This is a genomic window from Pedobacter sp. Bi27 (assembly GCF_918698255.1).
Classification (GTDB): domain Bacteria; phylum Bacteroidota; class Bacteroidia; order Sphingobacteriales; family Sphingobacteriaceae; genus Pedobacter.
The window spans coordinates 230686-346028 of sequence record NZ_CAKKMW010000003.1; the positions used below are offsets into that span (position 1 = coordinate 230686).

89 protein-coding genes (2 of these 89 only partly in view) are annotated in these 115343 nt (G+C 38.1%); 63 read left to right on the forward strand and 26 right to left on the reverse strand.

The genetic code is table 11. The features are described 5' to 3' along the window. The 3 genes from atpA to LQ227_RS11135 form a co-directional block, all read left to right on the forward strand. Window positions 1–390: the final stretch of a F0F1 ATP synthase subunit alpha gene (gene atpA / locus LQ227_RS11125; RefSeq protein WP_029279568.1), read on the forward strand. It extends 1185 nt beyond the left edge of the window; 390 of the gene's 1575 nt are visible here — the last part of the coding sequence; its start codon lies beyond the left edge, outside the window; its stop codon occupies window positions 388–390. 87 nt (window positions 391–477) lie between these two features. Further along, window positions 478–1362: an ATP synthase F1 subunit gamma gene (gene atpG / locus LQ227_RS11130; RefSeq protein ID WP_230149385.1), complete on the forward strand. Its 885-nt coding sequence runs from the start codon at window positions 478–480 to the stop codon at window positions 1360–1362. A gap of 202 nt (window positions 1363–1564) precedes the next feature. After that, the gene (locus LQ227_RS11135; protein ID WP_230144431.1) at window positions 1565–2692 is read left to right on the forward strand and encodes an ATP-binding protein; all 1128 of its coding nucleotides are present in this window, start codon (window positions 1565–1567) and stop codon (window positions 2690–2692) included. 58 nt (window positions 2693–2750) lie between these two features. Here the strand turns inward: LQ227_RS11135 and LQ227_RS11140 are convergent, their stop codons facing one another. Continuing rightward, window positions 2751–3458, reverse strand: coding sequence for a hypothetical protein (locus LQ227_RS11140; protein ID WP_230144432.1), 708 nt, complete (start codon window positions 3456–3458; stop codon window positions 2751–2753). 223 nt (window positions 3459–3681) lie between these two features. On the opposite strand from LQ227_RS11140, the gene LQ227_RS11145 reads away from it, so the two are divergent. From LQ227_RS11145 to LQ227_RS11155, 3 genes are all read left to right on the forward strand, one after another. Further along, window positions 3682–4446: a 5'-nucleotidase, lipoprotein e(P4) family gene (locus LQ227_RS11145; protein ID WP_230144433.1), complete on the forward strand. Its 765-nt coding sequence runs from the start codon at window positions 3682–3684 to the stop codon at window positions 4444–4446. Window positions 4447–4503: 57 nt separating this feature from the next. Then, the gene (locus tag LQ227_RS11150; RefSeq protein ID WP_029278686.1) at window positions 4504–4722 is read left to right on the forward strand and encodes a hypothetical protein; all 219 of its coding nucleotides are present in this window, start codon (window positions 4504–4506) and stop codon (window positions 4720–4722) included. A gap of 519 nt (window positions 4723–5241) precedes the next feature. After that, window positions 5242–6129: a DUF4349 domain-containing protein gene (locus tag LQ227_RS11155; protein ID WP_230144434.1), complete on the forward strand. Its 888-nt coding sequence runs from the start codon at window positions 5242–5244 to the stop codon at window positions 6127–6129. Window positions 6130–6357: 228 nt separating this feature from the next. On the opposite strand, the gene ruvC is transcribed toward LQ227_RS11155, so the two are convergent. Continuing rightward, window positions 6358–6945 carry a crossover junction endodeoxyribonuclease RuvC gene (gene ruvC / locus LQ227_RS11160; protein ID WP_230144435.1) on the reverse strand — a complete coding sequence of 196 codons (588 nt, stop codon included), beginning with the start codon at window positions 6943–6945 and terminating at the stop codon, window positions 6358–6360. 41 nt (window positions 6946–6986) lie between these two features. On the opposite strand from ruvC, the gene LQ227_RS11165 reads away from it, so the two are divergent. Genes LQ227_RS11165 through LQ227_RS11175 form a run of 3 tightly spaced genes read left to right on the forward strand, consistent with a single transcriptional unit; the run spans window position 6987 to window position 10220 of the window. Next, window positions 6987–7964 (forward strand): lysylphosphatidylglycerol synthase domain-containing protein, encoded by a 978-nt coding sequence (locus LQ227_RS11165; protein ID WP_230144436.1) that lies wholly within the window; start codon window positions 6987–6989, stop codon window positions 7962–7964. Continuing rightward, window positions 7942–9078, forward strand: coding sequence for a glycosyltransferase (locus LQ227_RS11170; RefSeq protein ID WP_230144437.1), 1137 nt, complete (start codon window positions 7942–7944; stop codon window positions 9076–9078). The genes LQ227_RS11165 and LQ227_RS11170 overlap by 23 nt, the downstream gene beginning before the upstream one ends. After that, window positions 9078–10220, forward strand: coding sequence for an ABC transporter permease (locus LQ227_RS11175; RefSeq protein ID WP_230144438.1), 1143 nt, complete (start codon window positions 9078–9080; stop codon window positions 10218–10220). The genes LQ227_RS11170 and LQ227_RS11175 overlap by 1 nt, the downstream gene beginning before the upstream one ends. 60 nt (window positions 10221–10280) lie before the next feature. Here the strand turns inward: LQ227_RS11175 and LQ227_RS11180 are convergent, their stop codons facing one another. From LQ227_RS11180 to pgi, 7 genes are all read right to left on the reverse strand, one after another. Next, complete coding sequence (locus LQ227_RS11180) at window positions 10281–10733, reverse strand: ubiquinol-cytochrome c reductase iron-sulfur subunit (protein ID WP_230144439.1); 453 nt, start codon at window positions 10731–10733, stop codon at window positions 10281–10283. 33 nt (window positions 10734–10766) lie between these two features. Then, window positions 10767–11714: a DUF5777 family beta-barrel protein gene (locus LQ227_RS11185; RefSeq protein ID WP_230144440.1), complete on the reverse strand. Its 948-nt coding sequence runs from the start codon at window positions 11712–11714 to the stop codon at window positions 10767–10769. 6 nt (window positions 11715–11720) lie between these two features. Next, on the reverse strand, window positions 11721–12263 hold the full coding sequence (locus tag LQ227_RS11190) for a YceI family protein (RefSeq protein ID WP_230149386.1): 543 nt from the start codon (window positions 12261–12263) through the stop codon (window positions 11721–11723). Window positions 12264–12321: 58 nt separating this feature from the next. Beyond that, window positions 12322–12690, reverse strand: a complete 369-nt coding sequence (locus tag LQ227_RS11195; protein ID WP_230144442.1) for a cytochrome c — start codon at window positions 12688–12690, stop codon at window positions 12322–12324. 389 nt (window positions 12691–13079) lie between these two features. Next, entirely contained in the window at window positions 13080–15158 is a 2079-nt protein-coding gene (locus tag LQ227_RS11200; RefSeq protein WP_230149388.1) for a pitrilysin family protein, read from the reverse strand. Window positions 15159–15191: 33 nt separating this feature from the next. Next, window positions 15192–16505 carry a pitrilysin family protein gene (locus LQ227_RS11205; protein ID WP_230149390.1) on the reverse strand — a complete coding sequence of 438 codons (1314 nt, stop codon included), beginning with the start codon at window positions 16503–16505 and terminating at the stop codon, window positions 15192–15194. A gap of 167 nt (window positions 16506–16672) precedes the next feature. Further along, window positions 16673–18319, reverse strand: a complete 1647-nt coding sequence (gene pgi, locus LQ227_RS11210) for a glucose-6-phosphate isomerase (RefSeq protein ID WP_230144445.1) — start codon at window positions 18317–18319, stop codon at window positions 16673–16675. 157 nt (window positions 18320–18476) lie between these two features. Here pgi and LQ227_RS11215 point away from each other — a divergent pair, with 157 nt between their 5' ends. After that, entirely contained in the window at window positions 18477–18986 is a 510-nt protein-coding gene (locus LQ227_RS11215; protein ID WP_230144446.1) for a hypothetical protein, read from the forward strand. Between the two features lie 13 nt (window positions 18987–18999). Here the strand turns inward: LQ227_RS11215 and LQ227_RS11220 are convergent, their stop codons facing one another. After that, window positions 19000–19173 (reverse strand): hypothetical protein, encoded by a 174-nt coding sequence (locus LQ227_RS11220; protein WP_230144447.1) that lies wholly within the window; start codon window positions 19171–19173, stop codon window positions 19000–19002. A gap of 50 nt (window positions 19174–19223) precedes the next feature. Between LQ227_RS11220 and LQ227_RS11225 the strand changes: the two genes are divergently transcribed. The 6 genes from LQ227_RS11225 to LQ227_RS11250 all read left to right on the forward strand — a co-directional run bounded on the left by LQ227_RS11225 (window position 19224) and on the right by LQ227_RS11250 (window position 25347). Further along, window positions 19224–20528 carry an amidohydrolase gene (locus tag LQ227_RS11225; protein ID WP_230144448.1) on the forward strand — a complete coding sequence of 435 codons (1305 nt, stop codon included), beginning with the start codon at window positions 19224–19226 and terminating at the stop codon, window positions 20526–20528. Window positions 20529–20687: 159 nt separating this feature from the next. Continuing rightward, window positions 20688–21762, forward strand: a protein-coding gene (gene prfB / locus LQ227_RS11230; protein WP_131030342.1) for a peptide chain release factor 2 whose coding sequence is annotated in 2 segments (ribosomal slippage) — window positions 20688–20747 and window positions 20749–21762 — 1074 coding nt in all. Because the reading frame shifts where the segments join, the coding sequence is not laid out codon by codon here. A 10-nt stretch (window positions 21763–21772) separates the two neighbouring features. After that, window positions 21773–22687 (forward strand): alpha/beta hydrolase, encoded by a 915-nt coding sequence (locus tag LQ227_RS11235; protein WP_230149392.1) that lies wholly within the window; start codon window positions 21773–21775, stop codon window positions 22685–22687. A 40-nt stretch (window positions 22688–22727) separates the two neighbouring features. Beyond that, window positions 22728–23567: a DUF4595 domain-containing protein gene (locus tag LQ227_RS11240; protein WP_230144450.1), complete on the forward strand. Its 840-nt coding sequence runs from the start codon at window positions 22728–22730 to the stop codon at window positions 23565–23567. A gap of 400 nt (window positions 23568–23967) precedes the next feature. Further along, window positions 23968–24795 carry a glycoside hydrolase gene (locus LQ227_RS11245; protein ID WP_230144451.1) on the forward strand — a complete coding sequence of 276 codons (828 nt, stop codon included), beginning with the start codon at window positions 23968–23970 and terminating at the stop codon, window positions 24793–24795. 69 nt (window positions 24796–24864) lie between these two features. Further along, window positions 24865–25347, forward strand: coding sequence for a CAP domain-containing protein (locus tag LQ227_RS11250; protein ID WP_230144452.1), 483 nt, complete (start codon window positions 24865–24867; stop codon window positions 25345–25347). Here the strand turns inward: LQ227_RS11250 and LQ227_RS11255 are convergent. Continuing rightward, a complete protein-coding gene (locus LQ227_RS11255) occupies window positions 25342–26463 on the reverse strand; it encodes a glycoside hydrolase family 18 protein (protein ID WP_230149394.1) in 1122 nt (373 codons plus the stop codon). The genes LQ227_RS11250 and LQ227_RS11255 overlap by 6 nt on opposite strands. Before the next feature lie 15 nt (window positions 26464–26478). Further along, complete coding sequence (locus LQ227_RS11260; protein ID WP_230144454.1) at window positions 26479–27342, reverse strand: transglutaminase-like domain-containing protein; 864 nt, start codon at window positions 27340–27342, stop codon at window positions 26479–26481. Window positions 27343–27386: 44 nt separating this feature from the next. Here LQ227_RS11260 and LQ227_RS11265 point away from each other — a divergent pair, with 44 nt between their 5' ends. The 8 genes from LQ227_RS11265 (at window position 27387) to LQ227_RS11300 (ending at window position 35515) form a co-directional block, all read left to right on the forward strand. Then, complete coding sequence (locus LQ227_RS11265) at window positions 27387–28169, forward strand: O-methyltransferase (protein ID WP_230144455.1); 783 nt, start codon at window positions 27387–27389, stop codon at window positions 28167–28169. 4 nt (window positions 28170–28173) lie between these two features. Further along, window positions 28174–28845: a DUF1345 domain-containing protein gene (locus LQ227_RS11270; RefSeq protein ID WP_230144456.1), complete on the forward strand. Its 672-nt coding sequence runs from the start codon at window positions 28174–28176 to the stop codon at window positions 28843–28845. A 775-nt stretch (window positions 28846–29620) separates the two neighbouring features. Continuing rightward, a complete protein-coding gene (locus LQ227_RS11275; RefSeq protein WP_108197999.1) occupies window positions 29621–29989 on the forward strand; it encodes a BlaI/MecI/CopY family transcriptional regulator in 369 nt (122 codons plus the stop codon). Next, on the forward strand, window positions 29986–31539 hold the full coding sequence (locus LQ227_RS11280; protein WP_230149396.1) for an N-acetylmuramoyl-L-alanine amidase: 1554 nt from the start codon (window positions 29986–29988) through the stop codon (window positions 31537–31539). Before LQ227_RS11275 ends, LQ227_RS11280 begins: the two co-directional genes overlap by 4 nt. A gap of 37 nt (window positions 31540–31576) precedes the next feature. Next, window positions 31577–33952 carry an outer membrane beta-barrel family protein gene (locus LQ227_RS11285; protein ID WP_230149397.1) on the forward strand — a complete coding sequence of 792 codons (2376 nt, stop codon included), beginning with the start codon at window positions 31577–31579 and terminating at the stop codon, window positions 33950–33952. 144 nt (window positions 33953–34096) lie between these two features. Next, entirely contained in the window at window positions 34097–34549 is a 453-nt protein-coding gene (locus tag LQ227_RS11290) for a hypothetical protein (RefSeq protein ID WP_230144459.1), read from the forward strand. Window positions 34550–34609: 60 nt separating this feature from the next. After that, on the forward strand, window positions 34610–34933 hold the full coding sequence (locus LQ227_RS11295; protein WP_230144460.1) for a YbbC/YhhH family protein: 324 nt from the start codon (window positions 34610–34612) through the stop codon (window positions 34931–34933). A 105-nt stretch (window positions 34934–35038) separates the two neighbouring features. Continuing rightward, window positions 35039–35515: a hypothetical protein gene (locus LQ227_RS11300; RefSeq protein WP_230149399.1), complete on the forward strand. Its 477-nt coding sequence runs from the start codon at window positions 35039–35041 to the stop codon at window positions 35513–35515. 343 nt (window positions 35516–35858) lie between these two features. On the opposite strand, the gene LQ227_RS11305 is transcribed toward LQ227_RS11300, so the two are convergent. Beyond that, window positions 35859–36989, reverse strand: a complete 1131-nt coding sequence (locus LQ227_RS11305; protein WP_230149401.1) for a BamA/TamA family outer membrane protein — start codon at window positions 36987–36989, stop codon at window positions 35859–35861. 552 nt (window positions 36990–37541) lie between these two features. Here LQ227_RS11305 and LQ227_RS11310 point away from each other — a divergent pair. The 26 genes from LQ227_RS11310 (at window position 37542) to LQ227_RS11435 (ending at window position 67863) form a co-directional block, all read left to right on the forward strand. Further along, window positions 37542–38522, forward strand: a complete 981-nt coding sequence (locus LQ227_RS11310) for a deoxyhypusine synthase family protein (RefSeq protein ID WP_055903284.1) — start codon at window positions 37542–37544, stop codon at window positions 38520–38522. Between the two features lie 255 nt (window positions 38523–38777). Continuing rightward, entirely contained in the window at window positions 38778–40073 is a 1296-nt protein-coding gene (locus LQ227_RS11315) for a c-type cytochrome (RefSeq protein ID WP_230144463.1), read from the forward strand. 48 nt (window positions 40074–40121) lie between these two features. Then, window positions 40122–43154, forward strand: coding sequence for a TAT-variant-translocated molybdopterin oxidoreductase (locus LQ227_RS11320; RefSeq protein ID WP_230149403.1), 3033 nt, complete (start codon window positions 40122–40124; stop codon window positions 43152–43154). Window positions 43155–43180: 26 nt separating this feature from the next. Beyond that, window positions 43181–44653: an NrfD/PsrC family molybdoenzyme membrane anchor subunit gene (gene nrfD / locus LQ227_RS11325; protein ID WP_057931705.1), complete on the forward strand. Its 1473-nt coding sequence runs from the start codon at window positions 43181–43183 to the stop codon at window positions 44651–44653. A gap of 2 nt (window positions 44654–44655) precedes the next feature. After that, complete coding sequence (locus LQ227_RS11330; protein WP_132402965.1) at window positions 44656–45192, forward strand: DUF3341 domain-containing protein; 537 nt, start codon at window positions 44656–44658, stop codon at window positions 45190–45192. Next, the gene (locus LQ227_RS11335; protein ID WP_230144465.1) at window positions 45164–45769 is read left to right on the forward strand and encodes a cytochrome c; all 606 of its coding nucleotides are present in this window, start codon (window positions 45164–45166) and stop codon (window positions 45767–45769) included. Before LQ227_RS11330 ends, LQ227_RS11335 begins: the two co-directional genes overlap by 29 nt. Window positions 45770–45784: 15 nt before the next feature. Continuing rightward, window positions 45785–47008, forward strand: a complete 1224-nt coding sequence (locus LQ227_RS11340; protein ID WP_230144466.1) for a quinol:cytochrome C oxidoreductase — start codon at window positions 45785–45787, stop codon at window positions 47006–47008. 69 nt (window positions 47009–47077) lie between these two features. Next, complete coding sequence (locus tag LQ227_RS11345) at window positions 47078–48310, forward strand: cytochrome c oxidase subunit II (protein ID WP_230144467.1); 1233 nt, start codon at window positions 47078–47080, stop codon at window positions 48308–48310. 23 nt (window positions 48311–48333) lie between these two features. Beyond that, entirely contained in the window at window positions 48334–50214 is a 1881-nt protein-coding gene (locus LQ227_RS11350) for a cbb3-type cytochrome c oxidase subunit I (protein ID WP_230144468.1), read from the forward strand. Between the two features lie 82 nt (window positions 50215–50296). Continuing rightward, window positions 50297–51355, forward strand: a complete 1059-nt coding sequence (locus LQ227_RS11355; RefSeq protein WP_230149405.1) for a heme A synthase — start codon at window positions 50297–50299, stop codon at window positions 51353–51355. Between the two features lie 12 nt (window positions 51356–51367). Continuing rightward, complete coding sequence (cyoE, locus tag LQ227_RS11360) at window positions 51368–52276, forward strand: heme o synthase (protein WP_230149407.1); 909 nt, start codon at window positions 51368–51370, stop codon at window positions 52274–52276. A 15-nt stretch (window positions 52277–52291) separates the two neighbouring features. Next, window positions 52292–52858, forward strand: a complete 567-nt coding sequence (locus tag LQ227_RS11365; RefSeq protein WP_230144470.1) for a cytochrome c oxidase subunit 3 — start codon at window positions 52292–52294, stop codon at window positions 52856–52858. Window positions 52859–52889: 31 nt separating this feature from the next. After that, entirely contained in the window at window positions 52890–53597 is a 708-nt protein-coding gene (locus tag LQ227_RS11370) for a cytochrome c oxidase subunit 3 (protein ID WP_230144471.1), read from the forward strand. 25 nt (window positions 53598–53622) lie between these two features. After that, complete coding sequence (locus LQ227_RS11375; protein ID WP_083505300.1) at window positions 53623–53976, forward strand: cytochrome C oxidase subunit IV family protein; 354 nt, start codon at window positions 53623–53625, stop codon at window positions 53974–53976. Next, entirely contained in the window at window positions 53976–54671 is a 696-nt protein-coding gene (locus LQ227_RS11380; RefSeq protein ID WP_230144472.1) for an SCO family protein, read from the forward strand. Before LQ227_RS11375 ends, LQ227_RS11380 begins: the two co-directional genes overlap by 1 nt. A gap of 83 nt (window positions 54672–54754) precedes the next feature. Continuing rightward, window positions 54755–55297 carry a DUF420 domain-containing protein gene (locus LQ227_RS11385; protein ID WP_230144473.1) on the forward strand — a complete coding sequence of 181 codons (543 nt, stop codon included), beginning with the start codon at window positions 54755–54757 and terminating at the stop codon, window positions 55295–55297. Window positions 55298–55474: 177 nt separating this feature from the next. Further along, window positions 55475–56074, forward strand: coding sequence for an RNA polymerase sigma-70 factor (locus LQ227_RS11390; RefSeq protein ID WP_230149409.1), 600 nt, complete (start codon window positions 55475–55477; stop codon window positions 56072–56074). 62 nt (window positions 56075–56136) lie between these two features. Continuing rightward, a complete protein-coding gene (locus LQ227_RS11395) occupies window positions 56137–57297 on the forward strand; it encodes a FecR family protein (RefSeq protein ID WP_230149410.1) in 1161 nt (386 codons plus the stop codon). 347 nt (window positions 57298–57644) lie between these two features. Next, window positions 57645–61232 (forward strand): SusC/RagA family TonB-linked outer membrane protein, encoded by a 3588-nt coding sequence (locus tag LQ227_RS11400; RefSeq protein WP_230149411.1) that lies wholly within the window; start codon window positions 57645–57647, stop codon window positions 61230–61232. Between the two features lie 11 nt (window positions 61233–61243). Then, on the forward strand, window positions 61244–62698 hold the full coding sequence (locus tag LQ227_RS11405) for a RagB/SusD family nutrient uptake outer membrane protein (protein ID WP_230144477.1): 1455 nt from the start codon (window positions 61244–61246) through the stop codon (window positions 62696–62698). Between the two features lie 16 nt (window positions 62699–62714). Next, window positions 62715–64043, forward strand: coding sequence for a substrate import-associated zinc metallohydrolase lipoprotein (locus tag LQ227_RS11410; RefSeq protein ID WP_230144478.1), 1329 nt, complete (start codon window positions 62715–62717; stop codon window positions 64041–64043). 11 nt (window positions 64044–64054) lie between these two features. Beyond that, window positions 64055–65371, forward strand: a complete 1317-nt coding sequence (locus tag LQ227_RS11415) for a DUF4302 domain-containing protein (protein ID WP_230144479.1) — start codon at window positions 64055–64057, stop codon at window positions 65369–65371. A gap of 111 nt (window positions 65372–65482) precedes the next feature. Next, window positions 65483–65755 carry a hypothetical protein gene (locus LQ227_RS11420; RefSeq protein ID WP_057931686.1) on the forward strand — a complete coding sequence of 91 codons (273 nt, stop codon included), beginning with the start codon at window positions 65483–65485 and terminating at the stop codon, window positions 65753–65755. Between the two features lie 4 nt (window positions 65756–65759). Then, the gene (locus LQ227_RS11425) at window positions 65760–66158 is read left to right on the forward strand and encodes a DUF983 domain-containing protein (RefSeq protein WP_230144480.1); all 399 of its coding nucleotides are present in this window, start codon (window positions 65760–65762) and stop codon (window positions 66156–66158) included. A gap of 95 nt (window positions 66159–66253) precedes the next feature. Beyond that, window positions 66254–66913 carry a DUF2461 domain-containing protein gene (locus tag LQ227_RS11430; RefSeq protein ID WP_230144481.1) on the forward strand — a complete coding sequence of 220 codons (660 nt, stop codon included), beginning with the start codon at window positions 66254–66256 and terminating at the stop codon, window positions 66911–66913. 110 nt (window positions 66914–67023) lie between these two features. Beyond that, window positions 67024–67863 (forward strand): OmpA family protein, encoded by an 840-nt coding sequence (locus LQ227_RS11435; RefSeq protein ID WP_230144482.1) that lies wholly within the window; start codon window positions 67024–67026, stop codon window positions 67861–67863. A 144-nt stretch (window positions 67864–68007) separates the two neighbouring features. Here the strand turns inward: LQ227_RS11435 and LQ227_RS11440 are convergent, their stop codons facing one another. Together LQ227_RS11440 and LQ227_RS11445 are read right to left on the reverse strand one after the other, a co-directional pair. After that, complete coding sequence (locus tag LQ227_RS11440) at window positions 68008–68436, reverse strand: hypothetical protein (protein ID WP_230149412.1); 429 nt, start codon at window positions 68434–68436, stop codon at window positions 68008–68010. Window positions 68437–68619: 183 nt separating this feature from the next. Next, a complete protein-coding gene (locus LQ227_RS11445) occupies window positions 68620–71211 on the reverse strand; it encodes a hypothetical protein (RefSeq protein WP_230149413.1) in 2592 nt (863 codons plus the stop codon). A 239-nt stretch (window positions 71212–71450) separates the two neighbouring features. Between LQ227_RS11445 and LQ227_RS11450 the strand changes: the two genes are divergently transcribed. The 4 genes from LQ227_RS11450 to LQ227_RS11465 all read left to right on the forward strand — a co-directional run bounded on the left by LQ227_RS11450 (window position 71451) and on the right by LQ227_RS11465 (window position 90165). Further along, window positions 71451–84107 carry a putative Ig domain-containing protein gene (locus tag LQ227_RS11450; RefSeq protein WP_230149414.1) on the forward strand — a complete coding sequence of 4219 codons (12657 nt, stop codon included), beginning with the start codon at window positions 71451–71453 and terminating at the stop codon, window positions 84105–84107. 37 nt (window positions 84108–84144) lie between these two features. Further along, window positions 84145–85146, forward strand: coding sequence for a PorP/SprF family type IX secretion system membrane protein (locus LQ227_RS11455; RefSeq protein WP_057933132.1), 1002 nt, complete (start codon window positions 84145–84147; stop codon window positions 85144–85146). An 8-nt stretch (window positions 85147–85154) separates the two neighbouring features. Continuing rightward, window positions 85155–87155, forward strand: coding sequence for an OmpA family protein (locus LQ227_RS11460; protein ID WP_230149416.1), 2001 nt, complete (start codon window positions 85155–85157; stop codon window positions 87153–87155). A gap of 211 nt (window positions 87156–87366) precedes the next feature. After that, window positions 87367–90165 carry a lantibiotic dehydratase gene (locus LQ227_RS11465; protein WP_230149418.1) on the forward strand — a complete coding sequence of 933 codons (2799 nt, stop codon included), beginning with the start codon at window positions 87367–87369 and terminating at the stop codon, window positions 90163–90165. Here the strand turns inward: LQ227_RS11465 and LQ227_RS11470 are convergent. Further along, a complete protein-coding gene (locus LQ227_RS11470; protein ID WP_230144488.1) occupies window positions 90162–91025 on the reverse strand; it encodes a sensor histidine kinase in 864 nt (287 codons plus the stop codon). The genes LQ227_RS11465 and LQ227_RS11470 overlap by 4 nt on opposite strands. A gap of 394 nt (window positions 91026–91419) precedes the next feature. Between LQ227_RS11470 and LQ227_RS11475 the strand changes: the two genes are divergently transcribed. Beyond that, window positions 91420–91563, forward strand: coding sequence for a hypothetical protein (locus LQ227_RS11475; RefSeq protein WP_230144489.1), 144 nt, complete (start codon window positions 91420–91422; stop codon window positions 91561–91563). Between the two features lies 1 nt (window position 91564). Here LQ227_RS11475 and LQ227_RS11480 read toward each other — a convergent pair whose 3' ends face one another. Beyond that, window positions 91565–92308 carry a LytTR family DNA-binding domain-containing protein gene (locus LQ227_RS11480; protein ID WP_108198032.1) on the reverse strand — a complete coding sequence of 248 codons (744 nt, stop codon included), beginning with the start codon at window positions 92306–92308 and terminating at the stop codon, window positions 91565–91567. A 378-nt stretch (window positions 92309–92686) separates the two neighbouring features. Between LQ227_RS11480 and LQ227_RS11485 the strand changes: the two genes are divergently transcribed. After that, entirely contained in the window at window positions 92687–93061 is a 375-nt protein-coding gene (locus tag LQ227_RS11485) for a hypothetical protein (RefSeq protein ID WP_215130574.1), read from the forward strand. 21 nt (window positions 93062–93082) lie between these two features. Then, window positions 93083–93577: a type I restriction enzyme HsdR N-terminal domain-containing protein gene (locus tag LQ227_RS11490; protein ID WP_057933126.1), complete on the forward strand. Its 495-nt coding sequence runs from the start codon at window positions 93083–93085 to the stop codon at window positions 93575–93577. Between the two features lie 146 nt (window positions 93578–93723). Here the strand turns inward: LQ227_RS11490 and htpG are convergent, their stop codons facing one another. From htpG to LQ227_RS11530, 8 genes are all read right to left on the reverse strand, one after another. Then, complete coding sequence (htpG, locus tag LQ227_RS11495; protein WP_230149420.1) at window positions 93724–95610, reverse strand: molecular chaperone HtpG; 1887 nt, start codon at window positions 95608–95610, stop codon at window positions 93724–93726. Window positions 95611–96035: 425 nt separating this feature from the next. Then, window positions 96036–96773: a DUF4241 domain-containing protein gene (locus LQ227_RS11500; RefSeq protein WP_230144491.1), complete on the reverse strand. Its 738-nt coding sequence runs from the start codon at window positions 96771–96773 to the stop codon at window positions 96036–96038. A 106-nt stretch (window positions 96774–96879) separates the two neighbouring features. After that, window positions 96880–97272: a PleD family two-component system response regulator gene (locus tag LQ227_RS11505; protein WP_230144492.1), complete on the reverse strand. Its 393-nt coding sequence runs from the start codon at window positions 97270–97272 to the stop codon at window positions 96880–96882. Between the two features lie 115 nt (window positions 97273–97387). Next, complete coding sequence (locus tag LQ227_RS11510; protein WP_230149421.1) at window positions 97388–98251, reverse strand: N-acetylglucosamine kinase; 864 nt, start codon at window positions 98249–98251, stop codon at window positions 97388–97390. A gap of 17 nt (window positions 98252–98268) precedes the next feature. Beyond that, complete coding sequence (locus tag LQ227_RS11515) at window positions 98269–99579, reverse strand: TolC family protein (RefSeq protein ID WP_230149422.1); 1311 nt, start codon at window positions 99577–99579, stop codon at window positions 98269–98271. Between the two features lies 1 nt (window position 99580). Next, entirely contained in the window at window positions 99581–102691 is a 3111-nt protein-coding gene (locus LQ227_RS11520; RefSeq protein WP_230144495.1) for an efflux RND transporter permease subunit, read from the reverse strand. Beyond that, a complete protein-coding gene (locus LQ227_RS11525) occupies window positions 102691–103086 on the reverse strand; it encodes an efflux RND transporter permease subunit (RefSeq protein WP_230149423.1) in 396 nt (131 codons plus the stop codon). The genes LQ227_RS11520 and LQ227_RS11525 overlap by 1 nt, the downstream gene beginning before the upstream one ends. Further along, entirely contained in the window at window positions 103083–104183 is a 1101-nt protein-coding gene (locus LQ227_RS11530) for an efflux RND transporter periplasmic adaptor subunit (RefSeq protein WP_230144497.1), read from the reverse strand. Before LQ227_RS11530 ends, LQ227_RS11525 begins: the two co-directional genes overlap by 4 nt. Window positions 104184–104452: 269 nt before the next feature. On the opposite strand from LQ227_RS11530, the gene LQ227_RS11535 reads away from it, so the two are divergent. Beyond that, window positions 104453–106387: a M61 family metallopeptidase gene (locus tag LQ227_RS11535; protein WP_371824743.1), complete on the forward strand. Its 1935-nt coding sequence runs from the start codon at window positions 104453–104455 to the stop codon at window positions 106385–106387. Between the two features lie 165 nt (window positions 106388–106552). On the opposite strand, the gene LQ227_RS11540 is transcribed toward LQ227_RS11535, so the two are convergent. Further along, window positions 106553–107017, reverse strand: coding sequence for a hypothetical protein (locus LQ227_RS11540; RefSeq protein ID WP_057933119.1), 465 nt, complete (start codon window positions 107015–107017; stop codon window positions 106553–106555). Window positions 107018–107270: 253 nt separating this feature from the next. Here LQ227_RS11540 and LQ227_RS11545 point away from each other — a divergent pair, with 253 nt between their 5' ends. The 5 genes from LQ227_RS11545 to LQ227_RS11565 form a co-directional block, all read left to right on the forward strand. After that, a complete protein-coding gene (locus LQ227_RS11545) occupies window positions 107271–109040 on the forward strand; it encodes a long-chain fatty acid--CoA ligase (RefSeq protein ID WP_230144498.1) in 1770 nt (589 codons plus the stop codon). 53 nt (window positions 109041–109093) lie between these two features. Beyond that, a complete protein-coding gene (locus LQ227_RS11550) occupies window positions 109094–110515 on the forward strand; it encodes a TlpA disulfide reductase family protein (RefSeq protein ID WP_230149424.1) in 1422 nt (473 codons plus the stop codon). A 91-nt stretch (window positions 110516–110606) separates the two neighbouring features. Further along, the gene (ggt, locus tag LQ227_RS11555) at window positions 110607–112328 is read left to right on the forward strand and encodes a gamma-glutamyltransferase (protein WP_230149425.1); all 1722 of its coding nucleotides are present in this window, start codon (window positions 110607–110609) and stop codon (window positions 112326–112328) included. A gap of 82 nt (window positions 112329–112410) precedes the next feature. Further along, complete coding sequence (locus tag LQ227_RS11560) at window positions 112411–114747, forward strand: GAF domain-containing protein (protein ID WP_230149426.1); 2337 nt, start codon at window positions 112411–112413, stop codon at window positions 114745–114747. A 116-nt stretch (window positions 114748–114863) separates the two neighbouring features. Then, window positions 114864–115343: the start of a DUF885 family protein gene (locus tag LQ227_RS11565; protein WP_230149427.1), read on the forward strand. Its footprint extends 1230 nt past the window's final position; only the first 480 of its 1710 coding nucleotides appear in the window; the start codon lies at window positions 114864–114866; its stop codon lies off the right edge, out of view.

Consider the following 115343-nt stretch of genomic DNA (forward strand, 5'->3'; position numbering starts at 1 on the left):
CAGATCAAATCGATGAAAAAAGTAGCAGGTACTTTAAAATTGGATCAGGCTCAATACCGCGAACTAGAGGCTTTCTCTAAATTCGGTTCTGATTTAGATGCTGCAACGAAATCGGTTTTAGATAAAGGTGCACGTAACGTACAAATGTTAAAACAAGCTCAGTTTACCCCTTTTACAGTTGAAAAACAGGTAGCTATTGTTTATGCAGGTACTAAAAACTTAATGCGTAGTGTACCAGTTGATAAAGTAAAAGAATTCGAAACTGAATATTTAACGCAATTGGAACTACGTCATCCAGAAACTTTAGCGGCATTAAAAGCTGGTAAATTTGATGATACCATTACAGGTGTTTTAGATACAGTAGCAAAAGAGATTTCAAGTAAATACTAATTAGATACAAGTAGCGGGTATCAAGTATCAAGATTGGGTTTGTTCACCTATCTTGATACTTGATACTTAATACTCGATACTTAAAAAATGGCTAATTTAAAAGAAGTAAGAAACCGGATTGCATCGGTACAATCAACGCAGCAAATTACCAAGGCTATGAAAATGGTTTCGGCAGCTAAGTTGAAACGTGCTACCAATGCAATTATCGCTTTACGTCCTTATGCGACTAAACTGAAAGAGATTTTAGGTAATCTATCAGCAAGTTTAGAAGGGTCTTCATCGCCTTTTATACAAGAGCGTGAACCTAATAAGGTTTTAATTGTAACAGTATCATCAAACCGTGGTTTGGCTGGTGCTTTTAACATGAACGTGATTAAAGCGGCCAACAATTTAATTGCTGAGAAATATAGCGAACAGTTGAAAAACGGTAATGTAAGCATTATTTCTATCGGTAAGAAAACCCAGGATTTTTACGAAAAACGTAATTATAACGTAATTGGTAATAATAACGAAGTATACGCTGCTTTAACTTTCGAAAACGTAACCAAAATTACCGATACGATTATGGCCGGTTTTATTAAAGGTGAGTTCGATAAAGTGGAGGTTGTTTACAATCGTTTTAAAAATGCAGCGGTTCAGTTTATTACAACTGAGCAATTGTTGCCTTTACCAAAAGCGGAAGAAACAAAGGTTGAAAGTAAAACGACCAATGTTGATTACATTCTAGAGCCTTCGCAAGAAGAGATTGTAGGACAGTTGATTCCTAAATCAGTTAAAATTCAGTTATACAAAGCCGTTTTAGATTCTCACGCTTCTGAGCACGGTGCACGTATGACATCAATGGATAAAGCAACTGAAAATGCTGGAGAATTATTGAAAGCCTTAAAACTTTCATACAACCAGGCTCGCCAGGCAGCAATTACAACTGAGTTAACTGAGATTGTGAGTGGTGCAGCAGCATTGAACGGATAACATGTAGTTTGGGGTTGGGCGTTTTTAGTCCCGAGTCCGAAAAATATAAAGCCCATTTCTTAACTGAAATGGGCTTTTTTAATATTAATATAGTATGTAATCCAAAATTATTATATTTTTTATGGATTTCAATCCAAAATTATTATACTTTTTATGGATTGTAATCCAAAATTATTATACTTTTGTGTAGTAATTTTTTGTTATGATTATTAGGAAACAGTTGGATTATGCTTTGGCAAGGCTCTTTAAAGGGAAAGCTTTCATCGTTTTTGGCCCAAGGCAAACAGGTAAAACTACTTTTGTAGAACAGCTGTTAGCCAAAGTGGATAAAAGGACATTGTACCTGAATGGAGATGATGCTGATGTGAGGGAAACTTTAGCTAAACCGAATGCTATACAGATTGGCCAAATGCTTGGTAATTATGAAGTTCTATTTATTGATGAAGCTCAACGGATAAGTGATGTTGGATTATTGATTAAAATCATTGTAGATCGATTTAAAAATGTTCAAGTAATTGCTACAGGTTCGTCGGCTTTTGAACTATCGGGTAAGATTAACGAACCCTTAACTGGCCGGAAATATGAAATGATGCTTTTGCCTTTTTCGTATGCCGAACTGGTAAATGATACCGATTTCATTTCCGAAGAAAGATCGCTGGAGCAACGTTTAATTTATGGTTCTTATCCTGAAATTATTAACGATCCACAGCATGCCGAAGAGCATTTAAAATTACTTTCCGATAGCTACCTGTATAAGGATTTATTTGCACTCGAGGAGGTGAAGAAGCCACTGTTGTTTGAGAAAATTGTAAAGGCTTTGGCTTTACAGATTGGAAGCGAAGTGAATTTTTCTGAACTAGCACAATTGGTAAAAGCCGACCAGAAAACAGTTGATAAATATATCAGTCTGCTCGAAAAATCTTTTGTAGTTTTTACGCTGCCAGCATTTTCGGGTAACGTGCGCAACGAAATAAAAAAGAATAAAAAGATTTATTTCTACGATACCGGGATTGTAAACGCCATTACAAGGAATTTTAATCCCATTGCCAACAGAAACGATGTAGGTGCATTGTTTGAAAATTATATGATTGCCGAGCGGATGAAGTTTTTGCATCAGCATCAAATGGAAGCTGAATGCTTTTTCTGGCGTACAACTCAACAACAGGAAATCGATTATATCGAAAAAACGGATACGAGGCTTCTCGCTGTAGAATTTAAATGGAATGAAAGAGGTAAAAATAAAATCCCTGTAACTTTTACCCAGGCTTATCCTGAAGCGGAAACACTGGCTTTATCAAAAGGCGAAAGAGGAAGTTTTTTGAATGGTTAATCGTTTGTTGATAAAACTAAGATACCCATTCTTAAATTGGAATGGGCATCTTACTTATTTATAAGATTGAGTCATATTTACTCATAACTAATCTCAAATATCCATTTTCTAATTTTTTGCTCACGTTCTTTTCGTTGTAAACCGTTGCATTAAATTTAGCTTCTAAAATAGATGTGCCAGACTTTAATTTCTTTAAACTTGTGATTTCAAATTTTGAATTATTTTGAGCATCAGCGCTTAATTGTGGTGGTGTTCTAAATGAATCTGAACCATATGTTTTAAATCCATCAGAGATGCTTATCGCAACCCCATTTTGTATATTATCTCTACCATAATCCAGCGCATAATTTCTCTGCCCCACTGTAAATAAATCCATAATATCTTTTGGCCTTAAAATTAGTGACTGCAACATCGATGCTTTGTTATAAGTTTTAATAAATATTACGTCCACTTTTTGCTCATCATTATACATTCCATATTTCCTTGAGTATAAAACAGAATCTTTAATACCAGATATATAATAACCGTTGTCGACAATTGAATCTACTTTTGAATACGGTTGTCTATTACTGGCACTGTAGAAACTGGAATATTTAGATAGTTTATAAGTGATCCCATCGATACTGTAAGATATACTGTCATGAGCATATTCTAAAGGGTCTTCTTTTTCGATAACTACCGGAGGTTTAATAATCGGGTCATCTTTCTTGCAGGCCGCAAAGAAAAATAGGGCAATAGCTATCCCTAGTAGGCTTTTAGATTTCATAATAAATTGATTTTATTTGTGTGTGCCCAAAAATAGTTATTTTTATAACTAAAATCTTAATTGGTAGAAATTATTCTGATTATTGCGGTTGCTCCGTAGTCTATCTCTTACTTAGGTGTATTGTATTGAAGTATTTCTATGCAAATTATATAAGAACTGTTTTACAAGCGTTCAGGCCTGGTTAATGATAGTCTTTTAATATCTTTGCGGTATAATATCAACAATGAAAAAATACATCTTCATCATCTTGTCTGCTTTTCCGTTTTTTACAAAGGCCCAAAATCCTGCCCGTGATTATACCAATGCAGTGCTTTGGCAGCAAACTTCAGGCGAGTACAGGGCGTTATGCTTTCAGGCTTATAACTTTGCCCGTTTATCATTAAAAGAAGCATTATGGGCCGATACCAGCAAAAAGCCAAATTGTGTGGTTGTTGATATAGACGAGACGGTTTTGGACAACTCGGCTTTTCAGGGACATGAAATTAAGAAAGGACTGAGTTACGTACCTGCAGACTGGACCGAATGGACAAACCTGGCTAAAGCTGACACTGTTCCGGGGGCTTTGGCTTTTTTAAAGTTTGCTGCATTAAAGCATATCGAAATATTTTATGTGAGCAACCGCGATGAAAAGGATTATACCGCAACATTGAAAAATCTTAAAAGCTTTGGCTTTCCGTATGCAGATGATGCGCATTTAGTAGTTTCGAAAGGAACATCAAATAAAGAACCGCGCCGCCAAAAAATTACTGAAACGCATAACATTCTCTTGTTGTGTGGCGATAATTTAAGCGATTTTAGCAATATTTTTTATCGTGAAAATAAAAATACCTTTGAACAGGTAAACACAAATCAGCACCTATTTGGTACAAAGTATATCGTGTTGCCAAACCCAATGTACGGAGATTGGGAAAAGCCTTTGTATCAGGGAGAAAAACTTAGTGATAAAGATAAAGCGAAACAAAGATTAGAACGATTAAAAAGTTACTAAGTTTTATAATTATTCAGCAATAAGTATTACTTTTGCAGCATCATAAAAATAAACATTATGGAGAACAACGAATTAAAGCACAATACAGAAAGTATGAAAACGGCTAACCAGCCAGGAATTTATAAATTAATGATTTTTGGTGTACTGGTTTGCATGGTGGGTACTTACGCACGTTTCGCTTATGATTCGTGGCAAGTATCTTTAGCATCCTGGATTGTTTTATTCATCGGTGCAATTATTGCCATTAAAGGTGTATTCAAAATATTAGACGCATAAGCCAATTGCGATCAAGATATAAAAGCCGGTCATGTTTATTCATGATCGGCTTTTTTGTTTATAGGCACAAATCCATCAGATTTTAAATCTTGCAGCCTCATTGAGGCCATTAAAATAATACCCTGATGAAGAATCAGGGACTATCGCGACTGTCGGGTTTAGGATAGAAAGGTCTGCCTAAGTAATTTAAACCTGACAGGAGCGGGCACCGAACGCAGAGCGGTAAAGCGGATGGCAGGGCTTTCGGAACCGATGTACACAGTAACCTGCTTTTCAAAAAAGACACCCATTAAAGACGCTAGGCAAACCTCGCAAGCTTTCAAAACCTGCGAGGTTTATAATAACCAAAAAAAAACCTCCAAACCCCCTTCTCACTACTCCAAGCTCAACATTGGGTTACCTAAATACGATTACTGTATTAAGGGAAACACAGCGTTAAAAGCTAACCAAAACGCTGCACTTCTTATGGCCATTTGAAGCAAATATTTAAAATGATTATTTATTTAAAAACACACAATCATGAAAAGGAATATTATTGCTATAGCCATAATTTTGGCCCTATTTGGCTGTAACGCCGAAAAAAAAGATTACGCCCGTACTGACAAAGAAAGTATGGCAGATACTACTGCTACAGTAGAGTTGCCCGCCGAAAAAATTATTAAAACTGCTGATATGCGGTTTCGTGTGAAAGATGTTCAAAACACCAAAGAACAGCTCAGTAAAGCCATTAAAGCCGAAGGGGGTACGGTGGCTGAGTTTTCTATTGAAAGTTCCATCCAGGAAACCGATAAGGTTAAGCAATCTACTGATTCGTTAAAAGAAATTACTTCCTATCGTACACAAGGTTATTTGGTGGCAAAAGTTCCGTCTGAGAAACTGGATGAATTTACCAATACCATTGCAAAAATGGCGGTTTTTGTGGATAACCAATCGATGAAGATGGACGATCAGAGTATCGCCTATTTATCCAATAAGCTGAAAGCACAGAATCGGGTCGATGCGATTGAAAAAATCAATAAAGTAGCCTCGAAGAAAAGTGCCAATGTAGAATCTTCTCTTTACATCAAAGACGATTATGTTGACAAGAGAATTGAGAATATGCAAATCGATAGCCGTGTAAAATTCAGTACCATTACTCTTAATTTTTATCAGGATAATACCGTTAAAACGATGATTGTTGCCAATGACAATCTGTACGATTACCGCCCGGCATTTATCAACAGACTTTGGTTGGGTATTGTAAATGGTTGGACCATTTTTAAAGAAATCATCATCGCAATTTCCAATTTATGGATGTTGATATTGGTCGGTATCGCAATCTTCTTCACTATCAAATATTTTGTCCGCAAGAATAAACTGGCAATGGCTGAAGCGACTAAAAATATGATTGATCAGGCTAGGCAGTAAGAATCTATTCCTTCAACTACGCTACCAATGACAGATTAAATAATCGACCGTCATTCCCGCGCAGGCGGGAATCTTAAAGTTTATAGCATTAGGATTATTCATAAGTTTTCTTTTTTTCAGAGGCATTCATGAGCACTCCGTGGTTCCCAATCAAGTTGGGAATGACGATACCTCGTGACCTATCATCGTCATTCGCTCTCCTTCGGTTGGTGATTCACCAACCGATATTTATTTCTTTGCTTTAACCACTAAACCTTTAACCTTGGTTTTGTTATCACTTACAAAAGATTCCCAACCTGAATAGGTTTTGGATTTTCCACCAGAGGTAATTTTTTGAAAAGAATGGCAAACGGCTACTGCTAACCCATCGGTAGCATCTAAAAACTCTGGCGTTTCTTTAAAATTTAACAAGCGTTGCAACATGGCTGCCACTTGCTCTTTAGTAGCATTTCCGCTGCCGGTAATGGATTGTTTGATCTTACGTGGAGAATATTCGGTTACCGAGATATTTCTGGAGAGTGCAGCTGCAATGGCAATGCCCTGCGCGCGGCCGAGTTTTAATAATACCTGAATGTTTTTACCATAAAATGGTGCTTCGATGGCGAGGACATCTGGCTTATACTGATCGATCAAAACCACTGTTTTTTCGAATATCCGCTGAAGCTTAAGAAAAGGATCATCCAAATGGGTCATCTTTACCACCCCTAAACTGATCAGTTCTGTTTTATTTCCCTTCTCTAAAATTACGCCATAACCCATCACCGCTGTGCCTGGATCAATGCCCATAATAACCCGTTCCTTTTTTTCGTTCAACATTACAGCAATATTAAGCATATTTGCAAACTAAAAAGATAATCTTGACAGGCAGGAACAAAAAAATATTATCAATCTTCATCAAAGCTGCAATCGTAATATTTGCTTTTTGGTTTATTTACCATAAGCTCGTTGCGAATAAAAATCTGCACGATTTCAGTGCATTATTAAAAAATATCCCTCAAACAGAAATTATTACGGTAATTGGTATCGTGGTGTTATTGATGTTTGTGAATTGGTTTTTGGAGGCGGGAAAATGGAAATACCTCATGAGCCACATCGAGTCTATCAGTTTTTATCGCGCTATCGAATCGGTATTTTGCGGATTAACACTGGCCATTTTTACACCCAACAGGCTAGGAGAGTATGGAGGAAGGGTATTTTTCCTGTCACCTAAAAGAAGGATTGTAGGCATAGTTGCCATGAGTGTGGGCAGCATCGGTCAACTGGTATTAACGAATGTTTTTGGAGCCATAGCCGCCTGTTTTTTTGTTTATCGTTTTATTCCGATCGACCGTGTACTTTTTATCGCCATGGTATTTCTCGCGGTATTTTTCTGCCTGTTTTTCCTGATCTTCTACTTTAACATCCGATGGTTAAACGGCATTTTGCTATCCTTTAAACTTACCAGGAAATACAAGAAATTTTACAGCATTTTAGCGAGGTATCGAAAAAGGGAACTATTCAAAATCATCACTTATTGTTTTGTTCGCTATTTGGTGTTTAGCTCACAATACTTCATCTTGTTTGTATGGTTGGTGCCGGGTTTGCATTATGCAGATATCATCATGATGACCTGTTTGCTCTTTTTGGTACAATCGGCATTACCGTCACTTGATCTTTTTGATGTGGGTATCAGGAGTGTTACCGCTGTTGAATTATTTAAACACGTAACTGATCAGCATGTGGCCGTTATTGCATGTACTGCAAGTATTTGGCTCATAAATATTATAATTCCTGCTATCTTAGGCACTTATTTCGTTTTTAAACTCAATTTTTTTGGAAATCTTAAATCTAATTAGTCTAGTATCTGCTGCTTTAACCTTAATCTATGGTTTTTTGGTCCTTAATTTTATCAGAGGATGGCATAACCTGGTTTATTTTACTCCACAAAAGTCCGATCCTCAAACCAAAGTTTCTATCATTGTTGCCGCAAGGGATGAGGAAGCCAATATCACTAAAACCATTGATGACCTGGTTGCACAGCGATACCCTAAGGTTTTAACCGAAATTATTATTATCGATGACCATTCTACCGATCGTACGGCAGAAATTGTGTTAAGTTATGCAGACCGGAATGTGAAACTGATTAAGCTGAATGAAGATAGGGCCCTGAATTCATACAAAAAAAAGGCTATACAAACTGCAATAGGGACTTGTTCTGGCGATCTGATTATCACTACTGATGCCGATTGCAGGATGGGCGCAGATTGGCTGGCTACCATTGTAAACCTATATGAGCAGAAAAATTATAAAATGATCTCCTCTCCGGTAGCCTATTTTCAGGAGAAAAGTTTCTTTGAGCGTCTGCAGTCGTTAGAGTTTCTATACCTGATCGGCTTGGGGGCCTCTACTATTGGCAATAAGGAACCCTCTACCTGTAACGGAGCAAATTTAGCTTACGCGAAAACAACCTTTTATGAAGTTGGTGGCTTTCAGGGCATAGATGACCTGGCTTCAGGTGATGATGAGCTACTGTTGCATAAAATTGCTGCCAAGTATCCTGATCAGATCGGTTTTCTCAAAAATAGAGAAGCCATTGTGTATACACATGCAAAAGAAACCTTGGGCGCATTTATTCAGCAACGCAAACGTTGGGCTTCTAAAAGTACCCGTTATAAAAATAAGGCTATTATCGTGTTAGGGGTTCTGATTTGGATCTTTAACCTCACTATTCTGGCAAACTTTATCACCGGGCTTTTTATTCCGGGTTTTTTGACCATTACATTTTATCAACTATTGGTTAAAATGATTTTAGAAACCTTATTTTTATGGGATGTAACGGGCTTTGCAAAAAGGCGCAGTTTACTCATTTTAATCCCGGTTTTAAATGTGCTGCATGTGCTTTATATGGTGTACATCGGCATTGCTGGAAACAGCGGAAAATACAATTGGAAAGGCAGAATGGTTAGATAATGGATAATAGCCCATCAAAAAAAGTATGGTTAAAGTTTAAACGGAATAAATTTGCCTTCGGCGGATTGGTCTTTATTTTACTTTTGATGGTAATGGGTATTTTGGGCTACTTAATTATGCCTGATGATTCTCCAAATGCGAACGTTCAGATTCTCCAGTTAAACAAAAAGAAACCCGGAAGTACATTTACGTTTTTAATTATCAGTAGGAGCCCGAAAGTAGAAAAGCTTAACTTTTTCGAAAGAATGTTAAACGGGCAAACACCAACTTTTAAAAGTATCCCGATTACTTCTTACAAGATAAAAGGTAAAAATGTTTTTGTACAGGAATATATTGGTGATGATGAAAAAGCCAAGGAAACGAAGTATGAACTTAAGGATTTGTGCCCTTCTTGCGTAGTACTCTCCAAAATAGGGAGCCCGCAGGCGCTTTTCGAAAAAAATAACATTTATAAAAAGACTTATATTTTAGGTACAGATATTTACGGACGTGATTTATTAAGCCGGTTGATTTTAGGTATCAGAGTTTCGTTATCTGTAGGTTTAATGGCCGTGCTTATCTCTCTTTTTATTGGCGTGAGTTTAGGAGCCATTGCTGGCTATTTTGGTGGTCGCGTAGACGCAGCCATCAGTTGGTTTATGAACGTAGTTTGGTCACTGCCCTCGTTACTGTTGGTAATCGCCATATCATTCGCTTTAGGCAAGGGTTTTTGGCAGATTTTTATTGCGGTAGGCTTATCAACCTGGGTCGATGTAGCAAGGTTGGTACGCGGGCAGGTAATGGCTTTAAAAGAAGTCGAATTTGTAGAGGCCGCAAGGGCCTTGGGCTTTAGCACGAGCAGAACCATTATCAAACATATACTACCAAACATCGCGGGACCAATTTTAGTTGTTGCCTCATCAAATTTTGCCTCAGCCATATTGCTGGAAACAGGCTTAAGCTTTTTAGGCTTTGGCGCTCAGCCACCTATGCCAAGCTGGGGAAGCATGATTAAGGAACATTATGGTTATATTATTATGGATGCAGCCTACTTAGCTGTTTTGCCCGGTTTAGCCATTATGTTTACTGTTTATGCCTTTAATGTACTGGCTATAGGCTTACGCGATGCCTTTGATGTAAAAGGACAAAATGTAACTGTTTAATCAATATCATAAAAAAAGCAGTACCAATTACGATACTGCTTTACCCTTAAAAACAAAAACTTAGGCTGTAGCAGTCAGTGTGTTTCCTGAAACAGTAAGCGGATAAACTTTTAGCGCACTCGTGGTGCCACCATCATTTGGTTGGGCCAAAATGCTACCCGAAGTGGTATATCTCGAACTATGTAAGCCACATTGAATATAATTGCTGGCCTGGATAAAACTCAATGCACCGCCCTGGTGTGGGCAAGCTGCCTGTGTCGCCACAAATGAGGTGCTGGCATTCCCTGTTGCGGTACGGATAAACAATATGCTGTTTACAGTAATGGATGCACCAACAGCTAGTAATTGCGTACTTAGATCTACACTTGCGGTAGTACCCGAAGGAACACCACCGCCCTTTGGTTTGTCGGGTTCTGGTGCATCACTTTTTTTACCACAGGCAGAAAAGCAAGCTCCGGTACAAACCATGGCAACACCCAGCCCCAATGATTTGATAAATTCGTTACGTTCCATAATTGTTTAAGTTTTTATTTGGTTGAATTTGATCTACTTTGCTTTCTTCTTATCGAAAGAGAACCTTCGGGCAATACTAAAACCCCAACGGTATTGTCCCTTAAGCCAAGAAGTATTGGTATCGGTAATAAATTGCGATTCCTGTATGGCCGTGGCATTGGTGAAATTAAGGTGGAAAATATGACCGCCAGTTTCAAACTCAAGTCCGGCACCAAGTGTCTTGTAATATTGCGTTCCCAAGGTGTTTTCGAGGTAGGCTTTTTTATCTTTATCTCTGAATGGAATGGTATAATCGGCAACAAAAGCCATCCGTTTAGTGATCTTAATACGCCCACCAACCGACAGTGCAAGCATATCGTTCTGATCTCCGAAAACAGTAAAGTTGCGGTGTATATACGACGGCATGACCAGCATTGAGAAGTTCGAATTAAATTTACGGGCAATTACAGCTTGCACCACATAGGTCAAACGATCTTGAAATTTGCTGTAAGCATTCACCGCTGTCGGATCAGTTGAAGCTTTTACGGCTGCAATGGTTGTACTGCCAAACAAGGTTACCGCTACGGGTACTTTTTCATCATCTGTTTGTTCCAGTAACCGATATTTTAAGTTTCCTTCGTACAATTGTGTTACAATTCCGGCGCCTTTTGCCCTGGCTAAGCCTACAGAAAGTTTATCGCTGATTCCATATTCAAAACCAATGCGGATGTCGGTAGATTGATCCAGACCGAAAAAGTTTTTAATCCCGCCCCCTGATCCGGCAATGTCTCCAAACCGGTGATCTACCCTGAAATCCATCTCATTTTTGTAAATGGTTTCATTGGTTTGGATGTTAATGAGTTTGGTTGCTTTAAATGTGGCCTTTACATTTTTTTTTTCTACAGGCATCTGCAATGCATTTTCGAGCGAATCCTGTGCAGAAGCAACTATTGGTAAACAAAGGGCAAACAAGTATAAAAGTGATTTTAGATGATATTTCATAAGGTTTTATTTTTTAGGTTGATAAGTAGCCGTCATTTTTACCTGTATGGTTTCGGCAATTTGTTTGAAAACAATTGTTGGGATTTTGATGGCATGATCGGCAAGTTTTACATTAAAAGCCGAAGTAGCCTTTACCTCGTCAGCTGTGATAACCAGCGAACCTTTAACCTGATATTCTTTGGTAACCCCATGGATCTGTAGGTTCCCTTTTATGGTAATTGGATAAGTGCCTGGTTTCGAAAAATCAATCTGTTCTATAATTTTTCCTTTAAAATCTGAAGTTGGGTATTTGTCGCTTTCAATATAGTTTTCGTTAAAATGTTCCTGCATCAACTTTTTCTTAAACTGAAAAGAAGTATTGTTGATTTTGAAAATGATATCGTTGGTTTTGACATTGAGGGCCGAAGCGCCTGTTTTGCTCAACGCATCTATATCTTCAACAGGTGTTGAAGAGAAAAATGAAGAAGTTACATTTTTACTTACCCATATCTGCGCTTTTATGCCTGTGCATAATAACAAGGTTATTAAGGTGAAAAGTAGTTTTTGCATCGGTGTATCTGTTTAAATTTTTAATGGAACCATCTTGATTAGCGTTAATCCTTGCTTATTATTCTGGCATGCCTTTATCAACCCAGGATTGTAATAATTCCCTTTCGCTGGTGGTTATCGATCCACCTCTTGGCATTGTTTTGGTAACCAGAACAGAATTAGCTACACGTGCATCATTTTTTATAGAGGCTAAACCATTCAGTGCCCATACCCCTTTCATTCCCCCATTAGGGCCATGGCAGCTGTTACATTTGGTTTGAAACAATGCCCCGGCAAAATTTGTGTAGGTTACATTCGCAGTGGTTACAGGCGTAGGGCCATTGGGTGTTGGTGTTTCGGGCTTTAATTCTTCTGCTTGTTTTTTAGAGCAGGCAAAAAGCATGGCTGTAATTGCGGCTAATAAAAAGATTGAATTTTGTTTTTTCATAGGTATTTAGTTAAGATTAAAATTGGTGGTAGATTCATATTTATATCCTCATATTCGATTATGGTACAGGGTAATGGATTTTTTTGCAGGGATGGCCGAATTGTTTTTTGCTTTTACCGATAGGCATAACATGATCAGAAATACAGCAAATAAAATTGCGATAACTTGTTTTTTTGCAGCCATATCCGAATTTTTTAAGATTTATGTTTTGTTTATTTGAAAACTATCGCTGTTTTTGTAATAACCATGGGTTTTTAAATAATTTCTATTGAAATCTTAATCGTTACGTGCACTTTTTACAATTGGTTGCCTGCAATAAAAAAAACAAAAAAAAAAGCCGTCCCGATTTTTAAATCGGGACGGCTTTCGAGATAAATTGTATCTAAAACCTAATTAAAATCTTCGGCTTTTAATGGAGGATTAATTTTAATTTCTTTAATTACGACTGAAAACTCCTGAGCACCTTGTGGGGTTGCCACCGATTGAGTTAAGGTAAATGGAAATAATACATCGCCAATTTTCTTGTAGTTTGAATATTCTGTAGACTGGCTAATTTCAGCCCCACCTTTGGTCGTGGTACTTTCATCTTTTAAAAGTAAACCCGATTTGGTATCGTAATATTCAGTTTTCTTTTTGCCCGATGGCGAAGTGATATTTAATTTAAAAGCGTCAGCAGTACCTACTTTCGCTGTTCCGGCTGCTTCAATTTTAGTTCCATCAGTTGCGTAGTACACTTGACTACCATAACCTTTATCATCTTTCTTTTCAGCCAGGTCATCGCCAGTTAATTCAGCTTTTTGGCCCATTTGCATCGCATAACCTGTTTTACCATTGTAAACCTGTTTCATTGCCGTTTGGCCGCCCATAGAAATTTCCATGCTGCTTAAGTTAGGCGCCATGTTTTTCATGGTAACGGTAAGCTTTTGACCTTGCATTTCCATTTCACCATTTTGCTGTAATGAAGTGATTTTTTTAATGGCTTCTTCACCGCCAATGGCTTTAATGTAGTTCTTGATAATTTCTGCAGGAGCAGCTGTTGGTACAGCAGTAGTTTCGGCTGCTTTAACTGCATTCGCATAGTTATCATAAACCTGTGTTTTAAAACCTGCCTTAGTTAAGCCTGCCGCAAACGCATCAGTTTTACCCACAATAACAATGCGAGTATTATCGTGGTTAAAGTATTTTTTGGTTACCCTTAAAATATCATCGGTTGTTACGGCATTAATCTTTTGTAAGTAAGTACGGTAAAAATCCTTTGGTAAGTTATTAATCAAGATATTGCTTGCAAAACCTGCAGTACGTGCCGGATTTTCTAAACCCAAGGCAAACGATCCGTTGAAAAGATTCTTCGCGTTCTGTAATTCATCAGCAGTTACCTTTGTAGTGCGGATCGTATTAATTTCTCTTAAAAATTCCACCACTGCACTATCAACTTTTTCGTTTCTAACTGCTGCATTGGCCGAAAATTTAGATTGGAAACGGCCTGAGCCTGTGCTTGAATATGCACCATAAGTAAAGCCATGTTTCTCGCGGAGGTTATCAAATAATCTCGATTCAGAGCCACCACCTAAAATCTGGTTTGCCAATAAAATCGGGAAATAATCTGGGCTGCTCATTGGCAGGTCGATTAAGTTCACAACTGTAATTTCAGATTGAACAGCATTGCTAACATTAATGATGTCAACTTCTGTTTTGGCAGGATTAGCAACTTTAGTAAGTACTGGTAAAGTTAAGGCAGTTCCTTTCCAATCGCCAAAGGCTTTCTCTGCCAAAGCTTTTGCTGCTCCTGGTTTAATATCACCCACAAAAGTTAAATAACCTCTAGATGGGGTAATGTATTTCTTATAAGCCGCTTTTACATCGTTTAAAGTAATGCCTGTAATAGAAGCTTCCGTTTCAAACTCTCCATAAGGATGGTTTTTGCCATAAGCCAATGCATTTACCACACGTGCTGAAATGGCTTTTGCACTTTTTTCGTTAGATTTTAATCCAGTAATGGTTTGCGATTTTAGTTTTTCGAAAGATTCTGCAGGAAAAGCAGGTTTACGGATACTCTCCGCCATTAAAGCAAAGGCCTCAGGAAAATAACGGGTTAAAGCAGAAGCAGAGCCACCATATGCCCCTGCACTTACATCAGCGCCAAGCTGATCTACCGCTTCGTCAAATTGTGCTTTTGTTTTAGTTGTGGTTCCCTCGTTCAGCATACTGCCCATCAAGCCTACAACGCCTGCTTTAGCACCTTCAGTAATGGGACCTGCATCGATACTATAGCTTGCTGCTACTTTTGGTAGTTTGTGGTTTTCTACCACCAAAACAGTGATGCCATTCGCTAATTTATAAATCACAGGATCGCCAACGGTAATAATGGGTGCCGGACCTGGTTTTGGTTTGTGGCTTCGATTTATTGTTTGTGCTGAAATACCTTGAGCCAATAAGGAAACTGCAGCTATAATGAATAATTTCTTCATGTTTTTAATAATTAAAATGAAAAAGCGATCAGCTTATTTCTTAGGTAAGTAATACAATACAACTCTTTGGTTTTTGTTCAGGTATTTTTTAGCAACGTCTCTGATCTCCTCACGGGTGATGGATCTGATTACCTCTAATTCCTTGTTGATATCATTTGTATCCTTATCATGGAAAGTATAACCATCGGCAAGGTTTTCGGCTACACCCAACATTTTACTGTTTGCACTTACATAGTTGTTTTCGAATTTATTCTGCAGTTTTTTATAATCACTTTCGCTAATCAAATCGGTTTGAAGACGTAAAACTTCTTCATCAATATCTTTTAATAAATCGTTAAGCGGTGTATTCTTATTGGGTAAAGCTAAGGTGATATAAGCGCCATAATCTTCAAGCGAATAGTTAAAAGCAGCAACCTGCAGGGCTGTTTTCTTTTGATCGACCATTTTAGTACTTAATCTCGAACTTCCACCTTCTGATAAAATAGAGCTGATCATACCCAAAACCTTGCTTTCTCTACTCTTCATTCCTGGTACGCGGTAAGCCGCAAAGATGGCCGGGATCTGAATGTTGGCATCATAAGCCGTATCGATAATTTCTTTGGTAATTTCTGGTAATTTGTATTCTTGACGAACAATTGGTGCACCTTTAGGTACGTCGGCAAAGTATGATTTTACTAAAGCTTTGGTCTTCTCTATATCTAGATCGCCGGCAATTGTTAAAACCGCATTATTAGGAACATAATATTTTTTAAAGAAAGCAATAAACTCGCTCAATTTTGCAGCATCTAAGTGCTCCATTGAACCAATTGGCTGCCAACGGTAAGGGTGCCCATCAAACAAATGAGCGAAAATTTTCTCTGTAAATTTTCCGTAAGGAGAGTTGTCTATGCGTAAACGTTTTTCTTCTTTTACTACCTCATTTTGTGTTTTTACTCCACCTTCGTTAATTACGGGGTGTAACATTCTTTCACTTTCTAACCATAAACCGAGTTCTAATTGGTTTGATGGAAAAAGTTCATAATAAAAGGTGCGGTCTTGAGAAGTATTGGCATTGTTCTGCCCGCCGTTACTGCTCACTAATTTCATAAATTCACCTTTTTTGATATTATCCGAACCTTCGAATAATAAGTGTTCGAAAAAATGAGCAAAACCCGTACGCTGGGTTTCTTCATCTTTAGAACCAACATGATACATTACCGAAACGGCAACTACTGGAGCGGTTTTGTCTTGGTGTAGAATGACGTGGAGGCCATTGTCAAGGTCGAATTCCGTAAACTGTACTTTTTGCGCAGAAGCACTTAAGCACAGACCGGAAATAGCCAAAGCAAAGAGAATTCTTTTTTTCATTGATAGTTTGTTTTAATGATTAGAAATAATCAAAGGCGAAAGCGAGCAACTATTTCATTAATAAGTTAATTTGGATTTTTCACCAGCGTGAAGAATAATAAGGATGGCCTAAATTATGGATTTAAACAAAAAAAGCGAGTATTTACACTCGCTTTTTTTAATATATTTTATCTCCAGGCCTTGTATTGGTTAATTAAGCCGTTGGTAGAGCTATCATGGCTCGAAACTTTTTCGCTGCCCTCCAGCTCTGGAAGAATTTTTTTGGCCAATTGCTTGCCAAGTTCTACTCCCCACTGGTCGAAACTAAAGATGTTCCAGATAATTCCCTGAACAAATATCTTATGTTCGTACATGGCAACTAAACTACCTAGAGTATATGGCGTTACTTTTTTCAATAAGATAGAGTTTGTTGGGCGATTGCCTTCAAATACTTTAAACGGCGCAATTTTTTCAATTTCTGAATCAGATTTGCCTTCTTTCTTTAACTCAGCGGTTACTTCTTCTTCGGTTTTACCATTCATTAAAGCTTCTGTTTGTGCAAAGAAGTTTGATAGTAAAATTGGATGATGATCGCCTAGTGGGTTTAAGCTCTGTGCCGGAGCAATAAAATCGGCTGGGATAATTCTGGTACCCTGGTGGATTAACTGATAAAAGGCATGCTGGCCATTTGTTCCGGGCTCACCCCAGATAATCGGTCCGGTTTCATAATCAACTTCATTACCGTTCCTATCTACGTGTTTACCATTGCTTTCCATATCTCCCTGTTGGAAATACGCAGCAAAACGGTGCATATATTGGTCGTAAGGTAAAATAACCTGTGTTTCTGCATTGTAGAAATTGATATACCAAACCCCTAACAAACCTAAAATTACAGGTAAGTTGCTTTCAAATTCAGCGGTTTTAAAATGGTTATCAGTTGCGTGGGCGCCAGCTAACAATTGTTTAAAATTATCGAAGCCTATACTTAGTGAGATGGATAAACCGATAGCACTCCATAATGAGTAGCGGCCACCAACCCAATCCCAAAACTCAAACATATTTTCGGTATCGATACCAAAAGCTGATACGTCTTTCGCATTGGTTGATAATGCAGCAAAGTGTTTAGCAATATCACTTTCTTTTCCACCTTTATCCAAAAACCAAGCGCGTGCAGAGTGTGCGTTCGTCATGGTTTCTTGTGTGGTAAAAGTTTTTGATGCGACCAAGACTAATGTTGTCTCGGCATTTAAATCTGCTAATGTTTCGGCGATGTGTGTGCCATCAATATTCGAAACAAAGTGAATGTTTAAGTGGTTTTTATAATGTTTTAACGCTTCGGTAACCATTACTGGGCCTAAATCTGACCCACCGATACCAATATTAACCACATCAGTAATGGCCTTGCCTGTATAACCTTTCCATTCGCCGCTAATGATGCTGTTGCTAAATTTCTCCATTTTAGCCAGTACTGCATTTACTTCGGGCATCACATCTTTACCATCAACTAAAATTGGCGTATTGCTTAAATTACGTAAGGCAATATGAAGTACCGACCGGTCTTCCGTTTCATTAATTTTATCGCCGTTGTACATCGATTTTATAGCTTCATCCAATTTACACTCGCGCGCCAATTGAATCAATAGTGCTAGTGTTTCATCGCTGATGCGGTTCTTGCTATAATCTAGCAGAATATCCTCAAAAAAAACAGAAAACTTATTGAAACGATCTGCATCCTCAGCAAAAAGATCTTTAATGCTTTTTTGGTTAATATCTATAAAATGATCGGCTAAATACTTGTAGGCCTCAGTTTCTGTGAAATTTACTTTAGGTAACATAATCTTTGTTTTTTTGTAAAAGTAATAAAGCAAAAATTTAAAATGGTCTTTTTAATGTTCTAAATGAATAAGAATTTTTAATGTCGATTAAACACATTAACTTTAATACACCATCCCTGTTAGTTCATTAATTATTTTAACCTTTAAATTCTACGTTATGTTAGAAAATTTAAATAATATGGTGCGTGAAAACGTCCAGGAAAGTGTTGTAAACAATACTGCCATTCCGAACGAACAAAATGAAGCGGTAATCCAGGCTGCATCGGGTTCTATCTTCGATACGCTGAAAGATCAGGTGTCATCAGGTAATATTGGTGCATTAACCGATATATTTAACGGTAATAAAGCAGAAGGTACCCAGGTTGCTGAGCAGGCTTCGGGGAATTTTATGGATAAATTAAGTGGCTTGGGCATTAATGCTGATACAGCGAAATCTTTGGCAGCAAGTATTATTCCGGGCCTGATTGCCAAGTTTACCCAAAAAACAAACGACCCGAACGATAGCTCTTTTAACATTAAAGATGTTTTGGGAAGTTTGGGCGGTGATGATGGTAAATTTGATGTAAGTGATGTAGTCGGAATGTTTAATGGTGGTGGGCAGGCGCAGCAGCCGGGGCAGGCAGGAGGTGGCGGCATTATGGATAAGCTAAAGGGAATGTTTAATTAAATATTGCTGATTTTTAGGATTCATTTCCTTCAGATCCACCTGTAAAAATATATATTTGAGAAGAGTTGTCAACTTTAATGGCAAACCTGCCATTAAAGTTGACAATCCTAAAGTCTATACCGGAAACCTTTGCGTCGATGCCCGCAGAAATACTGTTGTTGTCTGTTCTGGCAAGACCAAATTCCATCTCTCCTTAAAATTGTTTAGCTTAGGGCACCTAAACTAAATAATTCATTTATGAAGAAAATATTCCTGATCGGTTTTTCCCTACTGGCATTAAATTCTTTCGCCCAAAAATCAGATTTGAGGCCATTGGTTTCAAAAAAAGCTGATGCCATCGAACAAAAAGTAATTACCTGGAGGCGCGATTTTCACGAACATCCCGAATTGGGAAATACAGAAGTAAGAACAGCTGGCATTATTGCAAAACATTTAGAATCTTTGGGTATACAAGTAAAAACAGGTGTAGCCAAAACAGGCGTAGTTGGTGTGCTAAAAGGAGGTAAACCTGGGCCAGTTGTGGCTTTGCGTGCCGATATGGATGGCTTGCCGGTTACCGAGCGGGTAGATGTTCCGTTTGCTTCGAAGGTAAAAACCCAGTATAACGGACAAGAGGTTGGCGTAATGCATGCCTGTGGACATGATAGTCACGTGGCTATTTTAATGGGCGTAGCAGAAGTGCTGGCTTCTATGCAAAAAGATATCCAGGGGACGGTGAAATTCATATTTCAACCCGCTGAGGAAGGTGTGCCTGCTGGAGATGAAGGTGGGGCTGCATTAATGATTAAGGAGGGCGTACTCGAAAACCCTAAAGTTGATGTAATTTTCGGTTTACACATCAATTCTCAAACCGAAGTTGGCGATGTAACTTACCGCCCGGGGGGGACGATGGCAGCAGTAAACGATATGAAAATTACCGTTACTGGCCGTCAGGCACATGGGGCTTATCCATGGAGCAGTATCGATCCGGTGGTGGTTTCAGCCCAGATTATCAATAGCCTGCAAACCATAGTAAGCAGGAATTTAAATGTGACCGAAAACCCAGGTGTAGTTACCATTGGTGCTATTAATGGTGGTGTACGGTCGAATATTATTCCCGAAAAGGTAGAAATGTTAGGTACGGTACGCAACTTTAGTAAGGAAGATGAGGCCATGTTTATCGAAAGGATTAAAACCATCGTAACCAAAACGGCTGAAGCAGGCGGTGCAACAGCAGAAGTCAAAATCCCTTATAGCAACCATTATCCGGTTACTTTTAATAACATTGCGCTAACCGAAAAGATGTTGCCAAGCATGGAATCGACGGCAGGTAAGGATCACGTGAAATTAAAACCACCAGTTACAGGCGCAGAAGATTTCTCCTTCTTTCAGGAAAAAGTACCAGGTTTATTTGTGTTTTTAGGAGGAATGCCAAAAGGTAAAGATCCTTTAAAAGCAGCATCGCACCACACACCGGATTTTTATCTTGATGAAGGCGGTTTTGTTTTAGGGGTTAAATTATTATCTAATCTTACTTTAGATTACATGTCGATGAAGAAATAAGGGTGGTTCATTAATTCATTTGTCACTGGTTAATTAGTCATGGTGCCTGATGGATTAAGAAAGAAAATAAAATTGATTAACAAACAGTAAAGGGGGCTGTTTAATTGAAATCGCTTTCCGCCATGCACTATGCTCAAAGCGATTTTATATATTTGTTTCATGACCAAAGAAAATATTCAGGATTTAAGGGACAGAGTAACGTCGCTGAGGAGGTATCTTTGACGTTGATGAGCTACTTTACGCCATCCGCGAAGAAGAAAAATTAACAATGGCTCCCGATTTCTGGGACGACCCTAAAAAAGCAGAAAAAATTCTTGCCGAAATCAGTTCAAAGAAAAAATGGACGGATGGCTTTAACCAAACCAATAATGCTGTTGAAGATGCTGCGGTAATGTTTGAGTTTTTTCAATCGGGCGATGCCTCGGAAGCGGAGCTGCAAGACCAGTTCGAGATCAGTAAAACTGCCGTAGAAGAACTGGAACTTAAAAACATGCTCCGTAGCAAGGAAGACCAGCTTTCTGCCGTTTTACAGATTACAGCTGGAGCTGGTGGAACTGAAAGCTGTGATTGGGCTTATATGCTGATGCGCATGTATATGATGTGGGGAGAAAAGAACGGTTATAAAATTACCGAACAGGATAGCCAGGAAGGGGAGGTTGCCGGTATAAAATCGGTAACGCTTCAGTTTGATGGCGATTTCTCATATGGTTATCTGAAAGGCGAAAATGGTGTGCATCGTTTGGTTCGGATTTCTCCATTCGATTCGAACGCCCGTAGGCATACCTCTTTCGCTTCTGTTTATGTTTATCCCCTGGTTGACGATACCATACAGATTGATATTAATCCTGCTGATATAGAATTCGAAACATTTAGGGCTGGTGGAGCAGGCGGACAAAACGTAAACAAAGTTGAAACAGCTGTACGTTTATACCACAAACCTTCGGGTATTATTATTAAAAATCAGGAGTCGCGATCGCAGTTACAGAATAAAGAGAATGCTATCCGGCTATTAAAATCTCAATTGTATGAAATTGAGGAACGAAAACGTAACGAAGCAATTGCTGCGGTAGAGGGATCGAAAAAGAAAATAGAATGGGGTTCGCAGATCAGAAGTTATGTGTTGGATGATAGAAGGGTAAAAGATCACCGGACCAATTATCAAACCTCCAATCCTGATGCGGTTTTGAATGGCGATATTAACGGGTTTTTAAAAGCATATTTAATGGAATTTTAATCTAAAACAAATGGCAAAATCATCCATCCTTATCATGTTATTGTTTATGGCAGTTAACTATTCGAGTGCCCAAGAAGTTGTACCGTTATATTCAGGTGAAATTCCGGGCGCTAAAACTACACCTGCTGATTATGTAGAAAATACTGAAGTACGTGCAAATGGTACCCTGAGTGTTACCAAAGTATCGGTACCTACGTTTACGGTTTTCGAAGCACCTAAAAATATTGCTAAAGGAACTGCAGTAATTATTTGTCCGGGTGGTGGTTATGGCGCTTTGGCATTTAGCCATGAAGGAACCGATGTAGCCAAAAGATTTAATGCAATTGGAGTTACGGCTTTTGTATTGAAGTACCGGTTACCGAGCGATCAGATTATGGTTGATAAAACTTATGGCCCATTGCAGGATGCACAGCAGGCCATTTACCTGATCAGGAAAAATGCAAAAAAATATGGGATTAAGGCCAACAAAATCGGGATTATGGGCTTTTCTGCCGGGGGGCATTTTGCCTCAACTTTGGTTGCCCATTATAACGATCTTAAGATTTCCGATCCGGAAAAGATAGATCTTAGGCCAAATTTCGCTGCATTAATTTATCCTGTAATCAGTTTTGAAGAATCTGTACACACTGGTACGATGAAGAATTTATTGGGCCCAAATCCTGCTGATAGTTTAAAACATTATTTCTCAGCCAATAAAAATGTAACCAGGAAAACACCTCCAACTTTTTTTGTGCATGCTAAAGATGATAAAACTGTTCCTTTCGAAAATAGTGTTTTAATGAATGAGGCACTAAAGCAGCATAAGGTAGATACCGATATTTATCTGTACGAGAAAGGTGGTCACGGTTTCGGCTTAATCAACAGAACTTCGGATGTAGATTGGTTTAACTTGTTGGCTGACTGGATGAAAAAAGAGAAATTTTAATATCTTTGCTGATATTTTAACCTCTTAACCGGAAATTTTAATGCAAAAAACAATTAAATATGTTATGGTAGCTTTTGTTGCTATCATATCAATAGCAAGTTGTAAAAAAGAAATTAATTGGAATGCCAAGCTTGATCCTAATGGAAATGGCTGCAAGCTAGCCAGTTTAAAGGCTGATCTTGATGTTTTAGGCACTTACACGCTTAACTTTACTTACGACGCTTCTGGTAGGATTTCGAAAGCAACCACTACCGATGGTCAGACGAGTAATTATGTATATACGGCAAATAAAATTACCGCTACTGATGGGGATGGGAATGTGTCTGAAATCGTTTTGGAAAATGGAAGGGCAATATCGAGTGGGAGTGATGGCGTTATTAGTGGAGGTGGGGTTAGTTATAGTTATACCAGAAAATACACCTACAACGCAGATGGTTATTTAATTCAGGTGAAAAATTATTTAAACGGAGAATTAAATACAACTGATAACTTAACTTATGCTAACGGCAATTTAGTAAAAGCAGTTTCAGTTGATGCTCACCTTGGCTACACAGAAACCACTACCTATGTATATTCAACAGAAAATGCGGTAAACACATACGAGATTGCGGATCCACTTTCTTACCATGTTGATTATTTCCCTGGTGGATATTTTGGGAAACAATCTAAAAATGTATTACTTAAAGGCACAGCAAAAACGGTGGACGGTGATGGTGATCCTTTTACTGATGCTGTTTATACCTTCGGTTATCAATACGATGGAAAAGGAAACGCTACATCGGTATCGTTTTCGGTGCTTTCTACTTTTTATCCAAGCAGTGGACCAGTTCAAACGGATACTTACAATGTAAAATATAGCTTAAATTATACTTGTAAATAGATATAAAAAATTTCATTGAAAGCCTGATCATAACCATGATCAGGCTTTTGTTTTTGTGGGCTTTTTTTTCGTCAATAAAAATTAAACGCCTAACCATCAGAAACAGAAAATAACCCGTATTAAGAAAAATGATGTAAAACGCTCATTTTACCACTCTTTTTTTACGATTTAGCCCCTCATTTTTTGATCAGCCCGCGTATATCTTTGCTTACAAGCATGTCGATTTAAAATTGAGATGATATTATAACCTAACCAAATCTTATGGAAAAAATACCAATCAACCTTGTCTACCCTACAGTGGTCACTGAAATCTTTTGTATTTGTTAGTTATTGATTTACAGTCTATTGATCACATCCTAATGCCTTACAATTAACCAAATATTTACCTAATTCAAAAAAAATGAGAAATGAAAAAATGAAATGGTGTATGTTATTTACATGCATGTTTGTGGTGCTTCTATCTTGTAAGAAAGAGAAAGAAGAAGTTAAACAAGAAAACGGACAGGTTAAAGCCTGGGAAACATTAATAGATGGTAATTCTCTTGCCAACTATACTAATTTTGAGGCACAATGGAATTATAATTATCCCTGGGGTACCGATCATAATGGTTCTGCACGTATGGTAGGGAGTACCTCAAATCATAACCAGCTCTCGTTAAGCGGAGGTGTTCTCACCATTAAAGCCACCCGCCTGGCTTCATCTCCAGGAAACAGTACCGCCAATGGTTTTACCAATATTGCAATTTGGTACAATTCAGGTGCCTGTTACGCCAAACAACAGGTTGTAATTAATGATCAGTTTCCCAGTTATACCATTTCTGGCGATTTTGCTGTACCAACCAGTAAAGGAACCTGGCCTGCTTTTTGGATTACCGGCGTTAATTCATGGCCACCTGAAAGTGATATTATGGAATTTAAGGGCAATAACACAAATTGGCAGAATACTTATGATGGTGGTTGGGAGAATAAACTCACCGCAGTTTCTAACGCAGGCTCATACCATAATTACAAATGCTGGTATAATAAAGTAAGTGCAACAGATGTAGATTGCCATTATTATATTGATAACGTTTGGGTAGCCAAGCATACCATGAGTAATTCGGTAAATAAACCCATGTGGCTAATCATTAATATGCAAATGGAAGGCGATAGCGGCTCTCCAGGCCCTTCTGGCAATACTTTCTATACCGGTAAAAATGTTTATATGGGTAGAGAAAGAGCTTTTTAATTTATAAAAATAAATATTCACTTTCGGAGGTAGCTTTATAGCTACCTCCTTTTGTAGCATAAAATAAATATGAAAAAATGCCTAAGCATGTTTGCCTGTATACTGCTCTGCATTTTATTTGCACAGTGTAAAAAGGATGAAGTGGCTGTGCCAGAGAATGATGTTAATTTGGTAATTGCTAAAATTAATCTGTTAAGGCAAAGTGGGTGTAATTGTGGCACAGCATACATGCCTCCGGTACCCACCCTATCATTAAATAACCAACTGCAAAATGCCGCAATAACTCATGCCAAAGATATGGCAAAACAAAACTATTTTGATCATTTATCTCCTGAAGGCGGTACTCCTGCGGAGCGTGCATTAAATGCCGGTTATACAGGTGATTTTAGAGCAGAAAACTTAGCTAAGGGATATAGTCAGGCAGATCAGGTAATTGCTGCATGGAAAAATAGTGTAAGCCATTGTAAAGCCATGATGGATGCTAATAGTAAAGAAGCTGGTGTGGGCATGGCCCAAAATTACTGGGTTGTAACCTTTGGTAATCCATTATAATTCTTTTATCGTTTTATCAATCACATCCAATAGTCCATCTGTGTAAGCATCATCTGTTAATTCCCAGAACATGATGCCATTTAATTTTTGATCAATTACATATTTGGTTTTTAATGAAATTGATTTCGGATCGTCAAAAGTGGCAAGGTATTTTGTTTGTGGATTATAATAATATGGGGCTTTGGCTTTCTCGTCCCAATAATAATTATAGCCATTTTCTGCAGTGAACTGCTTTTTAAAATCCTTAAAAGAAACACCGCTTAAAAATTTGGTAGGCTGGTATAATCCCTGGTTGGCATCGGTGCTGTTTTCAAAAATACGGGCGTAAAATGCTGCTCCTAAAGCAATTTTTTGTGCGGGTACACCTAAATCTATTAAAGCTTTTACAGCGTAATCGCCTGATAAAGATTGCTGTGCGGTAGCATACAACGGGGTATGGTGGCCGCTTTGTGTCGCATATCCGCTTACCAGATCGTAGCTCATAACATTAACCCGGTTTACCAGAGGCATTACTTTATCCCATTCGAAACAAGAATCGATGCAGTTTTTTGTACCGCCTGCAGCAAAGCTGATTTCGGCCTTTTTACCTAGTTTTTTACGGAGTTCTTTAATCAGTAAAGTGAAATTATGTTTATCGTCAACTGTATATCTGTGCCCAGGATAGCCAACTACTGCCGGGTATTCCCAGTCAATGTCTATCCCATCGGCATGGAAAAAATCGAGTATTTCTTTAGTGGTTTTGGCAAATGTTTTTCGTCCCTCAGCCCTGCTGAAAACTTCAGAACAATCTTTGCAGGCACTCCAGCCACCCATGGCAATCATCACCTTTAAATCAGGATTCCGTTGTTTTAAGGCCACCATTTTAGTAATTAAGGCTGAATCCTTCGCCGAGTTAATGTTTAAGCTATCGCCCTTTAAGTGCCCAAAACTGTAGATCAGGTGACTCAGTTTTTCGATCGGAAAGCTATCTATTACTGAATTTTGTCCGGTGTAATAGGCAATAACATTTGGTTTAATTGTTTTTTGAGCTTTTGATTGAGTACTCAAAAATGATAAGGAGATGATGGCTGTAATGCAGAACAGTACAGTAGATGCGGTAAGCTTTCTTTTGTGCATGGGGATCTGGGTAAACTATTTTTCGGCAATAATATCTTGAAGTTCGTTCAATTCGGCAACTTTATCGGTAGCCCCTGCATTTTCATAAGCCGAAATCAGGTTTCTGATTACCCGGCGGATAATATCGCTATTGCTGCAAGGCCTGTAATATTCGGGCAGCGCCTCTAAATTAAGCTGACGAAGAAACTGATCCACATCATGTTTGCCGAAGATATTGCCACGGTTAAAAGCATTAATGTAGAAAAGCACGCCATATTCGCTTCCTTCCTGTTTGCTATCGTCTATATAACCCAAAATAAAGTGCTGTGGTAAGTTTATTCCATAAACAGGCAGATCTAATTTCTGTGCCAGGGTAGAATAGATAATGGCCAGCGAAATCTGATTACCCTTTTTACTTTCTAAAACCTGGTTTAAATAAGAATTTTGAGGGTCGTGGTGATTTTTCGTATTGCCACCAAAACCATATTGTTGATACAAAACGTGATTGATCAGTTTAACTTTTTCAACCGAACTCATTTCATACTGAAGGCCCAACCAGATATCTCTTTTAATTTCTTCCAGCTGGTTAATTACCTTTTGCTCATCTAAATCCGGATATTGGTACCGGTTAATAATCAAAGCACCCTGCAATAAATCAAAAGCACCACTTAAATACCATAAGTTTAAATCTTCTTTAACCGTTTTAAACTGGATCTGATGAACAATGTTTTCAATTCGCTCCTGTAACAAGCCATCAAAAGACTGTTCCCAGGCATTTTCTAAAAAATGTATTACTTCGCCACCATATTCAAGCAGTTTCTTCTCTACATGATGGAAAACTTCCTCGTCAGGATCATCCAACAATTTTACTAAAGCACTTATCTCTGCGTTATTTTCCATAAAACATACCTACGTTTGCAGTGTTTAATTACTTTTGCAATATTATGCTATTTCAATTTATTACAGATTACCTTAAACACCGTTTAACAGCAAAAAGCCGACATGGAACGCACTCACCATTCGTGTACAAGCTCGCTGATGAGGTAATTTACGATTTTACCGACAAATCTGAATACAAAAACATAGAAGAACAGCGAAAAAAACTTTTTAATGACGATTCGATAATCACCGTTACAGACCTTGGTGCGGGTTCTCACCTCAATAAAAACCGTACAAAAAAGGTAAGCCAGATTGCGAAGAATGCGTTGAAAAGTCCTCGCTTGGCCAAACTGATTTACAGGTTGGCGAAAAATACAAATCCTAAAAGTGCTATAGAATTAGGTACCTGCCTTGGCATTACAACAGCTTATCTGGCCACAACAAATCCTGATACAGAAGTAATTAGCATTGAAGGTTGCCCGCAAACAGCAGAGGTGGCGAAGAAAAATTTCGAGGATCTAAATTTAGAGAATATCGAGCTTCATGTGGGCAATTTTGATTTGATTTTACCCGATATTATTGCCAAACAACCAAGTTTAGATTTCGTTTACATTGACGGTAATCACCGCAAGGATGCTACCCTGAGCTATTTTAACTGGTGTTTGCCTAAAGTTAATGAAGATTCACTGTTGATTTTTGACGATATTTATTGGAGCGAAGGTATGAAAGAAGCCTGGGCTGAAATTAAAAACCATCCTGATGTTACCATAACAGTAGATCTGTTCTGGATCGGCTTGGTTTACTTTAAAAAAGGACAGGCAAAAGAACATTTTAAGCTTAAATTTTAAGATAATGGAAATCGAGCCGAAATTAGAAGGTATCCAGAAACGGTCAGCGTTGTTTATTTTGTTGATTAGTCTTTTTTTAGGGGTTGCTTTTTATTTGATTTCGCTTTTTTTTAAAATGAGTGTGCTTACACATATCATGTTCGGTTGGGATATATTTTGTTTAATCCTAATTTCCCTTCATTGGTATATGTTTTTTCATACTTCCGCTGCCGAAACGCATCTTAAAGCGAAAATGCAGGATGAAACCCGAGGTGAAATTTTTGCTATTGTGGTGGTTTCTACTTTTGCTGGTTTGCTTGCCGTAATTTTATTGCTGATTAATAAAGATATTGAACCACTCGATTTAGTGGTAGCCATAACAGGTATGTTTTTATCGTGGTTTTTGGTACATACTACTTTTAGCATGCGTTATGCACATCTTTACTATGGCGATAATAAGAAAGGGCATTCAAATAAAAAAGGAACAGGACTTGAATTTCCTGGAGATGATGAACCCGATTTTATTGATTTTGCCTATTTTTCTTTCGTGCTCGGCATGACTTTCCAGGTTTCTGATGTAGAAATTTCAGATCGGAAGATCAGACGGCTTTCCCTTTTACACAGTTTAATCGCCTTTATATTTAATACCGTAATTGTGGCGTTAACCATTAATGCATTGGCTGGGTTAAGCAAATAAGTTTTAGCGAAGGCTTTGGCAAACTTACGAAGTTTAGGAAGGCCAAAGCACAGGCGAACTTCGTAAGTTTGCCCTGGTGTGGGCGACGCTATAGTAAATTTTAGTATTTTGGAAACGAGCAGTCCAGTTCTTTTGGCGGGTTTCAGTCCCGCTCTCCGTTCCTTCCGGTGAAGAACCGGAACCACTTCGATCAGGTTTAGGTACCAAGGATAGATGCCTTTAGGCACCATGCTAGGGGCAGTCCTTTCATTATAAACCTGACAGCAGCGGTAGCCCCGATTTTTTCATGAGGGCTATAGCGAATGGCAGGGCTTCACTTGCCAAGAACCACGGGCCCTTCGTTTTCAATAAAAGATGTTAATGTTTAGGATTTGGAAATGAGCAATCCAGTTCTTTTGGCGGTCTTCAGTCCCGCTCTCCGTTCCTTCCGGTGAAGAACCGGAACCACTTCGATCAGGTTTAGATACCAAGGGTGGACGCCTTATGCGCCATGCTAGCGGCAGTCCTTTAATTATAAACCTGACAGCAGCGGTAGCCCCGAATTTAAGCACGATTCGTTTGTTTTTATGGTGTGCTTGCTTGTTTCACAGGTTTCATCGGGCTATAGCGAATGGCAGGGCTTCACTTGCCAAGAATCACATGTTGGTCGTTTTCAATTGAAATTCACAACGATTTATCTGGCTGTAAATCAGCACTTTGTTATTTTAAACTGATTTTTCAGTAATATAACTTGTTTTTTAGTTGTAAAACTGAGGAATAAGTTATAGGTTTGGGTATGGAAGAATTAACCAAAGCAGAAGAGCGCATTATGCAGGTTTTATGGAAACTGCAAAAGGCATTTGTGAAAGATATTATTGATGAACTGGAAGAAGAACCTAAGCCACCTTACAATACCATTTCCTCAATTGTTAGGCTTTTAGAGAAGAAAGGCTATGTTAATTATAAGGCCTATGGCAAAACTTACGAATACTTTCCGGCGATTACAAAAGATGAATATGCCAAAACTACCTTTTCGAAATTGTTTTCAGGTTATTTTGATAATTCTCCAACCAGCCTTTTATCGTTTATGGTAAAAGAAGAAAAACTAAGTGAAAAGGATATAGAAGAAATTAAAAAAATCATTAACCAAGATCCAAAGCCATGATTTTAATTTACTTATTAAAGGTATCGGCCTGTACCGTAATCTTTTTTGCAGCCTATCAGTTTTTACTGGCTAAACTCACGTTTTTCAACCTTAACCGTGCTTATTTATTAATGATGCTGGTGTTGAGTTTTAGTATTCCGGCAGTTACCGTCGAAAACCGTCAGGAAGTAATGGTTGCCAGCCAGGAGATCCCATCAAAAATAGCTTACAGCAACGATGGTTTTGTTGAACGGGATTTTGTAGATGAAGGTAATGTTGCTAGCACTAACATCAACTGGGATCAAGTACTCATGTATGGTTATTGCTTGGTTTTAGCCGCTCTTGTTTTTAGAATGCTTTTTATGATGATATGCATCCAGATTCAATTGCGTAAACATGCCATAGACAGAAACGGAGCCGTTATCCTGGTTGATGCGAAATCGACCATAAAAAATTGCTCATTTTTTAACCAGATTATTGTCGACTCCTCTTTGCAGCCCGAAGAAAAGAACCTGGTAATTAAACACGAATTGGTTCATGTGAAGCAGTTGCATGCTGTCGACAAACTTTTAGTCAATTTCGTTACCGCAATCCTTTGGTTTAACCCCATTATTTATTTCTGGCGGAATGCGATCGATCATAACCACGAATTTCTGGCCGACCGTGAAACTTCGAAAGTTGCAGATAAGAAGGTTTATGCTTCTTTACTTTTAAATCTGGCTATGCCAGCTAAAAATTTAGCCATTAATAGTTTTAGTAAACTTCCACTAAAAAATAGAATCATGATGTTGTATAAAGAACCAAACGCCAAGCTGCAAAAGCTTGCCTATTTAGCCATTGTTCCCGTTTTAATGATCTGCTGTATGGCATTTATAAACCGCAAAGAAATTATTGTTGAGAAAACGTCAGTAGGGAACCAGGCTTCTGCAGATGCGCCGACAAAGCCAAATGTTTATGCGATGAACTATTTAAACAGCAATATTAAGGTTAATCCGAATACTGCTTTTAATGAAGTAGAACCTACTTTGGTTATTGATGCCGGCCATGGCGGAAAAGATGGAGTTGTAAGTGCCCTGGATGGACAAAAGGAAAAAGACTTAAATCTAAGGGCGGTAAAAATCCTAAAGGAAGAAGCAGCAAAAAGAGGGATTAAAGTAATATTAACAAGAAATTCTGACCAGTTTATTTCACTTCGCGATCGTTTACCAAAACAGGAGGCTACGGCTTTTATTTCCATCCATCATAATGCAACGCTTGCAAATGCGGCTGTACCTTTCGGTGGTATTGAAGTTTATGTTTCGAAACTGAACAGCAATATTAAAACTGCGGAAGATCTTGGTGCCGGAATTTTAAGCAATCTGAAACAGCTTAAAGGGATGGAAGTAAGAGATTCATTAAAAAACGCAAACCTTTTGTTGCTCCGCGAATCTAAAATACCTGCAGTTTTAATTGAACTTGGAAATATATCAGACAGTAAGACGCTTGATTATATCAATCAGGAAAAAAATATCCGAAAAATCAGCAATTTGATTTTAGATGGATTTGTAGCTTTTTCGAAACGCGGCTGTTAATAAATTATAGCTATATGATACAGCCTTAAACTAATAGATGCTGAAATTTCTTTTTTTTGTTGTTGTATTGTTTTCTGTTTTATCTTCTCGGGCCCAATTCAAACTCTCTGGTAGGGTAGCCGATCAGGAACATAAAACGATACCTTTTGCTACCGTTAAAATTTCTGGTCCTCAAAACAGCGTAAACTATACCCAAACAGATAGTTTAGGTTTTTACACCTTTAAAAATCTGCAAACTGGAAAATATTCAGTTGTTTATTCTATACTCAATTTTAAAGCTGTTAATCAGTCATTGGTTTTAGTAGCTGACACAGTGATCAATATTCAGCTCCAGGAAAATCCAAACAAGCTTACTGATGTCCAGATCAATACTAAAAAAGCTTTAATAGAAAAACAGATCGACCGGACGGTCTTTAATGTCGAGAACAGTATTTCTGCCATCAGAACAGATGCTTTGGAACTGCTTTCGAAAGTGCCTGGTATTAGGGTTTTGAATGATAAGGTTTCTTTAGTAGGCAAAGGTGCTGTTAACATCATGATTAACGATAAATTGGTGCCCTTATCAGATGATGAATTGTCGAATTATTTAAAATCAATTTCATCAGCCAATATCGCCAAGATTGAAGTGATTACCAATCCGCCGGCAAAATATGATGCCCAGGGAAATAACGGATTAATTAATATTGTATTGAAGAAAGTTAATGCCGAAGGCTTTAGGGTGTCGGTTAATACTATTTTTTCACAAGCTACTCATCCAACGGCATCTGCAGGTGGAAATTTGAGTTTTCGGAAAAATAAAATTACGCTCTCCTCAAATTTCAATATCAGAAAAGGATCTCTTGTGCCGTTTGAACAAAGTACCATTTTTTATCCTGCACAGACCTGGGATATTGTAAATAAAGACCGGAATTTTAGAACAGTACCCAGCGGACAGATCGGCATTGATTATCAGGTCTCCCCAAAAACAGTATTGGGTTTATTATATAACGGTGGTTTAACTAACTTCCATTCCGAAGAAAATATTAAAACCACTGTTTATAAAAAGACCGGTAATTTAGATTCGGTGCTGAATTCTGATGCCAATGCCAAAATCAGGTCTCATTATCATTCGGCCAATATTTATTTAAAACAGGCCTTGGATTCTACAGGAAAACAACTGACCATTAACGGCGATTGGTTTAAATATAATGATGATAAAAACAGGTTTTTCAACAATACAAGTTATTTCCAAAATGGAGGGGTTATTCCGAATTCTTTTGTTGAATACCTATCAACCAGCAAACAAAATATAGATTTATATACTTTAAAAGCTGATGTAGACTTGCCCTATAAAACCTTTAAGTTATCCTTCGGTGCAAAACTGAGCTTTATCAATAACCAGAGTGATCTTGCCTTTTACAAAGCCCGTAATGCAATTTACGAATTAGACCCTGGCCAAACCAACCTTTTTAATTATCAGGAAAATACGCAGGCCCTCTATGTTAATTATAATAAAACCATAAGGGACTGGGGTTTTCAAGCTGGGCTGCGGGGAGAATATACGCAGATTGATGGCATATCCGTTAATGAACAGAATCGAAATGATTATTTCCGTCTTTTCCCTACATTTTACATTGTTTATCGTGCAAATGATAAAAGCACTTTTGCGCTTAATTATAGCCGTCGGATCAACCGACCTGCTTACCGTAAACTAAATCCCTTCCGCTGGTATAGCAACCAATATGCCTATACTGAAGGAAATCCTTTTTTGCAACCATCTTATAACGATAACATCGAAATTTCTCACACTTACAATGTCTTCACCACAACACTATCTTTTAGTCACACCACAAACGGCTTTAATGATGTAAATTTTATTGATGCTGGCACTAATATTCAGGCAGCCAAACCTGTTAACTTTATTACAGGGTATCATTATCAGTTCAGCAATGCAGTTACTTTTAATGTGTTGAAATGGTTAGAAAGTATCAATCAGGTTGATGTTTTTTATAATAGATCAAATTCCAGTATCATGCAAACCGTGAGTAACCTGAATGGATTTGGCACTTATTTTTCTACCTTAAATCAGTTTGTTTTTAACCCATCGAAAACTATTTTGGGCGAAGCCAGTTTCTGGTATCAATTTCCCTCCGTTGATGGCTTGAACAAAAATAAAAGTCAATACAACCTCGATCTGGGTATAAAAGTCTTATTATTTAACAAAAAGATCCAATTGGCCATTACCGCTACCGATGTTTTAAAAACCAATCAATACCGTTTTAACAGTTTGGTCAACAACATCAGGCAGGAATACAATAACTATTACGATAGCCGCCAACTCAAGATTGCCTTCCGTTATAATTTTGGCAATGAAAAAATTAAACAGCAGGATAGGAAGCCTGGTAATGAAGAGGAGCGGAAGAGGAGTAATTGATGATGAGAAATGTAAGGCAAGATTGGGAAATGGCGGCTGTAGAATAAATCGTTATTTCGACCAGAGTATACCGATTTTTCATCGGTAGCGGAATGTAGGCATCTTCTGGTTACATTTATACAGGTATTATTAAATTAAATTGTAATGAGTCGTTATAGAAATTTATTATACATTTTGGTAATGGGGATGGCATCCTGCTCATTGAAACCTGAAATTTACAGAAGTGTATGTAATAAAGATATAACATATCGTAAGGTAGAGATGGATAAGCTTTTGATAAACATAGATATGTATGATGGTAAATATGTAGAGATTAAAGGAAAATATAAATCGGGATTTGAAGAATCTGCACTGTATGCAAAAGGATTTCATATTAATAGTGAAAATGCATTGTGGGTTGAATATGATGCTTTCATATTAAAATGTCCTTTAGTATCAACTGAAACTAAGATAGATCTTTTTGGAAAAGAAGAAAGTTTCAAAAAAATGTACAATAAAACTGTGATATTGCATGGAAAAATTGATGCTAAACAAAGAGGACACTTGTCGCAGTATAAAGCTTCCATCAAGGATATTACTTTAGTTATTATAGATTGATTTTGTATTATAAGTGCAAAAAAATATTACCTTTTATGGTAAATCAAATTATAAAAATAAATGCATGTCATCCGAAAGTTATTCTTAGTTATACTATCGATAGTTTTATTTACAGATTGTGCTCACAAAGAGGATCATATTGAATGGGATCCTAACCAAGGTTATGTTCCTGATAGCACAACCGCGGTTCAACTTGCACAGATATTTTTTGTCAGGATTTATGGAGAGAAAGTGCTTAAAAAGAAACCTTTTGTTCCAACATTAAAGGATGGCAAAATTTGGATGGTTGATGGGACCTTAGAAAAAGGTATGAATGGTGGTGTTCCACATATTGAAATACAGAAGTCTGACGGGAAGATTTTGGCGCTTTATCATGGGAAATAACCAAAGGTAATTTAAGGATTAAGAATTAGCAATTTTTCTAAAAATCATTCCCTTTTTGATTCGTAAGTTTACAGCTCTTTCTTCTAATGTCTTTCACAATAATAAATGAAAAATAAAATAACATATCTTTTCCTGTTGGTTTTCCTCATTAGTGGCTGCTCATCAAAGGATGTCGATGATAAAAATGTTAAAGCGACTAGTTATCCTAAAAGCGAGGAAATACTAAAGTCAACTTTAGATGTTTTTTTTAAAACATACAAAAATGATGGGTCAGATAAAGCAGTAGATTTTATCTTTGCAGCCTCCGGTGCGTCTCCAGAACAACTGAGTGAGTTAAAAGGAAGGTTAGCAAAGTTAACGGTTATAGCAGGAAACTACGAAGGATATGAGTCCATCACTCAACAACGAATTGGGGAAAGTCTAGTTTATTATAGTTTCTTGGTAAAGCATGACATACAGCCAATAAGATTTATCTTCATCTTTTATAAAGCAAAGGATAAATGGAGAATTTATAAATTTAAATTTGACGATGAAGCGGATACTGAACTTGAGGAAGCAGGCAAACTTTATTTCGTAAAGTAAAGTATCTAATCCATAACTCTTCAAAGATCATTAAAAGAGTTCACTATCAATGACAGGTTGTGAAAAGAATAGTGGTCATTCCCGCGCAAGCAGGAATCTTAAAGTTTATTGCATTACGATCCAACTACGGAGCAACTTATTTGTATTAATATGTTAAAAAAAGTAGACTTACTGAGTTACAGTTAGAACTGATTAATTCCGTGCTTCTGTGTTTCCGTGGCAATAATTTTATCTGTACGAATCTGCGGTAAAGATCCTTTGACTACGCTCAGGATGACAAAAGGAACGGGATGATAGTACGGGCCTCCTCCATCACCCCTTTTCCATTATACATTACACATTCTTAAAACGCTTCCGCCAAACTGATGTAAAACCCGGCCTGGCGTTTTTCGTTTGGCAATTTTTCGCCAATGCCATAATCTAACCGAACACTCAAACCTTTTGCCGGATCGAAAAAGTAACGCCCACCAACACCAAAGTTTGGTTTTAGCCCATCTGTATTAAACTGGCCATTTGCAAATACTTTACCAGTACCCGCAAAAGCGACAATGCCAAAACGGTTCATAAAACGGTATCGGATTTCGGCCTGAGCGGCCATCAGGTTTTCGTCACGATAGCGGCCACTGTAGTAACCGCGCATCATCTGGTCGTTGCCTAACTGTTGTAACAGGTAAAATGGGGTGCTTTTGCTCTGAATGGTATAAAAAATGCCCTGTACCCCTAAAACTACTTTTGGTGCCAGGCTAAAGAAACCACGGAGATCTAGCTTAATCTGTGAGCCATTAAAACTTTCTCCACCAAAAAAATCGGGTGCGTATTGGTAGGTTGCCCTACCAAAAAAGCCTTTTGTTGGGTAATTATTGCTGTTACGTGTATCGTAACTTTGCGATGCACCGATCCAGGCTACCGAGCCACCATCTTTATCTAAAATCTGAGGATTTGTACTGTAAATACCACCAATTTCCTTGTCTATAAAACGGTAATTCTCAAAACCTAGCGAAATACCAGTATAAGCCTTCGGCAAAGTATTCATTTCCGCATCGAAAAGTGTTTTAAATACCCGTTGGTCTAGTTTATCTTCATTTGCCTTTATTGCATTGTTGCCAATACCATAAAAATTGAAAGGCTGATTTTTGAAACGGATATCGCCGATAAAATGATATTTGTTTCCTTTTGTCCAGGCATCGCCCTTAAGCATAAAATTAGCCGTCTTTTTGGTAGAATAGGTTGTGTTCAAGGCGAAGTTCGAACTGCGGTTCAGCGTATCTTTACGATCTATGTAAAATGAATAAATGGCACCAACGCCAAATTCAAACCCTGTTTCCTGACTATAGCCAAAAGCTGGTAGAGGTAAAAAGCTTGCTTTACGTGTAGTATCTTTTTCGTTTGAGAGCATCTTTTTGATCAGTTTCATCTGTCCAAACGAACTTCCTGAAATGAGCGCAAGTAAAATAATTAGATAATATTTTTTCATTGTCACAAAGAAAAGGAAATTTAGTTATAGTTCATTAGTCGATGGTTCATTTGTTGATTGGTACTTCAAACTGCTAGTTATTGGTTAACAGATTAAATTGGTTAATTGTACCTGGCGACTGCTCAATCTCAACTCCAAACGCCTGAGCGGAGTACAACCCAGTGGAGAAATCTACCTCGAGATAGATCTCTCCGTTCCGCTGCGCTTCAGTCGAGATGACGATCGCTAGGATTCGAAGCAATGCCTGCCACCATCTAAACCGGATTGAAGGGGAAAGCCCGCAGGTGAGGCATCCCGATTCATCGGGAAGGACTTGTACCGAAAAGCGGACTACCCTTAATAGGGGCTAAGCAACTGCTTTTCAAAAAAGACCCCTCGGCCACGTTCAGGATGAAAATCGCAAGGGAAATGCGCTTTATGATTTTAATCGACTTTGGGACTGAAAACTATGGACTTTGGACTAATTTAATGCTAAACGCCATGCCTCAAGCGTAAAACGCTTTTACCTTTCGGCCTAAATACCTATTTTTGCGGCAAATAATACAAAACGAAATGAGCAATACAAGAGGACCAATATCTCAGTTTATGGAGCGTAATTACCTCCATTTTAATGCTGCGGCAATGATGGATGCGGCTAAAGGATACGAAACGCATTTAGATGAAGGTGGTAAAATGATGATCACACTTGCTGGTGCAATGAGTACTGCAGAATTGGGAATTTCACTTGCAGAAATGATTCGCCAGGATAAAGTGGCTATTATTTCTTGTACTGGTGCAAACCTTGAAGAAGATATTATGAACCTGGTAGCGCATTCACATTATAAACGTGTACCAAACTATCGCGATTTAAGTCCGCAGGATGAATGGGACCTTTTAGAAAACCATTACAACCGTGTTACCGATACCTGTATTCCTGAAGAAGAGGCTTTCCGCCGTTTGCAGAAACACATTCAAAAAATCTGGATGGATGCCGAAGCTGCAGGTGAGCGTTATTTTCCGCATGAATTTATGTATAAAATGCTTTTAAGCGGAGATTTAGAGCAATATTATGAAATTGATCCTAAAAATTCATGGATGCTTGCTGCGGCTGAAAAGAATTTGCCAATTGTAGTTCCGGGATGGGAAGATTCTACCATGGGAAACATTTTTGCATCGTATGTGATGAAAAAAGAACTTACCGCAACTACTGTAAAAGGCGGTATTGAATATATGGGTTGGTTGGCCGACTGGTATATTGCGAACAGCGGAGGCAAAGGAATTGGTTTCTTCCAGATTGGTGGTGGTATAGCCGGCGATTTTCCTATTTGTGTAGTACCAATGCTTTATCAGGATATGGAAATGGAAAATATTCCTTTCTGGAGTTATTTCTGCCAGATCTCAGATTCGACCACTTCTTATGGTTCATATTCTGGTGCTGTACCGAACGAAAAGATTACCTGGGGTAAACTGGATATTAATACGCCAAAATTTATTGTAGAAAGTGATGCAACAATTGTTGCACCGCTGATGTTTGCCTGGATATTAAAACAATAATCATAAAAAATAAATAAACCAAATTGGTTTCTAGTATGCCCATTGGAGATAACATATCAAAAATGGGCATTTTTATTGCCTGAATGGCTTGAAACGACATTTGTTTAGAATGATTATAAATTGTATTTCCAGTCACTATTATGTCATGGGATTTATTAATAAGTTATACTTTTGTTCAAGTTTTGGTGGGGCTACCCCTAGTTCAGCATCAATTTCACAACAAAAAGTAAATTAAATAAGTATAAAGTGTTCATTATGAGAGATATCTCGATGATTTTAAAAAGCGTTTGGAAGTCGTTATTCGTATTTTCAGCAATTTCCGTAATAGCGGTTTCTACCGTAAATGCGCAGGATGCTAAAGAGGGACGAACGCTTTTCAAAGCAAAATGTTCTTCGTGCCATGCGTTAGATGCTAAATTGGTTGGTCCAGCCTTAACTGGTGTAAGCGATCGCCATTCAGAAGAATTCCTTTTAAAGTGGATTCCTAATTCTCAGGGATTGGTGGCATCTGGAAATCCAGAGGCTGTTAAATTATTCAATGACAATGGAAAAGTACCAATGACTTCTTTTCCTGAATTGGATGAAACAAAAGTTAAAGACATCTTACAATACATTAAAGAAGGTGAGCCAAAAGCAGCTACTCCTGCAGGTGGTGCTGTTGCAGTAAAAGATGAATCTACTTCAGGTCTGTCAATTGCAGGTATTGTAGCCATTGTTGTATTAGCGATTGTTATTTTAGTAATCTTGGGTCGTGCTTCTAAATTGTTAGAGCGCCTGATTTTACAAAAACAAGGCATCGAGATTGAAGAAGATGTGCCATTAAAGGTTGGTGTGCGCAAGATGTTCAAAAACAAGAAATTTGTAATGTTCTTTATCTTGTGTTTAATCATCGCTTTAGGTTCGTGGGGTTGGATGGGCATGTGGAACACTGGTGTTCACACCGGTTACCAACCAGTTCAGCCAATTAAATTCTCTCACGAGTTGCACGCTGGTATCAATCAGATCGATTGTCAGTATTGCCACAATGGGGCATTTAAATCTAAAAATGCAACTATTCCATCATTAAACGTTTGTATGAACTGCCATAAAGCTGTTCAGGCAAGAGATAAATATGATGGTGAGATTTCTCCTGAGATCAAAAAAATCTACAATGCTTTAGGTTACGATCCTGAAACACAGAAATATGATGAAGGTAAAGCTAAACCAATGGAATGGGTACGTGTACACAACCTTCCTGATTTTGCTTACTTCAATCACTCTCAACACGTAGTTGTTGCAGAAGATGCAATCCGTAAAGCAAAAGGATTACAACCAACAGAACCTGTATGTTTCGCTTGTCACGGTCCGGTTAATACAATGGAAGAAATTTACCAATATTCTCCATTAACCATGAAATGGTGTATTAACTGCCATAAGGAAACAGATATTTCTGGTCAGAAAAATAATGCTTTCTACGCTAAGGTTATCGAAGCGCACGAGAAGATTAAAAAAGGCGAGAAAATTACACCAGCGTTATTGGGTGGTTTAGAGTGTGGTAAATGCCACTATTAATAGATAGAGTTTAGTAAGAACGTTCGAATAAACAGTAATATAGCTTAAATGGAAAGCAACAAAAAATACTGGAAAGGCTTAGAGGAGTATAACAATACCCCCGATTTTGTTAAGAATAGCAAAAACGAATTCGCCGAGCCACTTCCAATAGAAGATGTTTTAAATGAAGCAGGGTTAAGTACCGTTACCCCACGCCGCGACTTTTTAAAGGCGTTAGGTTTTGGTTTAGGTGCAGTAACTTTGGCAGCCTGTCAAACTGCCCCTGTTCATAAATCTATTCCTTACCTGGTAAAGCCTGAAGAGGTTACTCCAGGTATTCCTAACTATTATACTTCGAGCTTTAATGGCCAGAGTATTTTAGTTAAAACAAGAGAGGGACGCCCGATTAAAATTGAACCAAATCCAAATGCGGGTCAATTTAACTGCGGTACAGATGCGAGAGCGCAAGCTTCGGTTTTAGATTTATATGATGTATCTAAACTAAAAGCACCAGCTTTAGTAAAAGATGGAAAAGTTGAAGAAACTACCTGGGCAAAAATCGACAGCTTTGTAAAAGGCGAGTTGGCAAAAGCACAGGCGGGTGGAAAGAAAATCCGTATTGTAGCATCAACTGTAAACAGCCCATCAACTAATGCAGTTATTGCACAGTTTATTGCAAAATATCCTGCTGCTAAACTGGTTCAGTACGATGCGGTTTCTTATACTGGTATTATCCAGGCCAACCAAAACAGTTTCGGTAAAGCAGTTTTACCTAAATACAACTTTGATAAGGCCGATTTAATTGTAAGTTTCAGTGCCGATTTCTTAGGTACCTGGATTAGCGGAGAAGAGTTTACTGCTCAGTATACTGCTAACCGTAACTACAAATCGTTAGAAAATAAAAAAATGAGCCGCCACATTCAGTTCGAAAGTGGAATGAGCTTAACAGGTACCAATGCAGATACCCGTGTTCCGGTTAAATTATCGGAAGAAGGACCTGCTTTAATTGCCTTATACAATGCAATTACCGGTAGTGCTTTACCTGGCGGAACGTTAGGTAACAACACCACTGCCGATAAAGTAATTAAATTGGTAGCTAAAGAATTGGTACAAGCTAAAGGTAAAGGCCTTGTAGTTTGCGGTTCGAACGATGTTTCTACTCAGATTTTAGTAAATGCCATTAACGCCGCTATCGGAAGTTATGGTACAACTATCGATTTGGATAACCCTTGTTATTTATATGCTGGTAACGATGCCGAATTTAATGGCTTAGTTGCTGAAATGAACCGTGGCGAAGTTGGTGCTGTTTTATTCTTAAACAGTAACCCCGTTTACGATGCTGCAAATGCAAAAGCATTTACTGATGCATTAGCTAAGGTTCCTGCTAAAATTTCATTCTCTGATCGTGCTGATGAAACTGCAACCGCTTGTGATGCCATTGCAATTAACCATAACTACTTAGAATCATGGGGTGATGCAAACGCTTACGAAGGATATTATTCTATCGTTCAACCAACTATCAACCCTGTTTTCAATAGCCGCCAGGCTGAAGAGAGTTTATTAACCTGGGCTGATGCTCCTGTTAAAGATTACTATCAGTTTGTACGCAGCAACTGGGAAGCTAAAATGTTACCAGCTGTTGGTTTGAAATGGGAAGAAGTTTTAGACAAAGGTGTGGTTACTGTAGCAGCAAAAACTGCTGGAGCGTATTCATTTACTCAATCTTTAGCACAAGTTGCTACTTCAATTGCGAATAGCAGCAAAGCTTTAGCTAAAGAAGTAGAATTACAGGTTTACGAAAGCATCCCGATGCGTGATGGTAAAAATGCAAACAATGCATTCTTACAAGAACTACCTGATCCGGTTTCTAAAGTAACCTGGGATAACTATGTTGCACTTGCACCAAAATTTGCCGAGAAATTAAAAGTTAAAGAATTTGATGTTGTAACGGTTAAGGCCAGCAACGGATACTCAGTAGATCTTCCGGTATTGATCCAGCCAGGACAAGCACAAGGAACTGCATCTATCGCATTAGGTTATGGCCGTACCAAAACTGGTAAAGCGGGTAACGATGTAGGTAAAAATGCTTTCCCTTTTGTTTCTTTTGTAAATGGAACTTTCCAATATGCTACTTCGGTAACCATTACCCCAACAGGCGGTTATTACGAATTGGCTCAAACACAAACTCACCACTCTTTCGAGGGCCGTGCAGTGATTAAAGAAGCTACTTTTAAGGAGTACTTGAAAAATTCTGGAGCTGGTAACGAAAAAGGCGAGCATAAAGATTACGATCTTTGGGATCAATACGAAAAACCAGGTAACAACTGGGTGATGGCAATCGATTTGAATGCCTGTACAGGTTGTGGTTCTTGTATTGTTGCTTGTAACGTAGAAAACAACATTCCTGTTGTAGGCCGTGATGAGGTTCGCCGTCGTCGTGAAATGCACTGGATCCGTATCGACCGTTATTACAGCTACGAAACTAAAGACGGTGATGTAACCAGAGAGAAAGAAATTGCTAAGTTAGAAGACTTAGATCACGTTTCTGTGGTTCACCAGCCAATGTTGTGCCAACACTGTGATCACGCACCTTGCGAAACAGTTTGTCCGGTATTGGCAACAGTACACTCAAGTGATGGTTTAAACCACATGGCTTATAACCGTTGCGTAGGTACACGTTACTGTGCGAATAACTGTCCGTATAAAGTACGTCGTTTCAACTGGTTTAACTACTGGAACGATTCACGTTTCGATAACTATTTAAATAACGAGTTTACCCAATTAGTTTTAAACCCTGATGTAACTACACGTTCGAGAGGGGTAATGGAAAAATGCTCTATGTGTATTCAACGTATACAAGGTGGCAAATTACAAGCTAAACTGGAGAAACGTCCATTAAAAGATGGTGATATTAAAATGGCTTGTCAGGAAGCTTGTTCAGCAAATGCAATTGTATTTGGTGATGCAAACGATCCAAATTCAGAGGTTTCAAAAGCATTACGTTCTGAGCGTATCTACTACGTATTAGAAGAGATCAACGTGAAACCGGGTATCGGATACATGACAAAAATTAGAAATACAGATACAACAGTACAAGCGTAAGCTTTAGTATAAAGAAAATACAAATTATGTCAGGACATAACGAATCAATACTTAGAGAACCATTAATTACCGGAGATAACATCACGTATGCAAAAATTACGGATGATATTTTAAGCCCGGTAGAAAACAAGCCGAACAAGGCTTGGTGGATTGGTTTCATCGTTGCCTCATTAGGTGCTTTACTTTGGGTAGTGGCAGTAAGCTACACTTTCTGGAACGGTATCGGTGCATGGGGTTTAAATAAAACAGTTGGTTGGGCTTGGGATATCACCGGTTTCGTATGGTGGGTAGGTATCGGTCACGCTGGAACACTAATTTCAGCAGTACTATTACTCTTCCGCCAGAACTGGCGTAACTCCATCAACCGTTCGGCAGAGGCGATGACTATTTTCGCCGTAATCTGTGCCGCAACTTACGTTGTATCGCACATGGGCCGTCCTTGGTTAGCTTATTGGGTTTTACCTTTACCAAACCAATTCGGATCACTTTGGGTAAACTTTAACTCACCATTGGTGTGGGATATGTTTGCGATCTCGACTTACTTCTCTGTATCATTATTATTCTGGTACACAGGTTTATTACCAGATATCGCTACCATCCGCGACCGTGCAGTGGGTACACGTAGAAAAATCTATTCTATCTTCTCTTTTGGATGGAGTGGAAGTGTTAAAACATGGCAACGTTTCGAAGCGGTGTCGTTAATCTTAGCAGGTATCTCTACACCACTTGTACTTTCGGTACACACCATTGTATCAATGGACTTTGCAACTTCGGTAATTCCGGGATGGCACACGACCATCTTCCCTCCATACTTTGTTGCTGGAGCGATTTTCTCTGGATTTGCGATGGTATTAACCTTATTATTGGTTGCACGTAAAGTATTGGGCTTAGAAAACTACATCACCATGTTCCACATTGAGTCGATGAATAAAATCATCATCTTAACCGGATCAATCGTTGGTGTGGCTTATTTAACTGAGTTCTTCATCGCCTGGTATTCAGGTTCTGAGTATGAGCAATACGCATTTATCAACAGATCTACTGGTCCTTACTGGTGGTCGTACTGGATGATGATGACTTGTAACGTAATCTCTCCACAGTTGTTATGGTTCAAAAAGATCCGTTTAAGCATTAAAGCTACCTGGATTTTATCAATCGTGGTAAACGTGGGTATGTGGTTCGAGCGTTTCGTAATTATCGTTACTTCATTGCACCGCGATTATATTCCATCAAGTTGGGCAATGTTCTATCCAACATGGGTTGATATCAGTGTATTCGTAGGTTCAATTGGTTTGTTCTTTACTTTATTCTTATTATTCTTAAGAGTATTGCCATCAATCGCTATAGCAGAGGTTAAATTATTATTAAAAACTGCAAGTGAGCAAGCCAAAATGAAACAGATTAAAGAAGGGCATGAGAATAAAGAATACGTTGCAGAATACGTAGAGTCTTTAGAAAAATTTGATAGTGTTAAACAAGAAGATTACGCAAAAATATAACAATGAGTGATATCAAATATATTTTAGGCAGCTTTGGCGATCCTGACGAAATGATGCACGGCATCGAAAAGCTTCAGGAAAATAACATCAGCATTCATGATGTATATACACCGATGCCTATACACGGAATAGAAGCCAAATTAGGAATTAAAAGATCTAGAATCGATATCGCAGCATTTTGCTTTGGTATTACCGGTACTTGCTGTGCATTCGCTTTGATTTATTTCTGCGCAGTAATCGATTGGAGAGTAAACATAGGTGGTAAACCATCATTCGCATTACCGGATTTTATTCCGATAATGTTCGAGCTTACAGTATTATTCTGTGCTTTTGGTATGGTGTTAACTTATTATGCATCTACTCACTTATTTCCGGGAAGAGCACCAAGAGTGATGGATTTACGTGCGACTGATGATCGTTTTGTTATTGCAGTTGATGCAAAAGACAATATAGAACATACTGTAATTGATGGATTATTAAAAGATGCAGGTGCTTTAGAAATAAAGTATAATGAAAGGAAGTACATTAGCTATGAATAAGAAAAAATTTGTTTACACGGCGTTTTTAGCTATCGCTTTTGCAGCTACCTTTTCTGCTTGTAAAGATAAACGCAGTACTGGCCTGGAATATGCCAGAAACATGTATGATCCGATTGCTTACAATCCAGATCAGCCAAACAAAAATTTTAAAGATGGTAAAACAGCTCAGTTGCCACCTGCACATACTAAACCAGTAGGTTTTACTGAATATGATGAGTATCCTAATACAAAAGAAGGATATGAAGCAGCAGGTGTGAGTATGGTTAACCCTTTACCAGTAGATACTGTTAATTTAGCTCAGGGTAAACACTTATTTACCGTTTTCTGTAGCCCTTGCCACGGAGAAAAAGGTGATGGACAAGGACACTTAGTTAAAATTGAGAAATTTAGTGGTGTACCTGCTTATCAAACAGGCTCATCTTCTAGAGGTGGTAACATGGTTGACCTTACCGCAGGTAAAATTTACCACACCATTACATACGGTGTAAATAACATGGGCTCGCATGCTTCGCAAATCTCACCAACAGATCGTTGGAAAGTGGTGATGTATGTTCAACAATTACAAAAAGGACAATAGTAAAGCAGAATATAAATGGGAACTCACAATATTAATTTTAGTGAACAGTTTGAGTTTACAGGTAAAGTAAAAACCTTAAGCATTGTTGGTATCGTTATCGGTATTGCAGCTGTATTGTTCGGTTTCTTAGCCGGCGATAAAGTAATGCACGAGCGTACTTTTGCTAACCTGTTGCTTATGGCATATTACTTTGCATGCGTTTGTATGTCGGGTACATTTTTCCTGGCTGTTCAATATGTAGCTCAAGCAGGTTGGTCTGCATCAATTTTACGTGTACCACAAGCTATGGCAAAAACATTGCCTATTGCAGCTGTAATACTTGTTGTAGTAATTTCGGCAGGTTTATATACACATAACCTTTATCACCACTGGCATGCTGATGGATTAACAGATCCAAAAAGCCCTAACTACGATTCATTAATCGCTGGTAAGGCAGTATTCTTAAATGTACCTTTTTTCTTAGGTCGCCAAGTGGTGTTCTTAGGTATCTATAGTATATTTTCGATCATGTTTGTTAAGTTTTCATACAACGAAGATTTAGCAGGTGGTTTAAATTCTTACAGAAAAAGCTTTAAAAATGCCTGTATCTTCTTGGTAATTTACGGTTTTACAACACCGATTTTTGCTTTCGATACCGTAATGTCATTAGAGGCGCACTGGTTCTCAACCATGTTCGGTTGGTATAACTTCGCCGCTATGTGGGTAAGCAGTTTAGCTACTATTGCTATTATTCTTATCTTATTAAGAAGAGCTGGTTATATGCAATGGGTTAACAATAGCCACTTACACAATTTAGGTCAGTTTATCTTCGGTTTCTCTATCTTCTGGACTTACGTATGGTTTGCTCAATTCTTATTGATCTACTATGCAAACATGCCTGAAGAGACTGTATATTTCTACAAACGCTTTGAATATTACAAGTTCTGGTTTTTCTTAAACCTGGCCATGAACTTCTTAGCGCCAGTATTATTATTAATGGACAGAGATAACAAAAGAACAGATGCAAAATTATTGTTCGTTTCTATTGTGGTACTTTTAGGTCACTGGGTAGATTACTACCAAATGATTATGCCAGGAGCGGTAGAAGATGGACATAATGGTTTTGGTATCATTGAAATTGGTACTGCAATAGGTTTCGTAGGATTGTTTACCTTTACGGTTTTAACATCATTAAGCAAAAAACCGTTAATTGCAAAGAACCACCCATTATTACAAGAAAGTTTGCATCATCAACTGTAGTGGTGATAGGATAAAGCAAATATTTAATTATTATTATAATTAGCAGTACAGCGTACTACTTTTAAGAAAATGAGTTTAAGAAAGTTTATAACGAATAAAACGACCGCAGCTTTAGCAGTATTGATTACTGTTTTTGCAAACACTAGCGTATTTGCGCAAGATGCAGCAGCAGGTGCTGCCGCGGCACCGAAAGTTGATATGGGCGAGGTTTATAAATCGGTAATATTTTATATTCTGGTTTTCCTTGCCGTATGCTTATTCATTGCAATTATTGGTAAAGCAATAAAAGTATATGAATTAAGCCGCGAGGCACAAGGTAAACCTGTTGGTATTAACTGGAACAGGGTACACGCAAGTTTATTTGCGCTGTTTTTAGTGATCGGTTTATATGGTGTATATTGGGAATATACAGTACATGGGGCAATGTTACTTCCTGATGCGGCATCTGAGCACGGAAAGAAAATTGATGAGATGTTTAATTTAACATTAATCATTACCACCATTGTATTTGTAGTTACCCACATCTTACTATTCGGATTTTCTTACATCTATAAATACTCAGCTAAAAGAAAAGCTTACTACTATCCACACAATAATACCATCGAAAAAATCTGGACAATCGTTCCGGCTTTAGTGTTAACTGTTTTGGTATTAATGGGATTCTTAACCTGGAGATCTATTTTCTTCAAAGTTGAAGATCCAAACAACAAACCATTGCAGATAGAAGTTACTTCTGAGCAGTTTAAATGGTCTATCCGTTATCCTGGAGCTGATGGAATAGTAGGGAACAAAAACTACAAATTAACTACAGCTACCAATACATTGGGTATCGATTTCAAAGATATCAACTCTCGCGATGATGAGATGGCTGATGAAATGGTTCTTCCTGTTGGTAAACCAGTTAAATTGATCTTAACCAGTAAAGATGTAATTCACAGTTTTTACATGCCACACTTCAGGGTACAGTTAAATACCGTACCAGGTATGAGAACTATATTTGAGTTTACGCCTACAAAAACTACTGCAGAAATGCAGCAAGAAACTAACGATCCTAACTTTAAGTACCTTTTCTTATGTGCTAAAATTTGCGGTGCCGGTCACTACAACATGCAAAAAGTGGTACGTGTAGTTTCTGAGGCCGAATACAAAACTTGGATTGCCGAACAGAAAACATACTTAAACGACGATTTAAGAAAACAATTTAATTTGCCAGTGGCACCTGCACCTGTAAAATCAGTAGCAGATTCAGCAGCTAAAGATTCAGCAGCTGTGAAAACTAACCAAATGGCTTTAAATAAATAATATTAAGCAGGAGCGAACGAATTATGTCAACAATAGCATTACACGACGAACACAATCACGATCACGCTGATCATGGGCATCATAAAGAGACTTTGATTTCAAAGTACATCTTTAGTATGGATCATAAAATGATTGCTAAGCAATTTTTGATTACCGGTATTATTATGGCGGTAATAGCAATGGGCTTATCAATTTTATTCCGTATTCAATTGGCATGGCCAGATCAAAACTTCCCTTTCTTAGAAACATTTTTAGGTAAATGGGCTGAAGGTGGCCGTATTAAACCCGACTTTTATCTGGCTTTGGTAACCATTCACGGTACCATCATGGTATTCTTTGTACTAACCGCCGGATTGAGTGGTACATTTAGTAACTTACTTATTCCGCTTCAAATTGGAGCAAGAGATATGGCATCGCCATTCTTAAACATGCTTTCATACTGGTTCTTCTTTATGGCCTGTGTGATCATGATGTCTTCATTCTTTATCCAAACAGGTCCTGCATCTGGTGGTTGGACGGTTTATCCGCCGTTATCGGTTGTTGCGAAAGCAATGCCAGGTTCTGGTTTAGGTATGACTTTGTGGTTAATCAGTATGGTACTTTTCGTAGCATCATCTTTAATGGGTGGTATTAACTACGTAAGTACAATTTTAAACATGCGTACTAAAGGTATGGACCTTTGGAAAATGCCATTAACCATCTGGGCTTTCTTTTTGACCGCTATTTTAGGTATCTTATCTTTCCCTGTTCTTGTAGCTGGGGTAGTATTAATGGTATTCGATCGTAGTTTTGGAACAAGTTTCTACTTATCAGATATCGTAATGGGTACCGATATTTTGCCAAATGAAGGTGGCTCGCCAATTTTATGGCAACACTTATTCTGGTTCTTAGGTCACCCTGAGGTATATATCGTAATTATGCCAGCTTTAGGTATCTCATCTGAGGTTATCTCTGTAAACTCACGTAAACCAATCTTTGGTTACCATGCAATGGTTTACTCTTTAATTGGTATTACCGTATTATCATTCATCGTATGGGGTCACCATATGTTTGTAACCGGTATGAATCCATTGTTGGGTGGTGTGTTTATGATTACAACGTTAATCATTGCAGTACCATCGGCAGTAAAAACCTTTAACTACTTAGCCACATTATGGCGTGGTAACATCCGTTTCACTCCAGCAATGTTATTTGCTATTGGTTTAGTTTCATTCTTTATTTCTGGTGGTTTAACCGGTATCTTCTTAGGAAATGCTTCATTAGATATTAACTTACACGATACCTACTTTGTTGTTGCCCACTTCCACTTGGTAATGGGATCGGCAGCAATCTTTGGTATGCTTGCAGGTGTGTATCACTGGTTTCCTAAAATGTTCGGTAGAATGATGAATGCTAAATTAGGATATTTACACTTCTGGTTAACTTTCATTGCAGCTTACCTGGTATTCTTCCCACTTCACTTCTTAGGTTTAGATGGTGTACCTCGTCGTTACTATGCATTTACCGAGTTTGAATTTATGAAGAAATGGTTAACTGTTAACGTATTTGTAACATGGGCAGCTATTATGGCAGCACTAGCTCAGGTAGCGTTCTTATTTAACTTCTTTTATTCAATCTTTAAAGGAAAAGTATCTCCTCAAAATCCTTGGGAATCGAATACATTAGAGTGGACTGCTCCAGTAGAACACCTTCACGGTAACTGGCCAGGAGAAATTCCTACGGTTTACAGATGGCCTTATGACTATAGCAAACCAGGACATGATGCCGATTTTATTCCTCAAACTGTTCCATTCTCTCAAACCATGAGCTCTAACTTGCCTCACGATTTTGAAGGAAATGCAGAAGCAGAAAAAATACAGCAAGATTGGGAATTGGCTAACCCTGTTGCAGAAAGCAAGGGCTAGTTTAGGCTTAAAATAAAATTTTAAAAGGGGTATCTGATTAAGTTTCTGCTTATCCGGATACCCTTTTCATCTTAATAGATATATGGTCAGCAGATCAGAACAACGTTTCATTAGAATTAATCTTATAACCATTATAGTTACGCTATTGGTTATACTTGCCGGTGGTATTGTACGCAGTACCGGATCTGGCATGGGTTGTCCGGATTGGCCGAAATGTTTCGATCGTTACATTCCGCCAACTGATGTATCGCAACTTCCTGCCAATTATAAAGAGAAATACGTAGCAGGTAGGTTAAAGAAGAATGAAAAGTTTGCCAAATACCTGGAAAGCATGGGCAAAGTAGCCTTAGCTGATAGCATTAGACACGATAAGAGTATCACCATACCTGAAGAATTTAATCCAACTAAAACCTGGACCGAATATCTGAACAGATTGGCTGGGGTAGCCGCGGGAATATTCCTGTTTTTAACAGTTGTATACTCATTTGCCTACCGCAAAACAGCTAAACGAATTATTGTACTCAGTATCCTAAATCTTTTTGTAGTGGGATACCAAGGCTGGTTAGGTTCTATAGTGGTTTCTACCAACCTGGCACAATGGGTGGTAACCGTACACATGTTGTTAGCGCTGGTTATTTTAGCGATATCTATTTATACCTACAATTATGCGAAGCAATTGAACAAAGCGCCTTCTGTAATTATGTACCGTATAGCATGGCTAAAAGGATTTTTGTTTTTTACCCTCCTAATTAGTATCGTTCAGATTGTTTTAGGAACCGAGGTTAGAGAAGCGGTAGATGTTATTGCAAAGTCGCTCTCTTACGGAAACAAGAATACATGGATTTCGAAAGTAGGAGAAGTATTCTCTTATCACCGTGATTTAGCTATACTCGTAGTAATTGCAAATGCAGTAGTGTATAAAATGGTTATCGACCGTTTTAGCGGTAAGGCTGCACCGTTGTTAACTGCAAGGTTTATGTTAATAACGCTTCTCATACAGTTATTAAGTGGTTTCGCTTTGGCATATATAGCTTTCCCACCGGCAGCGCAGGCATTGCATATTTTATTCTCTACGCTGTTATTTAGTTTACAGTTTTACCTGTACTTATTGGTTTACCGAACAAGTACATATAAACAATAATATTTAAGAAAATTGAAGCAATATCTTTCAGATTTTTCTAAACTTATCAAATTCAGGCTATCGTTTACGGTGGTGTTTTCGGCGTCGATCTCTTTTTTGATCGGACAGAAAATGCAGGTGGGTAGAGGCCATATCCCTAGTATCGATTGGGGAAACTGGTTAATATTGATTGCCGGTGGTTTTTTAGTAACCGCTGCTGCAAACTGTTTTAACGAAATTATCGAGAAAGACTTAGATAAGTTAATGTCTAGAACTAAAGATCGCCCTATGCCAGCAGGCAGAATGACTACCGGACAGGGTTTGATTCTTGGGGTTTTTATGGCATTTTTAGGTACCTGGTTATTAGGGAAATTAAATCTGGAAACAGGTTTGCTCTCTGTATTTTCGATCCTTTTGTATGCCTTTGCCTATACACCATTGAAAAGAAAATCGCCAATAGCAGTTTTTGTAGGTGCTATTCCAGGTGCTTTACCACCGCTTATTGGGTATTTAGCAGCATTTGGCAGTTTAAAAGCCGAAATGTTCCACGAAATTGATTATCACATTGCAGGCATTCTGTTTTTAATCCAGTTTGTATGGCAGTTTCCACATTTCTGGGCAATTGCCTGGGTTTTGGATGATGATTATAAGAAAGCAGGTTTTAGGTTGTTGCCTACCAAGAAAAGAGATAAAACCTCTGCTTTGCTTACCTTTTTAAGTACATTAATTTTAATTCCGGTAAGTTTACTGCCAACGCTATATGGTTTTGGTGGATACTACATTGCTGGTTTATCATTAATAGCCGGACTTATTTTTAGCTGGCTGGCTTTTAAACTTTTAATGAGCAGAGAATTGGCTGATGCCAAGAAAGTAATGTTCTGTTCGTTTTTTTACATCCCGGCAGTACAGTTGGGTTTATTATTAAATTTTATAGCAAAATAATTTATGGTGCTAACAATGGAAAAGATGCAGGATACGTTTGACCCTAAACCAAGGAAATTTATTGTTTGGTTATTTGTCGTATCATCAACAATTATGTTTGGTGGTTTTACCAGTTATTATCTGGTATTTGCCGCTTCGAAGGGAAAGGGGCATGGTTTGGTTTTACCAGATGCTTTTATTTACTCTAGTTTGGTAATTATTGCCAGTAGCATTACTTTGGTGCTTGCATCAAAGGCTTTAAAGAAACTGAACTTTAGCTTACAGCGCAATATGCTGTGGATTACCGTAATATTAGCCGTCGCTTTTGGTGTAATGCAGTTTAATGCCTGGGGAAGTATGGTGCGGACCGGTGCAACCCTAGTAGGAAATAACGCAGCAATATCATTTATTTATGTGGTATCTGGCATGCACTTATTACACATTATTGGCGGTGTTGGCCTTATTATTAATGCTTTAGCAGGAAGTTATAAAAGCCTGCCTGTTGCCAAAGTCCAGTATAGAATGGAAATTGCTTCTATTTTTTGGCATTTTATAGATATATTATGGATATATCTGTATGTTTTTTTACTTTTGAACCGTTAAATTTGTTAACAAACTATTATACTATTTCCAAATGAATGCAGTATCACAATTAGATCAAGTTAAAACCGGACCATGGAATGGTGGTCGTTCTCCGTGGTCGGTAGAATATGGTAAAATCATGATGTGGTTTTTCCTTTTGTCAGATGCTTTTACCTTTTCATCTTTATTGATCTACTACGGCGCTCAGCGTTTTTCTAAATTAACATGGCCTGATCCGGATTTGGTTTTCCAATCAATCCCTGGATTAAAAGAAAGCGGTGCCCCGTTAGTTTTTGTGGGTATCATGACTTTTATATTAATTCTTAGTTCCGTAACCATGGTTATGGCTGTTGAGGCTGGTCACCGTCGTGCAAAAAAAGAAGTAATCTGGTGGATGGTTGCTACTATTATTGGTGGTTTTATGTTCTTGGGCTGCCAGGCTTTAGAGTGGACACACTTATTCCATGAAGGTTTTGGATGGGGAAAAATTCCACCGATGGAAACATTACATCATTTATTTACAGGTGAGGTATCTTTAGTATCGGCACAGCAATTTTCTAACCTGTTCTTCACCATTACCGGTTTCCATGGTTTCCACGTATTTACTGGTGTTTTAATTAATATCATCATATTAGTGATGACCATTAATGGAAGTTTTGAGAAAAGAGGACACTATTTGATGGTAGAAAAAGTGGGTTTATACTGGCACTTTGTTGATTTAGTTTGGGTGTTTGTATTTACATTCTTCTATTTGGTTTAATTTATCATATTATAAAAATATTTTTATGTCAGAGCACGCACATACAACAGAAGGCCATGAGCATGGCGAACATGCAGGAATGAATAAAGCCAAAATCTGGAAAGTAGCAGGTATTTTATCACTAATTACAGGTATTGAGTTTATTATAGCACTTTGGCTTATTCCAGGGCATCATATTCCTCAGCATATCGGTAACTACATTTATATCGCTTTAACTTTGGTAAAGGCATTTTATATCGTAGCTTATTTTATGCACTTAAAGTTTGAGAAATTGGGCTTACAGCTTGCATTAACGGTATCATTTATTTTCATTATTTACTTTATTGTTTTAATGCTGATAGAAGGTGGGTTCTTAAACATCCACATGATGAACCATTAATGAAAAGAAGTCCTATAAAAAAGGTAATAATCCTGGTAAGCATTTTAGCTATACCGGGATTTTTGTTTTTTTACTTATTGCCACACTTTGCAAAGAACAGGTATAAGCGTTTACCCATCTTTGGTGAGAAAGTTGTTGCATCAACCTTTCATAGCGAAAAAGGGAAAAAAATACCAGATACCATTTATCACCTGGTTCCTGATTTTAAACTCGTAAACCAACATAACGATACCATTACCTGGAAATCGCTCGCGAACAAGATTGTGGTACTAAATTTATTTTATACCGGTGCCAACAACCAGGAAACAAGTAAATACATTAAGAAATTATCTGATGGGTATGAGCTAAAACCTTTGGTTAAGTTTTTAAGCCTCTCTGTCGATCCACTTGATAAAGGTAGAATAAAAGATTTTGCGGAGCATTTTAAGGCAAAAGCTGGAAAATGGGATTTTCTGGTTGGTGATACCATTCAAACTTATCCGCTGATCAGGAAAGGTTTGTTACTTGATGTAGTAACAGATGAAACGAAAGAGAAAACCAATTTTATTTTTAGCAATAAAATAGTACTTATCGATAATCTACACCGTATACGTGGTATTTATGATGCAGATAACGCCGAGGCAAACGCCAGGTTGGAGGACGAAATAAAAGTACTTATTGCAGAGTATTTGCGGAACGTTAAAGACGGCAGGTAATTGGCTTAGCAGTTAGGGTTTTTAGCGTTTGGAGTCGGAAGTCGATACAAAATAATAATAATATAAAGAGATTTAAAAAACTCATGGAAAATAGCCCAATTGAGAAAAAGTATAGCAAGTGGATCATCATTCTTTCTATTTTTATACCCCTAGCAGTAGCATTTTTATTCGTAGTAAAACTAAAAGATTTAGGTATCAATGCACCTACACTTCCTTTTTTACCGCCAATATATGCTACCATTAACGGAATTACGGCTGTACTGTTGGTGGTTGCGGTTTGGGCCATAAAAAATGGTAAAATACAATTGCACCAAAACTTGATGAAAACCGCTATCGGCTGTTCTTTATTGTTTTTGGTAATGTATATCGCTTATCATATGACTACCCCATCTACCAAATTTGGTGGTGATGGTGCCATTAAATATGCCTACTTCTTTATCTTGTTAACGCATATCCTATTGTCAATAGCCATTATTCCTCTGGTTTTGGTTACTTATGTAAGGGCATTGGCCGAGCGTTTCGATCGCCATAGAAAAATTGCAAGAATTACATTTCCATTATGGCTTTATGTTGCAATAACTGGTGTAGTGGTCTATTTGATGATTTCACCATATTATCAATATTAGCGTTTTTCGCTTAGAAAGTGCTGAAGCCTTACCTAACAAGTAAGGTTTTTTTTATTTAATGTTACTTAGCCAGAACATCATATTTGTTTTAACCCAATTTTTTTTTCACTTTTATGTATATTACATCTCAAAAAAAACACTTATAATTTGTAGATGAGCAGGTAGATCGACTAATTTATGGCGCCAGGAAGGACAGAAGATGAACGTAAGCTTATAGAAAAAATCGTAGAGGGAGATGAGCAGGCTTTTTCTGTTTTGTTCTTCAAATATCTTCCTGTACTCCACATTTTTGCCGCTAAGTTCTCTAAATCTGAAGATGCCGCTGAAGAAATTATTCAAGATTCATTTTTAAGGGTTTGGCTAAATCGCGATAAATTAGCTGAAGTCGATAATATGAAAGCCTATCTATATAAATATGTTTCTAACGAATGTTTAAGCTACTTGCGTAAAAAATTAAAAGAAGATAGAGTTGTGGATGCATTTGTGGCTAAGCAACAAAATAGCCATAACAATACCGTAGAAACCATTAATTTAAATGAGGTGACGAAAATTATTGCTATTGCTGTTGAAAAATTACCTGATCAACGCAAAAATATATATCAATTGAGCAGACGCGATGGTAAAACCATACCTGAAATTGCCGAAATACTCAATATCTCGCCTAATACGGTTAAAAATGCCCTGGTAATTGCCCTTAAATCGATACGTATACACCTCGATCAACATGGGATTGTATTCTTTTTTCCAATTGTTTTTTCTTTTTTGAAAATAAAATAGAAAAAAATTAATATCCCGATAGTCCTAATTTTCTTTTGCTGCTTCTTAGTATCAGAATCTTTATGGAAGAACGTATACATTATCTCTTACAACAGTTTACAGCTAAGACCTTAAGCGAGGCCGAAAGGGAAGAACTTTTAATTTTAGCAGAAAACAGCACATCATTGCTTTCTGACGAAATCGTGAAAATGATTATCGCAGAAGAAGAGCATGCGCCTAATGTTGTCGAGGAAAAATGGAATCCGGTTCTAAATAAAATTTTGGCTGTAGACAAACCAAGCCGATCGCCTAAACGGATTTTAATGAAGCGCTTAAAATGGGCTGCTGCTGCAGTTGTTTTTATTGTGTTTTCATTCACCGCTTACCTCTCTTTACAGAAAAAGAAAGAGCACGTTTTTGTTAGTGACGTGGCGCCGGGAAAAAATAAAGCTATTCTCACCCTGGCCGATGGAAAGAAAATTTCACTTTCAGATGCGATGAATGGCGATGTTGCCAAAGAAGCCGGCTTCTCTATCACCAAAACTGCCGATGGTCAATTGGTGTATAACATGGCTGGATCAGAAAATGTAAATGATGCGAGCTTAAATACCATTTCAACCCCAAATGGTGGCGAATGGCAAATCCAGTTGCCCGATGGTTCTACTGTTTGGCTAAATGCAGCATCTTCAATTCAGTATTCGTTAAATATCGGAACGGCTAAGCAGCGCTTGGTGAAATTAGATGGGGAGGCTTATTTTGAAGTAGCTAAAAATGTAGCACATCCTTTTATTGTAGAAACCGATAAACAGTCTGTTGAGGTATTGGGTACGCACTTTAATATTAATAGTTATAAAGATGAAAGGGTAACTAAAACTACTTTGTTGGAAGGAAGCGTACGAGTTTCACATAATACTACCAATGAGAGCGAGGTGCTTAAACCTGGCGAGCAATCTTTGGTATCTGTTTCTGGCATGGATGTAAAAGAAGTAAATGTTGATGAAGCAATAGCATGGAAAAACGGCTATTTTATGTTCGATAACGAACGGCAAGAAAGCATTTTACGTAAAGTTGCCCGTTGGTATAATGTAGAAATAGAATACGCAGATGCGGATGCAAAAAATGTGATGTACTACGGAACGGTAAGCCGTTTTGAAAAAATATCGAAAGTGTTAACCAAACTTGAGCAAACTGGTGAAGTACGTTTCGATATTAAAGGCAATAAAGTTATTGTCTATAAAGAATAACCTGAAAAGATGAAGGCGTAACTAACCTTTATCTCTAAAAACAAAACTAATTAATCAACAATAACCTAAAACCACTACAACTAAATGAATATACTTCGACAAACCTCCTAACGATTCAAAAGTTGAATAAATAAAAAAGGAGTGCTTGCAACACCCCCTTTATTATCTGTTTAGCTATTCCGTAAACCGGAATCGATTAAAATTAATTATTTCTTGGATAACCGCGAAACGCTTTTTGGCGTCTAAACTTTATTGCGCTTCGCACAAAAACAGACTATTAAATGTACAAAATTTATATTAGAATTTTATGTACGCATCGACGCTACATACCTAAATTGCTATTAATTATGAAGTTAGTTACGGTCATATTACTTGCCTCGCTAATGCAGGTAAGTGCAGCTTCATTTGGCCAGCTGGTTACATTAAAAGAAAGAAATGTAACATTAGAAAAAATGTTTAGGGAAATCAGACAGCAATCTGGTTACGATGTATTATTATCAACCAACACCATTAAAAGCACTACTACTTTAAATGCCAATTTTAATAATGCAACTATAGAAGAAGTAATGACTAAGATTATTTCTGGTCGGGATTTAACCTATACTATTGAAGATAAAACAATTTTAATCAAACCAAAAGAGAAGAGTATTTTCGATAAGATTGTCAACTATTTTGCTGTTATTGAAGTAAAAGGAAGGGTATCGGATGATAATGGGAGTGGAATCCCAGGTGCAAGTATCCGTGAAAAGGGAACGACAAACTCTACGACAACCAACGCAAATGGTGAATATACCATTAGAGTAAGTGATGCGGGTACACTTGTTTTTAGTTATGTAGGTTATAACACAATTGAACTGGAGGTTAATAACCGCACGAAAATTAACGTAAACCTGAAAGAAAATGTTAATGATCTAAAAACGGTTGATGTAGTATCCACTGGTTACCAAAATATACAGAAAAAGTTATTTACCGGATCTGCAACGACCGTTAAGGGAAGCGATGTAAAGCAAGATGGTGTTGTGGATGTTAGCCGGATGTTAGAGGGCCGTGTTGCAGGGGTTTCGGTGCAGAACGTTTCGGGTACTTTTGGTACAGCACCGAAAATCCGTGTTCGTGGAGCTACTTCCATTTCAGGAGAGAATAAGCCTCTTTGGGTAGTTGACGGAATTGTATTGGAGGATATTGTTAACATTTCTAACGATCAGTTGTCGAGTGGAGACGCTTTAACGTTAATCGGTTCATCGGTAGCAGGAATAAATGCCGATGATATTGAAAGCTTTAATATTTTAAAAGACGCATCTGCAACTGCACTTTATGGTGCCAGAGCCATGAATGGCGTGGTGGTAATTACCACCAAAAAAGGAAAGATTGGAAATACAACTATTAATTATAGTGGTAACTTTTCTTCGTTCTTAAAACCAGATTACGATTCGTACAATATCATGAATTCTGCAGATCAGATGTCTTTGTACGCGGAAGTTTATAGAAAAGGTGGATTATCTCCAAACATCGTAAACGGAATGAACGGAGGTGTTTTTGCTAAAATGTACCAGGAAATTAATAAGTATAACAGTAGTACCGGTCAATTTGGTGTTGTTAATACGCCAGAAGGAAGAGCAGCATTTTTGCGAAAATATGCAACAGCTAATACCGACTGGTTTGATGTACTTTTCAAAAATTCTTTTGTACAAGAACATTCAATCAGTATTTCTTCGGGTTCTGAAAAATCACAGCATTATTTCTCAGTTGGTTACTATAATGATAATGGATGGTCTATTGCTGATAACGTGAAGCGATATACCATGAACCTTCGTGGAAATTATACACTTTCCCCTAAAATTAATATTGGCTTATTAGCTACAGGTGCATATAGGCAACAAAGAGCTCCAGGCACATTGGGTAGAACCAGTAATGTAGTAGAAGGAACGTATACACGTGATTTTGATATCAATCCTTTCAGCTATGCATTAAATACTAGCCGAACAATTAGGGCCTTTGATGATAATGGTAATCTGGAATATTTTACCAGAAATTATGCACCATTTAATATCCTTAACGAAACAGAAAACAACCACATCGATTTGGATATGTTGGATATGAAAATGCAAGGGGAATTTAACTACAAGTTTATTAAAAACTTTGAGTTCAGATCGGTAGGTGCAATGCGTTATGTTAAAACAACCCGCGAGCACAAAATTACTGAGTATTCTAACATGGCTACAGCTTACCGTTATGCGCCAAATTCTACTATTGCCAATGCCAATATTTTCTTATACGATGATCCAGATCATCCAGAAATTATTGATAAAGAAAGTGTACTTCCTCAAGGAGGATTCTATAATAGAAATGATGATTATCTCTTAAACTTCAACGTAAGAAATCAAATAGATTGGAAACAAGATTTTGGTAAACATGCACTTGGTGCCTTTATTGGTCAAGAGATCAAATTTGCAAACCGCCAAAACAGTTTCAATAATGGATATGGTTACCAATACGATAAAGGGGGCGAACCATTTATTGACTATAGGATCATTAAAATGCTACTAGAAGGAAATTATAATTACTATGGTATGGATAGATTTTTTGATAGATATGCAGCTTTCTTTTTAAACGGTAGTTATTCTTACGATTCTAAATATGTATTTAATGGAACATTCAGATATGATGGAAGTAACCGTTTGGGTGAAAGTGCCGTTGCAAGATGGCTTCCAACCTGGACGTTAAGTGCAGCCTGGAACGTAGATCAAGAAGAATTTATTAAAAACATTTCGCAAATAAGTTACTTAAAAGTAAGAGGCGGCTACGGTTTAACAGCAAGTATGGGTAGTGCTACTAACTCATCTGTAGTTTTAGCCAATAGCACTACTTTAAGGCCAAGATTATCTGAAGTAGAGCCCCGCATTACTTTAAATGGTTTAGAGAATTCGGAACTTACCTGGGAAAAACAATATGAAGCAAACATTGGGGTAGACTTAGGTTTGTTCCAAAGCCGTTTAAATGTATCATTGGATTATTATAATAGAAAAGGTTTTGATCTTATCGGCAACTTTAGAACCTCCGGTATCGGCGGTGAGTTTACAAAATCAGCTAATTATGCTGATATGAATTCGCATGGATTTGAAGTAAACTTAAGTGGTATGCCTGTTAAAACAGCCGATTTTAAATGGAATACCACCTTTACGTTTGGATACAATAAAAACACCATTACCAATTTAAAAAGCAAACCACGTATTTATGATTTAATTATCCCGGAAGGCGGGCCTAAAGAAGGTGGTGCGGTGAGAGGATTATATTCTATCGACTTTCAAAAACTAAATAGTTTAGGTGTTCCAGTATTTACAAACGAAAGTGGTGTAACCAGCAGTAATGTATATGTACAAAGCACAACTACTGATTACCTTAAATATGAAGGCGCTGTTGATCCACTTTATACTGGTGGTTTGAATAATACTTTCAATTATAAAAATTTCGCTTTAAACGTATTTGTTTCTTATCAAGCTGGAAATAAAATAAGGTTAACAAATGTTTTTGCAACTAATTATGATGATAGTGATGCCATGCCGAGAGAGTTTTTAGATAGATGGACTTTACCAGGTGATGAAGCTATTACCAATGTGCCATCAATTGCCGATTATTTATTGAGAAAATCTTTAACAGGTACTTATCCTTATACGGCATACAATTATTCTTCAGATCGAGTTGCTGATGGTTCTTTTGTACGACTGAAACAGGTTTCGCTTGCATATAACTTATCTACAAAATATGCAAAATCAATCGGTTTAAACTCGTTATCGTTAAAACTGCAAGGAAATAACATTTGGTTAATCTATGCTGATAAAAAACTAAAAGGGCAAGATCCTGAGTTTTTTGGATCTGGTGGTGTAGCATTGCCAATACCCAGACAAATTACTTTATCCCTAAAAGTTGGTATTTAATAAGAATTAAAATGAAGAAATATATAATTTATACGTTCATCACTCTTGCAGCATTTGGTTCAGGCTGTAAGAAATATTTAGAGGTATCGCCAGATCAGCGTACCAAATTAAACACACCTGAGAAAGTTTCTGAATTATTGGTTACAGCTTATCCTGGTGGAAGTTATGTGATGGTAGCAGAAGCAATGTCTGATAACCCATCTTTCGTGAGTTTAACAGGACTTGATAAACCTGAAAATAGAGATGCTTACTACTGGAGAGATGTTCAGGGCACTGGACAGGACACGCCAAATAACTATTGGAATAACTGTTACGAAGCAATTGCCGCTGCAAACCAGGCGCTGGATGCAATTGATAAAGCAACAGATCAACAGAATTATACACATCAAAGAGGAGAGGCACTAGTAGCAAGAGCTTATGCACACTTTATGTTGGTTACTTTCTTTTCGAAATGTTATGATAGTGCAACAGCGGCTTCAGATTTAGGTATTCCATATGTTACCAAGCCAGAAACAGTGGTGCTGAGAAATTACGATCGTAAAACGGTGGCTTATGTTTACGAGCAGATAGAAAAAGATTTGCTTGAAGGCATTCCGCTAATAAAAGACGAACTTTATAGAGTACCTGCTTATCACTTTACCCGTAAAGCGGCAAATGCTTTTGCTACACGTTTTTATTTGTTTAAGAAAGATTATGAGAAGGTGATTACCTATGCTAATCTGGCTTTCCCTTCTAACAACTTTGCTACAAACGTAAGACCTTGGTTCGCTTATTCTGCACCAACAGGTGGTTCAAATGAAGTTGCTCAAAACATGTCGAGTGCTGCAAATCCTGGTAATTTGTTGTTGGCAGAAACTGCATCTTGGAGCGCCAGGAATTACAAAACTACGATCTATTCTCTAAGCCAAAATAGGTTGAATACGATTACTGCCCCATTAGGTATAAGCTTAAATGCATATCAGCGATACTCTAACTCTTCAACCTTTTACTTTATCCCTAAACATTACGAACATTTTGTACGGACCAGTATAAATGCAAGCACTGGAGTTGGATATGTGATGCAAACACTATTAACTACTGAAGAGGTTTTGTTGAATAGAGCCGAAGCTTATATTATGAGAGACAGACTTAGCGATGCTTTGGTTGATATGAATACATTAATCAGCCAAAGAGTTACCGGTTATGTAGCATCTACCCACAATTTTACTGATGCTAAAATTAAGAGCTTTTACACTTCAAGAACCTCCGATGTCAAACAAGCATATATATACGCTTTGTTGGATTTGAAAAGGGCAGAGTTTGTAGAAGAAGGAATGCGTTGGATGGATATTTTAAGGTATAAGTTACCTGTTAGTCACCTGGATCCAGATGGAAATAATGTAGAGTTAGCAGCTGATGATTTGAGAAAAGTTTGGCAGTTGCCAAGTGAAGTAACCTTAGCAGGAATGCAACAAAATCCTAGATAACCTAAATTTTATCAACATGAAAAAATTATATATTTTAATGCTAGCGCTCTTAGTTGCGGGTTCTGGTTGTAAAAAAGAAGATGAAAACCTTAACCGCGAAATTGTTGGATTAGGTGGAGATACCTGGGCAGAAACTACCCTTGATAAATGGCTGTTTGACAACTTTACCCAACCTTACAATCTATATGTAAAATACAGATGGGATGGTACAGAGTATGATAATAGTAAAACCCTTACACCAGTAAAGTACGATAAGGTGCAGCCATTAATGGAAGTAGTAAAAGGCTCGTGGATTGATCCTTATACTGCTGAAGCAGGTGCAGATTTTATAAAAAAATATTCTCCTAAACAATATGTTTTAGTTGGAAGTCTTCAGTATAACTCTGGAGGTACCGTTACACTAGGAGAAGCTGAAGGTGGAGTTAAAGTAACTTTGTTTAATGTAAACAATTTCGATAAATCTGAACGTTCTGTAGCGAAAAGAGTTTTGAAAACCATTCACCATGAATTTACGCATATTTTAAACCAAACGATCACTTATCAGAAAGAATTTCAGCAGATTACACCTGCTGGTTATACTGCCGATTGGAACAATAGTACAGGCTTTGCAGCTAATGGTTTCATTAGTCAATATGCACAGGCTGCGCCAGGCGAAGATTATGCCGAAATGGTTTCTATTATGTTAACCGAAGGTAAGTCGGGTTACGAGACATTGCTTAAAGCCAACACTTCTACTACTGCTGTAACCGCTATCAGGGCAAAAGAAGCACTGGTTGTAGCCTATTTTAAGCAAACCTGGGGCATAGATTTTTATGGATTACAAACCAGGGTACAAAAATCTTTCAATGATTTGTCACCGATAAATTTATCTGGCTATTTAGGTTTTGGTAAAGCATTTAGCTCGGTGAACATTAACCCGGTAACCACTACAGGTTTATCAGATGAGTTTACCACAGCCTATAATAATGCTAAGACGGCACTCTTGGCTTTAAATACCACTGCAAAATATGAACTGGACAATATGACAATTACATTTACCAGCGCAACAGAAATGCAAATGAAGGTTAATTTTCATGCTACCGCAGGAACAGCAATTGGAACAGCCTATACTGGGTTATTTACCCATACTTACGCTGCAACTGGAAACCAGGTTACCTTTACCGCTACCACCAGAGATGCAAATGCAAATGTGATTGCTCCGGCTGTTGCCCCGTTAACGGGTTATTTTGTGCAAAGTCCTTTATTGTTAAATTATTTTTATACTCCAGATATGAGGATTGAATATGGTGGCTTCAGAAAAACTACCAATGCTGCTTCATTCACTTATGGCGTTTTAGGAAATTAATTTTATAGAACATGAAAAATAAATTTTTATATATAGCGCTTGTTGTTTTGTTAATGGTCAGTTGTAAAAGGGATTCTGATCCTATTTTGGACGATCCTGATACCAGATTAACAGCAGAACTGGTTGCCAACCAAGCTAAATTAGTAGCTGCATCAAATGGATGGAAAGCCACCATTTACCCTTCGGGCGGAAAAGGTTTCTCTTTTTATTTTAAATTTTTGGCAGATGGAAAGGTAGATATGATGGGTGATGTGAACAACACATCATCTGGCGCAACACAAACAAGTACCTATAGGTTAAAAGCCTTGCAAAGGCCAACTTTAATTTTTGATACTTATAACTATATTCATTTAATAGCCGATCCTGATGCGAGTATTAGTGGCGGGGCAAATGCTAGCGGTTTAAAATCTGACTTTGAATTTGCTTTTGCTGGTATTGCTGGCGATACCTTAAAATTTGAAGGAACATTTTATGGAAATAAAATGTCGATGGTAACTTTATCTGCTGCCGAGAGCCAAAGTATTTTGGCGGGTGGTTTGAAAACCATGACCGATGCAAATACGGCATATGTTGCAGCTAATAAATATCCGTATTTACAATTTGCTGATGGAACAAAGGGGGCATTATCTATCGATCCAACTTCAAAAACCATGAAACTAACCTATTTAGATAGTAAAGGTATTGTGCAAACGAAAAATGTAACTTTTGCTTATGGCATCAATAAACTTTCGCTAAGTGCTTATTTAAATTACGGAGGTACTTATTTCAATGAACTACTATACGATTCGGCTAGTAAGGCTTATTATATTATGGTTGGTACTACCAGGATTAATGTGCAAAATTCTCCAGTTCCTATTATACCACTATCATTACAGTTTGGTTTCCCATCTGCTTTTGCGTATAGAAGTATTAATATTGGGACGAGTTTACCATTAGGTGTTACATCGGGATTTAATGTTGCATATCAGGCAAGTGTAACCAAGTTTGCAACTACACTTGTCCCATCCCGTACACTTGTAGCTGTCCGTTTTGCATTAACGAGTAATAATACCGCAACAGTGACTACCCAAAATAATAATGGTACAACTACTCTTACAGCGGTTGCTACATACAATTATGTTATGGAGAATGGAGTAATTACGTTGAGTAATCCAATTTATGATAGCAATTGGGTCGCAAGAACAACACAATTAATTGATATTCAGAATTATTTTCTAACTGGTCCATTTAAAATTGATTGGGTAACTAGCACCAACCCAAATGCACCTTTACTTGGCGGACTTTATAGGACTATTGACGCAGCATCATTTTTTTATGGTACGCTGTAACTAATATAAATTTTAATCTCTCTCTCCCGTAACCCTTGCCCTAAAAAGCAAGGGTTTTTTATGACATAATTTTTAAACCCCTCCAAACGTTTATGCTTATATTTGTAACTAATGAAGAAGAAAGCAATTTTTATCCTGTTTGTATTGGTATTTACATTCGCGGTAAGCCCAAATGTTAACGCACAATGTTCCATGTGTACCATTAATGCCGAGCAAGGTGTTAAAAACGGGAATACGCAAACAGCAGGGTTAAATACAGGTGTACTGTATCTTTTATCTCTTCCTTATTTAATGGCTGTTATTGTTGGTGTGGTATGGTATAAAAAATACCGCAAAAAGAATGTGCACCTTAATATGAAAAAGGAACCTTTTAATTTAAATTAAAAGTATGTCTGAGCAAACTACCTCAAAACTTTATGCCATTGTACACTGTAAGTGTCCGCATTGCCGTAGAGGAGATATTTTTACAGGCAGTATGTATGGCTGGAACATTCAGCATACCAAAGAAATCTGCGGGCATTGTGCACAACGCATAGAAATTGAACCTGGTTACTTTTATGCAGCCATGTATGTAAGTTATGCCATGAACGTAATCGAAATGCTTTTCGCCAGTTTCATCACCTATTTAATTTTTGGTCCGCTTACCGATGCAACTTTCTGGCCTTATCTAATTGTTATTTTTGCAGGTTGTTTTATTCTGTATCCATTTAACTATCGATATTCGAGAATTATACTGCTCCATGTTTTATCGCCGAACATTAAGTATAAGCCATATTACGATAAGTAGTAGTATTGGTTAGTCGTTTAAATCGTATAAACTGGTTAATTGTTAAATTCTGTGATTAAACAATTAACCGATTAACCAGTTAACCCAATACCCGTATGTTAAAAAAAGAAACCCTTAGTTTTATAAAAGACGTAGCGGAGAATAACAACCGCGAATGGTTTGCCGCCAACAAAGAAGTTTATGAAAATGCAAAGGCCGATGTACTCGAACTTGTGGCCAATATCATCCCGGAGCTGGCCAAAGTAGATCCAATGCTTCCGGCAGAGATGGATCCAAAAAAGTGCCTTTTACGCATTTATCGTGATGTGCGCTTCAGCAAGAATAAAGATCCTTATAAAAATAACTTTGGCATATGGTTCTCCACTAAAAAAGGAGGGAACGAACCCGGCTATTATCTGCATATTCAGCCAGGAAAAAGTTTTATTGCAGGTGGATACTGGATGCCAGATGCGGCACATTTAAAATTGATCAGGCAAGAGATTGATTATAATATAGGCGATTTTAAAGAAATTATTAACAATACAGCCTTCAAGAAAAACTTTAAACTGGGGGTTGATAATGCACTTAAAAATGCACCTAAGGGTTATGATCCTGCAGATCCAAATATCGAATTTTTGAAGTTAAAAAGCTTCGAGGCCACCACAAAAATCGGAGATGAAGAATTTTTAAAACCAAACCTCGTTAATAAGTTGATAAGTTCTTTTAAAACAGTACAACCATTAGTTGCATTTTTACGGAATGCCATTGAACAATAATCAACCGTTTAATTTTTAATGACCATAACCCAAAATAATCAATAACCAATAGTCAATGTTCAACCTATAAAAGGTCTTGATCCTTGATACTCAAATCTTGAAAATAAAATATGAAAAATACCTTTTTTGCATTTGCGCTGCTCTTGTTTATCTCTTCAATTAGCTCTTGCGTTGTTCTTTCGCCTAAAAAGTACAAAGCCTTATTGGGTACCAAAGATTCGCTATATACTGCTTTTAACGAAGGTTTAATTAAAATCGAAAATTTAGAAAAAGAAGTAGGTAAGCTTAAAAAGGATACTACCTTAATGGCTGAAGAACTTCGCGATCTGCAGAACAATTACAATGAAATGGATGCGAGCTATAAAAAGCTTAAAAATAATTCTTCATCAGAAATTACCAAACTATCCGGAGACTTAGCTGCCCGCGAAAAACGTTTAAAAGAAGTAGAAGAAGTTTTGCGTAAACGTGATGAGGCAACCAATGCATTGAAAGAAAAACTTCAACAGGCTTTATTGGGCTTTACCAAAAGTGGTTTAACCGTAGAGATTAAAAATGGTAAAGTTTATGTTTCGCTAACGGATAAACTATTGTTCCCTTCGGGAAGTATTATTATCGATGAAAAAGGAAAACAAGCACTGACTCAATTGGCCAACGTATTAAAACAACAACCGGAGATAAACATTGCAGTTGAAGGTCATACCGATAACCAGAAAATAAATAACCTGGGGCAGATTAAAGATAACTGGGATTTAAGTGTATTGAGGGCTACCTCCGTAGTACGTTATTTAACAGAGAATGAGAAGGTAGAAAGTGTAAGGATGACAGCTACAGGTAAGGGCGAGTTCCAACCGTTGGGTACCAACGCAAATGCAGATGGAAGAAGCAAAAACAGAAGGATAGAGATTGTACTTTCGCCTAAGCTGGATGAACTTTATAACTTGATTAAATAAATATTTTATGCTATCGGTTGGCATTTTACCGACCGAAATAAGCATACTCACTTTTCTTTAAATTAGGAAACGAATGGCTTGTGGTTCTTGGTAGCCTTTATCCTATCGGTTGGTGTCTCACCGACCGAAATAAAGACATTCTTATTAGGAAATGGTTGGCTTGTGGTTCTTGGAGGTTTCCAGTCCCGCCATTCGCTGTAGCTCCGATAAGAATCGGAGGCTGCCGCTGCTGTCGGGTTTAGGAACAGGGGTTTCTGCACCCAACAACCCCGAAAATGAAAAACTGTTTTTGCCATTTAGCCCCGGTCGCAGCGTTACCCTGCAGCAACGAGGAACGAGGAAGCGAAGCGTAAAAGCGTAAAACGGGAAGAAACTTAGTGTTTTATACAGGCCCTGCGCTCCATAAAAAAAGCGTGTAGACTTAGGAAATGACTGGCTTGTGGTTCTTGGAGGTTTCCAGTCCCGCCATTCGCTGTAGCTCCGATAAGAATCGGAGGCTGCCGCTGCTGTCGGGTTTAGGAACAGGGGTTTCTGCACCCAACAACCGCGAAAATGAAAAACTGTTTTTGCCATTTAGCCCCGGTTGCAGCGTTACCCTGCAGCAACGAGGCACGAGGAAGCGAAGCGTAAAAGCGTAAAACGGGAAGAAACTTAGTGTTTTATACAGGCCCTGCGCTCCATAAAAAAAAAGCATTTTAGACTTAAGAAATGAATGACCTGCGTTTGGGAAAAGCATTGCGATAATTGCAGGGCTTTTTATAGATTTTGATGCCTGCGGTAAGATTTTAAAATTTTAAAGGTATGCTCGAACTCGTAACTGCTTAGGTTAGAATAATCGGGCATGGAGATTTTATGTACCGTTAAAAAGTTTAACAGTTCTTTAATTACGTTTGATACTTCTTCTGATTCTTCGGTATGTTTTAGGGTATCGATCTTACTTAATAACAGGGCAATCTCGAACATCTTAAAATCATTCTTTCCCGTAATACCCAAGCCGATATTCGTTTCTATAAGCGCTTGTTCGTAATTATGTGTAGCATTGTAAAAGTTGGCTTTAAACACACTGAAACTGGCCAAAATAAAATTGGTATAATAGGTGTAATCGCTGCTGATGATTTTATCAACAAATTGCATAATGCGCTGCGCTTTTTTAAAATAGTTGAGCTTGATATAGGTTTGACCTAAGTGAAGCAGTAAAAAAGAAGAGAAAACGGAATGTCTTACATAAAAAATATTGGGGTACTTAGCCAAAATAGCCATAATAAAGCGGTGGCATTCTGCATAGCTTTTTTGAGAAAATAAGGTAATCAATACCAAGCGGTAAGAGAGTATTTCGGTAGAAGTGATTTCTTCGTTTTTCTGTGGTTTACTCTGGTCTATCTCCTGGCAAAGTTTTATTATTTTATCTTCCAGGGTTTTACTCTCGTTAGGTTTATTAACCAGGTTATTGTAGAAATAAAGAATTAAATCATAAGGATTAATTGGGAACAATTCATTTAATCTTTTGTAGTTCCGCTTTAGCAGCTGCATGGTATTGGCTAAAGCTACTTTGTCCACATCAATTAGATTAACGTTGCATTCTATTACATGCAGGATAATCTGAATGTCTTCATTGAGTACATTCTCTGAAATGGTTTTAATGGTTTCCTTATACAGGTTGCTCATGGTTCGCCCTGTAGCCATAATGTCGATAAAATCGACGCCAATGCTTAACTTATTGAAATTAGAATTGGGTTTGCCAAGTTCGTATTTAGACACATAACAGATAAAATCGAAGGCACTGTTTTTTTCAATGTTGGTAAATGGCAGCCTGAAAATGTTTTTTAAGGCTGCAATCTCATTTCTTGTGATGCAGAACCTAATTGCCCAGTTAAGTATATAGTCTCTGAGCGAGGTTTGGCCAGGGAAACTGTTTAATATATGCTCGAAAAATGATTTACAAGGCCTATATTCAAACTTATCGGTGATCTGTATAAATAGGAAATAGGTATAAATATCGTCGTTTAAAAAGCGGACAATTTCTGTAGGGATGGCAGTACTTAACCTTTTTTCTTCGATGATGATCCCGGTATGCAAAAGTTCTTCGTATGCATCGGGATAGCAATTGATATAACTCAGGATTTTTTCTTTAGAAACCCTTAATTTCTTATTTCCTTCTGAAATGCTATCGCTTATTTTTTTAAGGAGAAATACTTTTTCTGTGCTTTTTTTTGCCAGAAATACGCGTTTCTCTAAGAAGTAGTTAATTAATTCATAACGTAATAAAGGATTACTCAGCTCAAGATGGTGGTTCTCATCTTTGAGCTTGAAATAAACCTGTAACCAGAATGGGGTTTTGAACTGAGTTAATAGGGGCAGGCTTACATCTGCCCGGTTGATAATTTTGTTTTCTATATTGCTTAAGGTGTAGAGTACCTCATCAACATTTAACGATGGTACATTACTTAGGGTTTCCTCATCATAAAATAAGCCCGTATACCAGGCTTTAGTTAAAGATGCAGAACCGTAAATAGCGGGTTGAAGATTAATCCAACTATTCGTTCGCAGACCAAATGCGAGCTTAACAAAGTTGTTTTCTTCAATACTATATAAAAAGTCGATAAACGTTTTAAAATAATTACTTCTTGCTAAATGTTCATCAATACCATCAACAATAATAATGAAACGGCCTTCTCTCTTTTCGGGATTTTTTTTGAAAAAACTGATTAACTCGGTAAGACTCCCGAATTTAAATTCTTTTAAAAACCAGTCTTTTAAAGTGTCTCCATTTTGGATAATGGTATTAATGCTGCTAGAGTTAACCAATAAAACGATATCGTTTTTGTAGAGGGCGTTTTCTGATAAGAAAAAATACTCTACCATGTGTGCAAGGAGTATCGATTTTCCCTGACCGGGTTGAGCACTAATGGTTGTTAACTGGTAGTTGTTTTTTAAGAAATAATCAAAATCGGGGTAAAAAAAACTTCTGTTGGCGGTAGCATTAAATGGAACGCCCGAATTATTTTTATTTGCAATTAACGATATCTCTGTAATGGCATGTGCTTTTAGCTTTAAATCTTGCCAGATACTTTGAACGGAGGTAGTTTGGTTTTCCTTGTCTTTACAAAATGAGTCCCAATCGTTATAACCTATATATTGTGATAAGCTATTTAAAGTAAATAAAGAGAATTTATGTAGGGTGTTCGCAAAGCCAAAGAATCGCTTGATGGTTGTTTCACTTACGTAGTTTTTAGTTTCTTGAAATACATACTCTGAAATAATCTTACAATGAGCTGGGTCGATATTTCTCAAACCAGATTTTATAAGGACAAACTTCCTGAGTTCGATAAGGAGATCGTTAGCATTCATTAATTAACAGATGGGATGACTAGCGCTAATGTCATCATAATTTCACAATTGAAGAAATCTATTCACTAAGATTGCCCTGTATGAATAAAATGAATGAAATGGATTGCATAAAAATGAATAGCAATGGATAGGATAGGATGCTATTCTAGATTTAGATTTGTCATAATTATATAATGCACCAAAAAGCATTTACCAAACAAGCATTAGTACATAGTAAGTCTTCTAAAATAACGCCTGACATGATGAAAACTCATACTTACTCGTCCCGGATAGGGATAATTAGCAATACCTTAATTGCAATCATCATTCTATTAACGCTCTTCTCCACTAAATCGTATGCGCAAACTAAAATTTTTGCAAATACTGTCACTAAATCGGATCATGTTGATAATGCAACAAATGCAACAATAAACAACAATAACTTTGCTACTGTAAATTCATACGGTGGAATTGCTGTTGGTATAGGTTCGTATAGTGGCGAGTTGGAACTTAAATATCCGGCTTCGGTTGCTGCGGGAGTTACATCTTATCTCAGAATAGATTTTGACGGCGATATCCTGAATAGATTATTAGGTGGTAGTTTAGGTACCATACTTGCTAATGTAGGTGGAACGGTAGTTCTTGGAAACCATTCTTTCCAGGTTGGTGCCAGAAACGGTGCTTCAGCCGTACCGCCAACGGGTGGTAATAGTGTAGACGGATTTTCTTCAGATAATTTACGCTTAGTAAAAGATGCAAATGGTTTCTTTTACATAGCGATAACCCCTACACAGGCTTATGATAGGGTGTTTCTAAAAGACGTAACCAACGCACTTTTGCTTTCAGTTTCTAACAGTACGAAGGTTTATTATTCTTTTTATACTTCGGGTACTGATCCTTGTGCACAGGCATTTACTACAGGGTACGAAGGAACAGGTATTACGCTCGATGCCTTACAATTGGGTAGTTCGGGGGTAACCAATAGCGAAAGGGCGATTGATTCGGATCCAAATAATTTTTCTCAACTTAGTTTAGGTATACTTGGCGTGGGCTCATCCATTAGCCAAAATTTTTATTTTGCAACACCATCAAACCCTGGTGACGATATTAACCTGAGATTTAGTTCTACCCCTGCATTACTAACCGCAGGGCTTTTACAGAATATTTCAATAACAGCATATAATGGCGGTACTCAGGTATATACCGGATCAGTTCCAACTACTTTAAATTTAGATTTATTAGGATTATTAAATAGTGGGCAGCCGGTATCGATACCTTTTTCTCCAGGTGCAAATGTAGTATACGACAGGGTGAAGGTAACACTAGGTTCGGTAGTTACTGTAAACCTTACACAAACGCTTAATGTTTATGGTGTAATCCGCTCTGCGGGCAGGCCAACACCAGCAAGCACTGCAATTGCGGCATGTTATAATAGTACAGTTGCTTTAAATGCGACTACGCCAAATACCAACGAATTGCTATGGTATGAGGCTATAGAAGGTGGAGCACCAGTAAGCACCGTTGCTTTTAATGGTACTTTTACTACACCTCCATTAACCGCTACTAAAACTTATTATGTTGCTGCCAGAAGATTAGGTTGTACGGCCGAATCGACAAGGATTCCTGTTGTAATTACAGTAAATCCGCAAATCATTTTTAATGGGGCAACATTAGCCAACGCAACACCAGGCTTTGCTTATGCTAAACAATTAGATGCAGCTACTGGCGGTACAGCGGGTTATACTTATGCTTTAGCAGCAGGAAGTACATTGCCGGCTGGTTTAACTTTATCATCAACCGGTGCAATTACCGGAACACCAACCGTAGCCAATGCTTACACTTTTTCAGTTGTTGCAACTGACAGTAAAGGCTGTAAAGCAACAGCAGCTTATAATTTAACTGTTACGGCAGCATTGGTACTTACTCCAGGCGCATTGCCTGATGGTTTAACAGGAACGGTTTATCCAACGCAGACTATTCCAGCTGCAACCGGTGGAACAGGGCCGTATACCTATACTGCAACCGGTGTACCTCCAGGTTTAACTTTTAATCCAGCAACAAGAGAAATTACCGGAACACCAACTCAACCTGGAATATATACGATACCAGTTACAGTTGTTGATGCGAACGGTAATACCATTACTTCAAATTATACTGTAAAAATTACTGATCCATTGTTATTACCTACAGCCACCTTAGCTAACGGTACAACTGGTACAGTTTATACTACGCAGATTATTCCAGCTGCAACTGGTGGAACAACGCCTTACACTTATTCGGCAACAGGACTTCCTCCGGGCTTAACTTTTAATCCGTCAACCAGAGCCATTACTGGAACACCAACAACACCAGGAACTTATACCGTACCAGTTACGGTAACCGATGCTGATGGAAAAACGGCAACTACAAATTATAGCATTACTGTAAATAGTCCATTGGCATTGCCAGCGGCAACCTTACCAGATGGAACAGAAAATGTAGCTTATGCTACCCAGGTTCTGCCAGCTGCAACAGGTGGTGTTGGTCCTTATACTTATGTAGCAAGCAACCTTCCAGCCGGATTAACTTTTAATCCAGCAACAAGAGAAGTTTCAGGAACACCTACACAGGCTGGAAATTACTCGATCAGTGTTACCGCTACAGATAGTGAAGGTAGAACCGCAAGTAATACTTATGCACTTAAAGTAATTGGTGTTTTATCATTACCAGGTGCAACTTTACCAAACGGTATTGTGGGTACATCTTATCCAACACAAACCTTACCAGCAGTAACAGGCGGAACAGCTCCATATACTTATGTAGCTACAAACCTTCCTCCGGGATTATCGTTCAACCCAACTACAAGAGAAATCACCGGAACACCAACACAAGGTGGTACCTATAATGTTTCTGTAACCGCTACAGATGCCAACAATAATAAAGCAACTACCACTTACGCAATAACTGTAACGGTTAATGCTCCGGTTGTGGCTTCTGCTACAGTATGTACCGGAAGCACTGCTACTTTAACAGTAAGCAACCTTCAGGCTGGTGTAACTTATAACTGGTATGCATCAACAGGAAACACTCCATTGGTAACTGGTAATAATGGAACTTTTGTAACACCTGCAATAAGCTCAGCAACTGTGTTTTATGTGGAAGCCGTTTCTGGAACAGCAATCAGTTCGAGAACATCGGTTACAGTTTCAGTAAACCCACCTGCAACTTTAGCAACAGTTACTACCAATAATCAGGTAATCAACTCTGGACAGACCACAACATTAACTGCAACCGCTGATGCTGGAAACACTATTGCATGGTTTGATGCCGCAACAGCAGGAACACAGGTTGGAACCGGAACTTCGTTCACTACTCCAGCTTTAACAGCAACCAAAATTTATTACATTGAAACTACAAGCAGCAATGGCTGTAAAAGTGCAAGTCGCGTTCCGGTAACTGTAACTGTAATTAACGGCGGTGGTGCAACAGCTTGTAATGCAGCGAATAGTCAGAATACAGGTATTAATGGTATCTGTTTATTATGTGCTGTAAATGGCGCAGGTAACTCAACTGATGCGAATGCCAACAACTTCACCAGGATTTCTCTTGCTGTAGGTGTTGCTGCAACTGGTTACCAACAATTAATTTTCCCATCAACAGGTGTTGCTACAGATAGTATCCGTTTAGATTTAGCTTTACCAACTGGTTTAGCTGATGTTGGCCTTTTAAACAATGTAACCGTTACCGTATTAAATGGTACTACAGTTGTAAGAACGGTACAGTTAAACGGTGGATTATTAAATCTTCAACTTTTATCCGGAAATCGTTTCGCTGCAACTGTTTTAGCAGGTGGCGCATACGATAGGGTACAGGTGAGTTTTGGTGCATTAGTTTCGGCTTTAACCAGCTTAGATATTTATGGTGCAACAGTAGTTTATCCCAACCCAACATTTATAGCAGGTGCACAATCTATCTGTTCAGGTAGTACTGCAACATTAAGTGCAACTGCAAATGGTGGCACTACATTAGCGTGGTTCGACGCACCAACAGGCGGAAACCAAGTAGGTACGGGTGCAAACTTTACAACTCCTGCCTTAACTGCAACAACTACTTATTATGTTCAGGTAAGCAAAGGAACCTGTTCAAATACAACAAGAGTTCCGGTGGTTATTACCGTTAACCCAGCAATTGTATTTGCAGGCACAACTTTAACCAATGCAACCATTGCATCTCCTTACAGTAAACAACTTCCGGTTGCTACTGGCGGTACACCTGGTTATACTTATACGTTAGCTGCAGGTAGTACTTTGCCAGCTGGTTTAACTTTATCACCAAGTGGTGTAGTAAGTGGAACACCAACAGCAGCAGGTAATCCAACATTCGATGTTGTAGCGACTGATACTAAAGGTTGTAGCACAACTTCAACCTTTACTTTAACCGTAACACCAGCATTGGCTTTGGTTCCTGGAGCATTGCCTAACGGCGTAACCGGTACAGCCTATACTACAAACGGAATTCCGGCTGCAACAGGTGGAACCGGACCATATACTTATTCGGCAACTGGTGTTCCTCCGGGATTAACCTTTAATCCGGCAACAAGAGAAATTACAGGTACACCAACTCAAATTGGAACCTTTACCATTCCGGTTACAGTAACAGATGCTAATGGCAATACCATTACTGCTAACTATACAATTAAAGTAACTGATCCATTGGTTTTACCGGCAGCGACTTTAGCTAACGGAACAACAGGAACAGTTTATCCGACACAAACTATTCCATCTGCAACAGGCGGATCAACACCTTATACTTATGCGGCAACTGGTCTTCCTCCGGGATTAACCTTTGATCCGGCTACAAGGGAAATTACAGGAACACCTACACAATCTGGAACTTTCACAGTACCGGTAACGGTTACTGATGCTGATGGAAAAACAGTAACCAATAACTATACAATCGTAGTGGTTGATCCTTTATTGTTACCAGCAGCAACCTTGCCTGATGGAACAGAAGGAACAGTTTATGCTACACAAACCTTACCATCGGCAACTGGTGGTGTTGGCCCATATACTTATGTAGCAAGCAACCTTCCAGCCGGATTAACTTTTAATCCAGCAACAAGAGAAGTTTCAGGAACACCTACACAGGCCGGAAATTATTCGATCGGTGTAACTGCTACAGATAGTGAAGGCAGAACCGCAAGCAATACTTATGCACTTAAAGTAATAGGGGTATTATCATTACCAGGTGCAACTTTACCAAACGGTATTGTAGGCACAGCTTACCCAACACAAACCTTACCTGCAGTAACAGGTGGAACAGCTCCGTATACTTATTTAGCAACAAACCTTCCTCCGGGATTAAGTTTTAATACTGCAACAAGAGAAATTACAGGAACACCAACTTTAGGCGGAACCTTTACGATTTCTTTAACTGCAACAGATGCAAACGGAAACAAAGCAACAACAGCTTATAGCTTAACCGTAACGGTTAATGCGCCTGTGGTTGCTGCAGCAACTGTTTGTTCTGGAAGCCCAGCTACATTAAGTGTTAGCAATTTGCAAGCTGGCGTAACTTATAACTGGTATGCTTCTACCGGAAGCACCCCATTGGTTACCAACAACACAGGTGTTTTTGTAACACCAGCAGTAACCGCTCCAACAGTTTTTTATGTAGAGGCGGTATCTGGAACTGCAGTAAGTTCGAGAACTGCTGTTAATGTTTCAGTTAACCCACCAGCAACTGCTGCAACAGTAACCACTAACAATCAGGTAATCAATGCTGGCCAGTCTACTACATTGTTAGCAACGGCTGATGCAGGCAATACCATTCAATGGTACGATGCTGCAACGGGTGGAACACAGGTAGGAACAGGTACTTCATTTGTTACTCCGGTATTATCGGCAACTACAACTTATTATGTAGAAACAACAAATGCCAGTGGTTGTAAAAGTGCAACCCGGGTTCCGGTAACTGTTACCGTATTAAACAATGGTGGTGGTACTGCTTGTAACGCTGCCAATGCGCAAAACACAGGTATAAACGGAATTTGTTTATTGTGTGGAATAAGCGGCGCTGGAAATTCTACTGATGCTGATCCTTCAAACTTTACCAGAATATCACTTTCTGTAGGTGTTGGTGCATCAGGTTATCAACAATTAATTTTCCCAACAGTTGGAACAGCTACTGATAGTCTTCGTTTAGATTTAGCTTTACCGACCGGTTTAGCCGATGTTGGTTTATTAAACAATGTAACCGTTACCGTATTAAATGGTACTACAGTTGTAAAAACAGTACAATTAAACGGCGGATTATTAAATCTCCAGCTGTTATCAGGTAACCGCTTCGCTGCAACTATATTAGCAGGTGGTGCTTACGATAGGGTACAGGTTAGCTTCGGTGCATTAGTTACAGCTTTAACCAGTTTAGATGTTTATGGTGCAACGGTAATTTATCCTAACCCAACGGTAACAGCGGGTGCACAAACCATTTGCGCAGGAAGTACAGCAACATTAACTGCAACTGCAAACGGTGGTACAACATTGGCCTGGTACGATGCAGCAACTGCTGGCACACAATTGGCCACAGGTGAAACATTTACTACACCAGCTTTAACTGCTACCACTACTTATTATATTCAGGTAAGCAAAGGTGGTTGTCCGAACACAACAAGAGTTCCGGTAACTGTAACGGTTACACCTGCATTACCAACACCAGTATTGGCAACAATAGCTAATGTGTGTGAAGGATCATCAGCAACTTTATCGGTTGCCAATCCAGATGCTGCTGTAACTTATAAATGGTACGATGCTGCGGTAGGTGGAAACTTAGTATTCACTGGCGCGGTATTCCCAACACCGGCATTAGCAGCGGCAACTACTTATTATGTAGAAGCATCTCAAGGAAACTGTACAAGCACTACACGAGCTGCAGCAGCAGTATCAGTAAATCCTCGTCCGGCTTTACCAGTAGTAACTGCAAGTTCATCAACAGTTAGCGCAGGTCAGACTGCAATTTTAACAGCTAGTTCGGCAGATGCAACCAATACTTTTAACTGGTACACTTCGAACACTTCAACCACACCAGTTTATGTAGGTGCAACTTATGTTACACCGCCACTATTGGCAACGACAACTTATTATGTAGAATCGGTTTCTACAAATGGTTGTACATCAGCAAGCCGCGTTCAGATTACCGTTACAGTTGATGGTAATGGATCTCCAAATCCTGTTCCTTGCGAGGCGGCAACAACACAAGTTAACGGTGTTAACGGTGTAGCTTTATTATCCGGTGTATTTAACCCGGCATTGGCTATTGATAACGATACCCAAACTGCATCTTCATTGGTAATGCCAGTAGGAGCACTTGGTGCTTCAGTTTATCAAAGAGTTGGTTTTGGATCATTATCTAAAGTGGGCGATACGGTACGCGTGTTGGTATCATCTCCAGGAAAACTATTATCACTTTCGTTATTAGGAAACGCTGCAATTACTACTTATGTTGGAACCAACAGTAATGGTGATTCTAGATTGTTAAATGATAACTTAATCAATATTCAATTGTTAAGCGGTAATACCCAGGCCTTAATCACTTTTGTTCCAACGAATGTTTTCGACGGAGTAGAGGTTAGATTAAACTCAGGTTTATTGGGTGCTTTAACATCAATCAATTTAAATTACGCACAGCGCATTTTGGTTGCGCCTACCGTAGCATCAGCAAATGTTACTGCTTGTGTTGGCCAAACTGCGCAGCTTGAAGTAAGCAACCCATCGGCAAGTTTAACCTACAGGTGGTACGATGCTACAGGTACATACTTAACAGGTAAAGACGGTATCATATTTACTACCCCAGTTTTAACAGGCGATACTAAATTCTATGTTGCAGCAGTTTCTGCAACTGGTTGTGTAAGCTATAAAACAGTAATTAATGTAACTACAAACCCTGCACCGGTAACACCAGATCTACTTTCAGCATCTGTAAATACCTGTCCTAATACATCAGTTACTTTCCAGGTTAAAAACCCAATTGTAGGCACAACCTATAACTGGTATGATGCTGCAACAGGTGGAAACTTGGTATTCACAGGCGATAACTTTACAACACCTTTAATTACTGCAAATACGAGTTATTTTGTAGCAGCAGTAAATAGCTGTGGTAGCTCATCAGCAAGAACTGAGGCTAAAATTATAATGGGAACTATTGATGTTCCGGTAATTACACCACCATCAGTAACCATCAGCGAAGGTTCGGTTGCTGTATTAAAAGCAACTTCGAGTACAGCAGGTGCAACCATTAACTGGTACACTACGGCAAACGGAACAGTTCCGGTATTTACTGGCGAAACTTATGTAACACCACAGTTAAACGCAACCACCACCTACTACATAGAAGCCACTATCCCTGGTGGATGTACTGCAACAAGCAGGGCAACTGTAACGGTTACGGTAATTCCAAATGGTAATCCGGTAACTACACCTTGTGGAGCAGCTACAACAACAGTTGCAAGTGGTGTAACAGGAGTGGCATTATTGGCTGGAGTTTTCAACCCTACTTTTGCGGTTGATAACGATATCAACACGGGATCAAGCTTGGTTATACCAGTGGGATTACTTGGCGCATCTGTTTATCACCATGTTGGCTTTACAGGATTATCAAACGTAGGCGATACTTTAAGGGTGAAAATTACCACTCCAGGTACGTTGCTTTCGGTTGGAGTGTTAAATAATTTAACGGTAACCACTTTCCAGGGTACAACCAGCAATAACGATGCAGTTTCTATATCTAACCCATTAATTAGCTTAAAACTATTAACCGGCGGAACATCAGCCATATTAACTTTCGTACCAACCAGTAAATTTGATGGGGCAGAATTGAGATTAAGCTCAGGTCTTCTTGGGGCATTAACATCTGTTAATTTAGATTATGCCCAAAGGGTAATCACTACGCCAACAGTTACCGCAGCTACAGCAAGCGCTTGTCAAGGATCATCTGCAACCATAGGTGTTCAGAACCCACAAGCTGGTGTAGTGTACAAATGGTACTTAGGAACCACCTATCAAGCAGGAAAAGATGGAGCAACTTTCACAACAGATCCAGCTTTAACTGCTGGAACTTATACTTATTCGGTAACAGCTACGGCTAACGGTTGTGAGACTGTAGGAACCAAAGTAACGGTAACTATTTTACCTCCGGCAGTAGCACCGATTCCATCAACTACCAACCCAGCTACAACTTGTATCGGCTCACCTGCTACCTTAAGTGTACAGGCAGTGGCAGGTATTACTTATAACTGGTACGACGCTGCTTCAGGCGGCAACATGTTGGTAACTAACAACAGTAGCTTTACTACGCCTGCATCGCTTGCAGTAGGGCCACATGATTATTATGTGGAAGCCTTAAGTGGAGCAGGTTGTTCAAACTCAACACGTACTAAGGTTTCCATCACTGTGAATCCATCAGCTGTTGCTGCCGATTTAACAGTAACCGGAACAACATCATTATGTGCTTCTGGTACAGCAGTGCTTACTGCAGCCAGTACAACAGTAACAAGTGCGGTATTTACCTGGTACGCTGATGCTGCTTTAACACAGGTTGCGTTTGTTGGTGCAGTATTTAATACACCAGCCATTACCGTAACTACCAAATACTATGTTACCGTTAGCGGAACAAATAAATGTGCAAACACAGCAGGTAATGCAAAAGAGGTTACTGTAACGGTAAATCCTGTTGCTACCTCAGCTGATATTAACTTAGCTGGAACAAGTACCGTTTGCGGTGGCTCTTCAGTTACTTTAAATGCAACAAGTACAACCGTAACCAACCCAGTATTTACCTGGTACAGTGATGCGGCTTCAACTACAGTAGCATTTACTGGTGCTAACTTCGTTACGCCGGTACTTACTGCAACCACCACTTATTATGTAACGGTTAAAGGCGATAATAAATGTGAGAATACAGCAGCTACTGCAAAATCGATTACCATTACGGTTAATCCTGCAGCTACTGATGCAGACCTCGCCATTAATGGAATTGCATCAATCTGTAAAGGATCTACTGCTGCACTGTCTGCTTCAACAACAACAGTAATCAATCCTGTATTTACCTGGTACAGCGATGCTACTTTAAATACAGTGGCTCATGTAGGTGCCAGCTTTAGTACACCTGCACTTACTGCAACCACTACTTATTATGTAACCGTAAAAGGTGACAATAAGTGTGAGAATTTAGCTGCAAATGCTAAGGTTGTTACCGTAACAGTTAAAGAGTTTGCAACTTCTGCAGATATTGCGGTAAGCAATGCTCAAATCTGTTCAGGTTCTACCGTAATGTTAATGGCTTCGAGTACTACGGTTACCCAACCGGTATTTACCTGGTATAGTGATGCATCATTAACAAGTGTTGTATTTACAGGCCCAACTTTCACAGTAACTGGTTTAACTGCCACTACTACTTATTATGTAACTGTTAAAGGTGCCAATAAATGTGAAAACAGTGCTGCAGATGCCAAAGCGGTAACAATAACTGTTAATCCTTTGGCAACTACTACCGATATTATTCTTAGCGGAAGCACAGTGGCTTGCGCAGGATCATCGGCCGTATTAACTGCAACATCTCCAACAGTAACCAATCCAGTATTTACCTGGTATAGTGATGCGGCATTAACCAATGTAAGTTTCATTGGCGCAACATATACTACACCGGCCTTAACCAGCACCGCTACTTATTATGTAACTGTAAAAGGGGATAATAAATGTGAGAATGCCCCTGGTACTGCCAGAGTAATTACCATAACTGTTAGTCCGGTTTCTACCGCTGCCGATATAACTGCTACTGATGCAACAATCTGCTCAGGTTCTGGTACTACCTTGGTAGCAAGTACAACAACCGTTACCAACCCAACATTTACATGGTACAACGACGCTGCTCTAACTTCGGTAGCTTACGTAGGCACATCATTCGTTACCCCTGTATTAACGGCAACAACTAAATACTATGTTACGGTTAAGGGTGATAACAAATGTGAAAACTCAGGTATCACTGCAAAAGTAGTTACCGTTAATGTAAATGCAGGTGCAACAGCTGCCGATATTACCTTATCTACTCCAGCTAAAATATGTGGTTCTGGAACAGCAGTAATTAATGCAAGTTCAACAACAGTAACCAATCCGGTATTTACCTGGTACAACGATGCTTCGTTAACCAGTATGGCCTTTACAGGACCAATATTTACCACACCGGTATTAACAGCTACTAAAACTTATTATGTAACTGTTAAGGGAACCAATAAATGTGAAAACACTGCGGCTAACGCAAAAACAGTAATTGTTACTGTTAATCCAGTTGCTGTGGCAACAGATATTACAGTAAACGGATCAACTTCAGTTTGTGCAAGCACAGCCGCAACATTAGCAGCAACAAGCACAACAGTAACAAACCCAATATTTACCTGGTATAGTGATGCGACTTTAAATACCGTAGTATTTACTGGTTCAGTGTTTACTACACCGGTATTAACTGCAAGTGCAACTTATTATGTAACGGTTAAAGGCGATAATAAATGTGAAAATACTGCAGCAACAGCAAGGGCAGTAGCCATTACCGTAAATGCATTACCAAACAATCCAGTGGTATCTGGTCCAAATGGTGGTGTTTGTGCAGGCGATGGAGCTACCCTGACAGTAACGAATGCACAGGCAGGTGTTACTTACGAATGGTACACTGCAGCGGTTGGTGGTAATTTATTATTCACTGGTACAACATTCAATGTAGCAGCCTTAGCTGCAACAACAGATTACTATATTTTAGCAATCGGAACTGGAGGTTGTAACAACAATGGTGGCCGTGTTAAAGTAACGGTTACTGTTAACGCAAAACCAACAGTGCCAACAGTAGCTTCAACATCGGTTAATGTTTGTGCCGGAAGCCCAGCTGTATTAACGGTAACAAGTCCTCAAACAGGTGTAACATACAATTGGTACACTGCAGCTGTGGGCGGAACATTGGCTGGAACAGGAGCAAACTTTACCACTCCTGCGGTTAATGCAAACATCACATACTATGTTGAAGGTGCAAATGGAACTTGTATCTCATCATCTAGAACACCGGTAAATATAATTGCACTACCAGTACCAGTTGCACCAGCATCGGTAACGGCAGCAAATGGAACACTTTGCGCAGGAAGCTCAACCATATTAACGGTTAATAATCCGGGAACAGGATTAGTTTACAGATGGTATGCTGCAAGCTCTGGCGGCCCTGTACTGGCAGAAGGTATAACCTTTACTACACCAAACTTAACTGCTACCACAATTTACTACGTAGAGGCAATAGCTGTGGGTGGTTGTGCTAGTCCAACAAGAACAGGCGTTACGGTTAATGTACTGCCGGTATTAGAAAAACCAGTAGTAGTGGTGCAAAGCACAACACCAAACAGTGTAACCTTTGCATGGGCTGCGGTTGCTGGCGCTACGGCTTACGAAGTTTCTCAAGATAATGGCTTAACATGGGTAAACCCAACAAGCGGATCAACCGGAACAACTTATTTAGTAGCAGGCTTGAAACCAGATCAAAGTGTAACCATTATTGTACGGGCAAGAGGCCAGATTGAGTGCCAAACCAGTGCGAATTCTACTCCGGTAACTGGTAAAGCAGCTAATCCTTTTGGAGATCAGGTTTACATACCAAATGCATTTACACCAAATAACGACGGTAAAAACGATACCTTCTTAATCTATGGTAATACCATATCAAGCGCCAAGATGAGTATTTTCACACAATGGGGTCAATTGATATTCCAGTCAGATAATGTAGCAAATGGATGGGATGGAACTTTCAAAGGAGTAAATCAACCGATCGGAGTTTATGTGTACATGGTTGATATTACATTCACCAATGGAACAACATCATTAAGAAAAGGTACAGTAACGCTGATTAGATAAGAAGAGGATTAATAATAAACAGATAAAATCAAAGACCATGAAAATACTATCGGCTTTAAAAATATATGTTGCAGTGCTAGGATTGCTGCTGTGTACAGCTAAGTCCTTTGCACAAACTGATCCGCATTTTTCACAATATTATGCAAACCCGTTATATCTTAACCCGGCCTTAACCGGGGTAATAGACGGCGATTACCGTGCGACTGTAAATTTTAAACAACAATGGAGTGCATTAAACAGTTCTTTCTTAACAGGCGGTGCATCGTTCGATATGGCGCCAAAAAAGAACTTCGCATTTGGTGCAACCATTTTAAACCAAAGGGCAGGGGAGTTAGATTTTAACTACTTATCTGCGTTGGTATCAGGCTCTTACCGTTTAAGGTTTGGTGCCGAAGGTTTACAGATGGTGAGTTTTGGATTACAAGCTGGTGTAATTAACCGCAGTTTCGATTTCTCTCAGGCCAGGTTTGGTAACCAGTTTAATCCAATTTCAGGTTATGATGGTGGTATGATGAGCGGCGAAACACTTTCATCTCAATCTTCTTTGGTTCCTGATGTAAATGCAGGTATCATGTATTTTGATGGTAACCCCAACAAAAGTGTAAACGTTTTCTTAGGCGCAAGTGCAGCACACTTAACCCGCCCTATGGATCGTTTCTCTGGCTCAAATTCACGTATCCCTGTTCGTTTTACCGCACATGGAGGTGCGCGGATCAAGGCTTCAGAGTTATTGGATATTGTACCTAATGCATTGTTTATGTATCAGGGTAATACAAACGAGGTATCTTTAGGTGCTTATGCTCAGCTTAATGTTAATCCATCAGCAAACATTTTGTTTGGTGGTAACTACCGCAATAAAGATGCTGCAATTGCCTTTGTTGGCCTACAGTTAAAGAATATGGTTTTCGGCTTAAGTTATGATATTAATACCTCTACTTTCAACCGTGCTTCTAACAGTAACGGTGGTTTAGAGCTTTCGATATCCTTAATTGGCCGTAACGGCCTTATTGGTCCAAACTTCTTTTGTCCACGTTTATAATTAATCAAATGAAAAAAATATTACTCTTTTTGTTAGTGGCATTTGGCGGTTTTGCAAACGCACAGTATGTGGTGAATTATAAAAAGGTTGCAGATACTTATTTCGAAAATAAGGATTACTACGCAGCATCTACTTTTTATAAAAAAGCCTTAAAAATTACTGGAGACAGTACCCAGGCCATTTTACCTTACGGTATGGAAAGGAAATCAGCGACTGATGATAAAGTGATAGACGATTATGAAGGATCGATTTATAACCTTGCAGAATCTAGTAGGTTGTATAGGGAATTTAACGAGGCTGAAAAATATTACGCCATAGCGATCACCTTTACCAATACACGTTTTAGAAAGGCGCTATTTTATTATGCAGAAAGCTTAAGGGCAAATAAAAAATTTAACCTGGCTATCGATGCTTTTCAACAGTTCATCCAAAAAAATCCTGGTGATGCTTTAGCTAAAGACGCCCAAAAGGAAATCGAATCGTGCAAATTTGCGATCGAAGAAATGCGTTTTCCACGCATGGTGCAAGTTAAAAAAGTACCTGGTAATGTAAATGGTTTAGGCTCTAATTATGCTCCTGTTAGAATCAACAACGAGTTATATTTTACTTCATCCCGTCCGGTTGCTGTAGGTAGTAAAAAAGACATGGTTAAAACAGGTGCTGGAGAAGTTCAGGTATCAACTAAAAGCAATCCATTCCTAAATAATATTTATACAGCTAAGGGCGAATTAACTTCGGCTGATATTGCGGTGAGAAAGATTGATATCAGTTTCCCTAAAAACATGGAAGTTGCTGCTGCTACTTTTACTCCTGACGGAAATACAGTGTACTTTACAGCCTGGAAGGATAAAGAAAAATATGCCATTTATTCTTCAAAAAAAACAGGTGATAAATGGGCAGACCCACTACCGGTTGGTTTACAGGTAAACAGTAAAGATTTTAATTCAACTCAACCGTTTGTAACCAGCGATGGTAAATTCCTGCTTTTCTCATCTGATAGAAGCGGTGGTTATGGTAAGTACGATCTTTGGTATTGTACCGTTCGCGAAGACGGATCTTTAGGTCAGGCCGTAAACTTTGGCCCAACCATTAATACAGAAGATGATGAACGGGCACCATACTACAACCCATTAACCAAAAAGTTATTGTTCAGTACCGATGGTAGAATAGGTTTTGGTGGTCTCGATTTCTTTGAATCAGAAGGTGATCTTGTAGATTGGACCAAGCCAAAAAATGCTGGTTACCCGTTTAACTCATCAAAAGATGATCTTTACTTCACTGCAACAGATGATAAGGGAACAAAAGGATATATCAGTTCTGATCGCGAGTCATCATGCTGTTTAGAGGTATTTGAAGTGAAAAAAGAATACCTCTCAATTGCAGGTATTTTAACTGACTGTAAAACTAAATTGCCATTAGCAGGGGCAAATGTAACGCTTACCAATGCAGAGGGTGCTCAGAAAATTACAACAGGCAATGATGGTGTATACAAATTTAAAGTAGATTCAAAAAGACCAATCAAATTGCTTTTTGCGAAAGATAATTACTTTGCGGTAACGAAAAACTATGCTTACGAAGAATTGGCAAAAGCAGATACCTTAATTTATAAAGATTACTGTTTAAGCCCTTTCAGAATAGGTATCCCAATGGCGTTGGATAATGTTTATTACGAATTTAACAGTGCCGAATTAACTGAACCTTCTAAAAAAGTGTTAGACTTCCTGATCCCGATTATGGAAGATAACCCTGAAATGGAAATCGAGTTGGGTTCTCATACGGACAATATTGGAACTGATGAGTACAACTTAGATCTATCGAACAGAAGAGCAAAATCTTGTACAGACTATTTAGAAAGTAAAGGAATTGCTGCTGCTAGAATGACTTCTAAAGGTTATGGAGAATCAATGCCGATTGCGCCAAACGAAATCGTAGTGAAACGCAAGAAAAAAGATAATCCCGAAGGAAGAGCAAAAAACAGAAGAACAGAATTTAAAGTAACCAAAAAATAAAATTCAATTAACATTCCGGTAAGCCATCTTCCTAAAGAAGATGGCTTTTTAGTTTATATGAAGTTGGTTGGGGATTTGTAATCTAGATCTATGTGCCCCTGAATTTTTAATGCACTATTAAAGGATTGTGCGTATGGAACTGCAAACTGAAACTGTCAATTGATAACTTTTTAAATTAATCTTTGTAATTTTCGCACACTATTTAAATTCAATGAAGCTTAATATCCAACCAACCGTAATTTTTAGAACACCTAAATTTTCATATCAATCTGAACTGGTAGATTGTTGGGAGGAATTAAAAGCAGCAATTGCAATATCTTCTACAGTATTTTACGAAACCATAAAAGAAGTAAAGGCAAACGAACTAAAAGATCTTCCACCTAAAGTTTATTTTACCATATGGAAATATTTTAACCGTGCGAAATTCCGGTCGACCCCATATGGTACCTTTGCTGGTTTTAGTTTGTTGAGCAATGCCATTAAATCATCGGAAAGCAGAATAGTAGTTGAAGAAACCCAAAAGGTTCGCGAATTGGTTGATTGGCCTTATAAGAATAATATTCAATTGCCATTGGCAGAAGTGCTGCGAAAGAACTGCCTTATATTTAGTAACAGCAGTTATTATTTAACGCCCAACAGTATCCGGTATATAGCTTGTACCGATGGTGTTTTCGAACTTGCTGAGTTAGATCAAGACGATTTTGTAAAGCAAATATTGGCTGCTTGCTTAACACCGATTAGGCTTAACGATCTGGCAAAACAATTAAATTTAAATGATGCTGAAACCGAAAACCTTTTTGCTTTGCTGCAGGATATGCACGATTTACAGCTTGTTTTTACCAACTACGATCCCAATATCATAGGGGATGATTATTTTGAACGTTTAAGGCTCACTGCTACGGCTGAGTTACCAAAATATCTTATCGCTCAACGCACTGCTTTATCGGGTAGTATTAATGAACGTTTGCTTCAGGCTATTCCAGGTTTGATCAATATACTCCATGGTATGATGCCCGCAAAAGATCGTGATGCCCTTAGCCAGTTTCAGATCAGGTTTAAAAAGAAATTCGAAGATCAGGAAGTACCATTATTACTGGCACTAGATCCAGAAATGGGTGTAGGCTACGATGAACTGGAGCAAGCTGGTCAAAACAGCGAATTTATCGCACGCTTCAATACTAAGCCGCCGAAAAAAGCGGAGGCAGAAAATATTAAAACGGCATTAAAAACCTTCCTGACGGAACAAAGCTTCGAAAAAGGTAAAACTGTTTATCTGAACAAACTTACCTTGACACCGAATCAGAAATTGGCAGCCTTACCTAATTCACTTAGCATGGTAATGTCTGTTCATGACGATTTGATTTTTATCGAACAGATAGGTGGAGCAACATCAAATGCATTAAGCGGAAGATTTACAATGGCAGCCGATGATGTAACACAATATGCTAAAGATATTGCGGGCGCAGAACAACAGGCAAACCCTGAGGTTTTATTTTTTGATGTGGCCTATATGGTTGAGGCCAATGTAGATAATATAAACAGACGAAAACTGATTTATGGGCATCAATTATCAATCTTAAATTTTGATACCTCAGCATCGCCACTTGCCTTAAATGATATACAGATTTCAATTCGGGGCACAGAAATCATCCTTCGCTCTAAGCATTTAAATAAACGGCTCGTTCCAAGAATGGCTTCTGCGTACAACTACATCCGCTCAGATCTTTCAGTATTTAGGTTACTGTGCGATTTGCAACATCAAGGCTTACAAACAAATCTTTCCTTTTCACTTGATACTATTTTCCCTGATTTGGATTATTATCCAAGGTTACAATATCAAAATATAGTTTTAAACAGTAATAAATGGAGGATTAAAAAAGAAGTCCTTTTAGGTGCCGATCAAAAGTGGCTATCTGTCGCCAACTGTAGGTCATACTTGAGCAATTTAGGTGTTAGCGAATATTTTAAAGCAGGCATATCCGATCAAACATTATGCTTTGCACTACAAAACGACGATGATATAAATGCTTTTCTGCAATACCTGCAAAAACATGGGAGTACTTACATAGAAGAAATGCTACTGCCTCAAAACAGTATCGTGGTTGATGAAGCAGCTAAACCCTATTTAGCCCAGTTTGTTTTAAGTATAGGTCATGGCGAAAAGATTTATCATGGTGTGGCTAAAACATCCACAAATGCTGAAGTAACGCGATTTTTCCTGCCAGGTAAAGAATGGCTGTATTTCGAAATTTATTGCCACCAGCAACGCGGTGATCAGATTTTGACAGATGTAATTGCGCCGTTCATATCCACTCATACTGATCAGGTTAAATCGTGGTTTTTTATCCGCTACAATGAAAATGGAAACCACATCAGGTTTAGGGTTCAACTTAACAATCTAAGGGATGGGCAGCTGTTAACATCAAAACTTATGGATGAGCTGGAATTGTTTTTAAATTCAGGTTTGGTGTCTGATGTACAGATTAAAACCTATAAGCGAGAGTTAGAGCGTTATGGCAGCAACATGATCGAAGATGTTGAGCAGCATTTTGCTGTAGATAGTGAATTTGTATTATCGCTTTTAGAAACTCAGACTGATGATTTCAACAAATATAAATTGTGTAGTCTTTTAATTTCTAAGATTATCGAATCTAACATTATAGATAAGCTGGCCATCAATAAGATCCTGAGAATAATGTCTGATACCTTTAATGAGGAACATCGATTAGATGCTGCCGATTTTAAACAATTAAACAATCACTACCAGGAGTTTCGTAAAACAGAGTGGATGGCATTAACAACAGCGCAGGAGCAGGAGTTCGATAAGTTTTCAGATTCGTTCATCAAAATTCTTAAACAATGTGCTCCCGAAAATGCACTAAAGCTATTAACTGATTTAATGCATATGCATGTAAACAGACTTTTCAGCAAAGATCAGCGGACACATGAAATGGTTATGTATTATTTTCTGCTAAAAGATATCCAGCGCCAAAATGCAATGAAAGCTTAACGGTTTAACTTGGCTAAGGGGTTAACAACAGTTACATTTATTTCAGTAATATACCGGTTAAGCGGGTCTTTATAATACCTGAATACATAATCATTACCATAAAAATTACTCAGGCGCTTGCTAATATTGTCAATCCCTACATGATGGCTTTCTGTCTGTTTGCCCTTATTATCATTAATCATGTTTATGGTACTGATATTGAGGTTGTCATTTTGGTAAGCAATTTTAATAAGGGCCTGTTGAGTAGAGTGTGAAACATTTCCATGCTTAAATATGTTTTCTACCAAAGTTAATAAGATAAGCGGTGGAAATCTTAACCCGAACATATCGCCCGTTACCTCAAGTTCCAGATTAATTGTGTTAGCCGTTCGGAGTTTATGAAGATTGATCAAGTGTTCAATTTGCTCAATTTCTTCACTTAATGGAACCATCTCTGATGCTTCAGGACGTTTTAAGGCATAACGCATCATTTCGGCCAGATTCATAATTGCATCTGCAGCCATAGGTGCCTTTTTGCGGGCGTCGTTATAAATAAAGTTTAAAGTATTAAATAGAAAGTGTGGATTGATCTGACTCCGCAGATAATTATTCTGCGATTGCACGAGATCGTTCTCTAATGCCTGTTTCTCTATCTGGGTGACCAGGTTTTGGCGTTCCAATGCTTCTACTTTCTTCTGATCCTGAAATGATTTGATAATATAAACATAGCCAGTAGCATAACCTATAAATAATAATGCCCTGTATATACCTGATAATATAAAACTACGACCAATAAAGTCCCAATTTTCACTTTCTATTATCCCAATTTTTCCAAATAACATTACAAGTAAATAACTTACAATAATATAAGCTGTTAACATGAATAATATTAGTAACGATATTTTTAAGAATCTGAAGGCTCCATTCTTGTTATTTAACACTTTTTTTAACAAAAATGAATGAGAATAGAAAGCAGATATATTAGTGATATATATAAGCAGATAGATACCGGCCGGTCTAAATTGTTTAGAAGTGTAACCTAAAATAAATACTTCATATATGATGTAAATACTCCAGATAAGTAAATGAAGTTTATATTTTTTATATAATATTTTGAGGGTTGAAAAAGTCATTTTTTCGCTTTAAATCTATTGAAATAGGGTTTTTGTCTCCTAAAATTGGGGTTTTGTGTAAAAAAGTAGTTGTGGTTAATTTTACGCTGCATCTTTACAGAAATTAATAACAACAATAAATAACTATTAAATATATAATATCATGAAAGCACAACACACTACTAAACTTGCAAAAAAAACTGTTTTTGTTTATAAAAATGTTAAAGGTCAAAACAACTTTACTACTAACACTACAGGTGATCAAAGCCACACAGTAGTAATGACTAGCTGGATTGTAGACCTTTAGTTTATTGATTTCGATTAGATTTTAACAAACTGCTCTGTACATAGGCGAAGAAAGCTTCTTTATAACCTTCGCCAATTTGGATCATCTCGTTATTTACCAAACGGATTATATTTCCATCTACTTTTTTAATTGCCGCTTTAGCAACAATGTTCGATTTATTAACACGGATAAATGCGTGGTTTTCTAAGGCCTTTTCAATTTCCTTGAGTGTAAGGTAGGTAGTGTGGGTTTCAGATTTAGTAATAATCTGTATATAATTCTGTAGCGCTTTGATGTAAAGTATTTCATCAATGGCAATGTTAGAAAAGGCATATTTATGGTCGCCTTTAATATAAAGGGCAGCCACCTGATCGGCTTCTTTCGTAGTAACCTTGGTATTATTTGCTTCCTTTTTTAAAATCCTATCAATTCCTAGTGCAAATTTTGCAAAGGAAATAGGTTTTAATAAGTACTGATCTGATTGTACATCAAATGCCTGCAGGGCATAATCAGGATGTGCAGTAGTGAAAATCAAATATTTTGCTTTTTCTCTGATATTTTTAGCCAGTTCCAATCCATTGATTCCTGGCATATCAATATCCATAAACAATAAATCAATTTCGTCCTCAATACTGATCTCAGTAAGTGCTTGGACAGGGCTGGTAAAAGTTTTAAAAACTGTTAAACCAGGCATTTCTGCAATGTGGTCAGTTAACACTTCAATTGCATGTTGCTCGTCGTCTATAACAACGCATTTTAGATTCATGAGTATAAATATGTATGTTTTATTTGATTTGACTGCAAGTTAAATAAAAATGAATTGAATTAACAAATGCACCAAAAAAACTTATTCCAGGTTTCGTGTAAAAAAACGTAGGTTTCGTGTAATATTCTGGGTGGTTGATGTAAAAAAATTATCCAGACCCCTTCTTTTTATAATCTTTATACTGTTTGCCAAAAACAAAATAATTAGCAGTGAAAACTACTAATTGTGAAAAACATCTGCCTGCCCAATCTTGTGTAGCCTGTAGATAATAAAATTAAAAACAGGCCATACAATACTGGGTTAAAGATTTATTAAAAACCAAAAAACAAAAATACCGAAAGCAAAAGAAACATTCCCCTACATCTACCAAGCCTCCACATGAAACACAACGAATACGAGTATTTACTTAATAAAATCTACTACAAGGGGATTCTAAAAAATCAAGGAATCAACGCAGATATGTACCAGAGAATGCAAAATGAATATAGCAATCTTGATGGACAAAACCTTGTTAAGGGCCAATTGGATGGCGAATACGCATTCAGAAAATCTTTTCTGGTTGTACGTAATTATGTTCAGCAGGCGATAAAAGATGGTATGAAAAATTTTCAGTTTACCATGCGTGCTACTGATATCAATAAATTGACTTATATGATCGATATGTTGAACAGAAATTTTTTTGATAAACAAAGTTTGGATCAAATTATTATCACTGCAAACTCGGTATTTAACCAATACAATTTAAAAAACTAACTACCTATAATAGATAACATCATGGAATTGAAAGACGAAATCGGGCAGTTTGCCGTAAGAATTAAGAAAATGCTTCCACAAGTTCAATCTGAGGATTTAACCAGGAATGCGTTAGTTATGCCTTTTATCCAAATTTTAGGATTTGATCCTTCTGAGGTTCAATCTGAAGCTGTTCTAGACTTCGGGGTTAAAAAAAGTAAAAAAGTTGATTATACCATTATGAAAGATGGCGAGCCAACAATTTTGGTGGAATGTAAACATCATGCTGAAAATTTAGATATCCATGATTCACGTTTATCTAAATATTTCCGTAAAACAAAAGCTAAATATGGTTTATTAACCAATGGTTTGGTATACCGCTTTTATACAGAGAAAATGGTGAGATCAAAGAAAAATCAAGAGCCATTGTTCGAATTTAAAATAACCGATACTAAAGCGGCCACGATTGCCAAAATGATCGAAGATCATAAAGATTACTTCAATGTAGATCAAAAGCAGGCACCAATAGCAAGCTAAACAATATTAATTTTAATCTAAGAGTTCCCGAAAATTCTTGCCTAAAAGTTCCGATCTAGTCGGGACTTTTTTTGTGGACTTGGCCTAAAAACAAAAGGGCGAAATCTAATCGATTTCGCCCTTTAAACTATAACAGGATTTCCTGATTAAATTAATTCTACACTTCTGCTTACAAAAGCTGTTAATTCTGCACCAGTTAACATACCCTGTGCTAAAAGTGCTAAATCTACCGCTTGTTTAGCCAGGTTGCGCTGCTCTTCTCCTTCAGTTTTTAAAATTTTACTTACCAATTTATGGTTTCCATTAATGGCAACCTTATAGTTGTCTGGCATCTGGCCATAAAAGCCCATTCCACCACCCATTGCAGCCATGTCTTTCATTCTGCGCATAAATTCATCCATGGTAATGGTAACTGGTAATTCTTCAGGGTGTAAAGCCACAATTTCTACATGCATACCTGGTTTGGTAATGGCTTTTTCAAAAATAGCAGTTACTTCTTTTACCTGTTCTTCGGTTAAAACATGCTCGTTCTGCTCATCTTTCTCGATTAACTTATCTGCAACACTCGAGTCAACACGTTTGATTGATGTTTTCTCTAGTTTTTGCTCCAATTGATTAATAAAGTGATTGTCGATCGGCGAATCCAATACTAAAACATCGTAATCTTTTTTATTGGCCGATTGGATAAATGCATCTTGTTTAGCAGCATCATTGGTATATAAATAAACCACTGTGCCGTTTTTATCGGTCTGTAATGCGGTTACCTTCTCCTTATACTCAGGAAGTGTGAAAAGCTCATTTTTAGTGTTTCCAACTAAAGCAAAATCTTTGGCTTTATCATAAAACTTCTCTTCACTGATCATCCCGTATTTTACAAAAAGACCAATATCTTTCCATTTATCTTCGTAAGCTTTACGGTCTTTAGCAAATAACTCCCCTAATTTATCAGCAACCTTTTTAGTAATATAGTTATTGATCTTTTTAACGTTGCTGTCGGCCTGTAAGAAACTACGCGATACATTTAACGGAATATCCGGAGAGTCGATTACACCGTGCAATAACATCAAAAACTCAGGAACAATATCTTTAACCTCATCGGTAATAAATACCTGGCGGGAGTACAATTTAATTTTGTTGCGCTGCATTTCGAAATCGTTTTTCAATTTAGGGAAATACAATACGCCTGTTAAATTAAAAGGATAATCAACATTTAAGTGGATCCAGAATAATGGTTCTTCACTAAATGGATATAATTCGCGGTAAAAGCTTAAATAATCCTCGTCTGACAAATCTGCAGGAGCTTTTGTCCAGATCGGGTTGGTGGTGTTGATAATGTTATCAACTTCAACATCATTATACTTCGTTTTACCTTCTTCATCTACGCCATCTTCAACCGATTCTGTTTTAGTACCAAACTTAATTGGAACCGGTAAAAATTTAGCGTATTTATCAAGAATTTCCTGCAGTTTACTTTCTTCTAAAAACTCTTCCGAATCTTTGTTTACATGGAGGATAATATCGGTACCACGTGTAGTTTTAGTGCCTTCAGTAATTTCAAATTCTGTACTGCCATCGCAAACCCAACGTGCAGGTTCAGCGCCATCCTGGTATGATAAAGTTTGAATCTCAACTAAATCGGCAACCATAAAGGCCGAGTAGAAACCTAAACCGAATTTACCGATGATTTCATTGGCATCTTTAGCATCTTTAAATTTCTCTACAAACTCACTTGCGCCAGAAAATGCAACCTGGTTAATGTATTTTTTAATCTCTTCGGCAGTCATCCCCAAACCGTTATCACTAATGGTAATGGTTTTTGCGTCCTTATCAACCGCAACTTGCACCAGTGGTTGACCAACTTCGCCATTAAACTGACCTAATGAACCTAGTCTTTTAATTTTCTGGACTGCATCTACTGCGTTAGAAACCAACTCACGAAGAAAAATTTCGTTATCAGAGTATAAAAACTTCTTAATTATCGGGAAAATATTCTCGGTATGTATGGAGATATTTCCTTTTTCTTGTATGCTCATATGTAAATAAATTGTTTAATCTATATCCTGCATAACAAGGGTTGTTCCAAAAGAATTTGTTTGCCAAAATGACAGCCGCGCGAGTCGTCATTGCGAAGCCAATTTCTGATTCCATAGTCTTTGTCTCACGGGCCACTAGTTGTTTTTATTATTGCACCAGTTAAATAATGATTCGGAAAGCAAAGCCAGTATTTCAATCAATGTTAGTCCCGCTGTACCTGCTGCCCCGATGAAAACCGGTGAAACAAACAGGCACACAATAGCATAATAAAAAAGCAGTGTTTAATCGGGGGCATTCGTGCCATCGGGTTTAGATCAGATCGGGCTGTGCCAGTAGGAGGGGTTTCCACTCATAGCGCCTATTCCGCGCCTTTGTTTGATTCCGTGGTCTGTGTCTCCACAGACCACTATCGGAAGTTGGACAATTATGCCTCTTCTCCGTAAGCCAGCTCAAGATCAATAAACTGAATAATCAGTGCGCAAATATTGCCATCAATGTCAAAACCATAATAAACAGGGTAGGTACCATCACCAAAGCCACTTTGAAAAAATGGGATATGATATTTAGTTCTGGGTATTGTCCAGTTGATCCAATCGCCTTCTTCACGTTGGTAGTCAGGGTTTTCAGCATAATTACCTGCAAAAAGTGCAGCGAAGTAATCATCATACAGATTTTTACCGGGATTCTCCTTATTAAACGTGTCTTGAAATGCACAGAAATGGTTTAACGTTTCTTTATCCAGTACACAAGCTAGTCCTGCATCCACATTAAAACCAAAAAATTCTCCTTCGTTAAAATCAACAAGGTCTTCTGTGCCTATTAGTGCCTCTTCAAAGCGTATAGCATCATAAGCTGTAAATTGCACTTTGACGGCAGCATATCTGGCACAATCTTCACCATCGGGAACAACTACAGCTGCAGTTACCGGAAATTCGCCTCTAGGGACCTTAATTAAATACGGTTCAGCATCTTTTTGAACATATACAAGTGGATCTCTGACCAGTATTTCTCCTGTTGGAATAGAAACACTTCCCAGTTCTAGGTGATCTATTTTTTTACCAGCTACTGAGGTTTCCTCAAAATAATCATTCAAATTGTTGGGGCAGGCTAATAAAGCACGTTTCTCGTTCCAGGTTTTTAACCATTCATTGCTTGGTATCATGGTATTTAAAATTTGTTCGCTAGGAAGATAAATTTTATTCTTTTAAATAAAAAAGCCAAGACGATTTGAAAATCCTCTTGGCTAAATATTTTAATGTTGGATTAACTTAATTTAAAAGAAAACTTGGTTTATCTTCTTCCAGTGAAAGAATTTTACTGATCTTTTTAAGCAATACATCCATTTGGAATGGTTTTGACAAGAAATCGTCCTGACCGTAGTTTAAGGTTGTAAAATCTTTTGGATCGTATAAACCAGAAATCAGTAAAATTGGAATTTTCGAGGTACTTTCAATTGATTTTAACTGCTCGCAGAGCACACGCCCATCGATATGCCCAAGAGAAATATCCAGTAAGATTAAATCAGGGCTAAATTTTTCGATTCTGTTAAAAATTTCTTCACCATCATTTAGTGCCGAAACTTTAAATCCTCCGATTTCCAGTATTAATTGTATGGTTTCTAAAACCTCAATATCATCGTCTACTACCAGTATTCTCTTCATATGTGTTAGCATTTATATGCCGCTAAAAATATAACAAAAGTTTATGTTGTTATGTTTACAATCTTAAGGATATTTTAACAATAAATTTATAGTAGATAAGAATTAGACATCGATTTTAACTCGCTTGTTGTACGATGCCTTCTTTATTTAAGATAAAATTAAATAACTCTTCAATGGGCTTCTGTAGTATTTTCCCAGGCTCAATGCCATTTTCTAATAACACCGAAATTAATGTTTCCTGATAATAATAAGCTATGGAACCTACAAAATGGCATGGAACGTTTTTATGTTTTGGATAATCTTTAACATTCGTATCTACGAATTCCTGAAAGCCAGTTCTTAAAATATCCTGAATAAATGGATGGTCTGTATGGCTGGCCATGAAACGGCTAAAACCTGCTAAATAGATGTTAGGGAAAGGTTTTTGATATACGTTGGTAATAATTTGTTCCTTTTCTGCTGGGAAAGATTTTTTAAATTCTGCCGCTAAGTTGGATGGCATTTTATTGTACATGTAGCTTAAAAGCACTTTTTTTCCAAAGAAAGTACCGGAACCTTCATCGCCAAGTACATAACCTAAGCCATGGTGGCCATCATGGATTTTCTTTCCATCGAAATAACAAATGTTCGATCCGGTGCCCAAAATACAGTTTAAGCCTTCGGCATTTCCGCAGGTAGCATATACCGAACCCAGAAGATCGTGATCTACTGAAATAAAAGCATTATCAAACACAGCTGATAAGCCATTTGAGACTACTTCATGTTTGTCTGGTGAAGAACAACCCGCTCCAAAAAAGTAGATTTCTTTCACCTCACTCGCATATTGTAATAAGGGTTCATTTTTAGAAATCAGCTTGGTAATTTCTTGCTCACTTAAGAAATAAGGGTTTATTCCAGGAGTGCTAAATTTAATGGTTTCGCCATTATGATAGCCCATCCAATCGGTTTTTGATGAGCCACTATCTGCAACAAGTATCATGGGACTAAATATAAAAATTAATTAGATAAATTTATATTTCCACTGATTTCTTTCAGTGTTGTTTCGGCAATTTTGGCTTGATATTGCATTTCGATGAAACGGTTCTGTGCATCTATCGCATTTCGTTGTGCTTCTCTTAACTCTAAAGGGGCTATGCTGCCTAAACGGTATTTTGCTAAAGTAATATCTAAGTTTTCTTTTGCAATATCTACATTTCGTTGCTCTAATTTAATCAGATCAAGGTAAGTGCTGTAATTTTGATAAGCGGTAAGCAACTGCGCGTTTACATCAAGTTTGGTTTTGTTTAAATTCAGGATAGAATTGTCGATCTCGATCTTTGCATTGCGTTCTTGCTGGCGTTGTAAAAAGCCGTTAAATAAGTTAAGGCTTGCCGTAACACCATAAGTAAGTCCGTTTGCAGCAAACTTTTGGTTAAAACCCGTCGGGCTGGTGCTGTTTGCCCTGCTGTATCCAGAGTTTAAACTGATAGATGGATATCTTGCCCCACGTACCGATTTTAAGGTCAAGGAAGCTATCCGCTGATTGATGAAGGCGTTTTGTACATTCGGGTTCTGCTGCTCGGCCATTTCGGCCATTTTGCTAAAGAGGATACCTTTGTCTACATCAATGTTATTAACAACAGAAAACGAAGTGCCTATATCTCTAACCATCAATTGGTTTAATCGAACTTTAGCTACCTGTAAGGCATTTTTCGTCTGTAGGTAATTTGAGGTATCGGTATTATAATCAACCTGTGCGGTTAATACATCCAGTTTAGAACCGCGGCCAAGCTGCAGTTTTGTTTTGGCAATATTGGTGCGTAATACTGAAACATCCATAGCACTATCAGCTGCTATAACCAATTGCTGCTGTCTTACAATATCATAATAGGCTGTAATTACATCCGCTACAGTAGTTAAAATGGTTAGGCGTGCGTTTAATTCACCTTGTTTTTGCAGTTCTTTTAAGCGATCGTAATTGGCGAACATGCTAAAACCATCAAAAATGGTCCAGTTTAAATCGGCTCCATAACTGTTATTAGTACTTTTTGCTCCTGTAATTACCCGATCAGGACCAGTTGCAGGGGTTTGTCTGGTGTTCTGGATACTTCCACCATTGGTATAACTTCCGGTTAAATTGGGCAACATACCAGCATTGCCGATATTGGCATTGTTCTTTGCTATATCGACCTGGTTTTTATTGATTTTAATGTCGTAATTATTCTGTAAAGCAATGGTAATGGCTTCCTGCAGGCTCAGCTGCTCTTGTGCAAAGCCCGAAAGGGATAAGCTTAGTAGTAGGGTAAATATTTTTAATTTCTTGCTCATCTTATTCTTCTATGTGTAAAGCTTCTTGTTCAAAACGATGGGCTTCTTTCAATTCTTTATTCGGTTTGTATGGTTTAGCCCAATAAGAGTAAATAGCAGGGATTACAAATAAGGTTAAAACCAAAGAGAATAAGGTACCACCAACAATTACGGTTCCCATACTCATTCTACTTTTTGCAGCAGCTCCTAAAGCCAATGCAATAGGCAGTGCACCAATGGCAATGGCCAAACTTGTCATTAAAATTGGACGCAAACGCGAAACAGCAGCCTCCCGTATGGCTTCGGGGATTGGAATGCCTTTTTCTTTTAACTGGTTAGCAAATTCAACAATTAAAATACCATTTTTAGTTACCAGACCAATAAGCATAATGGTCCCGATCTGGCTAAAGATATTCCAGCTTTGGCCACATAACCATAGCGATAAAAATGCACCCGCAACGGCCATAGGTACGGTTAAAATGATAATAATCGGATCTTTAAAGCTCTCAAACTGTGCCGAAAGAATTAAATAAACGAGTAACAGTGCCAAACCGAATGCAAAGAAGGTATTTGAAGAACTTTCTTTAAAATCCCGCGATTCTCCACTTAAATCAGTAGAGAAAGTTTCATCCAATACTTTTTTAGAAATGGCATCCATGGCATCAATACCTTCACCAATACTTTTTCCGGGTGCTAACCCTGCCGAAACAGTTGCTGCGATAAAACGGTTGTTCCTGTACAGTTGTGGTGGACTACTTTCTTCTTTAGCAGTAACTACATTGTCGAGCTGAACCAATTCGCCCTTATCATTACGTACATAAACCGAGCTCAAATCTAATGGATCTTTCCGGTCTCCACGATCGAACTGGCCAATTACCTGATATTGTTTTCCATTCATAAAGAAATATGAAAACCTTTGGCCACTTAAACCTAAATTTAAGGTTTGGGCAATAGCAGATATGGAAACGCCTAAATTTTTGGCTTTATCCCTATCGATGGTTAAATTAATTTCTGGCTTGTTAAATTTTAGGTTCACATCCGAAACGGTGAATGTTGGATCTTTCGATACCGCATCCATAAACAAAGGGATTTTCTCCCTTAATTTTTCGAAATTTTGTGCCTGGATGATATAACTGATCGGTAAACCCCCACGGCGACCAACGGAGATGGTAGGTTGCTGATTTACAATGGTTTTACCCTCAGTGTATTTCTTTGTAATGCGGGTAAGCATATCGGCAATGTCTTTTTGCGAACGCTTACGATCTTCGGGATCAGTTAAACCCATCCTTACAAAACCAGAGTTTACCGAGCCTGAACCACCAAAACCTGGCGAGGTAATGGTTATGTTCACATTTTTTTCAGGTACAGAATCCAGAACCAATTGGTTCAATTTCATAATAAACTTATCGGTATAGGTAAAAGATGCACCCTCTGGAGTAGTCGCATTAATGTTTATCGCACTTCTATCATCATATGGAGCGGTTTCTTTTGGTAAAATCTTCCAGAATAAGAAAATTAAGCCCATACAAACCAAAATGATTGGAACGGATAGCCATCTTTTATCCAAAAATTTATTCAGGTTCGATTCGTAGGCATCATTTAATTTTACAAAATAGGGTTCGGTCCAATTGTAAAACCTGGATGGTTTATGTCCGCCTTTTTTCATCAGGTAGGCATTTAACATTGGTGTTAAAGTAAGCGATACAAAGGCCGAGACGAGTACTGCTGCACCGATTACCACCCCGAACTCTCTAAACAAGCGGCCAACAAACCCCTGTAAGAAAATTACCGGTAAGAATACGGCTGCAAGGGTAATGGAGATCGAAATTACGGCAAAAAAGATTTCATTTGATCCTTTAATAGCTGCCTCGAAAGGCGACATCCCTTCTTCTACCTTTTTAAAGATATTTTCGGTAACCACAATACCATCATCTACCACCAATCCCGTAGCGAGTACAATGGCCAGCAAACTCAATACGTTGATTGAAAATCCGAAGGCGTACATAATAAAGAAAGTGAAAATCAACGATACCGGAATATCGATCAATGGTCTGAAAGCAATAGCCCAATCTCTAAAGAAAAGGTAAATGATCAAGATTACCAGCACCAATGATAAACCAATGGTCTCGGCAACTTCAGTTACCGATCGTTTGATGAATAGTGTATTGTCTAATGCAACTTTCAGCTTAATGTCTTGAGGGATATCGGCTTTTAGCTTATCAAAACGCTTGTAAAACTCTTTACTGATATCAAGATAATTGGCTCCTGGCTGAGGGATAATGGCTATGGCCACCATCGGTCTGCCCGATTCGCGTAAAATGGTTTCTTCGTTTTCAGGCCCTAAAACTGCATAACCTACATCTTTTAATTTGATTACCTGGTTGCTATCTGTTTTCAGGATCAAGTTGTTAAACTCGCTTTCGTTAGTCAGTTTTCCTAAAGTTTTAACCGTTAGCTCGGTAGTAGCTCCGGTAATTTTTCCTGATGGAAGCTCTACGTTTTCATTATCTAAAGCGGTAACAATATCTTGTGAAGTTAAACCGTAAGCACTTAGTTTATTCGGGTCCATCCAAATACGCATGGCGTATTTCCGTTGCCCCTGGATCTGTACGCTACTTACACCCGGAATGGTTTGGATACGATCAGCGATTACGTTTTCAGCGAAATCACTTAACTCCAGTGTATTGCGTTTATCGCTCTGGATCGTCATCGATAAAATCGGGTCAGAATTTGCATCGGCCTTACTTACTACCGGTAAACCGTCAATATCTTTTGGTAAGGTACGGGCCGCCTGCGATACCTTGTCACGTACATCATTTGCGGCTTCTTCTATATTTTTATCGAGGTTAAACTCTATGGTAATATTGCTTGTTCCCTGGTTGCTTGATGAAGAAATATTTCGGATGCCATCAATTGAGTTGATCGATTTTTCTAAAGGTTCGGTAATTTGCGATTCGATAATATCTGAGTTGGCACCAGGATAGGAAGTCCTTACCGAAACCACCGTTGGGTCGATAGATGGGTACTCGCGCACACCTAAAAAGGTATAGCCGATTATCCCGAAAAGGACAATCAATAAGTTCATCACAATGGCCAAAACCGGCCTTTTTATACTCGTGGTTGAAATACTCATTATTGATTGTATTTATTTTTTTTATGCTCGTTGTTCATTCTAAAACAATATATTTTGGCTTCTTTTGGTAAACCGGTGTTAGCTACAGTTAGCCTGTTTTGTACCTCAATAGTCGCACTATCTATATTTTTATCCATGTTAAATTCAACGATAATGTTGCCAGCACCTTTTTGGGATGAAGTTAATATTTTATGGATATTGCTGATTTTTGAAATTTCTTTTTGCAAAGGGTCTAAAATTTTCATTACTGTAGCCGAATCTGCCTCAGCATACGATACATGTACCTGCATCACTGCACGCTCTTTAGGGCTTTGCTTACAGCTAACCAGGCCAAAAACCATATTTGCGACGGCAATAAAGGCTACTTTTTTGATACCCGTGGTTGAGATACTCATAATTGTTTAACTAAATGAACTTTTACCGGGGCATCTTTCTTTAATGCCATCGATCCGGTTGTCAAAACCGTATCGCCAGCTTTTAATCCTGAGGTAATTACAATATTTTCATCGGTACGTGTACCTGCTTCTACTTTAACCTCTTGTGCTTTTCCATCTTTTTGGATATAAACAATCTTACCTTTTAAAACAGGAATAACTGCTTCGTTAGGGATAAGAATAGCATTTTGAAGGGTGTTTAAAGCCAGTTTAATTTTGGCGAACGAGCCGGGTAATAACAGATTATCGGCATTTGGAGCCAGAGCCCTGATCTGTAATGTTCTGGTTGCAGCGTTAATTCCAGGTTCAATGGCATAAACCTTTCCTTTGTTTTCTTTAGGAGAACCATCAGTAGTAAAGGTAATTTCCGAATTCAGTTTAATCTGTCCGGCATATTTTTCAGGAACAGAAAATGTAATTTTAACCGGGTTCGTGCTTACCAAATTGGCAATTACGGTGGCTGGTGTTAAATATGTTCCTGCAGAAATATTACGTAAACCCACTCTGCCAGTAAAAGGTGCACGGATAGTCGTTTTTGCCAGTTGTGCCCTAATTAATTGTGCCTGCGCCTGTAACGATTTTAAATCGGCTAGTGCTGTATCATATTCTTCCTGACTGATTGCACCTTTGGCCAAAAGCTGTTTTGCCCGGTTTTCATTTGTTCCGGAAAGTTTTTGTTTGGTTAGTGCATCCTGCAATTGGGCCTGTATATCTCTGTCGTTTACTTTAACCAGTACACTTCCTTTCGATACCGTTGTACCTTCTTGAAAATAGATACCGGTAACCAATCCTGATACTTCACTTTTTAATACAACAGATTCGTTTGCATCAATGGCACCGGTTACCTCCAGGTCATTATCAAAGGATACCGGCTTTACGATGATCCCATCAACTACCAATGGTGCAGAAGCGCCCCCTTTACCACCAGCTTTACCTTTTCCTGCCCCGGCAGATGGCCCGCCTTTCCCTTCGAGTTTTTTATTTGCGTTAATTCTGTAATAGACCAAATAAGCCAAGCCTATAGCTAAAACAGCATAGATAATATACCTTTTCTTCATGTTTCTTTTTGTGTCGTGCGTATTCCGAACATTAAAATAAGATTAATATTCTAGAATTAGAGCGTAAAAATATTCAAATAGTTTAGTCCTAAATTTGTTGTATTAAGGATGTTACAGCCTTTCGGTTTGGAGTTGGCAGTTTTCAGTTTGGAGTAAATCTGGCTGAGAATACAATATAATGAGCCTTTATATCCCTAAACTAAGTTAGAGAAGAGAAAGTCAATTGATTTCTAGGGTTAGATTGGCTAAAAAAATATCACCCATTAACCATGAACGAATCTGAGGGAAACAACTATTTTACATCGCCGCTGGCTTTTTCTTTCAAAACCCCGCCAATAAATCTAAATTTGCAGCAAAACACAGTCAATATCAATATGTTTAACAAAAAATCAATTTTAAGTTTAGTTTTACTACTAACGTGTATTATGGCAGCGAAGGCGCAGGTAAAAATAGGCTTTGAGGTTTCTTTTAAAGAACCACAGGCACACTATGCTGAAGTTCAGATGAATATTTCTGGCTTGGCAAAAGATTATGTAGATGTAAAAATGCCTGTTTGGACACCTGGTTCTTACTTGGTTCGTGAGTTTGAAAAAAGTGTAGAAGAATTTAAGGCTACTGCAGCAGGTAAAGCCGTAAAAGTTGAAAAAGTAAGGAAAAACACCTGGAGAATTTTCTCAGCCAAGGCTGCCAATATCCAGATCAACTACCGTGTTTATGCATTCGAAATCTCGGTGCGTACACCTTTTATCGACGAATCCCACGCTTTCTTATCTCCAACAGGGATTTTTATGCATCCTGATGGCATGATCAAATCGCCAAGCACTGTAAAAATTATTCCTTTTAATACCTGGAGTAAAGTTTCTACTGGTTTAACACCTGTTGCTGGAGCGCAATTCACCTATAAAGCTACCGATTTTGATATTCTTTACGATAGCCCTATTGAAGTGGGTAATCAGGATATTTTCGAATTTACAGCTGCTGGTGTTCGCCATGAAGTAGCCATGTACGGCGGTGGTAATTACGATAAAGAGAAACTGAAAGTAGATATGGCTAAAATTGTAGAAAAAGAAACTGCAGTTTATGGCGAAAACCCTAATAAATATTACCTCTTCATTGTTCATAATTTCTTGAAAGGTGGAGGAGGTTTAGAGCATTTAAACTCTACCACTTTAGGCGCTACAAGAAATGCCTACAATACTGCCGAAGGTTATAAAGGCTTTTTAGGCCTGGTTGCACATGAGTATCACCATCTTTGGAATGTTAAGCGCCTACGCCCGGTAGCATTAGGCCCTTTTGATTATGACAACGAAAATTACACCACAAACCTTTGGGTAGCTGAAGGATTTACATCGTATTACGAAAATAAATATTTGCACAGAGCAGGTTTTACAGATGTAAACGAATTTTTGAAAGATCTGGCCAGCGGTGTTGGTACAGTATTAAATACCCCTGGTGCTAAATATCAGTCAGCTGCTTCATCTAGTTATGATGCATGGATTATTGGCTACCGTCCGAATGAGAATTCAAAAAACAATTCCATCTCTTACTACAATAAAGGAGAAGTGATCGGTATTTTGATGGATCTCGAAATCATTAACGCTACCAAAGGTGCTAAAAGTTTAGATGATGTAATGAAAGCCATGTATTTGCAGTGCAAAACTTTAAAACGCGGCTATACCGATGCAGAGTTTAAAGCAATGGTTGAAAAGATATCAGGAATTAGCTTTACTAACTTTTGGGCAAAGTATGTTAATGGTGTAGATGATGTAGACTATGTAAAATATTTCGCATATGCCGGTGTTGATGTTTCTACAGAAAATGCAACGCCTGGTAAACCGGTTAGTGGTGCAGCAGTTCAGTTGGCTACTAAAGGTTTAGAAGTAACTTCGGTTACCAGAAACTCAGCAGCTTGGGTAAGTGGTTTAAATGTTAACGATGTAATTGTACTGATTGATGGCTCATCATTAAGTGATGTACTGAAAAATGTGAAGTTAAAAGAACCGAAATTTTCTTTAGATATTTTACCCATCATTACCGATAAAAAAATTGGCGATCAGCTAACGGTTAAAGTAATCCGCGATGGACTTGAAAAAGAAATTTCTTTAAGCTTGAAAGAAAATCCAAATGTACGTTTAAAAGCAACCGTAAACGAAAATGCAACACCAGCTCAAAAAGCAGTGTTAAAAAAATGGACAGGCGTTTAGTCAGTTCACAGTTAAAAGTTTTCAATTTTCAGTTCAATAAAAAATCCCGTAAGAATTCATCTTACGGGATTTTTTATGCCTTTACACTTTTGCTTTAGGCTTTCATCTTTAGGCTTTGGACTTTTAGCTTTAGTCTTTCAACGCTCAGCGCCAAACGCCCTCCGCTTAAAAAGTATATCTAAAACCTAGGCCAAATCTTCCAGCGTTAAAATCGCTATCGTTGTCGCCAATGTAAAGTCTTGGTCTCCAGTCTAAAGCCAATGCCAATGGTGCGCCAGAGAATTTATAATCTAAACCAACCATCGGAACCAGGTAAAAACTAGAACCACCATCATACAATTGAATCGACGGACCACCACCTAAATACCAGTCTAAACCTTTTGCACCAGGGATAGATGAATTGTATTGAAGAAATCCCTGAATAATAGTAGAGTTTCCACCAAATAAAACTTCACCTTGAAGTGCAGCTTTAGGGCTGAAGTGATGTCTAACTGAAGGACCAACCAGTGTAGCGCCATCACCAAAGTCAATACCTAAACCTAGTCCGGTTTTATAGTTTTGGGCTTTAACGTTTGTTGTAGTAAGGGCAAACAATGCAATGCATCCTAAAATTGTAAATAACTTTTTCATAATTTAAATGTTTTGTAAATAATTATCTGCCTAACAACTTTAATGCCGTTTCTGTTTTTTTGGTAAAAATCCATCAGGATAAAAAACAATGCTTGCATAGTAATTTTGTAATCACTAAGTTTATTTAAATATTTTTTACGAAAAGTAAATACAGCGTTTTATTAACTACGAGGTATTATTTTTATTAAAAAGGCATATAGATGTTAATCTTTATGTTTGATTTTTTAACTTAACCAAATAATAAACAATTCATATGGCGGCAGAAATTAAACGGGTTTTTGATCTTTTGAAATATAGCCTCGAAAATCCAAAGCAAGAATTCATCAGCGGAAAAATTAACGGAAAATGGATAAATTATAGTACAGCCGATTTTTGTACAGCCGTAGATAACCTAAGCCGCGGATTAATTAAACAAGGCATAGGCAAAGGAGGCAGGGTTGCTGTAATGTCGCATAACCGACCTGAGTGGAATATTGCCGATTTCGCAGCCAACCAGATCGGTGCCTATCAGATTCCTTTATATCCAACCCTGGCCGAGCACGATATCCAGTTTATCTTAAAAGATGCAGAAATCGCCATTATATTTGTAGCCGACGAAGATTTGTATAAAAAAATTAAACCTTGTGCCGATGCAATTAACCCAGCCATTAAGATTTATAGTTTTAAAGAAATTACAGAAACCGAAAACTGGAATACATTAATTGAATTGGGCAAAGCGAGTACAGATATTGATTTAGAAGAATATCGCGCTACAGTTGCCCCCGAGGATGTATTAACCCTAATTTATACATCCGGCACTACAGGTACGCCAAAAGGTGTAATGCTAACGCATCATAACTTGGTGGCAAATTTTGTTAACTCGGCTGTGGTGATACCCGAAGGCGTTAAAAAAGGGTTAAGCTTTTTGCCACTTTCGCATATTTTCGAGCGGATGATCATTTATCTATATCTATTTAATTATACAGGAGTTTATTATGCCGAAAGCATGGAAACCATTGTTGCTGATATTCAGCATGTAAAACCCAATGTATTCTCTACCGTTCCAAGGCTTCTCGAAAAAGTGTACGATAAGATAATGGAAAAGGGAAAAGCATTAACAGGGATTAAAAAAGGAATTTTCTTCTGGTCGGTAGCTTTAGCCGAAAAGTATACAATTGATGCGGGGGGCTGGTATAATTTCAAGCTTGGGATAGCCCGTAAACTGGTTTTCAAAAAATGGCAGGAAGCTTTAGGGGGCGAAATCGTAGTGATTGTATCAGGCGGAGCAGCGCTAAATCCGCGTTTGGCCAGAATTTTCTGGGCCGCGGGTATGCCTGTTTTTGAAGGATACGGACTAACCGAAACTTCACCCGTAATTACCGTTAACCATTTCGGAGGAACCATGTTCGGCACCGTTGGTGAAGTAATTAAAGGTGTGGAAGTTAAAATTGCACAGGATGGCGAAGTTTTAACTCGTGGGCACCAGGTAATGAAAGGTTATTACAACCGACCTGATTTAACAGATGAGGCGGTAGATAATGAGGGATGGTTCCATACCGGAGATATTGGAGAACTGGTTGATGGTCGCTTTTTAAAAATTACCGACCGTAAAAAAGAAATGTTTAAAACAGCAGGCGGTAAATACGTTGCCCCACAAATGCTGGAGAATAAATATAAAGAATCAATTTTTATCGAACAGATTATGGTTTTAGGCGAAAATCGAAAGTTCCCTTCTGCACTGATTGTTCCAAATTTCGAAACCTTAAAAACCTGGGCTGGAAGAAAAGGCATTACTTTTACCTCGAACGAAGAGATTATTAAAAACGAACAGGTACTCACTAAATATAACGAGGTTATCGAAGCGGCAAATGTAGGTTTTGGTAAATGGGAACAGGTAAAAAGATTTGCGCTGTTACCAAAAGAGTGGAGCATAGATGGCGGTGAGCTTACCCCAAAATTAAGTTTGAAAAGAAAAGTGATTACCGAGAAAAATAATCAGGTAATCGAAAAAATATATAAAGATGCGGAAGGTTATAAACCATAGAAAGATTTCCAAGTAAGGATTGGTGAAAAAATAGCCTTAATAACAGCCAAATTATGAAAAGGATAATTTTATTTATTTTACTAATTACAGGTGCAATAAATTCTTTTGCGCAAGAAGCAAAACTTAATATTAAAAGTTTAAATGCTAAAAATAATACGGTAATTATCCAGATTCCTGTGGATGATACATGGTTTTATCCTGCCAAAAAAGAGATTAAATTTGGTGATGATAGTACAGTAAACTATTCTTTAAAGATTAATAAACTTGCTTGGTTAAGAATTAACAATAATACAGTATTAATAGAGCCAGGTACTACGAATTTAGTTTTCGATAAAGGTATTTTGGTACAGAGCGATAAAAATAAGGAAGGCATGTTACTTTTTAACAGGAGGAATGCCGATTTTTATCAATACAGAGCCAGAGATTATTATAAGAAAGATAGCACTGTAGCTGGTTTGTATCAATTGCTAGAAAATGATAAGAGTGAAGCCCTAAAGCCTTATACTGAGCTATTTTCTAAACAAAAGATTTCCACAAACTATTATAACGAAATAAAAAGGTATTTTTCAACTGAACAGATAATTTTGCAAGCTGCTATCCCAATGATAGTTTTAAGCACAAAGCAAAAAATAAATAACGATTTGGATAAAATGTGGGCAGATGCCTATGAAAAGTATTCAATGAACAATCTTCAGGATGCTTTTTACCCAGATTTTTATTACCACGCCAAGTATTACGCAAATACTTATCTCAATTACTACATCCCGCTAAAAAAAGGAGCTGAATTGCCCAAAAAAGATGAGAATACTGGCTTTAAAATTATATATAAAACCTTCGAAGATAATTTTACAGGCAAAATGAAAGAGTTTTTGCTGGCTACTTTTCTATATGATGAGATGTTACAAAATAGATATCAGAAAGTATTGGTCGATTTGTTCGATTCATTTAAAACCAGTTACCCTAAAAGTAATTTTACACCATATTTGCAACCAATGGCCAGTAAGATTATAGCTTACCACAACGAAGTAAAAAAGGATTTTGAACCTGAGCAAAAAATATTGGCCAACTACGATAAAGTAAATAGCCTGGATAGTTTAATCGGCGAATTTAAAGACAAAACGGCATTTGTTGATATTTGGGCAACCTGGTGTGGGCCATGTAAAGAAGAATTTAAATATAGTAAGGATCTGGAGAAATTTCTCAAAGCAAAACAGGTTGACATGCTTTTTATCTCCATTGATAAAGATGATGCAGCGCAGCAATGGAAGGAGATGATAAAATATTTTAAACTTTCTGGCAATCATATTCGAACTAATCAAGCCCTGAGAAAAGATTTGAGTGATAAATTGGGCAAAAACGGGAGCTATGGAATACCCCGTTATTTAATTATTAAAAATGGGAAATTAGTAGTTGATAATGCTTTAAGGCCAAGTGATAAAGAAAAATTATACGCACAAATTGGTAAATATTTATAGCGCCAGAAGGAAGTATTTTTCTATCCGAAAATTAAAATTAAAAAAATGATTACTTAGAAAAATAATGACGTAATCAGAAAAATATATAAAGATGCAGAAAACTATAAAGCCCCTCAATGACATTAAAAGATCGTTAATATACCTAAGTATTGTGCTGTTATTGGCTGGTTGCGTAACCGGACAATTGGGTAAAAACAACAGTGGTGAATATAAAAATGGGATGGTGGTTTCTGCCCATCCGGAAGCATCGCAAGTAGGTATAGATATTTTAAAAAAAGGTGGGAATGCGGTTGATGCAGCTGTTGCTGTTCAATTTGCACTTGCTGTGGTTTATCCAAACGCGGGAAATATAGGTGGGGGTGGTTTTATGGTGTACCGTGGCGCAAACGGCGAAATAAATGCCTTGGATTTTAGAGAAAAAGCAGCTGCGGCAGCCAGCAGAGATATGTATCTCGATTCTGCCGGCAATCCAATTGTAGATAAAAGTTTATACGGACATTTAGCCGCCGGCGTACCAGGATCAGTAGATGGTATGGTAGAGGCACACAAAAAATATGGAAAGCTTTCTTGGGCACAGGTATTGCAGCCGGCAATAAATTTGGCGCAAGATGGTTTCAAAATTACTAAGCGGCAGGCAAGCGAATTGAATGGTTTGCATAGAAAGTTTATGGATTTTAATCCCGATGGAACGGCCTTCGTAAATTTAGAAAGTACCTGGCAGGAAAATGATCTTCTGGTTCAAAAAGAGCTTGGCAATACGCTAAAACTGATCCAGAAAAAAGGTAGGGAAGGTTTTTATGAAGGTGCTGTAGCCGATTCGCTTGTGGCTGAAATGCAGCGGGGCCATGGACTTATTACAAAAGAAGATTTAAAAAATTATCACGCTACCTGGCGTAAACCCATAACAGGCAACTATAGAGGCTATAAAATTATTACCATGCCGCCAACTTCAAGTGGAGGTATTGCCCTGATTCAATTGCTGCAAAGTGTAGAAAATTTTCCATTAAAAAAGTGGGGGCATAATGGAGACTCTACAGTTCAGGTAATTGTAGAAGCCGAAAGAAGAGTATATGCCGATCGGGCAACACATTTAGGCGACCCTGATTTTTATACTGTTCCGCAACAGCAAATGTTGAGCGCCGACTATAATAAAAAGCGTATGGCAAACTTTAACTGGGCAGCAGCAACACCAAGCAGTGCTGTTTTGGCCGGCGAAATAAAAGGGGCAGAGCACGAAGAGACCACACATTTCTCTATTGTAGACCGCCATGGAAATGCTGTTTCGATTACCACTACCTTAAATGGTTCTTACGGATCGTTAGTTGCTGTAAAAGGAGCCGGGTTTCTGTTGAATAACGAAATGGACGACTTTTCTGTCAAACCTGGCGCACCGAATATGTATGGTTTAGTGGGTGGCGAAGCCAATGCAATTGCACCCAATAAACGAATGTTAAGCTCTATGACACCAAGCATTGTGGAGAAAGATGGAAAATTATTTATGGTAGTAGGTACCCCAGGTGGTTCAACCATTATAACATCTGTATTTCAAACCATTATAAATGTAATCGATTTTGACATGTCAATGCAGTCGGCGGTAGCTGCTAAAAAGTTTCATCACCAATGGTTACCAGATGAAGTATATATAGAAAAAGATGCCATCGATAGTTTAACCCTAGAAAAATTAAAAGCAAAAGGCTATAAAATTGTACCGAGAGGTGCGATTGGCAGGGTTGATGCCATCTTAAAAACTAAATGGGGCAATTATCAGGGCGGTGCCGACCCAAGGGGAGATGATAAGGCCATTGGCTGGTAGCAATTTCTCACATCTATTTTTTATCTTAGCACTAGTCAATCTTTTGCAATTCAATTAGTTGTGTGGTTTAAAATTTAAAGAGATGAAGAAGCGCATATTTAATCTTGCCCGAAATTACCCAGATTTACCCCAGGTAGATTCGGCTATCTCTTTTGGCCCTTTTATCAAATACTTGCAGCGAAAAATTAAAGAAGAACGAACTGTAAAATCTACCCTTTATAGCAATGCCTTAAAAGAATTTAAAAAACAGGGAATTGATGAACAGGTTATCGCTATCAAAGATATTTATCAGCACGAATTACTGCTGGAACATATGTATGCCTGTCTTTCGCCAGCACTTTTAACAGAAGACCATCAGGCTTGGGGGCTTTGTGCACCAATGCAGCCCATTACTTTTTATGGAACGGAGCTGATGTACGAACTGCTTGAACATGAAGAAAAAGATCAGAATAGTTTTGCCGGGTCAAAAACGCTTGAGCAACATCAGCATGATCACCTGCATTTTATCTATTCCTTCATTCTTAACGAATTATATGCATTTCATGTACCTTTAAAAGAAAAATACCATTCAGGCATCAATGCTGATACTGGCTTGCCAGGTTACTTCCATATCGGTGTAAATGCCAGTTTTATCGAAGTTAAGGCTAAGCAGCCATTGCCCGATCTTAGCTACCGTGAGTTACAACTATATTTGAGTGAAGAATCTGGATTGGATAAGCTACAGCAGGTGCTGCCACTAACTCTTTTTGAGCTTAGAGGTATTTCAGTGCTTACCATTACCGATGTTACTGCCAAGCAAGCGGTAGAAAATATTAAAAGTATAAGATTGAGCCGTGTGCCAGGCAGTGAGGGTGTCGCTTATGGAGAGGTGATACAATCGCTTAAAGTGCTGGTGCAAAATGCCAATATCCAGTTCGATCTTTTTCCTTTCGTAAGGGTAAACAACAAAATGGTTTATGGGTATGTAAAAGGCGGAAGTGGTCTGTTGTTTTCGGTATGGGGTGAAGAAACTTTAAGTCCCGAAGCTTTTCGGCAGATTGCCGAAGGTTACGCTGCAAATCCGAATTCCTTTTATTCGCCCGATATCTGGGCCGAAAGCAAAGAGATGTTTCCCTGGTTAGACAGGTTTAGGGAGCTAAATGTAAAATCGATGGCGCTCCTACCTGTATTTCACAACCAGATATTGGTAGGTGTACTAGGCATGCACACCTGGGTTGGAGAAACTTTCGATGAAAAGAAAATTACTTTATTGGAGCCCGTTTTAGCGCCTATTGCTCAACTCTTACAGGTCTATATCGATGAGTTTAATCTTGAGATTGAAAACATCATCAAAGAAAAATATACCTCTATCCAACCTGCTGTACAATGGAAGTTTAATGAAGCTGCCTGGCACCACCTTTACAATAAGAAAAGGAATTTGCCACAGCGTAATGAGGATATTAGTTTTGCAGACGTTTACCCTTTTTATGGCGCAATAGATATTAGGAATTCTACTCCTGAACGCAATGTAGCCAGTAAGGCCGATCTGAATCTGCACCTGAGTCTATTTCGTGAAACGCTGGAAGAGCTGAGTAAAACTTATAGCGATGCTTTGCTGGTAGAAATCATTTTTAACTGCAACAAGTGGAGTGATATTTTACAGGGCGACGAGTTGAACACAACTGATGAAAACAGCCTCAATATTTTCCTTAAAGAAGAAACCAGCGATTACCTAAAGCTTATTTCCCAATCGCATCCTGATACTCAAAAGGTAATCGGTAAATATCTTGACCGCATTTCGGCGCCTCATGGCGAAGTGTATAAACACCGTCAGGCGCTGGAAACATCTATGCAGCTGATTAATACAGCCATTAACAATTATTTTGAAAGTGAACGCGAAAAACTGCAAGATTCTTATCCCTGTTATTTCGAAAAATTCAGGACAGATGGTGTTGAATATGATATCTATATCGGGCAGTCTATCGCTCCTGATCGGATTTTTAATCACTTCCATCTTAAAAATCTACGGTTATGGCAACTATCATCAATGGCTGAGATTGCCAAAATGGTTCAGCAGCTCCAGCCCGATCTGGCCGTTAAGTTGGCCACCACACAACTTATCTTTATCCATAACCATCCAATAGACATTAGTTTTAGGATCGACGAGCGGAAGTTCGATGTAGAAGGCGCTTACAATATCAGGTATCAGATGATCAAAAAAAGGATCGATAAGATACTCATTCGCAATTCGCAGGAGCGCCTTACCCAGCCTGATAAACTGGCATTGATCTATTTCAATAAAAGAGATATCGACGATTACCTGCCCTTTGTAAAATACCTGCAGGAAACTGGTGTATTGAAATCCGAAACCGAAGATCTTGATTTGGAAGATTTACAGGGACTAAGTGGATTAAAGGCATTGCGCTTAACCATTTTATAATATTTAATTAGGCTACCTTTAATCTAATATCTTCAATAAGTTACACAGGCACCCTGCTGCAAATACTTAGCAGTTTAGCTATATTGCGTTAGCTAATCAAACATGCCCCAATCGCTATGCGCAAACTATTTTCGCTGTTTTTATTTCTAACAGTTGCCCTACAATTACACGCTCAAACTAATGAAGCCAGCCTGGTGAGTCCACTGATTAATCAATACCAATCAGACGAGACCATGTTAAACCGTAAATACACGCTCAAGCGATCGGAAGAATACTTTAAGCGGATGGAACGCTTTTATGCTGAATGGCAAAAACAATCAAAGGCATTGCCTTTTAACAAGCTAACTGTAAATGAAAGGGTAGATTATATTTTGCTTAAACGCGATATCCGATCAGATTCGGCAAGTTTACAACAGCACTACGCCGAATTTAGAAGCAGCATTTTTACTTTGCCTTTTGCCAAAATATTATTGGATTTTGAAGCAAAGCGAAGAATTGGCCAGCAACAAGATGGTAAAATTACCAAAGAACAATTCGAACAACTGAAAGAGGCTATTCAGAAAACCACAAAAGCAGTAGAAAACAAAGACCTGGCA

Bases quoted from the DNA above. Each gene is read 5' to 3' on its own strand.
- atpG (WP_230149385.1), top strand. From the start codon at position 478: ATGGCTAATTTAAAAGAAGTAAGAAACCGGATTGCATCGGTACAATCA.
- LQ227_RS11135 (WP_230144431.1), top strand. From the start codon at position 1,565: ATGATTATTAGGAAACAGTTGGATTATGCTTTGGCAAGGCTCTTTAAA.
- LQ227_RS11140 (WP_230144432.1), bottom strand. From the start codon at position 3,458: ATGAAATCTAAAAGCCTACTAGGGATAGCTATTGCCCTATTTTTCTTT.
- LQ227_RS11145 (WP_230144433.1), top strand. From the start codon at position 3,682: ATGAAAAAATACATCTTCATCATCTTGTCTGCTTTTCCGTTTTTTACA.
- LQ227_RS11150 (WP_029278686.1), top strand. From the start codon at position 4,504: ATGGAGAACAACGAATTAAAGCACAATACAGAAAGTATGAAAACGGCT.
- LQ227_RS11155 (WP_230144434.1), top strand. From the start codon at position 5,242: ATGAAAAGGAATATTATTGCTATAGCCATAATTTTGGCCCTATTTGGC.
- ruvC (WP_230144435.1), bottom strand. From the start codon at position 6,945: ATGTTGAACGAAAAAAAGGAACGGGTTATTATGGGCATTGATCCAGGC.
- LQ227_RS11175 (WP_230144438.1), top strand. From the start codon at position 9,078: ATGGATAATAGCCCATCAAAAAAAGTATGGTTAAAGTTTAAACGGAAT.
- LQ227_RS11180 (WP_230144439.1), bottom strand. From the start codon at position 10,733: ATGGAACGTAACGAATTTATCAAATCATTGGGGCTGGGTGTTGCCATG.
- LQ227_RS11185 (WP_230144440.1), bottom strand. From the start codon at position 11,714: ATGAAATATCATCTAAAATCACTTTTATACTTGTTTGCCCTTTGTTTA.
- LQ227_RS11190 (WP_230149386.1), bottom strand. From the start codon at position 12,263: ATGCAAAAACTACTTTTCACCTTAATAACCTTGTTATTATGCACAGGC.
- LQ227_RS11195 (WP_230144442.1), bottom strand. From the start codon at position 12,690: ATGAAAAAACAAAATTCAATCTTTTTATTAGCCGCAATTACAGCCATG.
- LQ227_RS11200 (WP_230149388.1), bottom strand. From the start codon at position 15,158: ATGAAGAAATTATTCATTATAGCTGCAGTTTCCTTATTGGCTCAAGGT.
- LQ227_RS11205 (WP_230149390.1), bottom strand. From the start codon at position 16,505: ATGAAAAAAAGAATTCTCTTTGCTTTGGCTATTTCCGGTCTGTGCTTA.
- pgi (WP_230144445.1), bottom strand. From the start codon at position 18,319: ATGTTACCTAAAGTAAATTTCACAGAAACTGAGGCCTACAAGTATTTA.
- LQ227_RS11215 (WP_230144446.1), top strand. From the start codon at position 18,477: ATGTTAGAAAATTTAAATAATATGGTGCGTGAAAACGTCCAGGAAAGT.
- LQ227_RS11220 (WP_230144447.1), bottom strand. From the start codon at position 19,173: ATGGAATTTGGTCTTGCCAGAACAGACAACAACAGTATTTCTGCGGGC.
- LQ227_RS11225 (WP_230144448.1), top strand. From the start codon at position 19,224: ATGAAGAAAATATTCCTGATCGGTTTTTCCCTACTGGCATTAAATTCT.
- LQ227_RS11235 (WP_230149392.1), top strand. From the start codon at position 21,773: ATGGCAAAATCATCCATCCTTATCATGTTATTGTTTATGGCAGTTAAC.
- LQ227_RS11240 (WP_230144450.1), top strand. From the start codon at position 22,728: ATGCAAAAAACAATTAAATATGTTATGGTAGCTTTTGTTGCTATCATA.
- LQ227_RS11245 (WP_230144451.1), top strand. From the start codon at position 23,968: ATGAGAAATGAAAAAATGAAATGGTGTATGTTATTTACATGCATGTTT.
- LQ227_RS11250 (WP_230144452.1), top strand. From the start codon at position 24,865: ATGAAAAAATGCCTAAGCATGTTTGCCTGTATACTGCTCTGCATTTTA.
- LQ227_RS11255 (WP_230149394.1), bottom strand. From the start codon at position 26,463: ATGCACAAAAGAAAGCTTACCGCATCTACTGTACTGTTCTGCATTACA.
- LQ227_RS11260 (WP_230144454.1), bottom strand. From the start codon at position 27,342: ATGGAAAATAACGCAGAGATAAGTGCTTTAGTAAAATTGTTGGATGAT.
- LQ227_RS11265 (WP_230144455.1), top strand. From the start codon at position 27,387: ATGCTATTTCAATTTATTACAGATTACCTTAAACACCGTTTAACAGCA.
- LQ227_RS11270 (WP_230144456.1), top strand. From the start codon at position 28,174: ATGGAAATCGAGCCGAAATTAGAAGGTATCCAGAAACGGTCAGCGTTG.
- LQ227_RS11275 (WP_108197999.1), top strand. From the start codon at position 29,621: ATGGAAGAATTAACCAAAGCAGAAGAGCGCATTATGCAGGTTTTATGG.
- LQ227_RS11280 (WP_230149396.1), top strand. From the start codon at position 29,986: ATGATTTTAATTTACTTATTAAAGGTATCGGCCTGTACCGTAATCTTT.
- LQ227_RS11285 (WP_230149397.1), top strand. From the start codon at position 31,577: ATGCTGAAATTTCTTTTTTTTGTTGTTGTATTGTTTTCTGTTTTATCT.
- LQ227_RS11290 (WP_230144459.1), top strand. From the start codon at position 34,097: ATGAGTCGTTATAGAAATTTATTATACATTTTGGTAATGGGGATGGCA.
- LQ227_RS11295 (WP_230144460.1), top strand. From the start codon at position 34,610: ATGCATGTCATCCGAAAGTTATTCTTAGTTATACTATCGATAGTTTTA.
- LQ227_RS11300 (WP_230149399.1), top strand. From the start codon at position 35,039: ATGAAAAATAAAATAACATATCTTTTCCTGTTGGTTTTCCTCATTAGT.
- LQ227_RS11305 (WP_230149401.1), bottom strand. From the start codon at position 36,989: ATGAAAAAATATTATCTAATTATTTTACTTGCGCTCATTTCAGGAAGT.
- LQ227_RS11310 (WP_055903284.1), top strand. From the start codon at position 37,542: ATGAGCAATACAAGAGGACCAATATCTCAGTTTATGGAGCGTAATTAC.
- LQ227_RS11315 (WP_230144463.1), top strand. From the start codon at position 38,778: ATGAGAGATATCTCGATGATTTTAAAAAGCGTTTGGAAGTCGTTATTC.
- LQ227_RS11320 (WP_230149403.1), top strand. From the start codon at position 40,122: ATGGAAAGCAACAAAAAATACTGGAAAGGCTTAGAGGAGTATAACAAT.
- nrfD (WP_057931705.1), top strand. From the start codon at position 43,181: ATGTCAGGACATAACGAATCAATACTTAGAGAACCATTAATTACCGGA.
- LQ227_RS11330 (WP_132402965.1), top strand. From the start codon at position 44,656: ATGAGTGATATCAAATATATTTTAGGCAGCTTTGGCGATCCTGACGAA.
- LQ227_RS11335 (WP_230144465.1), top strand. From the start codon at position 45,164: ATGAAAGGAAGTACATTAGCTATGAATAAGAAAAAATTTGTTTACACG.
- LQ227_RS11340 (WP_230144466.1), top strand. From the start codon at position 45,785: ATGGGAACTCACAATATTAATTTTAGTGAACAGTTTGAGTTTACAGGT.
- LQ227_RS11345 (WP_230144467.1), top strand. From the start codon at position 47,078: ATGAGTTTAAGAAAGTTTATAACGAATAAAACGACCGCAGCTTTAGCA.
- LQ227_RS11350 (WP_230144468.1), top strand. From the start codon at position 48,334: ATGTCAACAATAGCATTACACGACGAACACAATCACGATCACGCTGAT.
- LQ227_RS11355 (WP_230149405.1), top strand. From the start codon at position 50,297: ATGGTCAGCAGATCAGAACAACGTTTCATTAGAATTAATCTTATAACC.
- LQ227_RS11365 (WP_230144470.1), top strand. From the start codon at position 52,292: ATGGAAAAGATGCAGGATACGTTTGACCCTAAACCAAGGAAATTTATT.
- LQ227_RS11370 (WP_230144471.1), top strand. From the start codon at position 52,890: ATGAATGCAGTATCACAATTAGATCAAGTTAAAACCGGACCATGGAAT.
- LQ227_RS11375 (WP_083505300.1), top strand. From the start codon at position 53,623: ATGTCAGAGCACGCACATACAACAGAAGGCCATGAGCATGGCGAACAT.
- LQ227_RS11380 (WP_230144472.1), top strand. From the start codon at position 53,976: ATGAAAAGAAGTCCTATAAAAAAGGTAATAATCCTGGTAAGCATTTTA.
- LQ227_RS11385 (WP_230144473.1), top strand. From the start codon at position 54,755: ATGGAAAATAGCCCAATTGAGAAAAAGTATAGCAAGTGGATCATCATT.
- LQ227_RS11390 (WP_230149409.1), top strand. From the start codon at position 55,475: ATGGCGCCAGGAAGGACAGAAGATGAACGTAAGCTTATAGAAAAAATC.
- LQ227_RS11395 (WP_230149410.1), top strand. From the start codon at position 56,137: ATGGAAGAACGTATACATTATCTCTTACAACAGTTTACAGCTAAGACC.
- LQ227_RS11400 (WP_230149411.1), top strand. From the start codon at position 57,645: ATGAAGTTAGTTACGGTCATATTACTTGCCTCGCTAATGCAGGTAAGT.
- LQ227_RS11405 (WP_230144477.1), top strand. From the start codon at position 61,244: ATGAAGAAATATATAATTTATACGTTCATCACTCTTGCAGCATTTGGT.
- LQ227_RS11410 (WP_230144478.1), top strand. From the start codon at position 62,715: ATGAAAAAATTATATATTTTAATGCTAGCGCTCTTAGTTGCGGGTTCT.
- LQ227_RS11415 (WP_230144479.1), top strand. From the start codon at position 64,055: ATGAAAAATAAATTTTTATATATAGCGCTTGTTGTTTTGTTAATGGTC.
- LQ227_RS11420 (WP_057931686.1), top strand. From the start codon at position 65,483: ATGAAGAAGAAAGCAATTTTTATCCTGTTTGTATTGGTATTTACATTC.
- LQ227_RS11425 (WP_230144480.1), top strand. From the start codon at position 65,760: ATGTCTGAGCAAACTACCTCAAAACTTTATGCCATTGTACACTGTAAG.
- LQ227_RS11430 (WP_230144481.1), top strand. From the start codon at position 66,254: ATGTTAAAAAAAGAAACCCTTAGTTTTATAAAAGACGTAGCGGAGAAT.
- LQ227_RS11435 (WP_230144482.1), top strand. From the start codon at position 67,024: ATGAAAAATACCTTTTTTGCATTTGCGCTGCTCTTGTTTATCTCTTCA.
- LQ227_RS11440 (WP_230149412.1), bottom strand. From the start codon at position 68,436: ATGGCAAAAACAGTTTTTCATTTTCGCGGTTGTTGGGTGCAGAAACCC.
- LQ227_RS11445 (WP_230149413.1), bottom strand. From the start codon at position 71,211: ATGAATGCTAACGATCTCCTTATCGAACTCAGGAAGTTTGTCCTTATA.
- LQ227_RS11450 (WP_230149414.1), top strand. From the start codon at position 71,451: ATGATGAAAACTCATACTTACTCGTCCCGGATAGGGATAATTAGCAAT.
- LQ227_RS11455 (WP_057933132.1), top strand. From the start codon at position 84,145: ATGAAAATACTATCGGCTTTAAAAATATATGTTGCAGTGCTAGGATTG.
- LQ227_RS11460 (WP_230149416.1), top strand. From the start codon at position 85,155: ATGAAAAAAATATTACTCTTTTTGTTAGTGGCATTTGGCGGTTTTGCA.
- LQ227_RS11465 (WP_230149418.1), top strand. From the start codon at position 87,367: ATGAAGCTTAATATCCAACCAACCGTAATTTTTAGAACACCTAAATTT.
- LQ227_RS11470 (WP_230144488.1), bottom strand. From the start codon at position 91,025: ATGTTAACAGCTTATATTATTGTAAGTTATTTACTTGTAATGTTATTT.
- LQ227_RS11475 (WP_230144489.1), top strand. From the start codon at position 91,420: ATGAAAGCACAACACACTACTAAACTTGCAAAAAAAACTGTTTTTGTT.
- LQ227_RS11480 (WP_108198032.1), bottom strand. From the start codon at position 92,308: ATGAATCTAAAATGCGTTGTTATAGACGACGAGCAACATGCAATTGAA.
- LQ227_RS11485 (WP_215130574.1), top strand. From the start codon at position 92,687: ATGAAACACAACGAATACGAGTATTTACTTAATAAAATCTACTACAAG.
- LQ227_RS11490 (WP_057933126.1), top strand. From the start codon at position 93,083: ATGGAATTGAAAGACGAAATCGGGCAGTTTGCCGTAAGAATTAAGAAA.
- htpG (WP_230149420.1), bottom strand. From the start codon at position 95,610: ATGAGCATACAAGAAAAAGGAAATATCTCCATACATACCGAGAATATT.
- LQ227_RS11500 (WP_230144491.1), bottom strand. From the start codon at position 96,773: ATGATACCAAGCAATGAATGGTTAAAAACCTGGAACGAGAAACGTGCT.
- LQ227_RS11505 (WP_230144492.1), bottom strand. From the start codon at position 97,272: ATGAAGAGAATACTGGTAGTAGACGATGATATTGAGGTTTTAGAAACC.
- LQ227_RS11510 (WP_230149421.1), bottom strand. From the start codon at position 98,251: ATGATACTTGTTGCAGATAGTGGCTCATCAAAAACCGATTGGATGGGC.
- LQ227_RS11515 (WP_230149422.1), bottom strand. From the start codon at position 99,579: ATGAGCAAGAAATTAAAAATATTTACCCTACTACTAAGCTTATCCCTT.
- LQ227_RS11520 (WP_230144495.1), bottom strand. From the start codon at position 102,691: ATGAGTATTTCAACCACGAGTATAAAAAGGCCGGTTTTGGCCATTGTG.
- LQ227_RS11525 (WP_230149423.1), bottom strand. From the start codon at position 103,086: ATGAGTATCTCAACCACGGGTATCAAAAAAGTAGCCTTTATTGCCGTC.
- LQ227_RS11530 (WP_230144497.1), bottom strand. From the start codon at position 104,183: ATGAAGAAAAGGTATATTATCTATGCTGTTTTAGCTATAGGCTTGGCT.
- LQ227_RS11535 (WP_371824743.1), top strand. From the start codon at position 104,453: ATGAACGAATCTGAGGGAAACAACTATTTTACATCGCCGCTGGCTTTT.
- LQ227_RS11540 (WP_057933119.1), bottom strand. From the start codon at position 107,017: ATGAAAAAGTTATTTACAATTTTAGGATGCATTGCATTGTTTGCCCTT.
- LQ227_RS11545 (WP_230144498.1), top strand. From the start codon at position 107,271: ATGGCGGCAGAAATTAAACGGGTTTTTGATCTTTTGAAATATAGCCTC.
- LQ227_RS11550 (WP_230149424.1), top strand. From the start codon at position 109,094: ATGAAAAGGATAATTTTATTTATTTTACTAATTACAGGTGCAATAAAT.
- ggt (WP_230149425.1), top strand. From the start codon at position 110,607: ATGCAGAAAACTATAAAGCCCCTCAATGACATTAAAAGATCGTTAATA.
- LQ227_RS11560 (WP_230149426.1), top strand. From the start codon at position 112,411: ATGAAGAAGCGCATATTTAATCTTGCCCGAAATTACCCAGATTTACCC.